At 46.8% G+C, this 115,343-nt stretch carries 93 protein-coding genes, 9 tRNA genes and 11 pseudogenes (2 of these 113 running past the window's edge); 88 read left to right on the top strand and 25 right to left on the bottom strand.

The features are described 5' to 3' along the window. The 3 genes in view from holA to leuS are tightly spaced (at most 59 nt apart) and all read right to left on the bottom strand, a layout consistent with a single transcriptional unit that may run on beyond the window. A protein-coding gene (gene holA / locus CEQ32_RS10730; protein ID WP_055648085.1) for a DNA polymerase III subunit delta crosses the window boundary here: on the bottom strand, window positions 1–775 show its 5' portion. 257 nt of this gene lie to the left of the window's left edge; 775 of the gene's 1,032 nt are visible here — the first part of the coding sequence; it begins with the start codon at window positions 773–775; its stop codon lies off the left edge, out of view. Between the two features lie 52 nt (window positions 776–827). Further along, window positions 828–1,322, bottom strand: coding sequence for an LPS assembly lipoprotein LptE (gene lptE, locus CEQ32_RS10725; RefSeq protein WP_055648086.1), 495 nt, complete (start codon window positions 1,320–1,322; stop codon window positions 828–830). Between the two features lie 59 nt (window positions 1,323–1,381). Further along, window positions 1,382–3,961 carry a leucine--tRNA ligase gene (gene leuS, locus CEQ32_RS10720; RefSeq protein WP_047536928.1) on the bottom strand — a complete coding sequence of 860 codons (2,580 nt, stop codon included), beginning with the start codon at window positions 3,959–3,961 and terminating at the stop codon, window positions 1,382–1,384. A gap of 121 nt (window positions 3,962–4,082) precedes the next feature. Between leuS and CEQ32_RS10715 the strand changes: the two genes are divergently transcribed. Continuing rightward, on the top strand, window positions 4,083–4,583 hold the full coding sequence (locus CEQ32_RS10715) for a zinc ribbon-containing protein (protein ID WP_023268299.1): 501 nt from the start codon (window positions 4,083–4,085) through the stop codon (window positions 4,581–4,583). Window positions 4,584–4,639: 56 nt separating this feature from the next. Here the strand turns inward: CEQ32_RS10715 and CEQ32_RS23275 are convergent. The 6 genes and pseudogenes from CEQ32_RS23275 to miaB form a co-directional block, all read right to left on the bottom strand. Continuing rightward, window positions 4,640–5,133 (bottom strand): annotated as a pseudogene (locus CEQ32_RS23275) (type II secretion system protein). Then, window positions 5,130–6,698: an apolipoprotein N-acyltransferase gene (gene lnt / locus CEQ32_RS10705; protein ID WP_055648087.1), complete on the bottom strand. Its 1,569-nt coding sequence runs from the start codon at window positions 6,696–6,698 to the stop codon at window positions 5,130–5,132. Before lnt ends, CEQ32_RS23275 begins: the two are co-directional and overlap by 4 nt. 42 nt (window positions 6,699–6,740) lie before the next feature. After that, on the bottom strand, window positions 6,741–7,616 hold the full coding sequence (gene corC / locus CEQ32_RS10700; RefSeq protein ID WP_055648088.1) for a CNNM family magnesium/cobalt transport protein CorC: 876 nt from the start codon (window positions 7,614–7,616) through the stop codon (window positions 6,741–6,743). A 39-nt stretch (window positions 7,617–7,655) separates the two neighbouring features. Next, the gene (ybeY, locus tag CEQ32_RS10695) at window positions 7,656–8,117 is read right to left on the bottom strand and encodes an rRNA maturation RNase YbeY (RefSeq protein ID WP_023268295.1); all 462 of its coding nucleotides are present in this window, start codon (window positions 8,115–8,117) and stop codon (window positions 7,656–7,658) included. After that, window positions 8,107–9,171: a PhoH family protein gene (locus CEQ32_RS10690; protein WP_055648089.1), complete on the bottom strand. Its 1,065-nt coding sequence runs from the start codon at window positions 9,169–9,171 to the stop codon at window positions 8,107–8,109. The genes ybeY and CEQ32_RS10690 overlap by 11 nt, the downstream gene beginning before the upstream one ends. A gap of 243 nt (window positions 9,172–9,414) precedes the next feature. Next, window positions 9,415–10,839 (bottom strand): tRNA (N6-isopentenyl adenosine(37)-C2)-methylthiotransferase MiaB, encoded by a 1,425-nt coding sequence (gene miaB, locus CEQ32_RS10685; RefSeq protein WP_055648090.1) that lies wholly within the window; start codon window positions 10,837–10,839, stop codon window positions 9,415–9,417. A 501-nt stretch (window positions 10,840–11,340) separates the two neighbouring features. Between miaB and CEQ32_RS10675 the strand changes: the two genes are divergently transcribed. From CEQ32_RS10675 to CEQ32_RS10630, 10 genes are all read left to right on the top strand, one after another. Then, window positions 11,341–12,555 carry an FAD-dependent monooxygenase gene (locus tag CEQ32_RS10675; RefSeq protein WP_055648091.1) on the top strand — a complete coding sequence of 405 codons (1,215 nt, stop codon included), beginning with the start codon at window positions 11,341–11,343 and terminating at the stop codon, window positions 12,553–12,555. A 167-nt stretch (window positions 12,556–12,722) separates the two neighbouring features. Beyond that, a complete protein-coding gene (gene pth / locus CEQ32_RS10670) occupies window positions 12,723–13,310 on the top strand; it encodes an aminoacyl-tRNA hydrolase (RefSeq protein WP_037431406.1) in 588 nt (195 codons plus the stop codon). A gap of 137 nt (window positions 13,311–13,447) precedes the next feature. Next, window positions 13,448–14,539: a redox-regulated ATPase YchF gene (gene ychF / locus CEQ32_RS10665; protein ID WP_037431408.1), complete on the top strand. Its 1,092-nt coding sequence runs from the start codon at window positions 13,448–13,450 to the stop codon at window positions 14,537–14,539. 207 nt (window positions 14,540–14,746) lie between these two features. Then, a tRNA-Met gene (locus CEQ32_RS10660) sits at window positions 14,747–14,823 on the top strand. Window positions 14,824–14,877: 54 nt separating this feature from the next. Continuing rightward, window positions 14,878–14,962 (top strand) — tRNA-Leu (locus CEQ32_RS10655). A gap of 45 nt (window positions 14,963–15,007) precedes the next feature. After that, a tRNA-Gln gene (locus CEQ32_RS10650) sits at window positions 15,008–15,082 on the top strand. 22 nt (window positions 15,083–15,104) lie between these two features. After that, window positions 15,105–15,179 (top strand) — tRNA-Gln (locus CEQ32_RS10645). A gap of 1 nt (window position 15,180) precedes the next feature. Continuing rightward, window positions 15,181–15,257, top strand: a tRNA-Met gene (locus CEQ32_RS10640). A gap of 81 nt (window positions 15,258–15,338) precedes the next feature. Beyond that, a tRNA-Leu gene (locus tag CEQ32_RS10635) sits at window positions 15,339–15,423 on the top strand. A gap of 35 nt (window positions 15,424–15,458) precedes the next feature. Next, window positions 15,459–15,533: transfer RNA gene (locus CEQ32_RS10630), tRNA-Gln, on the top strand. 290 nt (window positions 15,534–15,823) lie between these two features. Here CEQ32_RS10630 and CEQ32_RS10625 read toward each other — a convergent pair. Beyond that, window positions 15,824–16,459, bottom strand: coding sequence for a hypothetical protein (locus CEQ32_RS10625; protein ID WP_047540206.1), 636 nt, complete (start codon window positions 16,457–16,459; stop codon window positions 15,824–15,826). A gap of 411 nt (window positions 16,460–16,870) precedes the next feature. Between CEQ32_RS10625 and CEQ32_RS10620 the strand changes: the two genes are divergently transcribed. From CEQ32_RS10620 to secF, 7 genes are all read left to right on the top strand, one after another. Next, window positions 16,871–17,467, top strand: a complete 597-nt coding sequence (locus tag CEQ32_RS10620; protein ID WP_088585995.1) for a PepSY-associated TM helix domain-containing protein — start codon at window positions 16,871–16,873, stop codon at window positions 17,465–17,467. A 16-nt stretch (window positions 17,468–17,483) separates the two neighbouring features. Further along, window positions 17,484–17,996, top strand: a complete 513-nt coding sequence (locus CEQ32_RS10615; RefSeq protein ID WP_192959168.1) for a DUF2271 domain-containing protein — start codon at window positions 17,484–17,486, stop codon at window positions 17,994–17,996. Window positions 17,997–18,025: 29 nt separating this feature from the next. After that, the gene (locus tag CEQ32_RS10610) at window positions 18,026–18,844 is read left to right on the top strand and encodes a DUF4198 domain-containing protein (protein WP_088585993.1); all 819 of its coding nucleotides are present in this window, start codon (window positions 18,026–18,028) and stop codon (window positions 18,842–18,844) included. 265 nt (window positions 18,845–19,109) lie between these two features. Next, entirely contained in the window at window positions 19,110–19,586 is a 477-nt protein-coding gene (gene greA, locus CEQ32_RS10605) for a transcription elongation factor GreA (RefSeq protein ID WP_011071421.1), read from the top strand. A 295-nt stretch (window positions 19,587–19,881) separates the two neighbouring features. Continuing rightward, a complete protein-coding gene (locus tag CEQ32_RS10600; RefSeq protein ID WP_088586976.1) occupies window positions 19,882–20,391 on the top strand; it encodes a hypothetical protein in 510 nt (169 codons plus the stop codon). A 378-nt stretch (window positions 20,392–20,769) separates the two neighbouring features. Continuing rightward, entirely contained in the window at window positions 20,770–22,644 is a 1,875-nt protein-coding gene (gene secD, locus CEQ32_RS10595) for a protein translocase subunit SecD (RefSeq protein WP_088586975.1), read from the top strand. Between the two features lie 2 nt (window positions 22,645–22,646). Beyond that, window positions 22,647–23,531, top strand: a complete 885-nt coding sequence (gene secF, locus CEQ32_RS10590; RefSeq protein WP_088585992.1) for a protein translocase subunit SecF — start codon at window positions 22,647–22,649, stop codon at window positions 23,529–23,531. 57 nt (window positions 23,532–23,588) lie between these two features. Here the strand turns inward: secF and yhbY are convergent, their stop codons facing one another. Further along, window positions 23,589–23,888: a ribosome assembly RNA-binding protein YhbY gene (gene yhbY / locus CEQ32_RS10585; RefSeq protein ID WP_011716136.1), complete on the bottom strand. Its 300-nt coding sequence runs from the start codon at window positions 23,886–23,888 to the stop codon at window positions 23,589–23,591. A gap of 90 nt (window positions 23,889–23,978) precedes the next feature. On the opposite strand from yhbY, the gene rlmE reads away from it, so the two are divergent. The 14 genes from rlmE (at window position 23,979) to rpsO (ending at window position 37,271) form a co-directional block, all read left to right on the top strand. Further along, window positions 23,979–24,608, top strand: coding sequence for a 23S rRNA (uridine(2552)-2'-O)-methyltransferase RlmE (rlmE, locus tag CEQ32_RS10580; RefSeq protein ID WP_023268281.1), 630 nt, complete (start codon window positions 23,979–23,981; stop codon window positions 24,606–24,608). A 29-nt stretch (window positions 24,609–24,637) separates the two neighbouring features. Next, entirely contained in the window at window positions 24,638–26,611 is a 1,974-nt protein-coding gene (gene ftsH / locus CEQ32_RS10575; RefSeq protein ID WP_192959160.1) for an ATP-dependent zinc metalloprotease FtsH, read from the top strand. 158 nt (window positions 26,612–26,769) lie between these two features. Further along, window positions 26,770–27,603 (top strand): dihydropteroate synthase, encoded by an 834-nt coding sequence (gene folP / locus CEQ32_RS10570; protein WP_055647287.1) that lies wholly within the window; start codon window positions 26,770–26,772, stop codon window positions 27,601–27,603. A 74-nt stretch (window positions 27,604–27,677) separates the two neighbouring features. Further along, on the top strand, window positions 27,678–29,015 hold the full coding sequence (gene glmM / locus CEQ32_RS10565; RefSeq protein WP_055647286.1) for a phosphoglucosamine mutase: 1,338 nt from the start codon (window positions 27,678–27,680) through the stop codon (window positions 29,013–29,015). 193 nt (window positions 29,016–29,208) lie between these two features. Then, on the top strand, window positions 29,209–29,991 hold the full coding sequence (gene tpiA / locus CEQ32_RS10560; RefSeq protein WP_011071430.1) for a triose-phosphate isomerase: 783 nt from the start codon (window positions 29,209–29,211) through the stop codon (window positions 29,989–29,991). Window position 29,992: 1 nt separating this feature from the next. After that, entirely contained in the window at window positions 29,993–30,325 is a 333-nt protein-coding gene (gene secG, locus CEQ32_RS10555) for a preprotein translocase subunit SecG (RefSeq protein ID WP_011716140.1), read from the top strand. Window positions 30,326–30,336: 11 nt separating this feature from the next. Continuing rightward, window positions 30,337–30,423: transfer RNA gene (locus CEQ32_RS10550), tRNA-Leu, on the top strand. An 83-nt stretch (window positions 30,424–30,506) separates the two neighbouring features. Then, a tRNA-Met gene (locus CEQ32_RS10545) sits at window positions 30,507–30,583 on the top strand. A gap of 168 nt (window positions 30,584–30,751) precedes the next feature. Then, complete coding sequence (rimP, locus tag CEQ32_RS10540) at window positions 30,752–31,207, top strand: ribosome maturation factor RimP (RefSeq protein WP_055647285.1); 456 nt, start codon at window positions 30,752–30,754, stop codon at window positions 31,205–31,207. A gap of 29 nt (window positions 31,208–31,236) precedes the next feature. Next, on the top strand, window positions 31,237–32,736 hold the full coding sequence (gene nusA, locus CEQ32_RS10535) for a transcription termination factor NusA (protein WP_037415246.1): 1,500 nt from the start codon (window positions 31,237–31,239) through the stop codon (window positions 32,734–32,736). Between the two features lie 25 nt (window positions 32,737–32,761). Next, window positions 32,762–35,419, top strand: coding sequence for a translation initiation factor IF-2 (gene infB / locus CEQ32_RS10530; RefSeq protein WP_037415258.1), 2,658 nt, complete (start codon window positions 32,762–32,764; stop codon window positions 35,417–35,419). A 62-nt stretch (window positions 35,420–35,481) separates the two neighbouring features. Beyond that, window positions 35,482–35,922 (top strand): 30S ribosome-binding factor RbfA, encoded by a 441-nt coding sequence (rbfA, locus tag CEQ32_RS10525; RefSeq protein WP_088585990.1) that lies wholly within the window; start codon window positions 35,482–35,484, stop codon window positions 35,920–35,922. Then, the gene (gene truB, locus CEQ32_RS10520; protein ID WP_011716145.1) at window positions 35,922–36,875 is read left to right on the top strand and encodes a tRNA pseudouridine(55) synthase TruB; all 954 of its coding nucleotides are present in this window, start codon (window positions 35,922–35,924) and stop codon (window positions 36,873–36,875) included. Before rbfA ends, truB begins: the two co-directional genes overlap by 1 nt. A 126-nt stretch (window positions 36,876–37,001) precedes the next feature. Beyond that, window positions 37,002–37,271, top strand: a complete 270-nt coding sequence (gene rpsO / locus CEQ32_RS10515) for a 30S ribosomal protein S15 (protein ID WP_011621820.1) — start codon at window positions 37,002–37,004, stop codon at window positions 37,269–37,271. An 85-nt stretch (window positions 37,272–37,356) separates the two neighbouring features. Here rpsO and CEQ32_RS10510 read toward each other — a convergent pair whose 3' ends face one another. After that, a complete protein-coding gene (locus CEQ32_RS10510) occupies window positions 37,357–39,411 on the bottom strand; it encodes a putative bifunctional diguanylate cyclase/phosphodiesterase (RefSeq protein WP_088585989.1) in 2,055 nt (684 codons plus the stop codon). Between the two features lie 192 nt (window positions 39,412–39,603). Here CEQ32_RS10510 and pnp point away from each other — a divergent pair, with 192 nt between their 5' ends. From pnp to CEQ32_RS10480, 6 genes are all read left to right on the top strand, one after another. Further along, window positions 39,604–41,703 (top strand): polyribonucleotide nucleotidyltransferase, encoded by a 2,100-nt coding sequence (pnp, locus tag CEQ32_RS10505; RefSeq protein WP_088585988.1) that lies wholly within the window; start codon window positions 39,604–39,606, stop codon window positions 41,701–41,703. A 191-nt stretch (window positions 41,704–41,894) separates the two neighbouring features. Next, complete coding sequence (gene nlpI / locus CEQ32_RS10500) at window positions 41,895–42,797, top strand: lipoprotein NlpI (RefSeq protein ID WP_011621823.1); 903 nt, start codon at window positions 41,895–41,897, stop codon at window positions 42,795–42,797. Window positions 42,798–43,748: 951 nt separating this feature from the next. After that, window positions 43,749–44,069, top strand: coding sequence for a helix-turn-helix domain-containing protein (locus tag CEQ32_RS10495; RefSeq protein ID WP_029627949.1), 321 nt, complete (start codon window positions 43,749–43,751; stop codon window positions 44,067–44,069). Beyond that, window positions 44,062–45,276, top strand: a complete 1,215-nt coding sequence (locus CEQ32_RS10490; RefSeq protein ID WP_088585987.1) for a type II toxin-antitoxin system HipA family toxin — start codon at window positions 44,062–44,064, stop codon at window positions 45,274–45,276. Before CEQ32_RS10495 ends, CEQ32_RS10490 begins: the two co-directional genes overlap by 8 nt. A gap of 76 nt (window positions 45,277–45,352) precedes the next feature. After that, window positions 45,353–46,333 (top strand): IS5-like element ISEc68 family transposase, encoded by a 981-nt coding sequence (locus CEQ32_RS10485; RefSeq protein ID WP_000082736.1) that lies wholly within the window; start codon window positions 45,353–45,355, stop codon window positions 46,331–46,333. A gap of 360 nt (window positions 46,334–46,693) precedes the next feature. Continuing rightward, entirely contained in the window at window positions 46,694–46,888 is a 195-nt protein-coding gene (locus CEQ32_RS10480) for a helix-turn-helix transcriptional regulator (RefSeq protein ID WP_000127614.1), read from the top strand. Between the two features lie 16 nt (window positions 46,889–46,904). Here CEQ32_RS10480 and CEQ32_RS10475 read toward each other — a convergent pair whose 3' ends face one another. The 3 genes from CEQ32_RS10475 to CEQ32_RS10465 are packed head-to-tail and all read right to left on the bottom strand — an operon-like array spanning window position 46,905 to window position 49,394. Further along, window positions 46,905–48,146, bottom strand: coding sequence for a tyrosine-type recombinase/integrase (locus CEQ32_RS10475; protein ID WP_028870222.1), 1,242 nt, complete (start codon window positions 48,144–48,146; stop codon window positions 46,905–46,907). Between the two features lies 1 nt (window position 48,147). After that, window positions 48,148–48,417, bottom strand: coding sequence for a hypothetical protein (locus CEQ32_RS10470; protein WP_088585986.1), 270 nt, complete (start codon window positions 48,415–48,417; stop codon window positions 48,148–48,150). A 2-nt stretch (window positions 48,418–48,419) separates the two neighbouring features. Then, window positions 48,420–49,394 (bottom strand): ParM/StbA family protein, encoded by a 975-nt coding sequence (locus CEQ32_RS10465; RefSeq protein WP_088585985.1) that lies wholly within the window; start codon window positions 49,392–49,394, stop codon window positions 48,420–48,422. A gap of 464 nt (window positions 49,395–49,858) precedes the next feature. Here CEQ32_RS10465 and mobI point away from each other — a divergent pair, with 464 nt between their 5' ends. The 5 genes and pseudogenes from mobI to cueR (CEQ32_RS23340) all read left to right on the top strand — a co-directional run bounded on the left by mobI (window position 49,859) and on the right by cueR (CEQ32_RS23340) (window position 54,889). Next, on the top strand, window positions 49,859–50,302 hold the full coding sequence (gene mobI / locus CEQ32_RS10460; RefSeq protein ID WP_088585984.1) for a conjugative transfer protein MobI(A/C): 444 nt from the start codon (window positions 49,859–49,861) through the stop codon (window positions 50,300–50,302). 37 nt (window positions 50,303–50,339) lie between these two features. After that, window positions 50,340–50,972: pseudogene (locus CEQ32_RS10455) on the top strand (transposase); the annotation flags it as partial. Window positions 50,973–51,155: 183 nt separating this feature from the next. Next, window positions 51,156–53,651, top strand: coding sequence for a heavy metal translocating P-type ATPase (locus tag CEQ32_RS10450; protein ID WP_088585983.1), 2,496 nt, complete (start codon window positions 51,156–51,158; stop codon window positions 53,649–53,651). After that, a pseudogene (locus CEQ32_RS10445) lies at window positions 53,645–54,391 on the top strand (HAD-IC family P-type ATPase); the annotation flags it as partial. The gene CEQ32_RS10450 and the pseudogene CEQ32_RS10445, both read left to right, overlap by 7 nt. 14 nt (window positions 54,392–54,405) lie before the next feature. Further along, window positions 54,406–54,889: pseudogene (gene cueR / locus CEQ32_RS23340) on the top strand (Cu(I)-responsive transcriptional regulator). A 68-nt stretch (window positions 54,890–54,957) separates the two neighbouring features. Here cueR (CEQ32_RS23340) and CEQ32_RS10435 read toward each other — a convergent pair. Further along, window positions 54,958–55,410 carry a Cd(II)/Pb(II)-responsive transcriptional regulator gene (locus CEQ32_RS10435; protein ID WP_105932867.1) on the bottom strand — a complete coding sequence of 151 codons (453 nt, stop codon included), beginning with the start codon at window positions 55,408–55,410 and terminating at the stop codon, window positions 54,958–54,960. 81 nt (window positions 55,411–55,491) lie between these two features. Between CEQ32_RS10435 and CEQ32_RS10430 the strand changes: the two genes are divergently transcribed. The 8 genes and pseudogenes from CEQ32_RS10430 (at window position 55,492) to CEQ32_RS10400 (ending at window position 65,326) form a co-directional block, all read left to right on the top strand. Then, window positions 55,492–57,957 carry a heavy metal translocating P-type ATPase gene (locus CEQ32_RS10430; protein WP_088585980.1) on the top strand — a complete coding sequence of 822 codons (2,466 nt, stop codon included), beginning with the start codon at window positions 55,492–55,494 and terminating at the stop codon, window positions 57,955–57,957. A 93-nt stretch (window positions 57,958–58,050) separates the two neighbouring features. Beyond that, window positions 58,051–58,455 carry a helix-turn-helix domain-containing protein gene (locus CEQ32_RS10425; protein ID WP_088585979.1) on the top strand — a complete coding sequence of 135 codons (405 nt, stop codon included), beginning with the start codon at window positions 58,051–58,053 and terminating at the stop codon, window positions 58,453–58,455. Then, window positions 58,439–58,708, top strand: coding sequence for a hypothetical protein (locus tag CEQ32_RS10420; RefSeq protein ID WP_212751624.1), 270 nt, complete (start codon window positions 58,439–58,441; stop codon window positions 58,706–58,708). Before CEQ32_RS10425 ends, CEQ32_RS10420 begins: the two co-directional genes overlap by 17 nt. Window positions 58,709–59,020: 312 nt before the next feature. Then, entirely contained in the window at window positions 59,021–59,968 is a 948-nt protein-coding gene (gene lpxC, locus CEQ32_RS10415) for a UDP-3-O-acyl-N-acetylglucosamine deacetylase (protein WP_088585977.1), read from the top strand. A gap of 220 nt (window positions 59,969–60,188) precedes the next feature. Continuing rightward, window positions 60,189–60,623, top strand: coding sequence for a Cu(I)-responsive transcriptional regulator (gene cueR / locus CEQ32_RS10410; RefSeq protein WP_088585976.1), 435 nt, complete (start codon window positions 60,189–60,191; stop codon window positions 60,621–60,623). A 143-nt stretch (window positions 60,624–60,766) separates the two neighbouring features. Next, a pseudogene (locus CEQ32_RS23335) lies at window positions 60,767–60,868 on the top strand (hypothetical protein); the annotation flags it as partial. A gap of 27 nt (window positions 60,869–60,895) precedes the next feature. After that, the gene (locus CEQ32_RS10405) at window positions 60,896–64,207 is read left to right on the top strand and encodes a molybdopterin-dependent oxidoreductase (RefSeq protein WP_233454300.1); all 3,312 of its coding nucleotides are present in this window, start codon (window positions 60,896–60,898) and stop codon (window positions 64,205–64,207) included. A gap of 270 nt (window positions 64,208–64,477) precedes the next feature. Beyond that, window positions 64,478–65,326 carry an efflux RND transporter periplasmic adaptor subunit gene (locus CEQ32_RS10400; RefSeq protein ID WP_226871901.1) on the top strand — a complete coding sequence of 283 codons (849 nt, stop codon included), beginning with the start codon at window positions 64,478–64,480 and terminating at the stop codon, window positions 65,324–65,326. A 22-nt stretch (window positions 65,327–65,348) separates the two neighbouring features. Here CEQ32_RS10400 and CEQ32_RS10395 read toward each other — a convergent pair. Next, window positions 65,349–66,499, bottom strand: a protein-coding gene (locus CEQ32_RS10395) for an IS3-like element ISShes1 family transposase (RefSeq protein WP_088585975.1) whose coding sequence is annotated in 2 segments (ribosomal slippage) — window positions 65,349–66,256 and window positions 66,256–66,499 — 1,152 coding nt in all. Because the reading frame shifts where the segments join, the coding sequence is not laid out codon by codon here. A 49-nt stretch (window positions 66,500–66,548) separates the two neighbouring features. Here CEQ32_RS10395 and CEQ32_RS10390 point away from each other — a divergent pair. From CEQ32_RS10390 to CEQ32_RS10380, 3 genes are all read left to right on the top strand, one after another. Continuing rightward, window positions 66,549–66,959, top strand: a complete 411-nt coding sequence (locus tag CEQ32_RS10390; RefSeq protein WP_088585974.1) for an efflux RND transporter periplasmic adaptor subunit — start codon at window positions 66,549–66,551, stop codon at window positions 66,957–66,959. Continuing rightward, complete coding sequence (locus CEQ32_RS10385) at window positions 66,956–70,126, top strand: efflux RND transporter permease subunit (RefSeq protein ID WP_088585973.1); 3,171 nt, start codon at window positions 66,956–66,958, stop codon at window positions 70,124–70,126. The genes CEQ32_RS10390 and CEQ32_RS10385 overlap by 4 nt, the downstream gene beginning before the upstream one ends. Before the next feature lie 87 nt (window positions 70,127–70,213). Then, the gene (locus tag CEQ32_RS10380) at window positions 70,214–70,405 is read left to right on the top strand and encodes a heavy-metal-associated domain-containing protein (RefSeq protein WP_088585972.1); all 192 of its coding nucleotides are present in this window, start codon (window positions 70,214–70,216) and stop codon (window positions 70,403–70,405) included. Window positions 70,406–70,625: 220 nt separating this feature from the next. Here CEQ32_RS10380 and CEQ32_RS10375 read toward each other — a convergent pair. The 3 genes and pseudogenes from CEQ32_RS10375 to CEQ32_RS10360 form a co-directional block, all read right to left on the bottom strand. After that, a pseudogene (locus CEQ32_RS10375) lies at window positions 70,626–71,588 on the bottom strand (IS5 family transposase). A 400-nt stretch (window positions 71,589–71,988) separates the two neighbouring features. Then, window positions 71,989–72,258 (bottom strand): metal-sensing transcriptional repressor, encoded by a 270-nt coding sequence (locus CEQ32_RS10365; RefSeq protein ID WP_088585971.1) that lies wholly within the window; start codon window positions 72,256–72,258, stop codon window positions 71,989–71,991. A 106-nt stretch (window positions 72,259–72,364) separates the two neighbouring features. After that, entirely contained in the window at window positions 72,365–73,663 is a 1,299-nt protein-coding gene (locus tag CEQ32_RS10360; protein WP_088585970.1) for an MFS transporter, read from the bottom strand. 1,164 nt (window positions 73,664–74,827) lie between these two features. On the opposite strand from CEQ32_RS10360, the gene CEQ32_RS10345 reads away from it, so the two are divergent. From CEQ32_RS10345 to CEQ32_RS10260, 19 genes and pseudogenes are all read left to right on the top strand, one after another. Further along, a complete protein-coding gene (locus CEQ32_RS10345; protein ID WP_088585968.1) occupies window positions 74,828–75,733 on the top strand; it encodes a 3'-5' exonuclease in 906 nt (301 codons plus the stop codon). A 213-nt stretch (window positions 75,734–75,946) separates the two neighbouring features. Next, window positions 75,947–76,246 carry a hypothetical protein gene (locus tag CEQ32_RS10340; protein WP_032481051.1) on the top strand — a complete coding sequence of 100 codons (300 nt, stop codon included), beginning with the start codon at window positions 75,947–75,949 and terminating at the stop codon, window positions 76,244–76,246. Window positions 76,247–76,564: 318 nt separating this feature from the next. Then, entirely contained in the window at window positions 76,565–77,500 is a 936-nt protein-coding gene (locus tag CEQ32_RS10335) for a WYL domain-containing protein (RefSeq protein ID WP_032481052.1), read from the top strand. 37 nt (window positions 77,501–77,537) lie between these two features. Then, on the top strand, window positions 77,538–80,870 hold the full coding sequence (locus tag CEQ32_RS10330) for a helicase-related protein (protein WP_088585967.1): 3,333 nt from the start codon (window positions 77,538–77,540) through the stop codon (window positions 80,868–80,870). Window positions 80,871–80,873: 3 nt separating this feature from the next. Further along, the gene (locus tag CEQ32_RS10325; RefSeq protein WP_088585966.1) at window positions 80,874–81,560 is read left to right on the top strand and encodes a DUF4391 domain-containing protein; all 687 of its coding nucleotides are present in this window, start codon (window positions 80,874–80,876) and stop codon (window positions 81,558–81,560) included. Between the two features lie 197 nt (window positions 81,561–81,757). Beyond that, a complete protein-coding gene (locus CEQ32_RS10320) occupies window positions 81,758–83,611 on the top strand; it encodes a site-specific DNA-methyltransferase (RefSeq protein ID WP_088585965.1) in 1,854 nt (617 codons plus the stop codon). 9 nt (window positions 83,612–83,620) lie between these two features. Continuing rightward, on the top strand, window positions 83,621–86,698 hold the full coding sequence (locus CEQ32_RS10315; protein WP_088585964.1) for a type III restriction-modification system endonuclease: 3,078 nt from the start codon (window positions 83,621–83,623) through the stop codon (window positions 86,696–86,698). Window positions 86,699–86,924: 226 nt separating this feature from the next. Then, window positions 86,925–87,968 (top strand): IS4 family transposase, encoded by a 1,044-nt coding sequence (locus tag CEQ32_RS10310; protein ID WP_192959159.1) that lies wholly within the window; start codon window positions 86,925–86,927, stop codon window positions 87,966–87,968. Between the two features lie 102 nt (window positions 87,969–88,070). Continuing rightward, a complete protein-coding gene (locus tag CEQ32_RS10305) occupies window positions 88,071–89,279 on the top strand; it encodes an IS4-like element IS10A family transposase (protein WP_088585542.1) in 1,209 nt (402 codons plus the stop codon). 14 nt (window positions 89,280–89,293) lie between these two features. Next, window positions 89,294–89,476 (top strand): annotated as a pseudogene (locus tag CEQ32_RS23100) (hypothetical protein); the annotation flags it as partial. Further along, window positions 89,464–89,760, top strand: coding sequence for an ECs_2282 family putative zinc-binding protein (locus CEQ32_RS10295; RefSeq protein WP_122040759.1), 297 nt, complete (start codon window positions 89,464–89,466; stop codon window positions 89,758–89,760). The pseudogene CEQ32_RS23100 and the gene CEQ32_RS10295, both read left to right, overlap by 13 nt. Further along, window positions 89,760–90,233 (top strand): hypothetical protein, encoded by a 474-nt coding sequence (locus tag CEQ32_RS10290; RefSeq protein WP_088585961.1) that lies wholly within the window; start codon window positions 89,760–89,762, stop codon window positions 90,231–90,233. The genes CEQ32_RS10295 and CEQ32_RS10290 overlap by 1 nt, the downstream gene beginning before the upstream one ends. A gap of 237 nt (window positions 90,234–90,470) precedes the next feature. Next, the gene (locus CEQ32_RS22965; protein ID WP_192959158.1) at window positions 90,471–90,890 is read left to right on the top strand and encodes a hypothetical protein; all 420 of its coding nucleotides are present in this window, start codon (window positions 90,471–90,473) and stop codon (window positions 90,888–90,890) included. A gap of 43 nt (window positions 90,891–90,933) precedes the next feature. Next, entirely contained in the window at window positions 90,934–91,857 is a 924-nt protein-coding gene (locus CEQ32_RS10285; RefSeq protein ID WP_069455281.1) for an IS5-like element ISSpu11 family transposase, read from the top strand. A 95-nt stretch (window positions 91,858–91,952) separates the two neighbouring features. Then, on the top strand, window positions 91,953–92,720 hold the full coding sequence (locus CEQ32_RS10280; RefSeq protein WP_146128717.1) for a hypothetical protein: 768 nt from the start codon (window positions 91,953–91,955) through the stop codon (window positions 92,718–92,720). 162 nt (window positions 92,721–92,882) lie between these two features. Continuing rightward, a complete protein-coding gene (gene mobH, locus CEQ32_RS10275) occupies window positions 92,883–95,033 on the top strand; it encodes a MobH family relaxase (RefSeq protein ID WP_122040758.1) in 2,151 nt (716 codons plus the stop codon). Between the two features lie 48 nt (window positions 95,034–95,081). Beyond that, window positions 95,082–96,902, top strand: coding sequence for a conjugative transfer system coupling protein TraD (gene traD, locus CEQ32_RS10270; RefSeq protein WP_088585958.1), 1,821 nt, complete (start codon window positions 95,082–95,084; stop codon window positions 96,900–96,902). Between the two features lie 9 nt (window positions 96,903–96,911). Then, complete coding sequence (locus CEQ32_RS10265; RefSeq protein WP_088585957.1) at window positions 96,912–97,472, top strand: conjugative transfer protein; 561 nt, start codon at window positions 96,912–96,914, stop codon at window positions 97,470–97,472. Then, window positions 97,459–98,094: a DUF4400 domain-containing protein gene (locus CEQ32_RS10260; RefSeq protein WP_000033753.1), complete on the top strand. Its 636-nt coding sequence runs from the start codon at window positions 97,459–97,461 to the stop codon at window positions 98,092–98,094. Before CEQ32_RS10265 ends, CEQ32_RS10260 begins: the two co-directional genes overlap by 14 nt. Window positions 98,095–98,120: 26 nt before the next feature. On the opposite strand, the gene CEQ32_RS10255 is transcribed toward CEQ32_RS10260, so the two are convergent. After that, window positions 98,121–98,708 (bottom strand): hypothetical protein, encoded by a 588-nt coding sequence (locus CEQ32_RS10255; RefSeq protein WP_011788472.1) that lies wholly within the window; start codon window positions 98,706–98,708, stop codon window positions 98,121–98,123. Between the two features lie 288 nt (window positions 98,709–98,996). On the opposite strand from CEQ32_RS10255, the gene traL reads away from it, so the two are divergent. The 8 genes from traL to cueR (CEQ32_RS10210) all read left to right on the top strand — a co-directional run bounded on the left by traL (window position 98,997) and on the right by cueR (CEQ32_RS10210) (window position 106,500). Further along, the gene (gene traL / locus CEQ32_RS10245; RefSeq protein WP_011788474.1) at window positions 98,997–99,278 is read left to right on the top strand and encodes a type IV conjugative transfer system protein TraL; all 282 of its coding nucleotides are present in this window, start codon (window positions 98,997–98,999) and stop codon (window positions 99,276–99,278) included. Beyond that, window positions 99,275–99,901, top strand: coding sequence for a TraE/TraK family type IV conjugative transfer system protein (locus tag CEQ32_RS10240; RefSeq protein WP_000667170.1), 627 nt, complete (start codon window positions 99,275–99,277; stop codon window positions 99,899–99,901). The genes traL and CEQ32_RS10240 overlap by 4 nt, the downstream gene beginning before the upstream one ends. Then, a complete protein-coding gene (locus tag CEQ32_RS10235; protein WP_020743644.1) occupies window positions 99,885–100,781 on the top strand; it encodes a type-F conjugative transfer system secretin TraK in 897 nt (298 codons plus the stop codon). The genes CEQ32_RS10240 and CEQ32_RS10235 overlap by 17 nt, the downstream gene beginning before the upstream one ends. Window positions 100,782–100,783: 2 nt before the next feature. After that, on the top strand, window positions 100,784–102,073 hold the full coding sequence (locus CEQ32_RS10230; RefSeq protein ID WP_011788476.1) for a TraB/VirB10 family protein: 1,290 nt from the start codon (window positions 100,784–100,786) through the stop codon (window positions 102,071–102,073). A 74-nt stretch (window positions 102,074–102,147) separates the two neighbouring features. Beyond that, a complete protein-coding gene (locus tag CEQ32_RS10225; protein WP_015066557.1) occupies window positions 102,148–102,720 on the top strand; it encodes a TraV family lipoprotein in 573 nt (190 codons plus the stop codon). After that, window positions 102,717–103,106: a TraA family conjugative transfer protein gene (traA, locus tag CEQ32_RS10220; RefSeq protein ID WP_011788478.1), complete on the top strand. Its 390-nt coding sequence runs from the start codon at window positions 102,717–102,719 to the stop codon at window positions 103,104–103,106. The genes CEQ32_RS10225 and traA overlap by 4 nt, the downstream gene beginning before the upstream one ends. 408 nt (window positions 103,107–103,514) lie before the next feature. After that, the gene (locus tag CEQ32_RS10215) at window positions 103,515–106,010 is read left to right on the top strand and encodes a heavy metal translocating P-type ATPase (protein WP_011788479.1); all 2,496 of its coding nucleotides are present in this window, start codon (window positions 103,515–103,517) and stop codon (window positions 106,008–106,010) included. A gap of 25 nt (window positions 106,011–106,035) precedes the next feature. Beyond that, window positions 106,036–106,500, top strand: a complete 465-nt coding sequence (gene cueR, locus CEQ32_RS10210; protein WP_011788480.1) for a Cu(I)-responsive transcriptional regulator — start codon at window positions 106,036–106,038, stop codon at window positions 106,498–106,500. An 86-nt stretch (window positions 106,501–106,586) separates the two neighbouring features. Here cueR (CEQ32_RS10210) and CEQ32_RS10205 read toward each other — a convergent pair whose 3' ends face one another. Both CEQ32_RS10205 and CEQ32_RS23330 read right to left on the bottom strand, forming a co-directional pair. Beyond that, window positions 106,587–106,862, bottom strand: a complete 276-nt coding sequence (locus tag CEQ32_RS10205; protein ID WP_015066559.1) for a MerR family DNA-binding protein — start codon at window positions 106,860–106,862, stop codon at window positions 106,587–106,589. A gap of 27 nt (window positions 106,863–106,889) precedes the next feature. Further along, window positions 106,890–106,970, bottom strand: a pseudogene (locus CEQ32_RS23330) (hypothetical protein); the annotation flags it as partial. A 518-nt stretch (window positions 106,971–107,488) separates the two neighbouring features. Here CEQ32_RS23330 and CEQ32_RS10195 point away from each other — a divergent pair. From CEQ32_RS10195 to CEQ32_RS10180, 4 genes and pseudogenes are all read left to right on the top strand, one after another. Continuing rightward, window positions 107,489–107,782 (top strand): hypothetical protein, encoded by a 294-nt coding sequence (locus CEQ32_RS10195; RefSeq protein WP_055647240.1) that lies wholly within the window; start codon window positions 107,489–107,491, stop codon window positions 107,780–107,782. 307 nt (window positions 107,783–108,089) lie between these two features. Continuing rightward, complete coding sequence (cueR, locus tag CEQ32_RS10190) at window positions 108,090–108,515, top strand: Cu(I)-responsive transcriptional regulator (protein WP_011788488.1); 426 nt, start codon at window positions 108,090–108,092, stop codon at window positions 108,513–108,515. A 183-nt stretch (window positions 108,516–108,698) separates the two neighbouring features. After that, window positions 108,699–108,907 (top strand): annotated as a pseudogene (locus CEQ32_RS10185) (IS4 family transposase); the annotation flags it as partial. Window positions 108,908–109,277: 370 nt separating this feature from the next. Then, on the top strand, window positions 109,278–109,631 hold the full coding sequence (locus tag CEQ32_RS10180) for an ArsR/SmtB family transcription factor (RefSeq protein WP_011788489.1): 354 nt from the start codon (window positions 109,278–109,280) through the stop codon (window positions 109,629–109,631). Between the two features lie 40 nt (window positions 109,632–109,671). Here the strand turns inward: CEQ32_RS10180 and CEQ32_RS23095 are convergent, their stop codons facing one another. Together CEQ32_RS23095 and CEQ32_RS10175 are read right to left on the bottom strand one after the other, a co-directional pair. After that, the gene (locus CEQ32_RS23095) at window positions 109,672–110,010 is read right to left on the bottom strand and encodes a hypothetical protein (RefSeq protein ID WP_231401330.1); all 339 of its coding nucleotides are present in this window, start codon (window positions 110,008–110,010) and stop codon (window positions 109,672–109,674) included. Then, window positions 109,952–110,650 carry an FAD-dependent oxidoreductase gene (locus CEQ32_RS10175; RefSeq protein ID WP_015066563.1) on the bottom strand — a complete coding sequence of 233 codons (699 nt, stop codon included), beginning with the start codon at window positions 110,648–110,650 and terminating at the stop codon, window positions 109,952–109,954. The genes CEQ32_RS23095 and CEQ32_RS10175 overlap by 59 nt, the downstream gene beginning before the upstream one ends. A gap of 345 nt (window positions 110,651–110,995) precedes the next feature. Here CEQ32_RS10175 and CEQ32_RS10165 point away from each other — a divergent pair, with 345 nt between their 5' ends. The 3 genes and pseudogenes from CEQ32_RS10165 to CEQ32_RS10155 all read left to right on the top strand — a co-directional run. Beyond that, window positions 110,996–112,024, top strand: coding sequence for a cation diffusion facilitator family transporter (locus CEQ32_RS10165; protein ID WP_011788490.1), 1,029 nt, complete (start codon window positions 110,996–110,998; stop codon window positions 112,022–112,024). Between the two features lie 44 nt (window positions 112,025–112,068). After that, window positions 112,069–112,437, top strand: a pseudogene (locus CEQ32_RS10160) (ArsR/SmtB family transcription factor). 506 nt (window positions 112,438–112,943) lie between these two features. Next, window positions 112,944–115,343, top strand: a pseudogene (locus CEQ32_RS10155) (heavy metal translocating P-type ATPase) (it continues 255 nt past the right edge of the window).

The raw sequence follows: 115,343 nt of genomic DNA, 5'->3' as shown, positions 1-115,343 counted from the left end.
TGAGGCTAAGCAGTAGCTGCAGCTCTTTAAACAAGGCCCAGAGTAAAATCGGCATGGCCGTGCCTTCACCGTTGAGTTGGGCCAGCATATGTTGAGCACTGTCTTGGCGATTATTCAGCAGCGCATCGGTGAGTTGAAACACGGTAAAGCGGGACTGATCTTCAAAGTAGTGGCTTAACTCGTCAGCACCGATAGGCTTGCTTGGACTTAACAGTTGTAGCAACTGCATGGCCTGATCGGCGGCGAGTAAATTCCCTTCGTAGAGGGAGTACAACATTGCGCGCGCATCGGGCTGTAAATTCAGCTTAAAGTACGCAATGCGTGAGTCGAGCCAACGTCTAAATTGGTCGCCCTCTGGCGTAGTGCAAGGCAAATAAATCCCTAAACTATCCAAGGTTTTGAACCATTTACTGTTGGTTTGCTCGCTGGCGAGTTTTGGGCCTTCAAGGATCAGCAACACATCAGGATTTGGCGTTTGCAGCAACGCTTGTAGTGCCGCCGAACCATCTGCACCGGGTTTTGCGTTGGGCAGAGTTAGCTCAATGATGCGTCGACTAGAAAACAGGCTCATGGATTGCCATTCTTGGGTCAAGTCACCCCAGTTAAAACCTGTTTCTTGAATTAACTGAACGCGCTCTTCAAACCCTTGGCGTTTGGCTGCTTGGCGGATCTGATCCTTGGAGGTTTCGAGCAACCAAGGATCATCACCAAAAATCAGGTAGCAAGCGTGAAGCGGATTGAGATGGCGGGAGAGTTGATCAGGATAAACACGCATTTAAACCACTCTCCACATTTTATTGCAGTGCCACATTAATTTGGACCCTGCATTAATTCACCTCTGTGCTGGCCATGGATTGCAGGATCCGGTCGGCCGCCTGGATACGCATTTCTTTGACTAACAGTTCCATTTCACGGCTTTTCGCCAGTGCGGTGCGAGGGTCGTCTAAGTAATCGCGGCGAATTTCAATCTTGAAAGGCTGCGCCTCTTTGCCCGGCAAGGCCACGGCAAATTCGACGAAATAGATAAGCTCATACTCGGCCACATTGCCCGTAGGGTAAAGCGACAGGGTCGAACGCTCTAAGGAGTCGGTGATGAGCCTTAACACAGGCACATCATTGGCGGCATCGACAATCTTGACGTTGTTCAAACGTAACCGCTCACGCACCAAACGGGTGAGTTCGCTGTATTCGTCCGAGCTACTCAAACTGAGTTGATTGAGCTGCTCGGGGATTTGATAGCTACGTTGAAGCTTAAAACCGCAACCTGCGCTGGTCATAAGAACCAGCGCCATGATTGCGAAAGCTAAGCGTTTAATTAGCATAAGTTTTCGCGGTTTCCTGTTTGTCTTGTGGACAGCATCCGTTTATCACAGCAACGATGTTAGTTGGCAACGATGCTGAGCAGTTTACCGGGTACATAGATAACTTTACGAACCGTAACACCATCTAAGTACTTGATGACTTGCTCGTCCGCCATACCCAGCGCTTCAACTGATGCTTGGTCAGCATCGGCTGCGACTGTGATCTTAGCGCGCACTTTACCGTTCACTTGTACCACGATGAGCTTGCTGTCTTCTACCAGAGCAGATTCATCCACAACTGGCCATTGGCTGTCTTCGATACTGTTGGTGTTTCCCAGCTCATTCCACAGGGTGAAGCTCACGTGCGGGATGATGGGGTACAGTAAACGCACTACCGCAGTTAAGGCTTCGCCGATAATAGCTCGGTCTTGACCTGTGGTTTGTGGCGCTTTTTGCAGATGGTTCATCAGTTCCATTACGGCGGCAACCGCAGTATTGAACATCTGACGACGGCCGATATCATCGGTCACCTTCGCGATAGTCTTGTGCACTTCACGGCGCAGTGCTTTTTGCTCGCTTGTTAATTTGCTGACGTCTAGTGCTTCGCTGTTATCCTGCGCCACATATTCGCTGGCCAGTTTCCACAGACGTTTGATAAAGCGGTGCGCGCCTTCAACGCCAGACTCTTGCCATTCCAGCGTTAATTCTGGTGGTGAGGCGAACATCATAAACAGACGCACAGTGTCGGCACCGTATTTTTCGACCATTACCTGTGGGTCGATACCGTTGTTTTTCGACTTAGACATTTTGCACATACCGGTGTAAACCAGTTCGTTGCCGTCTTTATCGATAGCTTTAGTCACTCGGCCCTTGTCGTCTTTTTCGGTAGTGACTACATCCAGCGGAGACACCCATACACGGGCACCTTTATCGTTGGTGTAGTAGTAGGCATCGGCCAGAACCATGCCTTGGGTCAGCAGTTGTTTTGCTGGCTCGTTAGTGTTTACTAGGCCCGCGTCACGCAGCAACTTGTGGAAGAAGCGGAAATATAACAAGTGCATACAGGCGTGTTCGATACCACCAATGTACTGATCCACTGGCAACCAGTAGTTAGCCTTGGTTGGATCTAACATTTGATCAGCCTTTGGGCTGCAATAACGGGCGTAATACCATGAAGATTCCATAAAGGTATCAAAGGTATCAGTCTCGCGCAGCGCGTCTTGGCCGTTAACTTGGGTTTTCGCCCATTCTTTATCGGCCTTGATTGGGCTTTGGATCCCGTCCATCACCACATCTTCTGGCAGGATCACCGGCAGTTGATCTTCAGGTGTTGGGATAACAGTGCCGTCGGCTAAGGTCACCATAGGAATTGGTGCGCCCCAGTAACGTTGACGTGATACACCCCAGTCACGCAGACGGTAGTTTACTTGGCGTTTGCCTTTACCTTCAGCCACTAATTTGTCGGCGATGGCATTGAAGGCGCCGTCAAAGTCTAAACCGTCGAACTCGCCAGAGTTAAACAGCACGCCTTTTTCGGTGTAAGCCGCTTCGCTGATGTCTAACTCCCCGTCAACAGGTTTGATAACCGCTTCGATTGGCAGATTGTACTTTTTCGCAAATTCGTAATCGCGTTGGTCGTGGCCTGGAACTGACATCACAGCGCCGGTGCCATAGTTCATTAGTACGAAGTTAGCCGCCCAAATGGGTACTTGCTTGCCAGTGATGGGGTGAATCGCGTATAGACCTGTCGCGACGCCACGTTTTTCCATGGTGGCTAAATCGGCTTCTGACGTGGTGCTGTTTTTGCACTCATCGATAAAGGCAGCCAGCTCAGGGTTAGTTTGCGCCGCTAATTCTGCTAATGGGTGACCCGCAGCAATCGCTACATAGGTGACACCCATCAGGGTATCGGGGCGGGTTGTGTAGATGTCGAATGACTTGTCACTACCCGCTACACCAAAGGTCATTTCCACGCCTTCGCTGCGACCAATCCAGTTGCGCTGCATGGTCTTAACTTGCTCAGGCCAACCGTCTAAGGTGTCGATATCGTTTAATAGTTCTTCGGCGTAGGCGGTGATCTTAATGAACCACTGTGGAATTTCTTTTTGTTCTACAGGGGTATCACAACGCCAGCAGCAACCGTCTTGTACCTGCTCGTTTGCCAGTACGGTTTCATCATTAGGGCACCAGTTAACAGAAGCTGTTTTCTTGTAAACTAAGCCTTTTTCGTACAGTTTAGTGAAGAACCATTGTTCCCAGCGGTAATATTCTGGGGTACAAGTGGCGATTTCACGGCTCCAGTCATAGCCAAAACCCAGCAATTTTAGCTGGTTTTTCATGTACTCAATATTTTGATAAGTCCATGGTGCTGGTGCCGTTTTGTTGTTGATTGCGGCGTTTTCTGCAGGCAAACCGAAAGAGTCCCAACCGATAGGTTGTAGCACGTTTTTGCCTTGAAGACGCTGGAAGCGGGCAACCACATCGCCTATGGTATAGTTGCGAACGTGTCCCATGTGGAGTCGACCTGAAGGGTACGGAAACATCGAAAGGCAATAAAACTTTTCTTTGTTTGCATCTTCAGTAACTTCAAAGGTTTTGTTGTCGTGCCAGTGCTTTTGCACTAAGGCTTCAATTTCTGAGGGATTATATTGCTCTTGCATCACGCTATTTCCGGCAGTGCCGCCTATTTATTTGATCTAACGCCATATCGACGCGAATAAGATCTGCATAGAATAAACTAGAAGCGATGCATTAAAAAGGTTCTATGAAGGAGTATTGGTTATGAATGATAGAAGTAGTGCGCTACTAGGACTGTATCAAGCCTTAATTAACGAAGTGAAAGCGCAATTTGCGGAAGATAACTCGCTGACTGCAAAGAATTTATTTAAGTCTGTCACTCAAGGGAAGGAGTTTTTACGCCTCAAAGAACAAGCGGGGGAAGATGAGCTCGCCTTAGTGGAGCAATTCTTAAAGCGTGATATTGCCAGCTTTTTGCGTGAGCAAAATGCCGACAGCTTAAGCCACAGCCCAACGGTGATCACCCTAGAAAACACCCTTTGGCATTGGTTAAGTGAAATCACCGACCGCAGCCAAGTGGAATGGCATGAACTGGCTCAAGACTTTAAACACCACGGCTATTACCAGAGTGGCGATATTGTTAGCCAAGGGGTGATGGTGTGCACTAACTGTGGCCATGAAATGAGTATTGAGTTTCCGGGCGTGATCCCCGATTGCCCCGAGTGTGACCATGAAGAGTTTACCCGTGAGGCGTTAACGCCTTAGCCTTGTGGATGCGCCAGAAATAAAAAACGACGCTTAGCGTCGTTTTTTATTAGCCATCAACAGCCTTGGACATTGATATCGTAAAGCGGTGGTGTGTTGGCATCGGCTGCTTGGGTATAGCGGAAATAACATTGGTCATCGTTGACTAAGGTATTAGCATCCAAGTCGTAGCCATATATGTAATATCAATACCTTGATATTGAATGACGAGTTTATCATCTTTCTCTATCCATTTTTCGATATCGGTATTGTCCAGATAACCCCACTTGAGGCGGGTTTCTGCCACACCATCACCATTGAGGTCGATGTCAATAATATCATCACGGCCTGCGACGGCTTGACTCTGTAAGCTGGGCATTTGGGTCTTGGAATAGGCTAAGGTATTTGCGGCTTTTACACTGGCATGGAGTTGCAGCAGACTTTTTTCCCGCGCCTCTTTGCTCAGGCCGATAAATTTCGGCGCGGCGATAACCGCTAAAATCCCGAGCACTATGATAACGACCACGAGTTCGATTAAGGTAAAACCTTGAGTGCGTTTCTGATTAATCATTTCAAATTCTGTTGCTGCTTTTGACGACGGATAAAACCGAGTAACAGCAGAGCTCCACATAAGGCTAACAGTGGTGTTTGGCCGATTTTAGCAAACCAAGTTTGGCCTGTAACCAGTGGAATGGTGGCTCGCAATACACCCGTTTCAAATTGCGGCAGAGAAGCTGTGATATTGCCATGCTCATCGACAACGGCGGTTACACCATTATTGGTGGCGCGAACCAGAGGACGCCCTAACTCAATGGCGCGCATTTGAGCAATTTCCATATGTTGTAATGGACCATTTGAGGTGCCAAACCAGGCATCGTTGGAGACGGTTAACAGCAGATCCGTCCCGAGATTAACGCTGTCACGCAATTGTTCAGGGAAGGCTATTTCATAACAAATTGCCGGCGCAATTTTATGGCCTACCGCGCTCAAGTTCGGTTGTTGATAATCGCCACGCGCAAAAGAGGACATGGGCAGATTAAAGAAAGGCGCAATCGGCCGCAGTAAGGCTTGAAAGGGCACAAACTCACCAATCGGCAACAGATGGTGCTTTTTAAACTGGTTGCTGCCATCGCTCTCATAATCTGGGCTATCTTGCTGTTTCAGATTATGGTTACCTAATACAATCAGTGAATTATAAAAATCGTCATGTTGACGACTGATAATGCCAGTAATGATGGAGGTGTGGTTAAGGTTGGCCACTTTATTGGCATTATCCAAAAAGTCTTGCACCATAGATTCTGGCGCTGGGATCGCTGCTTCTGGCCAGACGATAATGTCAGCATCAAAGTGTTCACGGGACAAATCCATGTATTTCAACAGGGTTGGCCAGAGTGCATCGGGTTCCCATTTCATACTTTGCGGAATATTGCCTTGCACAAGCGCGACCTTGACCGACTCGCCTGTCGGCTTAATTTGTGAAAGCTTAGGCGCGACCCAAGTAGCGGCTGCGATGATGGGCAGTAAAATCAACAGACTTTTGTAGCGCTTGCTAAAACACAAGGCCAATGCGCCCGCAACCATGGCGATAATGAAACTTAATCCTAAGGCGCCAATAATACTCGCGAGTTCCTTTAATGGGCCTTCAGTTTGGGAATAGCCGGCCCAGATCCAGGGAAACCCTGTCATCACCCAGCCTCTGGCCCATTCGGTTAAGACCCAAAGCGCGGGGAAGAAGAGCAGGTTACGCCATAGCGAGGGAGTATTAGTGCGAGTCAACCACGCTAAACCCAGACCCGTTAAGGCTGGATAGAGGGCTAAATAGAGTGCTAACAGCGCCATTAGCCCTACTGAAGCGGCTAAGGGGAGGCCACCGAAGGTGTCCATACTGACATGCACCCAACTGATCCCAACGGCAAAACAGCCAAAACCAAAGCTTAACCAATGGAAAAAGCTTGCTTTAGGGCTTAAGGATTCACTCTGCCAAAGGGCTAACGCCATGGCGATAGGATAGATGATCCAGAAGGAATACGGGGCAAAGGAAAGCGCTGTACTGGCGCCTAAAATAAACGCCAGTACGAGGCGTAACGCACTCAATCGAGACTTTTGTTGGGCAAAAGCCCGAATGTTAGTTAGCACGGATCATTCTTCTTACAAGGAGAGTTATTCTTACGCAGAGGGTTATTCTACGTCTTCACCGATATTGGGATCGGGGAGTTTTACTCTGAGTTGGATTAAACGTCGGGTATCGGCGTTGATAACTTTAAATTCAATACCTTCGATCATGATGCTCTCATTGCGCTCCGGCAAGTGGCCAAAGGCATGGGACACCAAGCCACCAACGGTATCAAACTCTTCATCGCTGAAATGGGTGTTGAATTCTTCGTTAAAATCTTCGATAGGCGTAAGCGCCTTCACCATATAGACAGTATTGCCGACTTTGCGGATTTCGGTGTCTTCAGGGCTATCGTGATCGAATTCATCTTCAATCTCACCGACGATTTCTTCGAGAATATCTTCAATAGTTACCAGACCGGATACGCCACCGTATTCATCGACGACAATCGCCATATGGTAACGCTGGGAGCGGAATTCTTTGAGTAACACATCGACGCGTTTACTCTCTGGCACAACAACCGCTGGGCGGATCACGCGCTCAAGGGAAAAGGGTTCTTCACTGTTTGAGAAACCATAAGGGATCAAATCTTTAGCCAGTAAAATGCCTTCGATATGGTCTTTGTCTTCGTTAACCACTGGGAAGCGAGAATGGCCTGAACCGATAACAGTTGCGAGCAACTCTTCAACGGTATTGTCGATTTGAATCGCGACAATTTGAGCTCGTGGGATCATAATGTCCCGAACACGCATATCGGAAACTTCCAATACACCTTTAATCATTTCGCGGGTGTCTTCTGATATCAGTTCGCGCTGTTCTGCGCCATCAATTACATCAACTAAGTCTTCGCGATTTTGAGGTTCGCCCTGAAATAACTGACTTACTCTGTCAAACCAGCTTTTCTTTTGGGCGTTCGTACTCGGGGGGATATCGTCACTCATAGTTTTCTCATTAACCTTGATAGAGAGTATCTCAGTTAATTATTGTTCCTTATATGGGTCAGTAAAACCTAAGCTTTCAATGAGTTGAGTCTCTAAAGACTCCATCTCTTCGGCTTCTTCGTCTTCAATGTGATCATAACCTAGCAGATGCAGGCAACCATGTACAACCATGTGTGCCCAATGGGCTTCTAGAGTTTTATCTTGTTCACGCGCTTCATTTTCAACGACTGCGGCACAAATGACAAGATCTCCAAGCAGCGGAAGTTCAATTTCTGGCGGTGCTTCAAAGGGAAACGACAACACATTAGTGGGCTTGTCTTTCCCTCTGTAAGTGCTGTTTAGCATTTGGCTTTCACGGGCATCGACGATACGGATCGTCAGCTCCGCCTGTTCCATGCTATTACCAATGGCGGTTTTTACCCAGAGGGCAAATTGTTCTTCACTAGGAAGATAGTCACTCGCCGTGGCGTATTGCACATCTAAGGCTAAATCAAGACTCATGCTTTATAACTTCCTGTTGCGTTTGTGGGTGCGCTTGTTGATTGTCGCGGCGCTCTTTTTCGGCCTTTAATGCCTGCTCTTTACGATCAAAAGCCTCATAGGCTTCGACAATGCGAGCAACCACAGGATGACGCACAACGTCTTGAGACACGAAGAAGTTGAAGCTGATCTCTTCCACTTGGCTTAATACTTCAATGGCGTGGCGCAGACCTGACTTAACATGTTTGGGTAAGTCGGTTTGGGTGATGTCACCCGTGATCACCGCGCGTGAGTTAAAGCCAATACGGGTTAAGAACATTTTCATCTGCTCAACCGTGGTGTTTTGGCTCTCATCGAGAATAATAAAGGCATCGTTTAAGGTGCGGCCGCGCATGTAGGCCAAAGGCGCTACTTCGATAACGTTTTTCTCGATTAAGCGCTCGACCTTTTCAAAGCCGAGCATTTCAAACAAGGCATCATAGAGCGGGCGCAGATAGGGGTCGACCTTCTGGCTTAAATCGCCCGGTAAGAAGCCGAGTTTTTCCCCCGCTTCAACCGCGGGGCGGGTGAGCAGAATACGGCGCACTTCTTGACGCTCTAGTGCATCAACCGCGGCGGCCACCGCTAAGTAGGTTTTACCCGTTCCCGCAGGCCCAATACCAAAGGTAATATCATGGCGCACAATGTTGGCCACATAGGTGCTTTGGTTGGGGTTGCGCGGTTTTATCACGCCACGGCGGGTTTTGATAAATAAGGCTTTATCGTCACCGCTGTCGTCCTGCTCTAGGGCAATGGCTTCTTGAATTGCCAAATGCACTTGTTCAGGGTCGAGATCCGGCGTGCTGCCCTTGACCGTTTGAGTTTCAATATAGAGCTGCTTAAGTAAGTTATTGGCACTTAAACAGTGACGTGGTAATCCGGTAATTTGGAAATGGTTGTTCTTACGGACTATCTCAACGCCAACGCGACGCTCAATCTGTTTGATATTGTCATCGAAGGGACCGCACAGTGAAGCCAAACGGCGGGTTTCTGCTGGTTCGAGATACAAATTCATTGTGGTTAATTTACTGGACAAACAGTGCTCCTATTGTCAAATAACAAGCAAATTATCAAATACCAAGCAAAGTGCTGAGTGAAAGTCAAGTGCGATGTCAGTTTGCTATCGCTGCCTCTTATCAGAAGATAATTTCAGTTTACGAGCCATCTATCATAATTGCTAACGGAAAATCATCAATTACAGCAGTTGTTAAGGCCATAAAATAAGAGGGCGACATTGTCGCCCTCTTTATATAGGTACACTCACCCAAGATTTAAACCCTTAAGGTTTAAATTGAGTGACACCGAGATCATCATCTTGCTTATGCTTCGCCAGAATATCCGATGGGCGCAGGTTACGGCGCAGATCCATTTCATCTTCACCGCGGATAAATTTACCGCGTAGCGAGTTAGTGTAAACGTCGACAATCTCGACATCCACAAAGGTACCAATGTGTTTTGGTAAGCCTTCAAAGTTCACCACACGGTTGTTTTCGGTGCGACCGCGCAGTTCCATCGGGTTTTTCACCGAGGGGCCTTCAACCAGAATGCGTTGCACTGTACCCATCATATGGCGGCTGTAACGCATGGCCTGTTGAGTGATACGGTCTTGTAGAATCGCCAGACGTTGCTTTTTCTCTTCCATATCAACGTCATCGGGTAAATCTGCCGCTGGCGTGCCTGGGCGCGCACTGTAGATAAAGCTAAAGCTGTGGTCAAAACCTACATCTTCAATCAGCTTCATGGTATCGGCGAAGTCTTCTTTCGTTTCACCAGGGAAACCAATAATAAAGTCGGAGCTGATTTGGATATCAGGGCGGGCTTTACGCAGACGGCGGATGATTGACTTGTACTCAATCGCCATATGGCCACGCTTCATTGCGGTGAGAATGCGGTCAGAACCTGACTGCACGGGTAAGTGCAAGAAACTCACTAATTCAGGCGTATCTTCGTAAACGTCGATGATATCCTGGGTAAATTCAATCGGGTGACTGGTGGTGAAGCGAATACGGTCGATGCCGTCGATAGCGGCAACATAGCGTAATAGCTCGGCAAAGGTACAGATCCCGCCATCGTGGGTTGCGCCACGGTAGGCATTGACGTTTTGACCGAGCAGGTTAACTTCGCGCACACCTTGTTCTGCCAGTTGGGCAATTTCAAGAATGATGTCGTCCGATGGGCGGCTGACTTCTTCACCACGGGTATAAGGTACCACGCAGAATGAACAGTATTTGCTACAACCTTCCATAATTGACACAAACGCCGTTGGGCCTTCGGCGCGTGGTTCGGGAAGACGGTCAAATTTTTCGATCTCAGGAAAACTCACATCGATCACTGCTTTATCGCCGCGGCGTACTTGTTCGATCATCTCCGGTAGACGGTGAAGCGTCTGTGGGCCAAAGATGATGTCAACACAATGAGCTCGGTCTTTAATCGCTTTACCTTCTTGAGATGCAACACAGCCACCCACACCAATAATCAGGTCAGGATTTTTATCTTTGAGTGTTTTCCAACGACCTAACTGATGGAACACTTTTTCCTGTGCTTTTTCACGGATAGAACAAGTGTTCAGCAGCAGAATATCTGCTTCTTCTGCTTCTTCAGTTAAGGTGTAACCTTGGTATTCGCCTAAAAGATCCGCCATCTTAGATGAGTCGTACTCATTCATTTGACAGCCCCAAGTTTTAATATGGAGTTTTTTGCTCATCAGTTGTGTTGCCCTACGCTGCCCTGTAAAAAGAGTCCCGAGCCGTCGTTGCCTTGTAAAAAGACCAACAGACCGCCCAGTCAAAATAGCGCGACATTTTACCCGCAGTTGTGGCTGCTGACCAGCGTTGTCCACATTTTTACTCGCTAATCCTATCGGATTATGATACCCACAAAGAAGCTAGGTTTATCGCTATTGATGGGTTTTAGGTGATTTATTCTTGGTGACTTAGTGCAGCATTTGCCATTGGCAACAAGCTATTGCTGGAGCAAATGCCAATGTCTTCACGGATTTAGAGTCGAAATACGTTCAACATTTCCGTGGTGTAGTGATATAGGGCATAATCGAGCCTGTTGCGGTAACTGACGGTAACGTTTACATGGTTGGTGTGGCAGCCAATGCATTATTTATAGCGCAGCTGTTGCGAATGGCGATGGTGTGACAAGGTGCATTTGACAAGTCTAAACAACAATATGAGTGGTAATTAAGATGAGCCGAACAATGAGCCAAACACAGCAATCTGCACCGATAACATCAGAGACTCAATCCTTTGATGTGGTTTTAGTCGGTAGCGGCATGGTGGGCGCGGCAACGGCGATTGGTCTTGCACAGCAAGGACTTAACGTTGCTGTAGTTGAGTCCTTTACGCCCGAGGCTTATTCTCCAGAGCAGGCATTAGATGTGAGGGTTTCGGCAATAAGCGTTGCCTCTGAACATTTACTTGAGCAGTTAGGCGCATTAGACAGCTTACTTAAGATGCGTAATGTGCCTTATCTTGGCTTAGAGACTTGGGAGCTTGATGGCTGTATTACCCAATTCCATAGCTCACAAATCGGCGCTAGCCATTTAGGCCATATCGTTGAAAACCGTTTAGTGCAGCTCGCCCTGTGGGAGCAAATGCAGCAATGGGAAAATATTCAACTCTTTTGCCCTGAGCGCGTTGCCCACTTTGCGCGTGGCGTTGATACGGTAAGCGTGCACTTACAATCCGGTTATTCACTTGAGGCTAAGCTGTTGGTTGGCGCTGACGGTGCGAATTCTCAAGTACGCCAATGGGCGGGCATTGGGATTTCGGGTTGGGACTATGCTCAATCGGCCATGCTGATTAATATCCAAACCGCCCAAGGTCAACAAGATGTGACTTGGCAGCAATTTACACCTAGCGGCCCACGTTCCTTGTTACCTTTACCCGGTAATCATGCCTCGTTAGTTTGGTATGATGATGCCAATCGCATCAAACAGTTAATGCAACTGAATAATAAACAGTTGGCCGACCAAATTCGCCAGCATTTTCCATCTCGTTTAGACAGTGATTTTACGGTTGAGGCCAAGGGCAGCTTTGCGCTCACGCGCCGGCATGCTCAGGCTTATTTTAAGCCAAATGTGGTGATTTTAGGGGATGCAGCGCACACCATTAATCCGCTTGCTGGTCAAGGGGTTAACCTTGGATTTAAAGATGTTGGAGCTTTATTGACAGCCATCAAGACGGCATTAACTGAGGATAAACCATGGTGGTCAACCGAGGTATTAAGCCAATATCAAGCAAAACGTTACCTTGATAATCAGCTGATGATGACCACTATGGATGTGTTTTACGCTAGCTTTAGTAATGATATTTTGCCGCTTAAATTACTTCGCAATGGCGCATTAAAATTGGCCAATATCAATTCTCCCATCAAACAAACTGTACTTAAGTATGCGATGGGGCTCAATTAGTTCCTCGTTGTGAGCACTTGCTTACTCGGTATTTGTTGACTTACGCATTGAGTGCTAAAATGCCGCGTTTTTAACGAGTATAAGCGGCATTATTAGCTCAATATGGTCGACCTGTGTGCTTTGCCATCGACCAATTAACGCAGTATTGAGTGCCATTAGTGAGTGTCATGAGCGAAATTAAATTAATCGTAGGGCTTGCCAATCCGGGTACTGAATATGCCCAGACTCGCCATAATGCGGGTGCTTGGTATGTGGAAGAATTAGCCCGTATTTGTGGTGTGAGCTTAGTCGCCGATAGCAAGTATTTTGGCCTGACAGCCAGAGCCGTATTACACGGTAAAGATGTGCGTTTACTCATACCGACTACCTATATGAACTTAAGTGGTAAAGCCGTAGGTGCTTTAGCTAATTTCTTTCGTATTACACCTGAAGAAATTCTGGTGGCCCACGATGAGCTGGATATGCCACCGGGCGTGGCTAAATTTAAACTCGGTGGCGGCCATGGTGGTCATAACGGTTTAAAAGACATTATTGCCAAATTAGCCAATGATAAAAACTTCTATCGTTTACGGATTGGGATTGGTCATCCCGGCGATAAAAATAAAGTCAGTGGTTACGTACTGGGTAAGGCTCCCGCGAAAGAGCAAGAGCTGATCAATGCTGCCGTAGACGAAGCCGTTCGCTCAACTGAAATTTTATTTAAAGAGGACATGGTGAAAGCCATGACTCGATTACACTCCTTTAAAGCGGAGTAATATTTGGGTAGGCGCTTTGTTATAGGTCGCTATTCAAACGTCAAGACGATTTATCAATGTGCTGCCAAGGGGCAGTGCGACTAAAACTTGCTGGTGAGTGTGACTTGCCAGCCAATCATCGAGAGAAAGGTAAGAATATGGGTTTTAAATGCGGCATTGTTGGTCTTCCTAACGTAGGTAAATCAACGCTTTTTAATGCGTTAACTAAGGCTGGCATCGAAGCGGCAAACTTCCCGTTTTGTACCATTGAGCCAAACACTGGTGTAGTGCCTGTGCCGGATCCTCGTTTAGATGCGCTGGCGGCAATTGTTAATCCTCAACGTATACTGCCAACCACTATGGAGTTCGTGGATATCGCTGGCCTAGTTGCAGGCGCTTCTAAAGGTGAAGGTTTAGGGAACAAGTTCCTTGCTAACATCCGTGAAACCGATGCTATTGGTCATGTGGTACGTTGTTTTGACGATGACAACATCGTTCACGTTGCAAATAAAGTGGATCCTGCTCGCGACATCGAAGTGATCAATACCGAGTTGGCGCTTGCCGACTTAGATAGCTTAGAGCGCGCCGTTATTCGTCAGCAAAAACGTGCTAAGGGTGGCGATAAAGACGCTAAGTTTGAGGTTGAGGTTCTTGAGAAAATGCGTCCAGTGCTCGATGAAGCCAAAATGCTGCGCTCGATGGATCTTTCTAAGGAAGAATTAGAAGCTGTTGCTTACTTAAATTTCTTAACCTTAAAGCCAACCATGTACATTGCCAACGTGGCTGAAGATGGGTTTGACAATAACCCACACTTAGATGCAGTGCGTGCCATTGCTGAAAAAGAAAACGCCATTGTGGTTTCAGTGTGCGCTGCAATTGAATCAGAATTGGCTGAAATGGATGTTGAAGAACGCGATGAGTTTATGGCAGACCTTGGGTTAGAAGAGCCTGGGTTGGATCGCGTAATCCGTGCGGGTTACCAGTTATTGAACCTGCAAACTTACTTCACTGCGGGCGTAAAAGAAGTGCGTGCTTGGACCGTTTCTGTAGGCGCGACTGCACCACAGGCGGCGGGCGTTATTCATACCGACTTCGAACGTGGGTTTATCCGTGCACAAGTGGTGGCATTTGACGACTTTATTGCCTATAAAGGTGAAGCTGGCGCCAAAGAAGCGGGTAAATTACGTGTAGAAGGCAAGACTTATATCGTTCAAGATGGCGATGTGATGCACTTCCTGTTTAACGTATAAGTTAGTCATTATTGGGCTAAGCTGTAGAAAGTTAGGCAAAATACGGGCAACAGAGGCTGATTTAGTGCATCTGTTGCTCAGTTTGGTGAAGTAATAGCCGAACGGTTTGTATCAAGGAAAATAGCGAAAAAAAGCTGTTGACCTCGATACCTCGAATAAGCATAATACGCCCCGTTCCTCGCTACGAGGGGCGCGCAATAACGAAGTGGCAATGTAGCTCAGCTGGTTAGAGCACAGCACTCATAATGCTGGGGTCGCAGGTTCAAGTCCCGCCATTGCTACCATTTCGTTATACTAGCTTTTGCTAGCATCGCTTCAGGATGTAAAATTGAAACTGTGCGGGAATGGTGAAATTGGTAGACACGCCAGATTTAGGTTCTGGTGCCGCAAGGTGTGAGAGTTCAAGTCTCTCTTCCCGTACCATTATTTTAAACATCTGCGTTAGCGGGTGATGAAACAAGTTTTAGTTGGGGTATCGCCAAGCGGTAAGGCACCGGGTTTTGATCCCGGCATACCTAGGTTCGAATCCTAGTACCCCAGCCATCATTTCATGTTTCTCAGTTTTTGGGGTATCGCCAAGCGGTAAGGCACCGGGTTTTGATCCCGGCATACCTAGGTTCGAATCCTAGTACCCCAGCCATGGCAATGTAGCTCAGCTGGTTAGAGCACAGCACTCATAATGCTGGGGTCGCAGGTTCAAGTCCCGCCATTGCTACCATATTTAAATCCACGTAAATCAATTGGTTTATCTGGTAAAAATCCAGAGATGCTTGTATGAGTGAATCTGGTACATTTTGATGCGGGAATGGTGAAATTGGTAGACACGCCAGATTTAGGTTCTGGTGCCGCGAGGTGTGAGAGTTCAAGTCTCTCTTCCCGTACCATCAAAATGCAACCTTTACGGTTAAAACAAGTTAATTGGGGTATCGCCAAGCGGTAAGGCACCGGGTTTTGATCCCGGCATACCTAGGTTCGAATCCTAGTACCCCAGCCATAATTAAAAAGCCCGTCCTTTGACGGGCTTTTTGCTTTCTGTCGTTTGTATATGCTTGTCGATTCATCCTCTGGTTACTTCGCTATTTTTCAATCTTCTTCTCCATTGTTAGTGTGTTATGGCATTGCTGAGTGTTTTGGCGATATGAGAATGACTAATGGCTAAGATGCACTTAATTGGCTTAGACAGGTGTTTATAGAGATAAAAAGCCACAGTGTTCAATAAACACTGTGGCTAACACCGATAAAAGTGAAATGCGACTAAAAAGCTCGCCGAGCGTTGAGTCGTGGTTATTGTACGGGTTTTACTTCTTTAACTGCTGTGGGAGCTGCGACTTCGTTCACCGCTTTTTCAAGCACCGTTTCCTGTGTAGCTTTTACATCGCCTGTGGCAACCGCTTTTAGGGGCGCAGCTGCTGGGATTTGTTCTTGCAGTTTTTCCGTGCCAGCTTCTATGGCCTTTTGCTGCAGTTTTTGCGGATCCGTATAGTCAGCCAGTTCTTTTGGCCAGCTTGGAACGAGTTTCTCTGCTTGATTGGTAAACTGCTCAGAGATAATTTTTGGCGAGCCACCCGTTAATAACATCACTGCCATTTGGTTGGTTTCTGAATTCCATACAAATCCGGCTTTTTCGGCCATTTCAGGCACGGGAGTATAAGTCGACACCATATAAAATAAGGGGCCTTCCTGTTGAATTTTGTCGGCAGTTTTTAACAGAGATACTGTGGTCTCATAGTTATCACCGAGTAGCGACTTCATACGATCTTTAATGAGAGGCTGTTCGAATAGCCCGACATCATTAGGATTTAATCCTACGAGGGGTTTTAGCAGTGCCCACATCAGTTGGCCTTGAGGCGACATTAACAGCAGTGGAGCAACACAGGCGTTTAGCATTAATGCGAGCCAAATAATGTTAAGGCAACGCATTTTTTTGAGCAGAGTTGTACCCAAGATGATATTTCCTTTGGAAGTACCAGCAAGTCGCCGGCGGCGGATTGTAGCCGATTGTGATTCTGTAAACGAGAGGGGGAAGAGGGTAAATTTTAAGTGTGATTTTAAGTCCAAATGTTGCTTTTTATCTATATGAATTAATTGTAATTCTCCAAATGTTGCAAAGTATCTTTATTCGAGAGTTTGTCTCCCTTCAAGTTATACCAGTGCTGCTTTTATCTAACGCTACCGTATTGAGTATGTAAAGATTGTAAACTTGGTGCTTTTTGATAATAAATATCATTTACTATCAGCCCATTAATTTTATTTCATACAGGCACTAAGTTCTGCTGTGTTTTGGCGATTTTAGGCAGCAATCCCTGAAATACCTTTTTTGAGAGTCAGTCGTTGAAATTTAAAGTCAGTAAATCATCTCTTTCCTACGCACGCATTATCCATGTCTACGTCTCAATGGCGTTGCTTTTGTTAATGCTATTTTTCGCGATTACGGGGATCACCTTAAATCACCCCAATTGGTTTTCGTCTGCGGATCAAGAGCCACTGCGCGAGCAGTTTGATATTCCCAGTTATTTAATTCCCACTGCGCCTCAGGAGCCAGAGTGGCGTTTAGCTGCGGGGCATTGGCTTAAAAGTCAATGGGATATGGATATTACCACTGCCGATATCGATGAGGATGAAATCAGCCTAGTGAGTAAGGGGCCTGGTACCTATCGCACAGTCACCCTCGATCTGCTCGACGGCAAAGCCTATATCGAGACCTTAGATTATGGCGTTGTCGCAGTGCTAAATGATCTGCACAAGGGCCGTAATACTGGAAGTGTCTGGGCTTGGGTACTCGATCTTTGTGCGCTGTTGATTATTTTGTTCTCACTCACGGGTGCTTATTTACTGTTACCTCAAACCAAAAGACTAAAAAAATCGTTGTTTTATATGGTGATCGTCAGCTCTGGCTGCGCACTTGTTTATGTTTATTTTGTTCCATAGGGAGAGCCGATTGATGATGCGTCATCTTATTCGCACCACCGCTATCGGTGCGTTGTTTGTGAGTTCTGCGGTATTGGCCGCACCGAAAATGACCGTGGATTTAACCTTGCCAGAAATTACCGAGGGCCAGTATCACAGACCCTATGTGGCTGTATGGGTTGAGGATGCCAAGGGCCAAACCGTTAAAACCATAAGCCTATGGGTATGGGATGAAGGCCATAAATGGCTCAAGGATATTCGTCGTTGGTGGCGTAAAGCCGGACGTGAGGATATGAGCTTTGTCGATGGTATCGCCTCAGCAACACGTCCTGCTGGCCACTACAAAATTAATTGGGACTTAAAAGATGATGCAGGTAAACCTCTTGTTCCTGCCTCCTACACGGTGTTTATCGAAGTGGTGCGTGAGCATGGTGGCCGTGATTTGGTCAGACAAAACTTTGATTTATCGGCGGGGGATTTTACCGCTCAATTACCCGCCACCACTGAAACTGGCGTTATTGATATTCGCTTAAGCGGCATGACTCGCTAAGCCTAGTATTTAACGAAAAGGATATGAAGATGAAATTACGTTTTGTTGCCTTAGTTAGCGCACTGTGCATCAGCCCATTTGCCAGCAGCCATGACCGCTGGATTCTACCTAGCCACTACAATGTGTCGGCAGAAAGTAATGAGGCAGTTTGGATTACTTCTGATGTTTCCGCTAGTAACCAAGTGTTTATGGTTGATAAGCCTGTTACGGCCAGCGATGTGAAAGTGTATTTACCCGATGGCAAGTCGAGTTCACCAAGTTCGAGCTACACTGGCGGCCGTAAATCGGTTTTCGATGTGCAGCTCTTACAAGACGGCACCTATAAGTTCGAGAAAGAAGTTACGCCTCGGTATTTTTCGGTTTACAAAGTCAAAGGAAAAGAAGAGGTAGTGCGTAGTCGTCTTGATAAAAAAGCGACCGCAGCTGTCATGCCAAAGGATGCCTATGATCTTAAAGGCTCATTAACCGTTGCTAGGGTTGAAACCTATGTGACTCGCAATAAACCAACCGATAAGGTACTGGCACCTAAAGGTGAATACTTAGAATTAGTACCTATCACGCATCCTGCTGATATTGTTGAGAATGAACCTGCAACACTGCAATTTGTTTATGATGGAAAGCCCGTTGAAGGCGTCAGCGTAGCCATTATGAAGGACGGTAGCCTATATCGTAACAAGCCAGAGGAAATTAGCTTAACCTCTGATAAAGATGGTAAAGTGGCGATGACGTTATCTGCCGCTGGCCGTTATTTATTACATGCCTCTATCGAGCGTCCAAGCCCAGATAAATCCCTTGCCGATAAGACGGTAAGCGAAATCTTTTTGACCTTCGAAGCAGGGCTTGAATAAGCTAACACTTTATTACTAAAGTGATTAATGCCCACAAACTTAGTTTGTGGGCATTTTTGTTTTTAGCTCTTGCCGTAATTAAGATCGCACTATCATTCTTTACTACTAGCATCTGGGCGCTAGCTTCAGTAAGCTGCAAGGGTGCACAGTTCTTGATGCATCCCACGCGCATAACGATTAGAATAGCGCTATTCCACCCTGATTTTACTGTGTTGACCTTAGCGTCGGCACGGGTTGCTTTTGTTTAAAGGAGACGAAAGAAGTTATGACTAAGGTTCCTATGACAGTTGTCGGTGCAGAACAGCTGCGTAAAGAGTTAGATATGCTCAAGTTTGAACGTCGCCCTAAAATCACTGAAGCGATTGCCTCAGCGAGAGAATTAGGCGATCTGAAGGAAAACGCTGAATACCACGCAGCCCGTGAAGAGCAAGGTATTTGTGAAGCGCGTATCCGTGATATTGAAGGCAAACTTTCTAACGCGCAGATCATCGATGTGACTAAGATGGTGAACAACGGTCGTATTATTTTTGGCGCGACTGTGACTATCTTAAATCTCGATACCGATGCTGAAGTTACCTACCGAATCGTAGGTGACGATGAAGCCAACATCAAAGAAAACCTGATTTCAGTCAACTCTCCGATCGCCCGAGGATTAGTGGGTAAAAATGAAGGGGATGAAGTGTCTATCACGACCCCCGGTGGTTTGACCGACTACGAAATTATTTCGGTGCAATATATCTAAGCCTTTATATCATAAGGTTATTTACCATTGAAAGCCGCTTTTAGCGGCTTTTTTATGTCTTTTTGATACTTAACACGTTGCGCAATAAGTCTCTTTGCAGTGCAAACTTAGCAAGATGGATAAAGTTTAATTTGCCTCTGAGTTGGCAGTTACTTAAGCTGCATGCTTGGAACTTTCTATGTTTTTAATAAAGCTATTCAAGAAAGCGTTGTTTTTCCTGTAAACATTTTTCACGTAAATTGCTGCGTGCACCATTTAGGATCTGAGTTTGATTAAGTTTTGGCGCCAAGGATTAATGTTACTCTGTGTGTCGATCATTTTGATCGCCCATTCGAGTGGCTATGCGCCGCGCAGCTTAACCGCTCAGCATTTTGCGCCTAAAACAGTAGTGACAACTGTGCTGACAGCCGATACGCCGTCAATCGCAGCGCAAGAAAATACGACATCGCGCCATTCAACTGAACAATCGACTGCGAGCGAGAGTCAAGCGGTTTGCATTGCTTCTGATAAGGTGCAAGCCTCCGATTGTTCCGAGTCTGAATTCGTTAGTCATTCTGACGATTTTAATTTTGCCCCGGTTAACTCCCAGCGCTTTATCAATCTTGTTCAGCATGATATGCGCGAAGTGAAGCCTGTTTACCTGTTGGCCTTTGAGTTCGAACCCGAGCCTGCGCCCGCATTAGGGGAAAATATTCGCCTCGATGCTCGCCCGGATTGGACCCTCTTAGCCGAATCTTCACCCGCGCGGATCTCCGGCTGGAAAGTCTCCAACCTCCAATATCGCTTTAGTCAGCAAGCCGCTTAACTCACCGCTCCCTGTTGCAAGTTAGCAAGGCTTATCCATAACGATACCGTTTGAGTTTGTTATCTGAACCAGAGGTCGTTAGGGATACCTTTGATTAACTTCGCATTTTGTCATCCGAAACCTGTACCCGATAACCTAGCGTCAAAGCCTGCGGAATGACTGCCGCAGATACAACTGAATTGCATTTGATTTAAACGCATTCGGTTTAGACGGATTTGAATCGGTTATCACCACTGAGTTTGCTGCGTTTAGCGTACTCTTTGTTGAATTCGTGTTTACAGGTTTCACCGTACATACAGTGATTGTTCGCTCATGTTTGAAGGCGTTAATACGCCACTGATTACTATCCGAGCGGACAAAACTATGCGAGTGATATCTATGGATAAAATTCAGAGTAAAAAGCTGCTAAATCATTATTCAGCTTGGAAATACGTTGTGCTAATCGTCACGATTATTGTGATGTTATTTAGCGCTTTACCGACTTGGTATGGTGAAGACGCCGCTGTGCAGGTGGGCGCTAAAGCGGGGCTTAACTTAACCCCTATTGAACTGCGGGATAAATTAAAAGCGCAGGGCGTTGAGGTGAAGCGTATAGAAGTTAAGCATGCCCAACATGGCAACGCCAATAGCTCAGAAGATGGGCAAACCCTTATTGTACTCAATGATGACAGCGAGCAAACCTTAGTGAAGACCTTAGTGTCATCCATGGTGAGTGAGCCGAAAGAACTCACGCTGGCATTGGTGAGTGCTGCGCCGAGTTGGCTGCAAAATATGGGTTTTGAACCGATTAAGCTCGGGCTTGATTTACGCGGCGGGGTGCAATTTTTGCTGGATGTGGATGTACAACCTGTCTACCAAGCCCAAGCAGATGCCCTAGTCGAATCCTTAAGACAATTTTTACGCGAACAACAAATCCGTGGCGCCAGTGTGCGTATTGATAGCACGCGCGATGACGCAGGATTGCAAATAGCAATTGCATTTAATGACGCGGCTCAATCCACCAATAACACACGCTCAACCATTCGCCAGTTTATGCAGCAAAGCTACCCGACTTGGCAATTAACCAATGCGGATAATGGCTTAGTGGTAAAGCTCGCTCAAGAAGAGCAAATTAAATTACGTAATTTAACCGTGCAGCAAAACCTGCAAATTATGCGTAGCCGGATTGAAGAGTTAGGGATTACAGAAGCCTTAGTACAGCGTCAGGGCGAACACCGTATTCGTATCGAGCTGCCCGGTGTCCAAGATCCCGCGGCAGCGAAAAACGTGATTGGTGCGACCGCAAGTCTGGCCTTTTTTGAAGTTAAAGAATCGGGTTCAGTGAACGCACAGGTGCTGAAGGATAAATCTGGCAATCCTGTTTATGTGGCGCGTACGCCAGTATTGGGCGGCGATCATATTGTCGATGCCCGCGCCAATATTGGCGAAATGGGCATGGCCGAAGTGAACATTCACCTCGACCGTATCGGTGGCCAAAAAATGTCGGAGTTTTCCCGCGCCAATATCGGTAAGCCGATGGCAACGTCTTACAGCGAATATAGCCGGGATGAGCAGGGTAAAGCCAAGCAGACCCAAGAGATTATCAGTGTAGCGACCATTCAATCGCAATTGGGGGATCGCTTTAGAATTACAGGTGCTGGAACCTATCAAGAAGCGCAACAATTAGCGCTGTTACTGCGTGCAGGTTCAATGACGGCGCCTGTAACAATCGTTGAAGAGCGTACCATTGGCCCAACCCTAGGCGCCGAAAATATTCAAAACGGTTTTGCTGCGCTCGGTCTGGGTATGGGAATTACCTTGCTGTTTATGGCGCTCTGGTACCGCCGTCTTGGTTGGGTGGCCAATGTGGCCTTGATTGCCAACATGGTTATTCTCTTTGGTTTGTTGGCATTGATCCCCGGCGCGGTATTGACCTTACCAGGCATTGCCGGTCTGGTGTTAACAGTCGGCATGGCGGTCGATACCAACGTACTGATCTTCGAGCGGATTAAAGACAAGTTGAAAGAGGGACGCAGCTTCGCTCTGGCTATCGACACTGGCTTTGACAGTGCATTTTCAACCATTTTCGACGCTAACTTCACCACTATGATCACCGCGGTTGTGCTCTATTCCATCGGTAATGGCCCCATCCAAGGCTTTGCTTTGACCTTAGGTTTAGGTCTGCTGACCAGTATGTTTACCGGTATTTTTGCCTCAAGAGCCTTAATCAACCTAGTGTATGGGCGTGATGCGCGCCGCCATGTGAGGGTATAACTATGAAGAATCTCAATCTGACTAAATGGCGCTATATTTCGAGCGCTATCTCTATCTTTTTAATGCTGGCCTCACTCACTATCATCGGGATGAAAGGCTTTAACTGGGGCCTAGACTTTACGGGCGGTGTGGTGACCGAAGTTCAGCTCAATAAACGGATCACCAGCAGCGAGCTGCAACCGCTATTGAACGCGGCTTATCAGCAAGAAGTGACGGTGATTTCGGCCAGTGAGCCCGGACGTTGGGTATTGCGCTATGCAGACACTGCACAAAGTAATGTTGATATTGCGCAAACCTTAGCGCCACTAGGTGAGGTGCAAGTGCTGAACACCAGTATTGTCGGCCCGCAAGTGGGTAAAGAGTTAGCGGAGCAGGGCGGTCTTGCTTTGTTGGTGGCCATGCTGTGTATTTTAGGGTATCTGAGTTATCGCTTCGAATGGCGTCTCGCCTCCGGTGCGATATTTGCACTGGTGCACGACGTGATTTTTGTACTCGCCTTTTTCTCACTAACCCAAATGGAGTTTAATTTAACCGTGCTCGCCGCCGTGCTGGCGATTTTAGGTTATTCGCTCAACGATTCGATCATTATCGCCGACCGTATTCGGGAGTTATTGATTGTTAAGCCAAAGCTTGCTATTCAGGAGATTAATAACCAAGCGATTGTGGCGACCTTTTCCCGCACTATGGTGACCTCTGGAACCACCTTAATGACGGTCGGAGCGTTATGGATTATGGGTGGTGGGCCGTTAGAAGGATTCTCGATAGCCATGTTTATCGGCATCTTGACTGGCACCTTTTCATCCATTTCTGTTGGTACTTCATTGCCTGAGTTTTTAGGATTAAACTCTGAACATTATAAAGTACAAGTCATCACCGACACGCCTTAAGTGCTAAAAACAAAACGGCCACTCGCTTGAGTGGCCGTTTTGTTTAAGGCTGGAAAATTACTTCGCTCTTGGCAGAGCAATTTTCATTTCAGGCGATTGACGATAAATCACCAGAATATGACCAATAAGTTGCACTTTTGCAGATTGAGTTTCACGTACTATGGCATCAACGATGGCATTTTTTAGCTCTCTATCGGTAGAGGCTACTTTCACTTTAATCAGTTCATGATAAGCGAGTGCGCTTTCAATTTCAGCGAGTACACCTTCAGTCAATCCATTGGCACCAAGCAGCACCACTGGCTTTAAATTATGCGCCAGGCCTTTTAAATGCTGTTTTTGTTTGGTTGTTAAGTTCATTTCTACCAACTTTTGCTGAGTTACTGTTGAAAAACCGCTATTCTACCCTTATATAGCCTTTGTGTAACTCTCAATTGTTGCGGATTTTAAATGTCAGGTAAAAAACGTACGGCCAGTTCCACCCGTTGGATGCAGGAACACTTTGATGATCATTATGTCAAACTAGCACAGAAACGGGGATTGCGTTCTCGCGCTGCGTTTAAGCTTGAGGAGCTCCAAGAGAAGGACCAGTTGATCCGCCCAGGAATGACAGTAGTTGATTTGGGGGCAGCGCCAGGTGGTTGGTCTCAGGTAGCCGTTAAGCTAGTCGGAGACAGAGGTAAAGTTATCGCCTGCGATATTTTGCCAATGGATCCCATCGTCGGCGTGGATTTCTTGCAAGGGGATTTTCGTGAAGAGAAAGTGCTCGAAGCATTGCTAACTCGCGTCGGTGCGGATAAGGTTGACGTTGTATTGTCTGATATGGCGCCCAACATGAGTGGTTCCGATGGTGTCGATCAGCCGCGCGCCATGTATTTAGTCGAACTGGCGTTAGATATGTGTCATCAAGTATTGGCACCTAACGGCAGTTTTGCGGTCAAAGTCTTTCAGGGGGAGGGGTTTGACGAATATATGAAGGCGGTAAAAGACGCATTCAAAGTAGTAAAAACACGTAAACCGGACTCGTCGCGGGCACGCTCCCGTGAAGTCTATCTTGTGGCGACAGGGTACAAGTTGTAGTACCCTAGCGTTAATCATCGCAAGACTTTATGAGGTCTAGTAATTTGAGTGACATGGCAAAAAATCTAATACTCTGGGTTGTCATCGCCGTTGTGCTGATGTCAGTGTTTCAGGGTTACTCCCCCTCTTCTTCGTCATCGCAGAAGATGGATTATTCTACTTTCCTAGACAATGTTCGTGATGGACAAGTCGCCAGTGTTGAAGTGAAAAGTGACCAACGTACTATCGAAGGTTCTAAGCGCACGGGCGAAAAATTCACGACCATCATGCCACTGTATGACCAAGATTTAATTAATGATCTTGACCGTAAAGGCATCACCATGAAAGGCCAAGAAGCCGAAGAATCGGGTTTCTTAACCCAGATCTTTATTTCTTGGTTCCCGATGTTGCTGCTGATTGGGGTATGGATTTTCTTTATGCGCCAGATGCAGGGCGGCGGCGGCAAAGGCGCAATGTCCTTTGGCAAGAGCAAAGCCAAGCTGATGAGCGAAGACCAAATCAAGACCACTTTTGCTGACGTTGCTGGCTGTGATGAAGCCAAAGAAGAAGTGAAAGAGCTGGTCGATTATCTGCGTGATCCAACCAAATTCCAAAAACTGGGTGGCCGTATTCCAACGGGCGTGCTCATGGTTGGCCCACCAGGTACTGGTAAAACTCTACTGGCTAAAGCGATTGCGGGCGAGTCAAAGGTACCTTTCTTCACCATTTCAGGTTCTGACTTCGTAGAAATGTTCGTCGGTGTTGGTGCATCTCGTGTACGTGACATGTTTGAACAGGCGAAAAAATCTGCGCCATGTATCATCTTCATCGACGAAATCGATGCCGTAGGTCGCCAACGTGGCGCAGGTTTAGGTGGTGGTCACGATGAGCGTGAGCAAACCCTTAACCAAATGCTGGTTGAGATGGACGGCTTCGAAGGTAACGAAGGGATTATTGTGATTGCGGCGACCAACCGCCCTGACGTATTGGACTCTGCACTGCTGCGTCCAGGTCGTTTCGACCGTCAAGTGGTTGTGGGTCTGCCGGACGTTCGTGGTCGTGAGCAAATCCTTAAAGTGCATATGCGTAAAGTGCCACTTTCTGAAGATGTGAAAGCAAGCGTGATTGCTCGCGGTACGCCAGGTTTCTCCGGTGCCGATTTAGCCAACTTAGTCAACGAAGCTGCACTGTTTGCGGCGCGCGGTAACCGCCGTGTTGTCGGTATGGAAGAATTCGAACGTGCAAAAGACAAGATCATGATGGGTGCTGAGCGCCGCTCTATGGTGATGTCAGAAGCCGAGAAAGAAATGACTGCATACCACGAAGCGGGCCACGCGATTGTGGGCTGTTTAGTGCCAGAACATGACCCTGTGCACAAGGTCACCATTATCCCACGTGGTCGTGCGCTGGGTGTGACCTTCTTCTTACCTGAAGCCGATGCGATTAGCCAAAGCCGTCGTAAGTTAGAAAGCCAGATTTCGGTTGCCTACGGTGGTCGTTTAGCCGAAGAGCTGATCTACGGCAGCGAAAAAGTGTCTACAGGCGCTTCGCAAGACATTAAATACGCGACATCGATTGCCCGTAACATGGTGACCCAATGGGGCTTCTCCGACAAACTCGGTCCATTACTCTATGCCGAGGAAGAAGGTGAAGTGTTCTTAGGTCGCAGCATGGGTAAAGCCAAGGCTATGTCCGATGAGACTGCGACGCTTATCGATGCTGAGGTGAAAGCCTTTATCGATAAAAACTATGGCCGAGCTAAGCAAATCCTACTGGATAACATCGATATTCTGCATTCGATGAAAGACGCGCTGATGAAGTATGAAACCATTGATTCACTGCAAATTGACGATTTAATGAACCGTCGCGAAGTGCGTCAGCCTGCCGATTGGCAAGCGGATGACAATGGTTCAAACGACAAAGGCAATGGCAAAGGTGAACCTGCCGTTAAAGTCGACGAAGTGGTAAAAACCGCCTCCGTTGAGGCAGAGCTGAAAGATGTCGATGAGTCACCCGTTAAGTAGCGGTTGTTAATTGAAAGAGAACCCCGTTAAGGGGTTTTCTTGTTTTATCTTGCTAGAAAATTGACTGCGCTGTCATTCAATATAAATCAGTCACATGAGTGAACCGCGCAGAAAACGGATAAAACGCGCTAGCAAGCTGTCCCAAATGGAGTCAATGCGTGTTTGAATTAATTGCTGGAACCAAACGCTTATCCTTAGCTTCGCCCGTCGTGATGGGCATTCTGAATGTTACTCCCGATTCTTTTTCCGACGGTGGAAAGTTCTCTTCCTTTGAATTAGCTTGCCAACATGCTGATGAGATGGTCGCCCAAGGGGCGCTTATCATCGACATCGGTGGCGAGTCGACAAGGCCGGGTGCGGCCGATGTCACGGTTGAGGATGAACTCGCACGGGTGATCCCTTTGGTGGAATATGTCGCGAAACACCATGATGTGTGGATTTCGGTCGATACCAGTAAACCAGAAGTGATGCGCCAAGCGGTGAATGCCGGTGCGCATTTAATCAACGATGTCCGCGCATTATTAGAGCCTGGGGCTTTAGAGACCGCGGCACAACTGAATGTACCCATCTGTTTGATGCATATGCAGGGCGCGCCGCGCACTATGCAAACGGCGCCTGAATATCAAGACCTTGTTGCTGATGTGTCTCAATTTTTGACTGAGCGTATTCAAGCCTGCATCGAGGCGGGGATCCCGCGGGAGCGATTGTTAATCGACCCAGGTTTTGGCTTTGGTAAAACCTTAGAACATAACTATGAACTGCTGGCGAAGTTAGAGCGTTTTGAGCAGTTTGAGCTGCCGATATTGATAGGTTTATCCCGTAAGAGCATGATAGGAAACCTCCTTGCTAGACCGACCTCCGAGCGTCTAGCAGGGAGCCTTGCTGGCGCCATGATAGCGGCCCAGAAAGGGGCACATATCATTCGTGTCCATGATGTCCCTGAAACTGTCGATGTGCTGAAAGTGTTACAAGCGACACAGGCATATCTATAAAGGCTATTTTTGTTAAGTATTTCATTAATATTATGATCCCAACCGAAGGGACACATTGAAGTTTGTGGGGCAATATGAGCGAGCGTAAATTTTTTGGAACCGATGGTATTCGTGGCAAGGTAGGTTCAGGCCAGATGACTCCAGAGCTGGCATTAAAGTTGGGTTGGGCTGCAGGGCGGGTGTTATCCCGCAGCGGCACCAAAAAAGTGATTATTGGTAAAGATACCCGTATTTCGGGTTATATGTTTGAGTCAGCTTTAGAGGCGGGTCTTTCTGCAGCCGGCCTGAACGTGATGTTGATGGGGCCAATGCCAACACCTGCTGTGGCATACCTCACTCGCACTTTCCGCGCCGAAGCGGGGGTGGTGATCAGTGCATCCCATAATCCTTATTACGATAACGGTATTAAGTTTTTCTCAACCGATGGCAGCAAGCTGGATGATAACCTAGAGCTGGAAATTGAAGCCGAATTAGAAAAGCCCTTAGAGTGTGTTGAGTCACATCTGTTGGGCAAAGTGTCACGAATTGAAGATGCTCGCGGTCGTTACATCGAATACTGTAAAGGTAATTTCCCTGCAGATCACACATTAACAGGGTTAAAAATTGTCGTCGATTGTGCCCATGGTGCTACTTATCACATCGCACCAGCGGTATTTCGCGAGTTAGGCGCTGAAGTCATTGCCATTGGTGATAAACCAAACGGAGTCAATATTAATGACAAAGTCGGCGCAACGTCCATGGCGAAGATTTGCGAAACTGTTTTGGCCGAAAGTGCCGATTTAGGGATTGCGCTCGATGGCGATGGTGACCGAATTATGATGGTCAACAGCCGCGGTGAAGTTATCGATGGCGATCAAATTCTTTATATCCTAGCCTGTGATGCCAAGGCCCGTGGTGTGTTACGCGGAGGTGTGGTGGGGACGTTAATGTCTAACCTTGGCCTTGATTTGGCACTTCAGGCGTTGGATATTCCCTTTGCTCGCTCTAAAGTGGGCGACCGTTATGTGATGGAGTTACTCAAAGAACTCGATTGGCGCATCGGTGGTGAAAACTCGGGGCATATTCTTAACCTCGACCATGGCACGACCGGTGATGGTATTGTTGCTGGTATTTTGGTGCTGGCGGCCATGCGTCGTCAAAACGCAACCTTAGAGCAGTTAACTGCGCCAATGGAAATGTTGCCACAGGTGTTGGTGAATGTGCGTTTTGAAGGTGAACACGATCCATTAAGCTCTGATAAAGTTAAAGCTGCTCAAGCTCTGGTTGAATCACAACTGGGCGCTCGAGGTCGCGTATTGCTACGCAAATCAGGTACTGAACCGTTAATTCGCGTGATGGTTGAAGGTGATGATCACAATGCTGTGTTAGCGCACGCTAATTTGATTGCAGATGCGGTAAAATCGGCGAGCTAATCAAACCAATCTTTAGTCGAGTGCAGCTGATACCGATTAAAAATGAAGGTGTTAGCTGCATTAATGAGCAGGAACAGGGTTTGGCGTGTAAAAAGTAAGCATTCCAACCTAATATCTGAAAAAATTCGAATTTAGCTATTGTAACTTAATAAGTGGTTCGCTATTATTCACGCCGCTTTCAGAGGAGACAGTGATGGCACTCAGACGTCCTATGGTAGCTGGCAATTGGAAGATGAACGGCAGTGCGGCACTAGCCCAAGAGTTGTTCAAGAAGTTTGCCTCAAAGCTCCAAAATGATTCAGCTGAAGTGGTTTTATGCCCGCCTTCTATCTATCTAGAAAGCGTCAGGCAACTGCTAGAAGCAAACAAGGAAGCGTTAGACGGTTCACTTGTTAGGATGGGCGCTCAAAATTTAAGTCAACATGACTTTGGCGCTTATACCGGAGAAGTTTCGGGTCAGATGCTTAAAGATTGCGGATGCCGATATGTGATTATCGGGCATTCAGAACGTCGCCGTATGTACGGAGAGACGAGTAATATCGTAGCGGAGAAATTTGCCGCTGCACAAAAGCACGGTTTAACCCCCATCTTATGTGTGGGTGAATCGGGTCCAGCACGTGAAGCAAGACGTACCTTTGAGGTGATTGCAGAAGAGCTGGACATAGTGATCCAGAAAAATGGCACTATGGCTTTTGATAACGCCATTATCGCTTACGAGCCATTATGGGCTGTAGGGACTGGTAAGAGTGCGACACCAGAGCAGGCACAAGAAGTACATGCGTTTATACGCAAGCGTCTCTCTGAAGTGTCTCCGTTTATCGGAGAAAATATCAGGATTTTGTACGGTGGCAGTGTGACACCGAGTAATGCAGCAGATTTATTTGCCCAACCTGATGTTGATGGTGGACTGATTGGCGGTGCCAGTTTAAACTCTACCGAGTTTTTAAGTCTGTGTACCATAGCGATGAGCGCATAATATGTATGAAGTTTTAGTGGTTGTTTACTTGTTGGTTGCATTAGGTTTAATTGGCCTAATCTTAATCCAGCAAGGTAAAGGAGCTGATATGGGTGCCTCTTTTGGTGCCGGTGCATCAGGTACCTTATTCGGTTCAAGCGGTTCAGGTAACTTCCTGACACGGACAACGGCGATTCTTGCCATTGCGTTTTTCACGTTGAGTCTGCTGATCGGCAACTTAAGTGCAAACCACGCAAAAAATGAAGATGCATGGAAAAATTTAGGTGCTGATGAACAGGTTACCCAGCCAGTTGATCAAGCAACCGAAAAGTCAGAAACCAAAATTCCTGACTAGTAAAAGGTGTCGCCGAGGTGGTGAAATTGGTAGACGCGCAGCCTTGAGGTGGCTGTGTCCTAACGGACGTGCGGGTTCAAGTCCCGCTCTCGGCACCATAATTAAACTAAGTAAGTCCAAACAAGAACTGACTTAGTTATTGCAAGCAAAGACGATAGTCAATATACTTGCACACAGTTGACGCGGGGTGGAGCAGCTTGGTAGCTCGTCGGGCTCATAACCCGAAGGTCGTCGGTTCAAATCCGGCCCCCGCAACCAGCTCCTAGTAATGAATGTTGTTTAATTCATTATGGTTTACAGGTTCTTGAAGCTAATAACCTCGTCATTACGGGGTTTTTTGTTGTCTGGGACTTTTAAATTTGTCGTATTGTTTACGGCGTTTTACTAGGGCTATTAAGCCCTTTTTTGTTTTTTCGGGGGTCAAATTTGGCAACATTAGAATCCAGACTGGCAGACATGCTCACAGTGCCTGTGGAAGCACTCGGCTTCCAACTTTGGGGCATTGAATATGTTCAAGCGGGTAACCATTCAGTCCTGCGCGTGTTCATTGATGGTGAGAATGGCATCAATATCGAAGATTGTGCCAACGTAAGTCGCCAAGTCAGTGCTGTGCTCGATGTTGAAGACCCTATTTCTACTGAATATACCTTAGAGGTTTCTTCGCCTGGTGTAGATAGACCGCTGTTCACTGCTGAGCAATATGTGTCCTATATCGGCGAGGATGTCAAGCTTCAACTGACTATGCCTGTCGCGGGCAGTCGTAATTTAAAAGGCGCCATTACTCAGGTTGACGGTCAAATGCTGTCGGTGAAAGTAAATGGTAAAGAGCTGGTTGTCGCCTTGGATAATATCCGTAAAGGCAACATCATCGCAAAGTTTTGATGGTTTCAAGGTGAACGAGGCAAGACAAAATGAATAAAGAGATTCTGCTAGTCGCTGAAGCGGTTTCAAATGAAAAGGCCGTTCCACGCGAGAAGATTTTTGAAGCGCTGGAGACTGCTCTGGCTACCGCTACCAAGAAAAAATACGAAGGTGATATCGACGTTCGTGTTGCTATCGACCGTAAAACTGGCGCTTATGAAACTTTCCGCCGTTGGATGGTAATTGATGACAACGGTGTTGCGTTAGAAAATCCATACCGTGAGATTACGCTGGAAGCAGCACGTTTCGAAGATCCAGAGATTCAACCAGGTGAATTTATTGAAGACCAAATTGAATCAGTGGCGTTCGATCGCATTACTACCCAAACCGCTAAGCAAGTGATCGTACAAAAAGTACGTGAAGCTGAGCGTGCGCAAGTGGTTGAGCAGTTCCAAGATAAAGAAGGTGAGCTGATCACTGGTGTCGTTAAGAAAGCAACCCGCGAAAGTGTAGTTGTGGACTTAGGCAACAATGCTGATGGCGTATTATTCCGTGAAGACTTGATTTCACGCGAATCTTTCCGTCCTGGTGATCGTGTTCGTGCATTGCTTTACTCTGTTCGTCCTGAAGCGCGTGGTGCGCAGTTATTTTTAACTCGCACTAAGCCTGACATGCTGATTGAGCTGTTCCGTGTTGAAGTGCCGGAAATTGCCGATGAACTGATCGAAGTGATGGGCGCGGCGCGTGACCCTGGTGCTCGCGCTAAGATCGCAGTGAAATCGAACGATCGTCGTATCGACCCAATTGGTGCTTGCGTTGGTATGCGTGGGGCACGTGTGCAAGCGGTATCGAATGAACTCGGTGGTGAGCGTGTTGATATCGTATTGTGGGATGATAATCCAGCACAATATGTGATCAACGCCATGGCGCCAGCTGATGTGGCTTCTATCATCGTTGATGAAGACAATCACTCAATGGATATCGCTGTTGAAGCGGAAAGTTTAGCTCAGGCCATTGGTCGCAATGGTCAAAACGTGCGTTTAGCGACTCAGTTAACAGGCTGGGAACTGAACGTGATGACAGTGGAAGACATGAATAAGAAACACCAAGCCGAAAGCGCTAAGGTGAAGAGCTTATTTATGAAATCTCTGGATGTAGATGAAGATTTTGCACAAGTACTGGCTGATGAAGGTTTTACTTCGCTCGAAGAAGTGGCTTATGTACCTGTGTCAGAATTATTGGCAATTGATGGCTTTGATGAGGATCTCGTCGAAGCATTACGTGAACGTGCTAAGGCTGCGATCTCAACTCGAGCGCTCGCATCCGAAGAAGCACTAGATGGTGTGGAGCCAAGTGAAGAGTTATTAGCACTTGAAGGTGTTGAAAGACACTTAGCCTATGTTTTAGCGAGCAAAGGTATCGTGACTCTAGAAGACTTGGCTGAACAAGGCATTGATGATTTGATCGAAATTGAAGAATTGACAGAAGAAAAAGCAGGTGAGCTGATCATGGCTGCCCGCAACATCTGTTGGTTTGGCGAAGAAGCATAAGTCGATCAACAGGGGGATTTAACTGATGGCAGATACTACCGTAGAGAAATTGGCCACGGAAGTGGGTAAAAGTGTTGAACGTCTGATTGAGCAATTCTCTCAGGCCGGAATTAAGAAAGGCCACACTGATAACGTGTCTGAAGCTGAGAAGCAGCAGTTACTGGATTATCTGAAGAAGCAACATGGCGCCGATAATGCGCCGACTAAAATGACGCTGCAACGTAAAACCGTATCGACCCTGAGTGTGGCCGGTAATGGTGGTCAATCTAAAGACGTTAAAGTTGAAGTGCGTAAAACCCGTACTTTTGTTAAACGTGATGTGAGTGACGCAGTGCTTAAAGCGGAAGAAGAGGCTAAAGCCAAAGCAGAAGCCGAAGCGAAGGCCAAAGCAGAAGCTGAAGCGAAAGCGAAGGCAGAAGCCGAAGCTAAGGCTAAAGTGGAAGCAGAGGCGAAAGCGAAGGCAGAAGCTGAAGCGAAAGCAAAAGCGAAAGCAGCAGCGGAAGTGAAAGTAGCCAAAGATATGTCACCAGAAGCTGAAGCAGCTCGTTTGGAAGCTGAACGTTTAAAAGCAGTACAAGAAGCTGCTACTAAACGTAAACAAGACGAAGAAGCCGCCAAAGCGGCAGAAAAAGCGCGTTTGTTAGCAGAAGAAAACTCTAAGCGTTGGGCCGAAGAAGAGCGTCAACGTTTAGAAGCTGAGCGCTATAGCGATCACCATATCACTACCTCTAAAGTGGCTCGCGCTGCTGAAGATTCGTCGGATATGGATGAAGAAAAACGTGGCCGCCGTGCGCGTAACAAAAATACCGCCAAAACCAAACGTGGTGGTAAAGATGCTCGCGATGGTCGCGAAAAACACATGCGTAACCGCAGCACAGCGCCAGAATCAATGGCTCATGGCTTCAATAAGCCAGTTGCAGCCGTTAACCGTGATGTGCGTATCGGTGAAACAGTTACAGTGGCAGAACTTGCTCACTTAATGGCAGTTAAAGCGACTGAAATCATCAAGCAAATGATGAAGATGGGCTCAATGGTTACGATCAACCAAGTGTTAGATCAAGAAACCGCCCAGTTAGTTGCTGAAGAAATGGGCCATAAAGTGGTACTTATTCGTGAAAACGAATTAGAACAACAAGTACTTTCTGAGCGTGACGAAGAAGGCGGCGTGAAGCTTGAGCCTCGTGCACCTGTTGTAACCATTATGGGTCACGTTGACCACGGTAAAACATCGCTCCTTGACTATATCCGCCGCGCGAAAGTGGCAGCGGGTGAGGCCGGTGGTATTACTCAGCATATTGGTGCATACCATGTTGAGACCGAAAACGGCATGATCACTTTCTTAGATACCCCTGGTCACGCCGCGTTTACCGCAATGCGTGCTCGTGGTGCTAAGGCGACGGATATCGTTGTACTCGTTGTGGCTGCCGATGACGGTGTTATGCCGCAAACCATTGAAGCGATTCAACATGCTAAAGCGGGTAACGTGCCATTAATTGTTGCAGTTAACAAGATGGACAAGCCAGAAGCCGATATCGACCGCGTGAAGAGCGAATTGTCTCAGCACGGCGTGATGTCTGAAGAATGGGGCGGAGACAACATGTTTGCCTTCGTATCTGCTAAGACGGGTGAAGGCGTTGATGATTTGCTTGAGGGTATCTTACTCCAAGCTGAAGTACTTGAACTCAAAGCTGTTCGTGATGGTATGGCTGCTGGTGTGGTTATTGAGTCTCAACTGGATAAAGGTCGCGGCCCTGTAGCAACGATTCTGGTTCAAGAAGGTACACTGCGCCAAGGTGACATCGTTCTATGTGGTTTAGAGTACGGTAAAATCCGTGCGATGAAAGACGAGAACGGCCGTTCAATCACTGAAGCTGGCCCATCAATCCCTGTTGAGATTTTAGGTCTGTCAGGTGTGCCATCAGCTGGTGATGAAGCAACCGTTGTGCGTGATGAGCGTAAAGCACGTGAAGTTGCGCTGTACCGTCAAGGCAAGTTCCGTGATGTGAAATTAGCTCGTCAGCAGAAGTCTAAGCTGGAAAACATGTTCGCGAACATGACCGAAGGCGAAGTGAAAGAACTGAACATCGTTCTGAAGGCAGACGTTCAAGGTTCACTCGAAGCGATTACCGACTCCTTAATGGGTCTGTCTACCGACGAAGTGAAAGTAAACATCATCGCTCGTGGTGTAGGTGCTCTGACCGAAACCGACGCGACTTTAGCTGCGGCTTCTAACGCGATTATGGTTGGCTTTAACGTGCGTGCCGATGCGCAAGCGCGTAAGACTATCGAAAACGAAAGTGTTGACTTACGTTACTACAGCGTTATCTATAATCTGATTGATGAAGTGAAAGCGGCGATGACAGGTATGCTGTCACCTGAGTTCAAACAACAGATTATCGGTCTGGCTGAAGTTCGTGACGTGTTCAAATCACCAAAACTGGGCGCAATCGCTGGTTGTATGGTGACTGAAGGCACCATCAAGCGTAGCGCACCAATTCGCGTTCTGCGTGATAACGTGGTGATCTTCGAAGGTGAACTCGAATCATTACGTCGCTTTAAAGATGACGTTAACGAAGTTCGCAATGGCATGGAATGTGGTATCGGTGTTAAGAACTACAACGATGTCCGCGTGGGTGACCAAATCGAAGTATTCGAAACCGTCGAAGTGGCACGTACACTGTAACGATAAAGAGGGCGGCATTAGCCGCCCTTTCAATTTAATACATTAGCTATGGTAACTCTATTATGGCAAAAGAATTCAGTCGTACACGTCGCATAGCCCAGCAGTTGCAGCAAGAGCTGGCTGTTGTGTTACAACGCGACATGAAAGATCCCCGTATTGGTTTTGTAACCGTTAATGATGTCGATGTGTCCCGCGATTTAAGTTACGCCAAAGTGTTTGTGACTTTCTTCGAAGAAGACAAAGAGCTGGTGCAAGAAAAGCTCAATGCCTTGATTACCGCTGCGCCTTATATCCGTACTTTAGTGGCGGGGCGCATGAAGCTGAGAGTCATGCCTGAAATCCGTTTCGTGTATGACAGTTCATTGGTTGAAGGTATGCGTATGTCTAACCTCGTCAGCCAAGTGATCAACAGCGATAAAGCCAAGCAGCAACAGTTTGGTAGCGCCGAAGATGTGACTGAGAATGACATCGACGAAGCCGATGACATCGAAGGTAAAGCGTAATGGCGAGACGTTCGAAGGGCCGCTTTATCGACGGTATTGTGTTGTTGGACAAAGCCACTGGCATGAGTTCCAACTTTGCATTACAACGGGTAAAGCGCTTTTTTAATGCCAATAAAGCGGGACACACGGGGGCGCTCGATCCTTTGGCAACGGGCATGCTACCTGTGTGTTTAGGCGAAGCGACTAAGTTTTCGCAGCACTTGCTGGATTCGGATAAGCGTTATCTGGTTACCGCAAAACTGGGGCAACGCACTGATACCAGCGACTCTGACGGTGAAGTGGTGCAGACTCGCCCGCTCGAATTCACTGAGGCGCAGTTAATGTCTGCCTTAGAGCATTTTCGTGGCGATACCCAGCAAGTGCCCTCCATGTATTCGGCGCTGAAATACCAAGGCCAGCCTTTGTATAAGTATGCCCGCGAGGGGATTGAAGTGCCGCGCGAGGCGCGTCCAATCACTGTCTTTGAACTGAACTTCATCGGTCTAGAAGGCGATGAGCTGACCTTAGACATTCATTGTTCTAAGGGCACTTATATTCGCACTATCATTGATGATTTAGGTGAGATGCTCGGTTGTGGCGCCCACGTGATTATGCTGCGTCGTACTCAAGTCGCGCATTATCCCTACGACAAAATGGTCACCTTGGAGCAACTCGAAGCCCTAGTCGCTAAGGCGCAGGAGGAGCAGCTTGACCCTAGCAGCTTGCTGGACTCGTTGCTGCTACCTATGGATACCGCGGTTGCTGATTTTCCCGAGGTCAATGTGCCGGATGCGAGTGCAGCTTACTTAATGCAAGGTCAGGCGGTACGAGTCTCAGGACTCGTTGCAGATACATTGGTGCGCATTACGTTGGGCACTGAACGTCGTTTCGTCGGAATTGGCGAGATGAACCAAGATGGCTTACTGGCACCTAAGCGCTTAGTCGTGCTTCACGACCAAGCTAAAGCATCTTAATTGATTATCTTGGGTTATTAATCCATCGCATTTATTGCGCGCGCCAAGGATTATGGGTAGAATAGCGCGCCCTCTGGCTGAGTTAGTGATCGGCTAGAGATTCACATTTTATATTTGGAGAGACACATGTCACTAAGTACTGAAGCGAAAGCAAAGATCCTGGCTGAATTTGGCCGTGGCGCAAACGACACTGGTTCAACTGAAGTTCAAGTTGCGCTGTTAACTGCTCAAATCAACCATTTGCAAGATCACTTCAAAGAGCACATCCACGATCACCACTCACGTCGTGGTCTGTTACGCATGGTTAGCGCTCGTCGTAAGTTATTAGCTTACCTGAAGCGTACTGAAGCAGCGCGTTACAATGAGCTGATCCAAAAGTTAGGTTTACGTCGTTAATCACGCGTTTACTGACATAAAAAAGGAGGCTAAGCCTCCTTTTTTATTGCCTTAAATTCAGTATTTTACACTCTCTCTTCGGCGGTTAGGCGCCACGAAATCCATCAATATTGCTAATGGTCGCGGTTTGGTTGGCGATATACAGCGCTTCAAACTCTGCCTGTGGTAACGGCTGGCTAAAATAGAAGCCTTGACCTATTTGACATTGGTTACGCTTGAGCCAATCGAGTTGCTGCTCGTTTTCGATGCCTTCGGCCACAATCGTAAGATTCAATTGTTTACCTAACATCAAAATAGTCGATGCAATCGCGCTGTCCCCTGGTAAGTCGGACACGAAGCAACGGTCGATTTTCATAGTGGTGATTGGCAGATGGCGTAAGTAAGAGAGGGAGGAATAACCAGTACCAAAATCATCTACCGCGATACCAAATCCTGCCGATTTAAGTTGCTCTAATTTGTTGATAGCAAGTTCTATATCATTCATTAATGAGGTTTCAGTAATCTCTATTTCTAATAACTCGGGTTGAATTTGGTATCGTAGCGCCATTTGTTTGATATCAGAGACTAAGCTTGCATCGGCAAATTGTTGTGACGCGACATTAATGGCAATCGGTATCGCATAGTTATATTTCTTCTGCCAGTCGCGTAGCACGCGGCAGCTTTGCTCGATAACCCAACGTCCAATCGGAATAATAATGCCGGTTTCTTCCGCCACCGGAATAAAGGAGATTGGGCTGATTAAACGGCCATCTTTTTGCCAACGGATCAGGGCTTCACAAGCGGTGATCTTGCCAGTTTGTAAATCCAACTTGGGCTGAAAGTAGAGCAAGAATTCATTGTTTTTCAAGGCATCATGTAGCGATGCTTCGGTACGGAGTCGCACCGCAGCACGCTCAGTCATCTGTTGTTTGAAGAAGGCCCATTGATTCGATCCAGCGGCCTTTGCGCTGTACATGGCGATATCGGCATGGCGGATAAGATCTTCGGCGCTGTTGCCATCTTCTGGATAGATGGAAATCCCAATCGATGCCGCTGGGTGAATCGCATGTTCATTCAGCTGAATCGGCACGTTGAGCTGTACTAACAGTTTATCGACAAAGTCGGCAGCTTGATCGGGAGAGTGAACTGAGTCGGCTAGAATCACGAATTCATCGCCGCCTAGGCGTGATACTGACCCTTTATCGCCCACCACGCGTTCCAAAATACGGGCGATGCGGGCGAGGAATTGATCGCCAAGGGCGTGTCCGAGGGAGTCATTGATATTTTTGAAACGGTCTAAGTCAATAAACATCAACGCAAAACTGCTTTTATGAACCCGTGAGCGCTGGATAGTCACGGCAATGGTTTCGAGTAATAGGGTTCGATTGGGAAGCCCAGTTAATGGGTCCCGGGTGGCCATTTTACGCAGTTTGGATTGGGTCTGACTGAATTGAATAAGGATCTGGTTAAACTTCGATGTCACTAGACCTAATTCATCATCTTTATGGGCGTTGGACATGGGCAGCAGGTTTTCATCGGGCGAATCGGGGGAAATCTTATCAATGGCCTCGCTGATCCTCGCTATTGGCTGTGTCAAGAAGCGGTGGAATACGACAGACAGCACTAAGGTGAGTAACAGCGCGCGGGCTAAGGTGGCAAAAAAGCTGAAGCGTAACTGGCTAAAGAGGGTGTTGGTCAGTTCCTGCGTATCGTAAAAAATGGTTAGCGTGCCGATAAGCTGCTGTTTTTGCGTGCCTTCAAAGTAAAAGGGCCGATACAAGGGCCGTGAGATTTCTTTTAAGTCATCGAAGAGTTTGTTGCTAAGGCTGATAAAGGTTTGTGAGCTGGTTTTCTGATTATTACTCACTGACACAAACATGGAGCCATCATCGAGTTCGATGACTGCTGAGCCTACATGCTCAACTTTTATTGCACCTTCTAAGGTTTGTCTTGCGAGATTATCATCTAGTGCCCAAACGGCATTAGCAGAGGGTTGTTCTACCGAATCGAGTAATTCCTGTTGAGTGGTCGTGAGTTGATGTTTGGTGGACACTACCACAAGGGCAATTTCAACAATAAAAATAGCGATAGCAAAAAATAACGCAGTAAAAACGACGAGGTTAGTCTGTTTCCAAGTTAGGGATTTAAAGCGACCCGTCATTCAACACATCCTTTATTATTGTTTTCGCTATGGGGATCTTGCGACATTAAGTTACAGCATAACTCTTTGTTCGTTTACCCACTTTAGTGAAAAGATAGACCTTTGTCATCATTATCTGCTCTTTATCTATTGTGGATAATTGCAGTATACTTACGCGCGTAATTCAAGGTCATTAATTAAGGAATGGGTCACGTGAATCCAATTGTAAAGAGTTTTGAGTATGGTCAACATACAGTCACCCTGGAAACAGGTGTTATTGCACGTCAAGCAGACGCTGCCGTTTTAGCTAGCATGGGTGACACGACAGTGTTGGTCACTGTTGTTGGTAAAAAAGAAGCTGAAGCGGGCCGTGACTTCTTTCCTCTGACTGTTAACTATCAAGAAAAGACCTACGCAGCAGGTAAAATTCCTGGTGGTTTCTTTAAGCGTGAAGGCCGTCCTTCAGAAGATGAGACATTAATCGCTCGCCTGATCGACCGTCCAATTCGTCCTCTTTTCCCTAATGGCTTCACAAACGAAGTTCAAGTGATCATTACTGTTGTATCTGTCGATCCACAAATCGAGCCGGATATTATTTCAATGATCGGTACTTCGGCTGCGCTTGCTATTTCGGGTATCCCATTCAGCGGTCCATTAGGTGCAGCGCGCGTGGGTTACATCAATGGCGAATACGTACTGAACCCAACAGTGACTCAGTTAGAAAGCAGCCAACTGAACCTGGTTGTTGCCGGTACTGAGAGCGCGGTATTGATGGTTGAGTCAGAAGCTCAAGCATTACCAGAAGAAGTGATGTTAGGCTCAGTGGTTTATGGCCATGATCAACAACAAGTGGTTATCAAAGCGATTGCTGAATTCAAAGCAGAAGCGGGTAAACCTGCTTGGAATTGGACTGCACCAGTTGCCAATGAAGCCTTAGTTGCTCAAGTTAAAGAATTAGCTGAAGACGGTTTAGCGCAAGCGTATCAAATTCAAGTTAAACAAGATCGTTATGCTCAAGTTGCTGTGGTTAAAGCCGCTGCTAAAGAAGCACTGTTGGCTGCAAACCCAGACGTAGATTTACGTGAAGTTGACGGTCTGCTCGGTAGCTTAGAGAAGAAAGTGGTTCGTGGTCGCATCATCCGTGGTGAGCCGCGCATCGACGGTCGTGAGCCAGACATGGTTCGTGCACTCAGCGTATTAGCAGGCGTATTACCACGTACTCACGGTAGTGCATTGTTTACCCGTGGCGAAACTCAAGCACTGGTAACTTGTACTCTAGGTACTGAGCGTGACGCACAGAAGATTGATAGCATCATGGGCGAGCGTACTAACCGCTTTATGCTGCACTACAACTTCCCTCCTTACTCTGTGGGTGAGACAGGTATGGTGGGTTCACCTAAGCGTCGCGAAATCGGTCATGGTAAATTAGCGTGGCGCGGTATCAACGCAGTCATGCCAACGGCTGAAGAATTCCCATACAGCGTTCGCGTGGTTTCTGAAATCACTGAATCTAACGGTTCAAGCTCTATGGCATCAGTTTGTGGTACGTCTCTTGCGCTGATGGATGCGGGTGTACCAATCAAGACTTCTGTAGCGGGTATCGCTATGGGTCTAGTAAAAGAAGGCGACAACTTCGTTGTTCTGTCTGACATCTTAGGTGATGAAGACCACTTAGGTGACATGGACTTCAAAGTAGCCGGTACTCGTGACGGTGTGACTGCACTGCAGATGGACATCAAGATCGAAGGTATCACCAAAGAAATCATGGAAATTGCACTGCAACAAGCCTACGGCGCACGTGTACATATCCTGAACGTGATGGACCAAGCGATTGGTTCACACCGTGATGATATCTCTGACCACGCTCCACGTATCACAACTATCAAGATCAACCCAGAGAAGATCCGTGATGTTATCGGTAAAGGCGGCGCGGTTATTCGTGCGCTGACCGAAGAAACCGGCACCACTATCGAACTGGAAGATGACGGTACAGTAAGAATTGCTTCTTCTAATGGCGAAGCCACCAAAGAAGCTATTCGTCGTATCGAAGAAATCACTTCAGAAGTTGAAGTGGGTCGTATCTACAACGGTAAAGTTATCCGTATCGTAGACTTCGGTGCCTTCGTTAACATTCTGCCTGGCAAAGATGGTTTAGTACACATTTCGCAAATCAGCGATGAGCGTGTTGCTAACGTCTCTGACCACCTTGAACTGAACCAAGAAGTTACCGTTAAGGTAATGGAAGTGGATCGTCAAGGTCGTGTAAGACTGTCAATCAAAGAAGCACAGACTAAAGAAGCCGCTGCTGAATAATCGTCTTTACTGACATTATCGGCGTCAGTTTCGACATGACGTGACTAAAAGGAGATCAATTGATCTCCTTTTTGTTTGTTTAGGTTTAATAAAATTGCGTTTAATGCTATTCCTCAATAGCAGTCCTGAAGTGGGATTGCTATCATGAACATTCTTCTGCGTGAGTTGGGAATCTAAAAAGGTAGAAATGGATGAGTCTTAAAATTAGAACCGCTGTTGTTGCTGTGCTGGCGGGTGCCAGCTTGATGTTGGCTGGATGTGCGACCACTAAGTCTCCCTTAGACAACCAAAATGACGTTGAAGGCAAGTTAGTCATCGCCCCCGTGATGCCAGACTATAAAGTTGAAGTCACCCTTGCCAAGCTGAATGAAATATTATCGGCGGTTGAGCTAACCAACGAGCAGCGCGCACGTTTTCATTACGACCGTGGCGTGATTTACGACAGCGTTGGTTTACGCTTAATGGCGCGTATCGATTTTATGCAGGCGCTTAAACTGCAACCCGACTTAGCCGATGCCTATAATTTCCTTGGTATTTATTACACCCAAGAGGGTGAATACGATAGCGCTTATGAGGCGTTTGATGGGGTATTAGAGCTGTCGCCAAACTATGATTATGCCTATTTGAATCGCGGCATTGCGCTTTATTATGGTGATCGGAACGATCTCGCCTTAAAAGATATGCAGGCGTTTTATGCCGGCGATAATAAAGACGGTTACCGCGCCCTGTGGTTATATCTCATCCAGTCAAAGGATAACGCTGAGGAAGCTAAACGTCAGTTACAGGAGCACCGCAAGGGACTGGAAGCCGATGCCTGGTCAACCGTAATTGTTGATTATTACCTCGGTGCTAAGAGCCGCGAGCAGGTTTTTGCTGACGCCAAGTTAGGCCTGACCCACCCCAAAGAATATGCTGAGCGTTTGTGTGAAGCGTATTTCTACCTCGCGAAAATCGAAATCGCCAAGAATCAATACCAAGAGGCGGCGAATTATTTCCGTCTTGCCCTCGCGACCAATATCTATGACTTTGTTGAGCACAGATACGCGCGAATTGAGTTAGCCAAAGTTAAAGGTTTGCTCGAAGGCACAAAATAAGCCATATCGCCCGAGACACATCTTGGGCTTTACCTAGCCAAGTACGCACTGAGGCGCTATAATTTGCGCCTTTTTTAGCGATACGAGTGCATAGGTTAAATGTCAGACAATAAAGTAGAGGTCGATAAACGTCGCACCTTCGCGATTATATCGCACCCTGATGCCGTCCAGCCTTTCAACGCTTAAAATCACCTTTCATTGCACACCACAATCACATCTCTACGTACTGAATTTAAAGGCTTTTTGTCTTTTTCTCGTTTCTTTGCTTTTCAATGATGTTCAAGCGTAACCTCGGAAAGTGTGTACAAACTTGAGTACAAATTCCGTTTTAGAGGCCTTTTGCGAAAATTCCATGACACAAACCTGGCTGTAGGCCTTGTGGTTACTGGGTTTGGCGTAAAAAGTACTACCGTTAAAAAGAGTCTCTTTTTTTGGTAAATGTTTTCTTCTGTACCAAATTACAAAATTTAATGAGGGAGTTTATTGTTGGTGTGATTTTTGCTTTAGTATTTGTTTTTGAAGATGCTTGAAGCGAACCAATACGGTTATTTCTAATTGAGATATCAGACTTACCTTCAAATTTAGTTGCTGTTTACACCATCATTTTGCACTTGTTTTTCGACTTGTGTGTACAAAATTTCCTGTAACTGTGTACAAACTTCCTCTTTGTTGCACTTATCTTCTGGCGATTTGACGCGAGTTCTTCTGTAGCCCTTGCTGTATAAGGGCTGAGCTACAAAAGTACTTAGGGAGTTTGATGCGTCAGTTGGCGATTATCAGCGAGAGTATCGCTCTTTTGTCGATGACAAAAATCTCCTTCTACTTATATGTAATTATGTATCTGGTCATGGCTTTTGATATGTAATGGCTAATCAAATTTGTGTTCTTTGAGTTACTGTGATATGTTTTTGTATATAATTATTCTTAATTGATGCATTAAGGCGTATCGAAATGAGCTATGTAACAGAGCAGATACTAGAAAGTCTTCGAGAAGCTCGGGTACGAAAGGGGTTTAGCCAGAGAGAGTTAAGTGCTCGTTCGGGTGTGCCTCAAAGCCATATTTCGAAAATCGAGTCTGGCAGTGTTGATTTAAGAATATCCAGTTTGATTGCACTTGCCCGTGTACTAGACCTAGAGCTATTGGTTGTGCCTAAAAAGTCTGTACCTGCCATCAAGTCGATCATTCGAAGTGGCCAAGGTATTAACGGCATCAGCGATGAGGGTGAGTCAATGTCGCCCGCGTATCAGTTAGAGGAAGACGACGATGACTAACCATGTCTCTACGCTCAACGTGTTGCTGTACGGTGAACCCATTGCCACTATCACCAACGTGGGCAATGACAGAACGCTTTTTGCCTTTATGGATTCGTACATTCATGACGAATCGCGTCCTGTGTTAGGACTTGGCTTTAAAGATTCGCTAGGTGGCCTGCTGACTAGCTTCAAACCGACCCAAACTAAGTTAACCCCGTTTTTCTCCAACCTTTTGCCAGAAGAAACCATGCGAAATTACCTGGCAGAGCGTGCCGGTGTGAACCCCGCGCGGGAATTTTTTCTATTGTGGGTGCTAGGGCAGGATTTAGCTGGCGCGATCACGGTTGAACCGGCGGATGGTGAAGCGCTGCCGCCTAATGTGCATCAAGGCATTGACGATGAAGCGAAAATTGAAGCGCCGATGCGCTTCTCATTGGCGGGTGTGCAGTTGAAGTTTTCAGCTGTGCAACAGGCTAACGGCGGCTTGACCATTCCAGCAACTGGTAAAGGTGGCTCTTGGATTGTGAAGTTGCCGTCATCTCGATTTGACGCTGTGCCAGAAAATGAATATTCGATGATGGAACTGGCTCGATTGCTGGGGATGGATGTACCAGAGACTCAGCTACTTCCCATTAACCAGATTGCTAATATTCCAGCAGGCATTGGCAAATATGGTGACAGTGCGTTTGTGATCAAGCGTTTTGACCGTGCAGATGGTCAAGATGTTCACATTGAGGACTTTGCGCAAGTGTTTGGCGTTTATCCTCAAGATAAGTACAAAAAAGCCAGTATGCGCAATATTGCTCAGGTTATCGGCATTGAAGGTAAAGACGAAGACATTGCTGAATTTACTCGCCGATTGGTGTTCAATACCCTAATTGGCAATGCTGATATGCATTTGAAGAATTGGTCTGTGATTTACAAAGATAAGCGCACTGCGTCTATTGCACCTGTTTATGACTTTGTTTCAACCATTCCTTATATCCCCGATGATAGTGCATCGCTGAAGGTGAGCCGTAGCAAGAAATTCAGCGATTTCACGCTGGATGAGCTATCACACTTAGCGGCTAAAGCCATGTTGCCTGAAAAATTGGTGTTAGATACTGCAAAGCAAACTGTAGCTGGCTTCCATGAGGTATGGGCAAAAGAAAAAGCGCATTTACCCCTCACTAGGTCAGTGATTGAAGCCATCGAAATGCACTTACGAAGTATACCGCTACGCTGAATTCCTAGGGAAGGTGCGAATAAGTCCGAGATGTGAGATCATCGTGTTGTAACCTGAACCCAGAATGAGTAACCGGATGAGCCAGCAACTGACTTTTGCCGACAGTGAGTTTTCCAGTAAACGCCGCCAGACCCGCAAAGAAGTTTTCCTTGGCAGAATGGATGACTTGCTTCCCTGGGACAAATTACTTGGCGTTATCGAGCCTGTGTATCCCAAGGCCGGTAATGGTCGCAGGCCCTATCCGCTGGAAACCATGCTGCGTATTCACTGCATGCAGCAATGGTACAACCTGAGCGATGAGGCCATGGAAGATGCCCTCTATGAAATCGCCTCCATGCGCCAATTTGCTCGCCTGTCACTGGATAAAGCCATTCCAGACCGCACTACCATCATGAATTTCCGGCATTTGCTGGAGCAGCATGAACTGGCCCGCAAAATCTTCAGTACCGTTAATCACTGGCTAGCAGAGTGTGGCGTTCTAATGACCCAGGGCACCTTGGTGGATGCCACCATCATTCAAGCCCCCAGCTCTACCAAAAACAAACACAACAGCCGTGATGAAGACATGCACCAGACCAAGAAAGGTAACCAGTGGTACTTCGGCATGAAAGCGCACATTGGCGTGGACGCCAAAAGTGGCCTGACCCACAGTCTGGTGACCACGGCGGCTAACGAGCACGACCTCAATCAGGTTGGCAAGTTACTGCATGGCGATGAAGAATTTATCTCAGCCGATGCTGGTTATCAGGGGGCCGAAAAGCGCGATGAGCTCAGCGATGTCAGCGCAGACTGGCTTATCGCCAAGCGTCCCGGCAAAGTGAATGCATTGAAGCAACACCCGCGCAAGAACAAGCTGGCCATCCGTTACGAATACCTGAAAGCGAGTATCCGAGCGAAGGTTGAGCATCCATTTCGGATAGTAAAATGTCAGTTTGGTTTCGTCAAAGCCAGGTACAAGGGGCTGGCTAAAAATGACAGTCAACTGGCGATGTTATTCACCCTGGCGAACCTGGTTCGAGTTGACCAATTGATACGGGCACAGGCGAGATCTACCTGAAATGAGGAAATTGGCCTGAAACAGGGCCAAAATCAGCCACGAAGAGACGATTTCGGGCTGAAAATTGGAAAATTGAGCCACAGGACGTCGATAAAGGACGGTTTGGGGCGTCATATCGGGAGCTGCGGACCACTTAATCGCAGCTTCCCTAGTAGCTAGAGCGTGCATACCGATAAAGATGGTTTAACTTAATGCGATTTTACGGCGCTTTTCGCCGTAAACTGGAAATTTGGTAAACTGCACAATGATACCGGTGTCATGATAAGGCTGATCTTCTGAACAAATCATGCATCTTTCTGACCATCAACAAGTGATGAATCAGGCGATGATAGCTTTACATTGATTTTCAGGAGAATGCAGATGACAGCAGTAGCGCACCAGGTAACCCCTTTTTTAACGTCTTACGAAGTGATGGCTCGTTACCACATTAGCTATACGACGCTCTGGCGAAGAATAAAAGATGGCAGCTTGCCGCAACCTCGCATCAACCGAAATACACGAAACAAGCTGTGGCACATTGAAGACTTGGAGGAGTATGAGAAGAAAGAGGACTGAGCCTCTTTCTTTTATTTTACTGTCCGAAACGCCAGTTGAATGGAAAGCCTGTCGGCTCGATGATGGTTTCTAGCTGTTGATACCAAACGTCGTAAGCATGACGCATTTCATCCAGGTACTGATATTGGTTGTAGATAGCATCCAACCCTTTTTTGCTGTGGCCAATCATCAACTCGGCAACTTCTTGCGTGGTGATGGCTGACATTCGCGTTCGCATCGTTCTGCGAAGATCATGCATAGACCAATGTTCCATCTCAACACCAAGCGATCTGCGAGCCCAGATTTTCACATTATTAGGAATAGTGGTATCAAAGCCATTTGTGGCAAGCTCTTCTTGTCCGTTCGCGGGAAACAAGTAGGTTGATTTGCTCATCTGCATCGCCAGTTCAATCAGCTCAATAGCTGGCTTAATCAATGGCCGCATGATCGGCGCTCCAATTTTCTCACCTTGTTTGCGGATCTCTATGGGCACTGTCCACATTGCAGATTGCAAGTCAAAGTGATGCTTTTCAGCTTGAATGAGTTCTCCCTTACGGCCTCCCAATAACAGAAGCAATTTTATGTAGATGCGATTCTTCTCAGTGATTTTTGACTCATGCAAATAGCGCCAAAGTATCCTGATCTCGTTGTCATTTAGCACCCGAGTTCGTTTGCCTTTCTTACCGCCAACCTTTTTTGCTGTGATCCCAGCGGCAGCGTTAATTTCCAAAATTTGTTCATCAATCAGCCAGTCATAAAACTTGTGCAGCACAGACACCAGACGTTCTGTGTTTGAAGGGGACGACTCCGAAACCTCACGAAGACAGTTTCGCAAGGACAATTCATTGATGTCAGTTAATGGGTACTTGCCAAGTCGGGGCAGCAAATATATTTCACTGCTGCGTTTTTGGTAGTGCCACGTTTTCTCCTTTAGCCCTTGCTTACCGGCAGAGTCTATCCAGTCTCGAAAAATCGATTCGAAGCTTTGATTGGCAGAATACTTGGCCCGTTCCTGCTGTAGGTAGAGCTTGGGGTTTCTGCCCTGGTCGAGTACCGCCCTTAACCTATCCAGCTCATTCCTAGCTTCAGCAAGCTTCATAAGTGGGTAAGTACCAATGTCTACCCGCTGTTGCTTGCCATCGAAACGATAACGAAACTGAAAAACAATTTTGCCCTTGGGCGATACCCGAGCACTTAGCCCATCTCGGTCGGCTTTTACTACGGTTTCTTTTGCTTCTTTATTTAACCTGGCATCGAGCCAGCTAACTGATAACGCCATGTTATAAGCCCAGCCCTAGTTTTGATTTTAATGATTGTTTACGTGATTCTGCTTTGGGTTCTGGCGCTGTACTCATAGAAGTAACTTCACCATCTGGTGCAAGGCCATCCACCGGTACAGATGTAGTGGATGGATTGGGTTGGCTCATGTGAATTAACCCAAAGGTGGCCAGCATCCGCAGACGCTCAGCGCGTTCCCGTGGCGGCGTCTTTTCTAATTCTTTGAGCAGTTCAGGGTGGCTCCCTGGGGGAATGTTGACGACAACTCTCATAATCAGGCCCCATAAAACCAGAAGCCTCGGACGTTCGCCAAAACAGACTGTTCCGGCACGATGATCTTGCTTCGTGAAAAAATCTCCTTGGCCGCTTCCTTATACGCCAAGGCTCCACCTCCGGCGATCAATACCAAGTCCGCATTGATGCTTTCGTCACGCATGGATTGGCGCATGGCTGTAAGAGCAACAGGCGCTACCTTTTTCATGGCAGCATTCAGATAGGGTGAAATATCGACTTTTTCTCCAAATAGCAGCACCTGCAAGTCGCCGGTTCTCATGGCTTTTTCAAGTCGATCCATACCTACTTTGGCACCGTGATCTTCTGAAATTAGCTTATCAATGGTTTCCAGTAGCACGGACATTGCCTGAAGACTGGTTCCTGATGAGCTGTAGCGAATTTCTCCGGCCTCAAGGGCAACCCAGTCAACAGAAAAGAAGCCGGGATCGATTACGACGACACGACCTTCTTCAATCAAGCCCAGATCACCACCCGTTTGAACCAGATCCATATAGGCACCGGCAGGCTGCGGCAGCACTTTGACGTCATGAACGGTGATGCTGCGCTTTGGTGTCACTTGATGGACACCTTTTAAACGCTGCACAAGGCCAGACTTGCGTTGTGGTTCATGAAACTGGGAAACCGGTAATCCAGTGACAACCAAATCGATGGATTCTGTTTCAGCCATTAACAAGGCGGCATGAAAAAGCGCCTTATAGGTTTTTGTGGTCGGATATTCCGGGTGGAGCTCTCGTTCCCAGCCTTGAAGGCGTCCAGCAGGCACACCAGCGGCCCAACGCTCATTATCGACAAACACATACAAACAAGTTTCATCATCGCCTCCACCGATACGCTCCGGCATACGATCCGCAGGACCGGCACCCGCAGGCAGAATAATGGTTTTCGGTTCACTGCCTGATTGGCCAATTGCCAGCTTCAGGTTTGAGTAACCGATATCTACGCCTAGTACAAACATACTTATCTCCTGTGCACTCAAAGTGCTCTAACGGTTTTCAATCAACCGCACTGGTCACGCTTGGGCTTTTCCAAGTGCTCTGGCGGTTCACTCAAATGTCATTATCAGGATTCGGCGCACTGGCGGTGGGCAGAAAGGTGACAAATCCTTTCATCTATCTGCCTATTGCATTTTCGCAAAAGTATGAGAATAGGCTCTGTTTGGCGGCGGATAACCTAGCCAAAAAAATCGAGACGCCAAACGTTGTTTGCATTCTGGCCTGAACTTGCCAAACGGTTTGTATTTTCATGGCAATACGTCTTTTTAGGCGTTTTTAAGTGAAATCGGCCTGTATCCCTTGTCAGGTATGGGATTGCGCGAGTTGATTTATATCGAGACGCCAAACAGTGATTGTTACGGCAGTTTTACGTTTGGCGTTTCGATCCAAAAGCCAAACGGATAGTGGTTTTGGCTTTTGGGGTTAATTGGATGGGGAAATTGGTTTGGTAGAAATCGTCAATGAACAATGGAAAGCAGAGGTATCAGATTTACTTCAGCAAGAAACGGACAGGCTAAAAGCACTGGCACGAACTGAAGTTGATGACTTTTGGGTTACCCATTACAAGGTTCGCGAGAATGCGCCCTTTAAAGATTGGGGGCTGCTTGGTGTCCGTATCAGAGACTTTAAGTATGGCTTTGGCATTGAGTGGTACATCAACAGTTTTCACGGTCAACGAGGCAAACGCGTGGTCTTTAGCAAGGGGCTGCGTATTTCAAAGACGAAGCTGAGATACGCATTTTTGGACTGCCAAGGTTTGGCCAAAGAATGGGAGCTAGCGCTGGCCATGGAGAAAGAAGAATTCTTCAGTGATATTCGACGCCAGGTTGATAAGCTCAACATGTTGCGTCGCAAAGTGAATGCCTATTGAGTTAACTGCGCTATTTCACTCGCGGTAACTGGTCTGTTTGTTGCCTGCTAAGAAAGGGGTTAAATACATCCTTCTGGACGATGAGGAGAGCGACGACATGTTGGTAGAAATGAACGTCTCACCACAGGCACGCAAGAAAAATCCTAACCTACCTGAAAAATGGCAAGTCAGAGCCGTTACATATCAAGTACAAGGTAAGCACAAAACCGTGTTTACGTCTTTGCCGAGGGAAGAGTACGACGGAGAATTGGTCGCTGAGCTTTACCATGAGAGATGGTAAATTGAGTTGGGGTATCGAGACATAAAAAGTTCGATGCAACACAACGCTTTAGTACTGAGGAGTAAGACGGTGGAGCTTGTCTATCAAGAACTATGGGGGGCTTTTACTTGGTTATAACTTGGTGAGACGAGAGGCCAGTCAAGCGACAGTAGAGCATGGTCGAATGCCCAATGAAATCAGTTTTAAGTACGCTTGTCAGTTTATCGCGAGTCAACAAAGGTCATGTGCAAAGAGGTGTCTCCCGGTAATACGGCAAAGCGTCTAAAAAGTCTGCGAGGAGACTTATCCATCCTTTTTATAGACAAACGCCCTAAGCCAAATAGGCCTAGGGCGGTAAAAATATCAAAGACCCGATATCCAGTTAATCGCAAGGCAGCTCCGCTTAAGTGAACTACATTGCAGCAAAAAGCTGGGTTTTATCGATACTCTGACACATGAACATGTGTTCATGTAAAGGATTTTATGACGATTTCTTCCACGGTATCGGCATGTTCAAAATAATGCGCTTGACCTTCCCACGATGGTAAGCCTTAAGGTTGTTCTTTATCTGAACATAACGATGAGAAATACATCATGAGCATTCAAAAAAAACAGCATTCTAATGATGGTGAAACTCAAGTCAGTTTGCCCATTGAGGGAATGACTTGTGCAAGCTGCGTTGGACGAGTTGAAGCCGCTCTGGCTAAGGTTGAAGGTGTACAAAGCGTAAGCGTTAACCTTGCAACTGAGCGTGCAGATATCCGCCTAAATACATTAGTTAATCGTATGGCGTTGGTTGAAGCAGTTGAAAAGGTCGGCTATGAGGTTCCCCAAGCTTCTGTAGAGTTATCAGTTCAGGGCATGACATGTGCATCATGCGTAGGGCGTGTCGAAAAGTCGCTCCGAGCGGTTAAAGGTGTAAAAGAAGCCACTGTTAATTTAGCGACTGAAAGAGCCACTGTTCGTGGAACCGCTGGAGCTGATGACCTCATAACTGCTATCGAAAAAATCGGTTATGAAGCCAGCCTGGTTGATAACCAAAGCCAGAATAATGATGATACTGCAGAAAAAAAAGATATTGAAAAGGCTGCGTTGAAGAAAGATTTATTTTTGGCGACTGTACTTGCGTTACCAGTATTTATTCTGGAAATGGGGTCGCATGTGATACCGGGAATGCATCAATGGATAATGGATACCATTGGGCTCCAGGAAAGCTGGTATCTCCAGTTTGTGTTAACATTGCTGGTGCTGGCTATTCCGGGACGGCGCTTTTACGTGAAAGGTTTTCCCGCGTTATTAAGACTTGGCCCAGACATGAACTCTCTCGTCTCCGTCGGGACTCTCGCTGCATTCGGTTATTCAATGGTTGCGACCTTTGCTCCGGGTCTTCTGCCTCAAGGTACCGTCAATGTGTATTACGAAGCAGCTGCGGTAATCGTCGCTCTTATTCTTTTAGGACGATTCATGGAGGCGCGGGCTAAAGGTCGAACGTCTGAGGCTATCAAGCGTTTGGTTGGATTGCAGGCCAAAGAGGCGCATGTGCTGCGTAACGGTATTGTCATCGATATTCCCATCAGCGATGTAGCCCTTGATGACATTGTCGAAGTTCGACCAGGTGAGCGGGTACCGGTTGATGGTGAGGTGAGCGAAGGAACAAGTTTTGTCGATGAATCGATGATAACGGGGGAGCCTATCCCCGTCGAGAAAGTTCCCGGAAGCTTAATGGTTGGCGGGACTGTTAACCAGAAAGGAGCATTGAGGTTGCGTGCAACAGCCGTTGGTGGTCAGACGATGCTGTCACAAATAATCAGAATGGTAGAGCAAGCCCAGGGCTCTAAACTACCCATACAAGCTGTGGTCGATAAGGTGACATTATGGTTTGTTCCTGTGGTGATGCTGGCAGCGTTGTTAACTTTCCTTGCCTGGTTAACATTTGGGCCATCACCGGCCCTGTCTTTCGCACTGGTTAATGCCGTGGCTGTGTTGATCATTGCCTGCCCATGTGCAATGGGATTGGCTACCCCAACCTCTATCATGGTAGGTACTGGCCGTGGTGCAGAAATGGGGATCTTGTTCCGTAAGGGAGAAGCTCTGCAGTTGCTTAAAGATGCCAAGGTCGTTGCTGTAGACAAAACTGGCACTTTGACTGAGGGACGCCCAGTAATGACAGATCTGGAGTTGGCTGAAGGGTTTGAGCTTGACTTAGTATTAGCAAAAGTTGCCGCTGTTGAATCACGTTCGGAACATCCTATTGCCCGCGCTATCGTTGAGGCCGCTCTAGGAAAAGAGATATCACTGCCGGTGTTGACTGAGTTTGATTCAATTACTGGGATGGGCGTCAGGGCTACCGTAGACGGAGAGCGCGTAGAGATTGGGGCTGATCGATTTATGCGTGAGTTAGGCTTGGACATCGAATATTTTTCAAAGACTGCGATACGCCTTGGAAACGAAGGGAAATCTCCACTCTATGTTGCTATCGATGGACGTCTGGCAGCCATTATCGCAGTCGCTGACCCTATTAAATCAAGTACGCCGATTGCCATAAATGCATTGCACCAACTGGGGCTCAAAGTCGCAATGATTACAGGTGACAATGCCAATACAGCAAATGCGATAGCGAGACAGCTGGGTATTGATGAAGTGGTTGCCGAAGTGTTGCCAGAAGGGAAAGTTGAAGCAGTTCGTCGGTTGAAGGAGTCTTACGGTAAGGTCGCTTATGTTGGTGATGGCATTAATGATGCCCCAGCTTTAGCTGTGGCAGATATTGGGCTTGCAATTGGTACAGGTACCGATATAGCGGTGGAATCTGCTGATGTTGTCTTAATGTCCGGCAACCTACAGGGTGTGCCTAATGCTATTGGATTGTCTAAGGCAACAATAGGTAACATCAGGCAAAATCTTTTTTGGGCGTTTGGATATAATGCCGCATTGATCCCTGTAGCAGCAGGCTTGCTGTACCCTGCCTATGGATTGCTGCTTTCGCCAATCTTTGCTGCAGGCGCGATGGCGCTATCCAGTGTATTTGTTCTGGGCAACGCACTTCGTTTGCGTCGGTTCCAGACTCCGCTGGCAGAAGACTCTGAGCACTAGTAGACGGAGAGCGCGTAGAGATTGGGGCTGATCGATTTATGCGTGAGTTAGGCTTGGACATCGAATATTTTTCAAAGACTGCGATACGCCTTGGAAACGAAGGGAAATCTCCACTCTATGTTGCTATCGATGGACGTCTGGCAGCCATTATCGCAGTCGCTGACCCTATTAAATCAAGTACGCCGATTGCCATAAATGCATTGCACCAACTGGGGCTCAAAGTCGCAATGATTACAGGTGACAATGCCAATACAGCAAATGCGATAGCGAGACAGCTGGGTATTGATGAAGTGGTTGCCGAAGTGTTGCCAGAAGGGAAAGTTGAAGCAGTTCGTCGGTTGAAGGAGTCTTACGGTAAGGTCGCTTATGTTGGTGATGGCATTAATGATGCCCCAGCTTTAGCTGTGGCAGATATTGGGCTTGCAATTGGTACAGGTACCGATATAGCGGTGGAATCTGCTGATGTTGTCTTAATGTCCGGCAACCTACAGGGTGTGCCTAATGCTATTGGATTGTCTAAGGCAACAATAGGTAACATCAGGCAAAATCTTTTTTGGGCGTTTGGATATAATGCCGCATTGATCCCTGTAGCAGCAGGCTTGCTGTACCCTGCCTATGGATTGCTGCTTTCGCCAATCTTTGCTGCAGGCGCGATGGCGCTATCCAGTGTATTTGTTCTGGGCAACGCACTTCGTTTGCGTCGGTTCCAGACTCCGCTGGCAGAAGACTCTGAGCACTAAGATAAAGGGGAGTTATGAACATTGGTAAAGCATCGAACGAATCAGGAATCTTCGCAAAGATGATTCGCTATTACGAGCAAATTGGTCTGATTCCTGCTATAGGTCGTACCGAAGCAGGCTACCGTGATTATGCACCCAATGATGTCCACCGTCTGATTTTTATCCGCAGTGCGCGTGACCTTGGTTTTTCTCTTGAATAGATAGCCGATTTGCTCAAGTTATGGAATGACAAATCTCGCCAGAGCGCCGATGTTAAACGTCTGGCACAAGAGCATATGGATGATTTAGAGCGACGTATGGAAAATATGCAACGAATGGCATATACACTCAGAGCTCTGTTCAAAAGCTGTGCTGGGGATGAGCGATTTGAATGCCCAATACCAGACATTAATGACCGCTGATGCTAAAAGCCATCCCGGTAAGAGAGAAGGGGCGGTGCAACGTAGTTCTCGTGGTAACGAAATGGAAAAAGCCCGACCCCTTATTTTAAGGGCATGATGGCGTAGCACAAAGCTGTATGGGCTAGTGTTACGCCATCAGTCTAATCAACTTATAAGCGCACACCACTAATGCACCCCCCCCAAGTGGTCAGTTGGTACGGTTAAAGGAAGATCACCATTCTCTTCATCAGCAGTCAATTTCTGTACTATCCCGCATTCGTCCACGCTCCGGTCTGAGCTGCAATAGCCATTAAGTTCTTTTAGTTGTGTTTCCAGGGCTAATAGCTCTTTAATACGATGCTGAACATGCGTGAGATGGGCACTGATTATTGCATCAATGGGGCCACAGTCTTTACCGCGATTATTAATTGCCAGTAGCAATGCACGTATTTCCTCATGAGTCATATCAAGAGAGCGGCAGCGTCGGATAAATAACAACTTTTCCAGATGAGTATTGTTGTAACAGCGGTAGTTATTTTCAATATCTCTTAATGGAGCTTGAAGTAATCCTTTTTTCTCATAGTACCGAATAGTTTCCACCGGACAACCCGCCTTACGGGCCAATTCACCAATTTTCATGCATCCCCCCTTATGCACTTGACCCTGTAGTTAGATCAGGGTCTTTAATAGTCAGTATAGTTAGCAGATGAGGAAATGAAAATGAGTGGTGGTGTAAAAAATAGCAAAACCCCTGCAGGAGACGAAGCGGCTAGTTGCTGTGAAACGTTCAATTTAGGGACAGGACTCCGGGTTAAGAATACTGGTGAATCACATAAAGCAAATGATCATGCACATGATCAGAAGGCTCATAATCACAATAAATGCAGTGATGACCATTCCCATGAAGGCCATAATCATGATGCCCATAGTCATGGCGGCGAAGGGCATTCGCATGATGAGCATAATCATAAGGGATGTAACCATGATCATGCCGCGCAAGAGCATTCTCATGAAGGCCACGATCACGGCCATGAGGGGGATTGTTGCTCCGCGGCTCCAGAACAATTGAGTAGCCTGGGGGGCTCGCAGGTTGTGGCTGGTGGATTACGGACAGAAATTCGCATTATGCAGATGGATTGTCCTGTTGAAGAAAATCTTATCAAAAAGAAACTGGGTGGAATGAGCTCTGTTAAAGAGCTTGATTTCAACCTGATGCAGCGTGTTTTGACTGTAACTCATACACCGGATTCGCTTGAAGCGATCATGGCTGCAATTCGCTCGTTGGGATTCGAGCCAGAAGTTTCGGATAATACTAGCGGCAAGAAAAATACCCAGGAGAAAAAAAAGCCCTGGTGGCCATTAGCTCTGGCTGGCGTAGCTGCTCTTGCAGCCGAAGTGATGCACTGGGCTGATATGCCTGACTGGCTCGAAGCTGGGTTGGCTTTGATAGCAGTGCTTTCTTGTGGTCTGACAACCTACCAAAAAGGTTGGATTTCGATTCGCAATGGCAACTTGAATATCAATGCACTAATGAGTATTGCCGTTACTGGGGCTTTGGTCCTTGGGCAGTGGCCAGAAGCGGCGATGGTTATGGTGTTATTCACCATTGCTGAACTAATAGAAGCCAAATCACTCGATAGAGCCAGAAATGCAATAGGTTCACTGATGAACCTGACTCCTGAAACTGCAATGGTCCAACAAGCTGATGGAACATGGCAGGAAGTTGACGCCAGTAGCGTACAACCGGGCAGTATTGTTAGGGTAAAACCAGGTGAACGAATTGGTCTCGACGGAGAAATCGTCAAAGGTCAAACCACCATTAACCAGGCTCCAATTACAGGTGAAAGTATGCCTGTCGATAAAATCGCGGGCGATACAGTATTTGCTGGAACAATAAATCAGTCAGGCTCTTTTGAATATAAAGTCACTGCAGCTGCAAATAATACAACCCTTGCGCGAATCATTCATGCTGTTGAGCAGGCGCAAGGTGCCAAAGCAGCTACACAACGTTTTGTTGACCGCTTTTCCCAGATTTATACCCCAGTCGTTATGGGTATTGCTGTTGCGGTTGCTGTATTGCCACCATTGTTTGGGGCAGGAACATGGCAGGAGTGGATCTATAAAGCTTTAGTTATGCTTGTCATAGCGTGTCCATGTGCCCTGGTTATTTCTACGCCAGTAACGATTGTCAGTGGACTTACTGCAGCTGCTCGCAAAGGGATTCTCATTAAAGGCGGTGTTTATCTTGAGCAGGGACGTAAGCTAAAAGCCCTTGCGCTGGATAAAACAGGAACTATTACCCATGGGAAACCAGTACAAACCGACGTAATGGTATTCAATGGATGGAGCGAGCGTGAAGTTCGTACTACTGCAGCTAGTCTCGCTAGTTACTCTGATCACCCTGTTTCACTGGCAATTGTGAATGCTTCTGCTGATTTGAAAAAGCAGGATGTTGACAGCTTTGAAGCGATTGTTGGGCGAGGTGTGCATGGCGTAATTACAGGTAAGGATTTTTACCTTGGAAACCTGCGTTTGACAGAAGAACACTTTAATTGTCCATCAGAGATTAAAGCAACAGTACAAAGGCTGGAAAGCCAGGGTAAAACAGTTATTTTACTCAATGATGGTAAGCAAGTGCTTGGGCTGTTCGCTGTTGCTGATACTGTTAAAAACAGCAGTCGTGAAGCGATTGAACAACTTCATGAACTTGGCGTTAAAACTATTATGCTGACTGGTGATAACCCACATACAGCTAAAGCAATCGCATCTCAGGTTGGAATTGATGAGGCTCGAGGGAATCAATTGCCAGAAGATAAACATCGTGCAGTTGAAGAGCATTCACGGATTGGAATCACTGGGATGGTTGGTGATGGTATCAATGATGCACCGGCTCTGGCTGCAGCTGATATCGGTTTTGCTATGGGAGCAATGGGTACTGATACGGCGATTGAAACTGCAGATGTAGCTTTAATGGATGATGACCTGCGTAAAATACCAGCCTTTGTGAAATTGTCCCGACAAACGTACAGCTTACTTGTACAAAATATCAGCCTCGCTCTAGGTATTAAAGCCGTATTCCTTGTACTCACGCTCATGGGAATGGGAACCATGTGGATGGCTGTATTTGCTGATGTTGGTGCCAGTCTTCTGGTTGTGGCAAATGGCCTGAGATTATTACGAAAATAAAGAGTTGGGTCTCTGAGTTCTTCATGGACGACAGACTCAGAGACCGTATTCTGGTTTGAACATATTTATCGAATATGGTTTGAGGGGGAGCGGATGGACACCAAAAAATATTCTGAAAGTGTTGTCGAAGATATTGTACAGTGGGTTGAATGTTCATTGAATAAAACCTTGCCAGTAGAAATCATTGCTGAAAAATCTGGTTATTCACGATGGCATTTTCAACGTTTATTTAAACAGGCGACCGGCATTGCGCGGGGTGAATATGTTCGCTCTCGTCGATTATCCTGCGCTGCCATCGATCTGAAACTAACTTCCAGAACAGTTCTGGACATTGCTCTTCAGTATGGTTTTGATTCGCAACAAACTTTCACGAGAGCTTTCAAAAACAAGTTTCATCTTCCTCCCGGTCGGTACCGTAAGCAAGGGAGTTGGGATTTATCAGCGCTGTGTCCATCTTTACTTTCAGACGATGAGGAGAGATATGCCAATGTTAGTTAATGACCCCGTATTGATTCCTATGATAGAAGAGCTGGCTGATAAATATAATAAAATGCAGGATTTTTTAATCGATGATGAACCTTGTATTGATATCGTACGGTCGGTGTATGAGTTGGAGTGCACCGTTAGCGAATTCAAAAAAAGAATTATACTTCAACATATTTCCTATTGCCATTCAGATGAATGTGATGACCCTGACCTGCATGTGGCCCTAATTGACAATATAAAAAATATACTTGACTATCTTGAATAATTTTACAAGAAGGGGGTTAGGTTTTCTTAAAACCATTTGTGTTTTGGATGAATAAATATTTTTAATTCACTGATTTCCATATGGTCTCAACCATAAGGAATATGATGGTAACTAACTCGGGTCAGTCAGTGCGACTCGTGCAAGATGCTTCATGTGTATATCGTATAAAAGCTTGACCCTATATCAACTTTAGGGTTTTTAATGGAACCAAGTCGAGAGTAGCGAGGACGATGAACAGGGCAATAGGGGGAATCATTAATGGAGCCTTGTTGCAGACGTTCTGCCTAGTCGCTAGAGCAAATAGAGGTCTCCATGATCAAGCAAAAAACTATCAAGAATATTGTTGAGTTAAACGGTATTGGCTTGCATAGCGGTAAAACCGTTAACATGAAAATCATGCCTGCTGGTGCCAATAGTGGCATACGGTTCCGTAGAACAGATGTAACTCCTGTTGTTGATATTCAGCTCCGTGCCGATCAGATTCATGACACTATGCTGGCAACAAGCATTATCAACCCTCAGGGAGTTCGAGTTTCAACAATCGAACATTTCCTCTCTGCGGTGTCCAGCATGGGACTTGATAACCTCTTGGTGGAGCTCGATGCTCCAGAACTTCCCATTCTCGATGGGAGTGCCAGAGGATTCATATATTCAATAATGCACGCTGGTTTGATAGAGCAGTGTGCGCTAAAAAAATATCTGCTGATAAAAAAAACGGTTTCCGTAAAAGATGGCGACAAATGGGCTCTTTTGCATCCAGACTCTAAGTTCTCGATCGATTTTATGATTGATTTTAAGCATCCCTTGATTTCTGCTGAGACCAATAGATTAAATATTGAAGTGTCGAAAGAAAACTATATTGGCGAGATTGCTGATGCCAGAACTTTTGGATTTGTTCGTGATGTAGAACTTCTACAACAAAAAGGTCTTGGGTTAGGGGCAAGTTTGAATAATGCGATAGGTCTTGATGAATATAGCGTTCTGAACCCGGAAGGTCTGCGATTTAACAACGAACTTGTGCGACATAAAACACTGGATGCGATTGGAGACCTCTTCGTATCAGGCCATAATATTATTGGCGCCTACCATGCTTATAAGTCAGGTCATGCATTAAATAATAAGTTGATGCTTGCGTTGTTGAATGATGTCGAATCATGGGAATTAGTGAGTGTTGGCGAATATAAAAATGATTCCACTAGAGATAGCATTCTTTCTAAACCCAAAGAAGAGTGTTTTGAGTCATTAAGTATGTGGTCATAAGGGAGATGAGTATTTTCGTCACATCTGGTTTCTTATACAGCTTATCTTGATGATCTTTTTTCTTGACCTTACCGCCACAGGAAGGTTTAGGCTGGATATCGACTCAATATTGATGAGCCAGACGGTAACCGTATCACTACGTATGCAAGGTAAGAGCGCCGGAAACGACGTCATTTGAAACTGGATCTGGTATCAACAGAATACATTTTGGGAGGTAAGGATGAACATTGGTGATGCTGCCCGGTTATCCGGAGTTTCCGCAAAAATGATCCGCTATTATGAAGAGGCGGGATTAATACCGGAAGTAGCCAGAACTGCAGCCGGGTATCGGATGTTCCGCGATATTGATGTGTACAAATTACATTTTATACGCCGATGTCGGGAATTAGGTTTCTCTCTGGCACAAACAGGGGAACTTCTCTGTCTGTGGGGGAACCATTCGCGCCAGAGTGCTGATGTAAAAAAATTAGTCGAGTCACACATCAACGAGTTGACGCGAAAAATTCAAGAATTTCAGCGTATGGCATCAATACTTACAACGCTTTCTGATTGCTGTGCAGGGGATGATAAGCCTGAATGCCCTATTTTGAGTGCACTGTATCTTGCAGATGTTAACGGTTTACAAAAATCAGACTCTGGTCCTGAAATTTCTTAGCCGCAATCCATAGATGACAGTAATTTCAACTGAAATTACGCCTACAAAACAAGATGACATTAATTGGGTTAGTAACTCTTGGGTAAAAAGAAATCAATGTGGTTTTTAAAGAATATTAACTGTTTTTAGTAGTGAGGTTTCCAATGTCAGATATTATTCCCGGATATTGCACACTTTGCCGTTCGCGGTGTGGGACGCTGAGTGAAGTAGCAAATGACCACCTGATCAAGGTACGGGCTAACCCTGAACACCCTAATGGTAAGGCCATGTGTATGAAGGGGAAAGCGGCACCTGAGCTGGTGGACAGCGCAAATAGAATTCTGTACCCGATGAAGAGAACTCATCCTAAAGGTGCAGAGGATCCGGGCTGGCAACGTATAAGTTGGGAAGAGGCTATGTCAACGATAGCCGGACAACTGGAAAAATTTAAACGAGAGGATGGAGCTGAATCTGTCGCTTTCGGCTTTACGAGCCCAAGCGGTACCCCCCTCAGTGATGCAATTGAATGGTTAGAGCGATTTGTTCGTATCTATGGCAGCCCAAATACCAGCTATGGAACTGAGATATGTAACTGGCATAAAGACGTTGCACATCGATGGACCTTTGGCTGCGGCATTCCTGTTGCTGATTATTCCCATGCCGATCTTATTCTTCTTTGGGGGCATAACCCCGCGAATACTTGGCTTGCCCAGGCTAGTGCGATTGGTACTGGTCGAAATAACGGCGCAAAACTGATTGTCGTGGATCCTCGCCCGACACCCTTAGCGAAAGAAGCAAATGCCTGGCTTGATGTCAATCCTGGAACTGACGGTGCATTAGCTTTGGGGTTAAGCCATCTCCTGGTAGAACGAAACCTGTTTAATCATGAGTTTGTTCGAAACTGGACTAATGGTCCTTTGTTGGTTCGAAATGATAATGGTTATTTTCTTCGGGAAAAAGATATTAACCCACTTGCCATCAGTAATCGCTATACAGTTTGGGACGAACACAACCAGCAAGTCACATTTATCGATTCCGAGACTCGAACTGAAGAAACGCTGATGCCTACAGCTGCACTTGAGGGCAATGTTGAAGTCGCAATAGCTGATGGTGCAAAAATTTCCTGCCAAACGGCGTTTTCATCTTTTAAAGATATGTTGGCTAATTATGACCCAGAAAACGTAAGCCGTATCACCGGGGTATCTGTTGCGTCAATTGAAGCCGCTGCGAGTTTGATTGCCGGGGCCAAGAAAATCGCCTACCACAGTTGGTCTGGAGTGGCTCAACACACTAATGCCACCCAAACAGAACGTGCGATTGCGACACTGTATGCTTTAACCGGTTGTTTCGATCAGGAAGGATGTAATCGAATCTATGCCAGCCACCCGGTAAATGTGGTTAATTCACCGACATTGATGCCTAAATCACAATGGGATAAAGCATTAGGCCTTGAAGAAAGGCCTATCGGGCCGCCTTCACAAGGTTGGGTTCATTCTCAGGATATCTGGCATTCAGTATTAGAAGGTACACCCTATAAAATTCGCGGGTTAATTGGCTTTGGTGCCAACATATTACTTTCACAAAGTGATACTTCTCTCGGACAACAGGCGCTTGAGGCGCTTGAGTTTTATGCCCATGTAGATTTGTTTGAAACGCCTACATCAAAGTATGCTGATATCCTTCTGCCAGTTAACACTGCCTGGGAGCGCGAAGGCCTAAGAACCGGGTTTGAAAGTAGTGCTGCTGCTCAGGACCACATTCAGTTGAGAAAAAAAATGGTCTCTCCGCGCGGTGAAAGCCGTTCCGACCTTGAGATTGTTTTCGATCTTGCATGCCGGTTAGGAATGAATGAAGCGTTCTTCGACGGCAATATTGAGGCAGCCTGGAATTATCAACTAGAACCATTAGGTTTGACTGTTGAGATGCTCAGAAATAAGCCAGAAGGTTACGATATCCCGCTTGAGCATAAAGTCAGAAAATATGCTTTCAGAGACCCAAATAGTGGATATCTGGCAGGTTTCAATACAGAAACAAAACGTGCAGAGTTTTACTCTGAGATCCTTCATCACTATGGTTACAATCCTTTACCTGAGTATGTACAGCCGCAAGAATACCAGCGCAACGATCCTGATTATCCATTAATGCTGACATCCGTTAAAAGCGGATTCTTCTGTCATAGCCAACATCGAAGCCTGACTAGCCTACGAAAAAAAGCACCTTATCCAACGGTAGACATTTCGGCAACTCTGGCTGACGAAGAAGGTATCAAGACGGGGGATTGGGTAGAAATTGAAACGAGAGCAGGTCTTGCTCGATTTAGAGCAAAAGTGGAAGCCAAACTCTCTCATGAAACTGTAATTGCTGAGTTTGGGTGGTGGCAGGCTTGTCCTGATTTTGGCAAACCTTCATACCCGGTTAAAGGTGAGTACAGTAGCAATTACAATAGTTTAATCAGCGGTGATAGCTATGATCCAGTCAGCGGTGCTTTACCTTTGCGTTCATTCCGCTGCCGCATTCGCCGCTTGAATGATTTTGAGCTGATAAGGCGCCCCTGGGAAGGTCGTAAAACATTCAAAGTCATTGAACTGAAAAAAGAAGCAGATAATGTTACGACAATTACCTTCCAATCGAACAGTGAAGGCTACTTACCTGATTATGAACCGGGCCAGCATATCACTGTTAGCTGTTGTCCGATGAGCGATTCTGAAGAGATCGTTACCCGGGCGTATTCGCTGACAGGCCCTGCGTTTGTTCATGACCGTAAAACCTATTCCATTTCTGTCCGTCATCAGAAAGCGACTGATGAGAAAGGTGAGTATGTTGAAGGAATAATGTCATCCTACATAAACACGCATTTGCAGATAGGCAAGGATGTTGAACTTACCCCTCCTGGGGGGAATTTCATTGTCCCGCTCAATGCCGTCCAGCCTGTCGTAATCTTTGCTGGCGGTATTGGAATTACTCCATTCATTTCCTATCTGGAGTCTATTAACCCCCAAGCGGAAGGTCCGGAGATCTGGCTTTTCTATGCTAATCAAAATAGTAGGCTACATGCGTTTAAGAAAAGAATTGCGGAGCTAAATGCGTCTATTGACAGGCTTAAAGTAATTAATATCTACAATCAGCCCCTCGACTGTGATATTCCAGGATTGGATTATGATAGAGCTGGTTACGTTGGTGCGGGAGATGTCGAGGCATATCTTATTGAGAATAATGCTCGTTATTACATGTGTGGTCCGCAGCCTATGATGGATGCGATATCGCGAGGGCTTCAGGAGAGAGGTGTACCTGCATTTGCTATTTTCTACGAGATATTTCGTTCTCCAGCAAAAATAAATAATGATCCCTCATTACGTCATAAAGTCATTTTTGCAAAATCAGGAAGAACAGAGATTTGGACCACGGATAAAGGTACTCTACTTAATTTTGGGGAAAAGCTTGGGATTCAAATGCCTAGTGGTTGTCGTGTTGGACAATGTGAAAGCTGTTCAACTAGGGTGATTGCAGGGAACGTACAGCATCTGAATGGTGTGGAGCCCTCTGATGAGGGGGCATGTTTGACATGTCAGTGCATTCCTGCCGGTGATATCACGATTGATGCTTGAGGTAAGTACTAGCTATTAGCATCCTTTACATCAGGCCATTTCAGTGGCCTGATTTTTTCTATGAATAACATTATGTTTTAAACAATTTTCAATTTTTTGTACGAATTCACCTCAATAGCCGATTTAATCAATTTTATCAGTGCGATCTTTCTAAGTTTTTATCATCCTCCCCCTTGACCTTCCAGTTACTACAAGCTTTAGCCTGTAAGAAATTACTACAGACGCCAACTTCGGACTGGCCGAAGAGTTTTGGTGAATGAAAGGATCGTTATGATGAAAATGAAAGTTGGGATATTGCTGATGGCAGTTGCAGTGACAGCCAATACAGAAGTGGTACTTGCAAATGATGATGCAAGCGAAACGCAAAAAAAAACTGCAAATGCGCCTGCAGGTCCACAGGTACCCGTGGCTGTTGCCGTATCACGGAATATTATACCTTCTGCTGAATTTACCGGTTCTTTAGCGGCTATTAAAACAGTGGAGCTACGCCCCAGGGTAGGAGGGGCAATCGAATCTGTTACGGTGCCGGAGGGAAGTCTGGTTCAGAAAGGACAGATGTTATTTCAAATCGATCCGCGGCCCTACCAGGTTGTGCTTGATAGTGCACAAGCGCAATTACGACAGGCAGAAGCTCAGGCGTTCCAGGCAAGCCGCAATTACGAGCGTATTAGCCGTCTGGTAAACGGAGGTGCTGTTTCGCGTAAAGACTATGATGATGCATCTTCTGAGAAAAATGCCCGCGTTGCACAGGTTCAGGTATCGAAGGCTGCAGTCGAAGCAGCAAAGCTGGATTTGTCATACTCGCGTGTGACTGCGCCAATTGATGGCCGTATCGATCGGATTTTAGTAACTGAAGGTAACTTGGTTAGCAGCAGCCAGGGGGGGGCCGCGACTCTATTGACAACAATCGTTTCGTCCGACCCTTTATATGTTTATTTTGATATTGATGAAGCGACATATCTCAATACTGTCAGTAAGGCTCGGCCTGATGTTGTCGGACGTAGCAACGAAAAATTACCCGTACATATAGGTCTGGCAAATGAGAAGGGGTATCCGCACGGGGGGGCGCTTGATTTTGTTGGCAACCAAATTGATCGTAATACCGGCACTGTGATCTGATCCGCTAACTCTGGACACTTAACTAAGCACTGTGTTTCAGTTCAAAATTCTCAGGGCTTAAATAGCCAAGTGAACTATGCCTTCTGGTTTTGTTGTAATCAACTTCTATGTATTCAAAAACGGTCTGTCGCATGGTTTCCCGGTCCATGATTGGCTCGTACTGAATCGCCTCAACCTTCAGTGAATGGAAGAAGCTCTCTGCACAGGCATTGTCCCAGCAGCAGGCTTTGCGGCTCATACTTTGGGTAAGTTGATGTTTTTCAATCAGATTTCGATAGACATGTGAACAATATTGGCTACCGCGGTCGCTGTGAACAATTACATTTTTCGGGAACCCACGGCGGAACAATGCCATAGTCAGTGCATCACAAGCCAACTGAGCCGTCATACGATTATTCATTGACCAGCCAATCACAGCTCGCGAGTACAAATCAATAATCACCGCCAGATACAGCCAGCCTTCGCTTGTCATCAGATACGTGATATCACCGACCCATTTTTGGTTCGGGCCAGTGGTATCGAAGTTCTGCTCCAATAGGTTTGGCGCTACCGGAAGCTGGTGATCGCTATCGGTTGTGGTTTTGAATTTACGCGCAGCTTTAGCCACTAAATTCTGCCTTGTCATGCTGTTCATAATGGTTTTCAGATCAGCGCATTCCCCATCCTCCGCGAGGTCGGCTTGAATACGCCGAGCGCCTGAGCGCTCTTTGCTCTGGACAAAAAAAGCTTTGATTTGCTCATCACGGCTGTGCTGTTTGAGCAAGCGCGCACTCGGTTCTTTGCTTGATTTTCGCCAGGCATAATACCCACTTCGCGTCACGCCAAGCACCGCCGCCATTGGTTTTAGGCGGAACTGGTGCTGGTGTTCGAGCATAAATTCGAATCGGTTTACTTTTGATTCTTCGCGAAGTAGGTGGCCGCCTTTTTTAGGATGGCTAAATCCTCGGCTTGGTCAGCTAACTGGCGTTTTAACTTGGCAACTTCAGCAGCAAGTTCTGCTTCGCGTTGGCTGGTTGTCGATTTCTTTTCAATGGCAGAGCGCCAGTTATAAAGTTGTGATTCGTAGATTTTGAGTTGCCTAGCCGCTTCAGCAACACCGACACGTTCGGCTAGTTTAAGGGCTTCTGCTTTAAATTCAGCAGTGTGAGTCTTGCGGGTCTTTTGGGTTGTCATATTCACCTCGTTAAGTCATTTTACTCACTTAGCGTGGTGTCCAAAAGTATTGGATCAGATCACTGTTCGTGTCCGGGCTATTATCCCGAATGCTGATGGTCTTCTTACTCCTGGAGCATTTGCCAGAGTTCAGTTAGGCACTGGTAGTGAGCAAAAAGTAATTTTGGTAAACGATCAAGCCGTAGGCACAGATCAGGGCAATAAGTATGTCCTTGTTGTTGATGCCAATAATAAGGCGCAGTATCGCCCGATAGTGTTGGGGCCAATGGTCGATGGATTACGTGTTATCAGCGACGGTCTGAAGGCCGGGGAAAAAATTATCATAAAAGGGCTCGTACGACCGGGGATGGCCGTTACGCCAGACATCGTATCGATGCAAACGCTGTTGAGCGTACCTGAGAGGCAGCCTGAAGGTGCATCTAAAAAATCGAATGGCAAAAATGAGGGAGGTAGTAAATGAAATTTCCTCATTTCTTCATCCAGCGCCCCATATTTGCAATTGTCTTATCAGTTTTTATGCTGATAGCGGGTTCTTTAGCGTTTTTTCAACTTCCTCTCAGTGAATATCCGTCCGTAACACCGCCAACCGTTCAGGTAACGGCAAGCTACCCCGGAGCAAACCCCAATGTAATAGCAGATACTGTTGCCGCCCCGCTTGAGCAAGCCATCAATGGGGTTGAAGGCATGCTTTACATGAGTTCTCAAACTGCTTCTGACGGCCGAATGATTTTAACCATCTCTTTCAGACAGGGAACTGACCCCGATATTGCGCAAATTCAGGTTCAGAATCGGGTATCACGGGCTTTGCCTCGGCTACCAACGGAAGTCCAGCAAATAGGGGTTGTGACTGAAAAAACCTCGCCGGATATTCTTATGGTGGTGCATTTGTTCTCTCCTGATGAGCGTTATGATCCACTTTATGTTTCTAACTATGCAATGTTAAACGTACGTGATGAGCTTTCACGCTTACCAGGTGTCGCAAGCATAGCGCTGGGAGGTGAAGGGGAATATGCCATGCGAGTATGGTTAGATCCTAATAAAGTGGCTTCCAGAGGGTTAACATCAAGTGATGTCACTGCTGCGATTAAAGAACAAAACGTTCAGGTAGCGGCTGGCTCTGTCGGACAGCAACCTAATGCATCGTCATCATTCCAGGTCACTGTGAATGCCTTAGGGCGCCTAACTACTGAGGAACAGTTCGGCGATATAGTTATTAAAACCGGAGATGACGGACAAATTACGCGCTTGCGTGATGTGGCTCGTCTTGAACTCGGTTCAGATAACTACTCCATGAGGAGTTTACTAAATAATAAAAATGCAGTGGGTATGCAGATTGTTATGACCCCGGGCGCCAATGCACTTGAGGTGTCTGCATCGGTAAGGTCAACAATGGAACGCCTGAAAGTAAGGTTTCCGGAAGGTATTCAGTACAGTATCGCTTATGATCCGACCGTGTTTGTTAGTGCTTCCCTGAAATCTGTCACGACGACTTTATTAGAGGCCACAATATTAGTTGTGCTGGTCGTGATGCTATTTTTGCAAACATGGAGAGCATCAATCATCCCATTGATCGCAGTGCCTATTTCATTAGTGGGTACGTTTGCATTAATGGATGTATTTGGGTTCTCACTCAATACGCTATCTTTATTTGGTCTGGTTCTTTCAATTGGTATTGTTGTTGATGATGCAATCGTTGTGGTTGAGAACGTTGAGCGCCATATTGCAAAAGGACTCTCACCAAAAGACGCCGCAAGAAAAGCAATGGACGAGGTAACGGGGCCAATTCTGGCTATTACCTCAGTACTGGCAGCTGTGTTTATTCCATCAGCATTCCTCTCGGGGCTTCAGGGCGAATTCTATCGTCAATTTGCATTGACGATTGCTATCTCAACGATTTTATCGGCTATCAACTCCTTAACATTGTCTCCGGCATTAGCTTCCGTACTACTGAAACCACATCAAGGTATAGAGAAGCAAGATTTGTTGACTCGTGTAATGGATCGTTTTTTCGGATCTTTTTTCCGTCGTTTTAACCGTTTCTTTGATAGCCTGTCGAATTCCTATGTTGGGACGATTCGACGTATCGTTCGCGGAAGTACAATTGTACTCATTCTGTATGCTGGTTTTCTGGCACTGACCTTCCTGGGCTTCAAACAGGTTCCTGGTGGTTTTGTGCCTGCTCAGGATAAATATTACCTTGTTGGCATTGCTCAGCTTCCTTCCGGCGCTTCACTCGACCGAACCGAAGCTGTAGTTAAGGAAATGTCCAGGATTGCTTTATCTCAGCCTGGAGTTGAAAGTGTGATTGCATTCCCTGGCTTATCGGTAAACGGCCCTAACATGCCAAATTCAGCATTAATGTTTACTATGTTGAAACCTTTTAAAGAACGTCGAAATCCATCATTATCTGCTCAGGCTATTGCTGGTAGTCTGATGGGGAAATTTAGTCAAATTCCTGATGGTTTCGTGGGTATATTCCCCCCACCACCTGTTCCTGGTTTAGGGAGTATGGGAGGATTTAAACTTCAAATTGAAGACCGGGCCGGATTAGGTTTTGAAGAGCTTGCTCGTGTGCAGGACGTCATCATGGCTAAAGCTATGCAAACTCCAGAGTTGGCAGGGATGATGGCCAGTTTTGAAACTAACTCGCCTCAGATTCAGGTAGATATTGATCGTGTGAAAGCAAAATCTCAGGGGGTTGCGCTAACAGATATATTTGATACTTTACAGGTGAATCTTGGATCGCTTTATGTAAATGATTTTAATAGGTTTGGTCGGACGTATCGAGTCATTACCCAAGCCGATGCGCCATTCCGTATGCAAGCAGAAGATATCGGGTTGCTTAAGGTGCGAAACTCAGCAGGTGACATGATTCCTTTATCAGCTCTGATAAATATTAAGCGAACTTCTGGACCTGACCGTGTGATGCGATATAACGGGTACCCATCTGCAGATATTACAGGTGGTACAGCACCAGGTTATTCTTCGGGACAGGCAACTGATGCTATTGAGAAAATAGTTAAGGAAAGTTTACCTGAAGGGATGGCATATGAATGGACTGACCTTACTTATCAGGAAAAATTGGCGGGTAATTCAGCACTGTATATCTTCCCTCTAGCTGTTTTCTTTGCTTTCCTTATCTTGGCGGCACAATATAACAGTTGGTCTTTGCCATTTGCTGTATTGCTGATTGCGCCGATGGCGCTATTTTCTGCAATTGGGGGAGTCTGGATTTCTAATGGTGATAACAATATCTTTACTCAGATTGGTTTTGTTGTTTTGGTGGGGCTGGCCGCGAAAAATGCAATCTTAATCGTGGAGTTTGCCCGAACCAAGGAGAGTGAAGGACTATCACCATTGGCGGCCGTGCTTGAGTCTGCTCGCTTGCGTTTACGTCCGATTCTTATGACATCTCTGGCGTTTATTGCGGGTGCTATACCTTTGCTATTAGCTAGTGGGGCTGGTGCCGAAATGCGGCATGCTATGGGTATTGCCGTATTCTCGGGAATGCTTGGAGTAACCTTCTTTGGCTTACTGCTTACTCCTGTGTTTTATGTGGTTGTGCGAAGTTTTTCCTCAAGGCGAAAAGTTGATACCTCTGGTGAAACGTTTAGTCAAAGAGGATAAGCACGAAAATCTTTGGCGATAGGGCTTGACCTTACAACAGTGGCAAACTCTATCCTAAAGGTCACCACAACTAAATAGGATATACAAATGCAATTACATATAGAAAATATGACATGCGGTGGCTGCGCTCGAACAGTGACTAAAGTTATTCAGAATATGGATCCAGAGGCTAAAATCGTAACCAACCCACCAATACGTAAGGTAGATGTGCAAACATCAATATCTTTAGAGCAGATTTCTGAGGCTTTACGTGAAGCTGGGTTCCCACCAAAAGAATAGTTTTATTAAAACGGTAACTCTACTATGGAGTTACCGTTTTTAACTTTTTTATATTATTTTATCCCTGATAATAGCCTGACTTATTTTTATATCGACTAAGGAACCTGTAATTAAGCCTCCACTTCTGCCCAACCAGAACCCGTAGCAATTGGGGCCCCATTTAGACGTCATTATCCTGCGTTTTCCTTCGGACAGCGCCTTTTCAGGCACTTCAGACTGATTAACCCTGTGCTCGCAACATCTGATCCACGCGCACGAGGTTTGACAGCGCGAACAGCATCGCCAGTTTGCCGTCATTTTTCTTCAGACCACGGTAACGGGCTTTTACAAAGCCGAACTGGCACTTGATGATCCGGAACGGATGCTCAACCTTGGCACGCAGGCTGGCCTTCAGATACTCGGTGCGGGGATTCTGACCTTATTGATGCGAGGATGCTTTTTCAGAGTCTTCAGCTGCCCGGGTTGTTCGGCGATGTGCCAGTCTGCACTGACATCTTTAAGCTCTACCCGCTTTTCGGCGCCTCGGTAACCCGCATCGGCAAAGATGAACGCTTCATCACCATGAAGCAGGTGCTCTGCCTGGTTTAGGTCATGCTCATTGGCTGCCGTAGTGGTGAAGCTGTGCGTGATACCGGTGCAGGCATCCACGCCGATATGGGCTTTCAGCCCGAAGTGCCTTCTTCGTCTGGTGCATCTCAGGATCGCGCTCGCCACTGCGGTTCTTAGTTGAACTGGGGGCCTCGATGATGGTGGCATCGATCAGGGAACCTTCCTTGATCAGCACACCAGCCTCGGACAGCCACTGATTGACCTCGTCGAAGATCTGGCGTGCCAGGCCATGTTGTTCCAGCAGGTGGCGGAACTTCAGAATCGTTGAATGATCGGGGATGGCCTTATCCAGTGACAGACCGGCAAACAGGCGCATGGAGGCAATCTCATACAGCGCATCTTCCATCGCCTCATCACTCAGGCTGTACCACTGTTGCATGCATTGAATCCGCAGCATAGTAGACAACGGATAAGGACGGCGGCCGTTACCGGGCTTGGGATAATGAGGTTCGATGACGTTTTCGAGACGCGTCCAGGGGATCAGCTTGTCCATCCGGCCAAGGAACTTCTCTTTACGGGTCTGGCGGCGCTTGTTGCTGAACTCGCTGTCCGCGAATGTAAGTTGCTGATCCATCTCTATGTCCCCAATCGTGTGCAGCGGACATTATCTCATGCGGCAGACTTGATCACAGCTTCCCTATCATACTCCTTGTAAAGGCCTTGTCGGGATCGGACTCATTAACAGCAGACATCACTTTGTCGTGCAGGTCATTCATGTCCGCCTTATATTCCTGTGACTATGCTGACGAGTGCATTTTTGACATTTTCATTTCCGATTTTTCGACGGAAATGGCTGGCAGGAATAAGATTAATATAGAAAAAGGGAGTTTTTTATTTTCATATAATAAATCCTTTCAGGTAGGTACTGGTTAATTGCTGCTGAGTCAGATAAAAAAGCCCCCTGATGGGGCATATGTAGCAACACAGGCATTAACCACACCTTGCTGTGAAAAACCAGTCATGTTTCACCAGCTTTAAAGATACTTGGTTATCTCTTTAAATTCGCTAAGCGAACTATCAGACTCGGAGTGTTCAGCATGAAGGGCCTCCTCCAGGCAGTGACCTAAGTGGTCGTGAATTAAAGTACGCTTCGCATTCGTTATAGCTTTTTCCACAGCCTGTAACTGCTGGGCTATATCCAGACACGCTTTTTCATCTTCAAGCATCTGGATGGTACTTTTCAGGTGCCCTGCGGCACGCTTAAGTCTTTTAATAATGTCAGGGTGTGATGCGTGTACGGTCATGGGGCTGTCCTCTCTGGGTGGAGGGGATAAGATAATATGTATCAACGCTATGGTCACACTTTTTATCGGCTTATCCTCTCCTTATACGCTGCATATTATGGGTAAATTACTTCTCTTTCTTCGGCCATGACGGGTGTTCATCATCAATCACGAAATCATGCTCATGGGTCGATTCATTGTTTGTATCTGGGGCTGTGTGGCTGTGAACCTGGATGTAAATTTCATGCTCAGGCCGCCAGATGAGTACGGCAGTAACCAGCGACAGCCCCGCCACAATGGTCAGAGCGATGAATGAAGCCTGAGTTCCCCATGTAGCGCCTACCCACCCTGCCAGCGGATAAGTCACCAGCCAGCATGAATGTGACAGCGCAAACTGAGCGGCGAACAGCGCCGGTCTGTCTTCAGCTTTTGACGAGCGCCGCAGCAGGCGCCCACTTGGCGTCTGAGAAAGCGAATAACCCACCCCCAGCAGCGCCCACAGCACTAACAAGGTGACATAATTTTTTAGGAGAATGCCCAATCCCAGGCCAATGACTAAAAGCGACGTACCTACAAGCATCGGCATGCGGTCACTCATTTTGTCGAGGAGTCTGGGTAGAATCAGAGCCGATAGCATGGATCCGATACCGAAGCATGCCAGCGCAATGGCGGTAGACCGTTGTGAGAAACCAAAGTTAGCCTGAACCAGAACAACAGTATTGACGATAACCATCGCACTCGCCGCTGCTACGGCCATGTTGAGAGCCAGCAGGCCGCGTAGTCTCGGTGTTTTCAGAAAAATACGCATGCCTCGCGTTGTTTTGTCATAGATGCTGCGTTTTACCGTTAGCGCTTTCATCTTTGGCAATCTGACAGAAACAACCAGTAAAGCCGATGCGATAAACCCCACAGCCGTCCCAGCAAACAGGTTATGGAAGCTCATGACCGCCAGCAGCGCAGCCGCCAGCATGGGGCTGATAACACTTTCCAAATCGTAGGCCAGCCGTGACAGAGACAGCGCCCGGGTATATTCGCGTTCATCAGGAAGAATTTCCGGGATTGTCGCCTGAAAGGTTGGCGTAAATGCCGCCGAGGCAGACTGAAGAATGAAGATCAGGATATAGATTTCCCAGATCTGGGTGACAAATGGCAGCGCTATAGCCACGAGGGCGCGAACCAGATCCAGCGTCACCAGCATACTGCGACGCGGGAATTTGTCGGCGAAGGCCGCAGCTACGGGCGCAACCAGAATGTAGGCGCTCATTTTGATAGCCAGCGCGGTACCCAAGACAGCACCAGCCCTGTCTCCTGCAAGCTCGTAGGCTAACAGCCCCAGCGCAACGGTCGCCAGACCGGTGCCGATAAGGGCGATAACCTGTGCCATAAACAGGTGGCGGTAAATACGATTAGAAAGAATATTGAGCATCAGGAAATCTCTCGGCTTAAGTTTACATCCCCCCCGGGGGGATGGTTGAAGTATAGATCGGCCTCACAGTAATGGCAATCTCTATCCTGGGTGGGGGGGTGTGAAATTTATCGGTTACTTGATATGAAAAATATTCATGTATCATATGCTTATGGCCTAATTATTATTAGGAATATCAAGAGAGGGACAGCAGATTTCCGGCAAACAGTTGCAAGCAGATATAGTCCAGTTAATCCTTCAGAAAAAAGAGGTACCATCGTGAACCTCCGTTGGAATAGTATTCAATCCCTACCTTGTGGCGATTCAACCACCTGATCGTGTTACGAAATCAGCCCATGCCTGCATCATCGGGCGATGTTGTTCCAGTAAATCAGTCCTGTGGTAAGCGGCCTCAGCTTTACTCTGAATTGAGTGAGCGAGTGCTCTTTCAGCAAGATCTCGAGAGTAACCATGCTTGCTGCACCAATCACGAAAACTTGAGCGAAAGCCATGCGCAGTGGCTACCCTGTTGGGAATATCACTTGGAGCCTCAACGCGACGTAAAAAAGAGGTGAGGCCATATCGCTAAGAACGGTCTGCTATGCTGATTTCTACAAGTAAAATTGTAGGTAAAACTGTAGTTGTTCGAGTAAGACGCTGTGTTGTAGGTGATTTCTTTTTTGTGTTGATAAGCTTGATGTGGGGATCGCTCGCCCTCGTCAAAGCCTGCAAGGCTTGGATAATACTGCTTCTGCCTACTGCTCTTGTTTCTGTTACTGATCCTGTTACTGCTACTGGTTAACGCATGGGTCAAGTAACCGTCAGACAAGGCTTGTTGAACCCTTTGCAAAGGGTTTAAAAACAGTTAGTAAAATTCTGCTTCGTATTGAATTTACTAGCTTAAAGCGAAGTCAGGAGCACCATTAAAATGCTCAGTCGAACTCAGTTCAAGCCTTTTGCAACCGTTTGAAAAGGGGTTGGCTAAGCCATACGTAAAGGGTATCGGTAAGGGTTACCTAAAGGGTTTAGCTAAGGCTTTCTGAAAGGCTTAGCCAAAGCCTTCATACATGGGTTCACCCAGTAGAAAGATTAAAAAAACGCTGAGGTATCCAAGGTGCATTTAGAAAAACCTGTGGCACAGTGAAATCACCTAAAGCGAACAATAGAATTGAAGAGGAACCATCAATGACAAGAGCCCCAGCGCCATTTCCGCTAGAGCGCCTCGCGGATATCCTAGAAAGACCAGAAGATTTTAGATTGCTGGAGCGTATTCCATTAACGCGTGAGCCGCAGTCCTGGCCACTTGAATTCTCTCCTTTGGTCGGTGATGAACAACCGATGGTGCTGCTCGATACAGAGACAACCGGACTGTCTGCCGATGATGAGTCCATTATTGAGCTTGGTATGGTTAAGGTGCTTTACAGCCCCTCTGCTAAGCAGATTGTGTCGATTGTTGATGTGATCAGCTTGTATGAAGATCCCGGCAAGCCAATCCCCGAGCTGATTACCGAGTTAACCGGTATCACTGATGAGATGGTGCAAGGCCAGCACATTGATGATTCACTGGTAGCGAGTTGGTTATCCGATGATCCGCTGGTGGTTGCACACAATGCACAGTTTGATCGTCCTTTCTTTGAAAAGCGGTTTGCTGCATTAGGACATCTATCTTGGGCCTGTTCAGCCAGTGGCATAGATTGGAAGGCGCTGGGTTTTGAAAGTCGAAAGCTTGAGTACCTGCTGCTTCGCTTAGGTTGGTTTTATGAAGGACATCGAGCTGCAACCGATTGTTTGGCGATGGCCTGGTTGTTTCATTTGTTGCCCGAGTCCGTTGCAAACTTGTTGTCTGAAGCAGACAGGCGAACTGTGTTAGTTCGTGCGTTTGGTGCGCCGTTTGACGTAAAGGACTATTTAAAAGAGCGTGGTTACCGTTGGCATGACGGTGTTAAAGGTGCCAACAAACATTGGTGGCGCGAAATCAGCGAAGACGAGTTGCCGCAGGAACAAACTTACCTGGATGATTTGTACCATCGTGGCTCAGAACATGCCCACTATGACTACAAAGATGCCCGCAATCGATTTAAAGCTTTGTAGCTCTCTACAAGGTAAGCCTTGCATATTTGAAAACCTCTGGAAAATGGAAAGTGAACTTACGTTATACCCAAACTACTTGGTGTTGCAGCTAGGCGGCAAGTGAGCGAGTCCCCATGAGCATAGATCTTCTATGTGATTGGGGTGAGCGAATACAGGTAACACCGCTGCGGCTGCAAGTAGGCAGGGTATATAACCAACAAGAGGAATCTTTCCATGTACCAAGACACCTACATTGAATACTGGGGCGAAATCTTCGTCTCTGCCCGCATCATTGAATTTGGCATCACGTTCGAGCGCTTTCTTAAAGATCCATGGAAGTACTTGATGTCCTGTGGCCAAGAGTCTGCCCCGGACGCGATTGCTGAAGGGATGCTGCCATTGCTACCAGCCCAGGCAGAAGTTGCTAGGCGCATTCGGGAAAGTGAGCAACGAGCCCTGATGTCTACAGAGTCGGACAAAGGGGTATCTCATCGCGGTAACATCGAGGTTCCACTGGTTCGGGTGGCGCATTGAACGCGGCTATCAGCATTGGCACAAAACAAGGCCTTCACGCCCATACCTGAGCGGCAAATGCAATCCAGATCAAAAAGTTGCCGCTTAGTCTTCCCTACAAAATAATTTGTGATAGGATGATACCTAATAAAATTAATTAGGTTGAAGCCTATTCAGTGTTTTATGGCCATCTGTCCAGCTTCAACCAGTAGAGATTGTTAAGTCATTGCGGATGAAGAGCAGCATTGAGTGATGCTTTTCAATGTGATTACGCGATATCGGTCCTTACTTTATAAACAGAATTTTTAAGAAACTGGTTGAATTGGATAAACAAGACGCATGACAAATGATGGTCTGAAACAAACGGTAGTGGCGAAGCCAGATAGGCTTTCGCAGATAGCGCAGTTGCCACAAGCAACCAGGGATCGCATTGCCCACATCGATTTCACCTTATTGTTTAAGGGAGAAGCGGTACGGGCGGATTTAGTCGATCGCTTCAGCATAGCCGCCGCACAAGCAACGAAAGACTTCACCCTTTACCGAGAGCTTGCGCCAGGCAACATTGAGTATGACCAAAAGCTCAAATTGCATAAGCGTGGTGAAGCTTTTGCCCCATTGTTCGACTATGACGTTGTTAGAACACTGGCAACCATTAGCCAAGGGTACGGCGATGGCTTTACTGGAAAGGTAAAACCACCACTGGCTTGTGAAGCACCTTACCACCTTAACAAGCCCAGTTTATCTATAGTAGCGAAAGTCACCGAGGCCATTCACAAAGGCAAAGCCTTGAGTATCACCTATGTGTCGTTATCGAGTGGTGAAACTACGCGTGAAATTGTGCCGCATACACTGGTGGATAATGGCCTGCGTTGGCATGTTCGTGGTTTTGACCGCAAGCATAGCGAGTTCCGTGACTTTGTGCTGACCCGCATTAAAGCAGCGGTTGTGATTGAGGGTTCGACTTTGTCTGAAACGGAGCTCGAAACCCAAGACCGACAATGGAATCGCTTTGTAGAGCTAGAGTTAGTGCCGCATCCTCGTATTGAGCACAGCGAAGCGATAGAGTTGGACTATGGCATGAAAGGTGGCGTTTTAAAGATTGAGATTAGAGCGGCAACGGTAGGCTATTTACTCAGACAATGGAATGTGGATTGTTCTACCGACGCCACACTCAAAGATGGTGGAGCTCAATTGTACTTAAAGAACAGAGCAACACTTTATGGAGTTAAAAACATCATGCTAGCTCCAGGGATTGAAAAAGAACTTGGTAACTAATGCACAAAACCGAACTTGGCGCAGGGAATAAATTTTGATGAAAATAATCGATAACCTTAACAACCTATTAGGTGACGAGCTTCAACAGACGCTGACACCGAATACAAAGTTAAAGATTGCTGCGTCTTGCTTTTCTATTTATGCGTATGAGGCTCTCAAAAAGGAGTTAGCGAAGATAGACTCACTTGAGTTCATCTTCACATCACCTACTTTTGTCGCAGATGAAGTTACCGATAAATTCAAAAAAGAAAAACGAGAGTTCTTTATCCCCAAAGCTGGGCGAGAACGCAGCCTTTACGGAACTGACTTTGAAATACAGTTAAAGAACAAGCTCACTCAAAAAGCGATCGCTAAAGAGTGTGCAAATTGGATCAGAAAGAAAGCGACATTCAAATCAAACAAAACTGATTCTCCAATGCAGTCGTTTGTTGTGACGGAAGCGTCTAGGCAGCAAACAGAAGCCATGAGTGCAGTTTTTGCTCCGGTTAGCGGTTTTACGGCGGTTGATCTAGGGTATCAGCGAGGCAATGCTATTTCGAATTTTGTGCAAAAAATCGATGAGCCAAATTTCACAGCGCAGTACTTACAGTTATTCGACCAAATTTGGAAAGATCCTGCGAAACTTCAAGATGTTACTAAAACCATTTGCGAACATATAGAATCTGTCTACCAAGAAAACTCGCCCGAAAAAGTCTATTTCATTATTTTGTATAATATTTTTAATGAATTTCTTGATGATATTACAGAGGATGTATTACCAAATGATCGAACCGGCTATCAGGACACCTTGATTTGGAACAAGTTATTTAACTACCAAAAAGATGCCGCGACTGGGATTATCAATAAGTTAGAGACCTATAACGGCTGCATTCTGGCTGATAGTGTTGGTCTTGGTAAAACATTTACAGCGTTAGCCGTCATCAAGTATTACGAGCTCAGAAACAAATCTGTGCTGCTTCTATGTCCGAAAAAGTTAGCGGATAACTGGCTCAACTTTAATCGAAACTTAAAGACAAATATCTTTGCTAAAGACCGTTTTAGTTACGATGTTTTGTGTCACACAGATTTGAGCCGAACCTCAGGCGAATCCTTCGGTACTCCATTGAATAGAATCAACTGGGGTAACTATGACCTGGTCGTCATTGATGAGTCGCATAACTTTAGAAATAACGATGCAGTGAAAGATCGAGAAACCCGATATCAGAAACTGATGAATAAAGTTATTCGAGCTGGCGTGAAAACCAAAGTCCTAATGCTATCAGCGACACCAGTGAATAATAGATTTACTGACCTGAGAAACCAGCTCGCGTTAGCTTATGAAGGCGAGTCGAGCAATCTCACAAAGCATCTTAAAACCACAAAAAGCGTAGAACAGATCTTTAACCAAGCACAAGCCGCATTTAACGCTTGGTCCAAACTCGACCCAGAGACGCGAACAGCTAAAGCCATACTCGATGCCTTAGATTTTGACTTTTTTGAACTGCTTGATAGCGTCACTATCGCTCGCTCACGAAAGCACATCACAACATTCTACGACACAACAGATATTGGCCATTTCCCTGAACGTAACAAGCCAATCTCGTTTCATTGTCCGCTTACTACTCGTACGGATGTAGTAAGCCTGAATGAGATCTTTGAACAGCTTAAGCTACTCAAGCTATCTGTTTATGCGCCAGTGAGTTATATCCTCCCGAGTAGATTGAAGAAATACGAGGAGATGTATGACACGCAAGTTGAAGGCGGAAAAGGTAAGTTAAAGCAAAGCGACCGTGAAAAAAGCTTGGTTGCATTGATGACAACGAACCTTCTAAAGCGTCTTGAGAGCTCCGTATACTCGTTCAGAAGCACCTTGCAATCTCTCCATGATAACCATGTTCGTGTTCTTGGCATTATCGACGAATTTTATAAGCGAGACGGGCAAACTGAAGTGAGCAGTCTGGTTGAAGCGCTAGAGTCTATTGAAGCAGATGAAGACGATATGCCTTCTTATCACGATATGGAAATCGGCAACAAGATCAAAATCAAGCTGATGGATATGGATCTTCCATCCTGGCAGCAGGATTTAGATGGCGATTTGGAGCTGATCAAAGGGTTACTAGATTCTGTTAGCAAAATTAAGCCAGAAGAAGATGCTAAGTTGCAGCATCTGAAGTCACATATTGCTGCAAAAATAAATAATCCGATAAATCCTGGGAACAGGAAAATTATCGTGTTCACGGCGTTTGCTGACACCGCTCAATATCTGTACGAACAGTTGTCACCTGTGATGCTAAGCGAGCATAGAATACATACTGCGATGATCACTGGTGGTGCCAGTTTACCTAAGACCACCTTAAAAACCGGACGAAAAGGTTACGACACACAAGAAGTGCTCACCTTGTTTTCGCCAGTTTCCAAATCGAAAGCAAGTGTATTACCTGACGAACCCGCTGAAATCGATTTGTTGATTGCTACAGACTGTATCTCTGAAGGACAGAACTTACAGGACTGTGATTACTTAATTAACTTTGATATTCATTGGAATCCAGTTCGGATTGTTCAGCGCTTTGGGCGAGTTGACCGTATTGGCTCGCCGAATAAATGTATTCAGTTAGTTAACTACTGGCCTGATATATCGCTGGATGAGTACATCAACTTAAAAGAACGTGTTGAAAGTCGAATGACGATTGTTGACGTGACAGCGACCGGTGATGATAACGTCTTAAGTAGTCAAGCTAACGATGTGTCGTATCGTAAAGAGCAGTTAAAGAAGCTGCAAGAAGAAGTCATTGAGCTTGAAGATTTAAAAACGGGGGTCTCTATCACCGATCTAGGTCTAAACGAATTTCGGATGGACCTACTTAATTTAATGAAACTCTACGGCGAACCAAGAAACGCACCAAGTGGCATGCATGCGGTGGTTGAAGCTAAGCCTGAATTAGGGTTATTGCCTGGCGTGGTGTTTGCGCTGAAAAACGTCAATAACAGTATCGATAGAGATCTGCAAAACAGGCTCCACCCTTATTACCTTGTCTATGTATCGAATGAGGGGCACATCATCGCTAATCATTTTGAGGTAAAGAGACTATTAGATTTAATCCGCAGTAGCTGTAAAGGGCAAACAGAGCCGCTCAGTGAGATTTGTGCGTTATTTAATCGCCTAACACAAGACGGTCGAGATATGCAGCGTTACTCTCACCTTCTAACAGATGCCATAAAAAGCATGGTTGAAGTTAAGGAAGAAAAAGATATTGATAGTTTGTTCAGTGGTGGCGCTACCTCAGCTTTAGTGAATACATTTGCAGGGCTTGATGACTTTGAATTGCTAGCATTTATTGTGATCCAGCAAAAGCAGCTGATAGAACACAGTGCTCAGGATGAGGTTAGCTAGTTTATGAACTCACCTTGGATATTTCCTGACAAAGCAAAGTTCGGTCGAGTCGTGCCGAAGAACAAAATATATGAGCACAGCGCGGCAAGCGCCGGATTGAAGTCACTTTTTGTAGAGCAAGTAGAGCAAATCCTTTGGGCTTACAAGCTATCGCCTAGCACACTGAATATTCCTCAAACCAGTGAGGTCAGTGAAATACAGGTTTTCAGTGTGAAGCTTAAAGGTGACTCAATAGACGACAGCGTACTAAAAGCGATTGATTTGGCCATACCTTTTCCCATTCTATTTGAGGTATGGGGGCCTAGTGGTGAACAAGGCTACTATGCAGCTTGCCATAAGCGCAAGGCAGAAAATGATCAGTCAAAATGGGTCTGTAGCCGCTATTTGTTCTCAGAAATGTTCTATTTAGGTAATGCATCAACAGTAACTTCTGAAGTTTTGGTTTTGCCAACTGCAATCGATATGGCGCAGCTGTATCAAAAGCTTCTTACACGTTTGTTACCCATACCCAAACGAACCGCCGAGAGTATTGAAGAGGTCATTGAACGCTTGATGGCAATTCAGGCATTGGAAAAGCAAATCTCGCAATATAAGAAGAAGGTTCATGCTCAGAAACAGTTTAACCGAAAGGTTGAGCTCAATAAGCAGTTAAAGAATTTAAGGTGCGAGCTTGAAGAGTTACTCGCATAAAGAATAAACAATTTCAATCAGTTAAATAGTGCCCGCTTTCATTATGGCCTAAATAGTTGGTGTGGTAGCTAGGCGACAAGTGAGTGAACCCCTGAGCATAGTTTTTCTATGTGATTGGGGTGAATGAACGCAGTCAACAACGCTACCGCGACAAATATGACGGCGATATGTAAGGCATCACGCAAAAGGTAAAACACATGGATAAATTAAAGATGCACAGCCCCGACATGACGCAGCAAAACATAGAGAAAATTCAGGCGTTGTTTCCGAACTGCGTGACGGAATCAAGAGGAGCTAACGGAGAGCTAAAGTTAGCCATTGATTTTGACCAACTTAAACAAGAGCTTTCAAATTCAATCGTTGAAGGCCCGCAAGAGCGCTATCAGCTGAACTGGCCCGGTAAGCGAGAAGCACTACTAACAGCGAATGCACCTATTGCCAAGACCTTGAGACCTTGTCGAGAAGAAAGTGTCAATTTTGACACCACTGAAAACCTCTTTATTGAAGGTGATAACCTTGATGCACTAAAGATGTTGCAAGAAACATATTTAGGTAAGGTAAAGATGATCTATATCGACCCGCCTTATAACACAGGCAAGGATTTTATTTACGAAGACGATTTTTCTGAAAACTCTGATGAATTTTTGAAACGGTCGAATCAAAAGGATGGAGAAGGCAAACGTCTGATTACGAATACTGAATCAAATGGCCGCTTTCACTCTGATTGGCTTTCTATGATGTATTCAAGATTGAAGTTGTCACGCAATCTAATGAAAGATGATGGGTTGATATTTATAAGTATTGATGAAGTTGAAATATCAAATCTAAAAAAAATGGCTGATGAGATTTTTGGATCTGACAATTTTATAGCTGATTTTATTTGGCAAAATAAAAAAGGTGGTGGTAATGATGCTAAGTATTGTGCTGTAGAGCATGAGTATGTGGTTATTTATGCGAAAAATATTCAATCATTACCAAGATTATTCGAGTCATTTTCAGATGACTATGCGAAAAGGTACAAAGAGGAGGATGAGCGCGGTAGGTTTTTCTGGGATACATTCAAACGAAAGTCAGGTAAGCAATATTATGCAATAACTTGTCCCGATGGAACAGTTTTAGAAAATGATGGATATGGAAATCCATTAAGTTGGCTTCGATCTGAAGCTCGTTTCAAAAAGGATGTAGACGATGGTGAAATAAAGTTTGAAAAGCGGACTGACGGTTGGAGCGTCATGTTTAAGCAGCGTATGCCTGAAGGGAAAAAACCCCGCAGTCTTGTGCTTGATAAGGGAACTACAAGTGATGGAAGTTCTGAAACCCTAAGTTTATTTGGGAAAAATATTTTCAGTAATCCAAAACCAACAAGTTTATTACGTTACTTGTTAGGGATAGGGCTGAATGAAAGTGAGATTGTACTAGATTTCTTTGCCGGTTCTGCCACAACTGCTCATGCAGTAACAGATCTTAATGCTGAAGATGGCGGTAACCGAAAATTTATTATGGTTCAGCTCCCTGAAGAATGTGACAAAAAGTCAGAGGCTTATAAAGCAGGCTATAAAACAATTGCAGAAATTTCCAAGGAACGTATCCGCCGAGCTGGCGCAAAAATATTAGCAGGCGAGTGCCACAAAGACTGGAATAAGGACGTTGGATTCCGAGTACTTAAAGTGGATACATCTAATATGGCAGATGTTTACTACTCTCCAGATCAAGTTACTCAGGGTTCGTTAGACTTATTGGTGGATAATATTAAAGCAGACCGCACTGATGAAGATTTACTTTTCCAGGTTCTACTTGATTGGGGCGTCGATTTAACCTTGCCAATTAGAAAAGAAACGATTCAAGGTAAATCGGTATTCTTTGTCGATGATGATGCACTGGTGGCCTGTTTTGACCTGCGCATAAATGAAGCTTTGATTAAAGAGTTAGCCACAAAAGAACCACTTCGCGTAGTGTTCCGTGATGACGGCTTTGAGTCTGATGCAGTAAAAATTAATGCCGAGCAGATTTTCAAGCAAGTGTCCCCACATACTGAAGTTAAAGCGATATAAGGAGGGAGTATGAAGTTAAAGTTCAAAGTCCAACCTTATCAAACTGTTGCCGTAGAATCGGTTGTTGACTGTTTTGCGGGGCAACCTAATACTTCGGGAGTTACCTACCGAATCGATCCAGGTGTTGCCAAAGATAAATTTGGTAATGCTGGCTGGGATATGAGCGACCAAGACGGTTTTAAAAATGCTGAACTCGCGATCACTGAATCGCAGCTATTGCAAAATATCCATGGTGTTCAAAGTAGACAGAACCTCCCTGTTTCAGAAGCGTTAATAAGCAATTCCAGCTCTAAGATTAATCTCGATGTTGAAATGGAAACCGGTACTGGTAAGACATATTGCTACATCAAAACCATCTTTGAGATGAATAAGCGCTATGGCTGGAGCAAATTTATTATAGTTGTGCCTAGCATCGCCATTCGTGAAGGTGTTTACAAGTCGCTGCAAATCACAGGTGAGCATTTTGCCCAGAATTACGACGGTAAAAAGGCCCGGTTCTTTATCTATAACTCGAAACAATTGCACCAGTTAGAGAGTTTTTCTTCTGACAGTGGCATCAATGTGATGGTCATCAATATTCAAGCCTTTAATGCGTCAGGAAAAGACAATCGACGAATTTATGAAGAGTTGGATGACTTCCAGTCTAGGCGTCCTATTGACGTTATTAGTGCAAACCGCCCAATCCTGATTTTGGATGAGCCGCAGAAGATGGAAGGCAAGAAGACATTAGATGCCTTAGCCAAATTCAAACCACTGATGGTACTTCGATATTCGGCCACGCATAAGACAACACATAATAAAGTGCATCGCCTGGATGCGCTTGACGCTTATAACAATAAGCTGGTTAAGAAAATTGCCGTTCGTGGTATTTCAGTAAAAGGCTTGGCGGGAACGACAGCCTATCTATATTTGGAATCCATCGAGATCTCGAAAAAAATGCCAGTGGCTCGCATTGAGATCGAAGTTAAACAACAAAATGGCATTAAACGCATACCCAAGAAGGTTACTAAGGGCGATAATCTTTTTGATCTTAGCAATGGTCTGGACCAGTACCGTGACTTTGTGGTTACTGATGTCAACGCGATTAACGACACGGTTGAATTCAAAAATGGCCATGTTTTAACCGCGGGCGATGCCACGGGAGACGTGACCGAAGAGACCATTCGCCGAATACAGATCCGCGAGACAATTAAAGCGCACCTTGAAAAAGAAAAAACACTTTTTAACCAGGGTATAAAAGTTCTCTCTCTCTTTTTTATTGACGAAGTCGCAAAGTATAGAGACTACTCTCAGGCCGATGAAAAAGGTGATTATGCTCGCGTCTTTGAAGAAGAGTACTCTTTGCTTGTACAGGAGTATCTTGATGAGTTGTCTCTTTTACCAAGTGAGCAGACTGATGCCTATAAAGCCTATCTATCGGCCATTGAAGGCTCTAGAACGCATAATGGTTACTTCTCAATTGATAAGAAATCAAATCGTCTTCAGAACCCCGGCTTTAAAGTCCGTGGTGAAGATGCCGGCCTATCAGACGATGTAGATGCCTATGATTTGATTTTAAAAGATAAGGAAAAGTTACTCTCGTTTGAAGAGCCTACTCGATTTATCTTTTCACACTCGGCCTTGCGCGAGGGGTGGGATAATCCAAACGTATTTGTCATGTGTATGTTGAAACACAGCGACAATACTATCTCTCGTCGTCAAGAAGTTGGACGTGGTTTACGTCTGGCCGTCAATAAACATGGTGACAGACAAGATCATCCGGCAACTGTGCATGAAATTAATGTCTTGTCGGTGATTGCAAGTGAAAGCTATAAAGACTTTGTCACGAATCTGCAAAAAGAGATCAGCGAGTCTCTTTCAGCGAGACCTAGAAAAGCAGATGAAGCTTATTTTACGGGTAAGACAATTACAACTGCTGATGGACCTGTAGAAGTAACACCTGTAATGGCTAAGCAAATTTATAAGTATTTGCTTAAAAATGATTATACCAATGAAGCTGACGATTCAATTGCGCCATCATTCCACCAGGCTAAGGCTAGTGGACAGTTAGCGCCAATGCCTATTGAGTTAGAGCCTTATAGAGAGCAAATATTGACTCTGATAGACGGTGTTTATAGTGAAGCGCAATTGCCAGGTGTTGGTGATGATCGTAAACCTAAAAACAATCCTTTGAATGCTAATTTTGATAAAAAAGAGTTTCAGGAGCTTTGGCACAAAATCAATCGCAAAGCGGTTTATAAGGTTGATTTTGATTCATCTGAGTTGATTAAAAATTGTATTCGGGTTCTCAACAATGAACTTAAGGTAACGCCTCTTCAATACACCATTCAAGATGGTGTTCAATTGGATGGCATTACCGACGAACAACTCAAAGCTGGACAAAGTTTCAAGGTGAAAAACACTGAGACTGAAACTCATCAATCGAGCATTCATTCTGCTGTTCGTTATGACTTGGTTGGTAAGTTGGCTGAAAATTGTGTGCTGACTCGCAAAACAGTCGCTGAAATTCTGATGGGTATAGAACCTGTAGTATTTGCACAATTTAAGCAGAACCCTGAGCATTTTCTAGCTGAGGCTTCACGCCTTGTGAAAGAGCAAAAGGCATCTGTGATTATCGAGAAGCTATCATATGATCCAACGAACGAATCTTATGATGTTGATATATTCACGGCAGAGCAAAAAATCACAGATATGACAAAAGCCGTTAGTGGCGTTAATAAGCATATTTATGATTATGTTGTCGTTGATTCACAAGGCATTGAGCGGGACTTTGTTACCGAGCTTGATACAAGCAAAGAAGTCGTGGTTTATGCAAAACTGCCTCGTGGTTTTCTGATACCGACGCCTGTTGGCGACTACAACCCTGATTGGGCAATTTCTTTCAAAGAAGGAAGTGTTAAACACATTTACTTTATTGCTGAGACTAAAGGAACGATGTCTTCGCTTGAATTGCGTGGCATAGAAGATCGCAAGATTGAATGCGCTAGGAAATTCTTTGAAAAAATTAATGCAGAGATCACGAGTGAAAACGTCAAATATGATGTTGTAACGAGTTACTCGAAATTGATGGAAGTCGTAAGCGGTTAGTTGTTTCCGTTTTTATATCGGGCTGTCAGTTCATCTGGCTGACAGCTCACTTATAGTTACATAACAATAATTGGAAAATTGAGTCAGCAGATTGAGTCTAAATGTCGCTCACTCATGCGGTTATATTTTAAGTATGGTTGTTGACATGACGGAGTAATTGCATGAATCCTGAAAAATACAATAGAAGTCACTGCTGTCCCGTTAACTTCGGAAAATGAAGGTCTGTTTGCGCGCAATACTTTATAATCGTTTCACCACAAAACCTTACAAAGCAGAGGCGAAACAGACCGTGAGTCATAATAATACAGTTATCCATCAATTGCTTCGATTTATTCCGAGACATGAGTTTGAGAGCCTCGCTAAGCAACATCATAAGGGTCGATCTTTCCGAACAGCTTCACGCTGGTCACAGTTTGTGACCTTAACCATTGCTCAGCTCGCAGGACGAAGCAGTCTTCGAGATATCGTCGAAAATATGACAGCACAATTGCATCGCTTGTACCACATAGGGACGGTGAAGCTCTCACGTACTACCTTAGCTCGCATTAACGAGGACAAACCCTATGCGCTTTATGAGGCTCTCTTTGGTCGTGTGTTAGCTCGCTGTCAAGCCGTCTCTCCGAAGCATAACTTTCGATTTAAGAATGCGTTATTTTCACTAGATGCCACCACGATTGATTTGTGCTTGTCAGCCTTCCCATGGGCTGAGTTTCGGTCAACGAAAGGAGCCATTAAATTGCACGTTGGCTTGAACCATAACGGATACCTGCCTGAATTTATAACCATTACAGATGGTAAGACGCATGACATTACAGCAGCACGAGCACTCAAGCTCCCACCTGGAAGCATTGTTGCAGTGGATAAAGGCTACAACGACTACAAGTGGTATAACCACCTGAATAACAACGGTATTTTCTTTGTTACGAGGTTAAAGAGCAACGCAAAATATCGAGTTTTAGTGCGTCAAGATGTCGATAAATCGAAAGGTATCACGTCAGATCAAGTTATCCAGTTTACCGGATCAGTGACTTCAGAGCGGTGTCCAATAGCACTTCGTCGTATCGGTTATAGGGATGATGTCACCGGTAAGCGCTACGTGTTTTTGACGAACAATAGAACACTCAGCGCAAAGACCATTGCAGAGATATATAAGGCACGCTGGCAAGTAGAGCTGTTCTTTAAATGGATCAAACAGAACCTGAAAATCAAATCGTTTATCGGCACTAGCAAGAATGCAGTTCTGACTCAAATATGGATAGCTATGTGCTGAAGAATCCCCTGATGATTTACAAATAAATCATCAAATTAGGGTGGAAGCGCATCTTGTTGCATGATCAAATGGTTTCGCCAAAAACTACACTTGGACAACAAGATGCGCGAAGCCAATATCCTACTACATTCTTTACACCAATACTGCCCAGAACTTCACCTAAAACGATTAAACAGCTTGATGCTGGCCTCTAAGGCGCTGATTGAATGTAAGACACTGACCTTGACTGAGTTAGGTCGAAATTTACCAACCACGGCCCGAACCAAGCACAACATCAAGCGCATTGATCGTTTGCTCGGCAACACGCATCTGCATCAAGAACGGTTAGCTGTCTACCAATGGCATGCCAGCCTCATCTGTTCTGGTAACCCTATGCCGATTGTGCTCGTCGATTGGTCAGACATCCGAGAGCATAAACGCATCATGGCTCTGCGCGCCTCAATAGCCTTCAACGGCCGCTCTATTACCCTGTATGAGAAGTCCTATCCCCTATCAGAACAATGCTCTAAGGCCTCCCACAACGGTTTTTTAGCGGACTTAGCCAAGATTTTACCTTTGCATGTTACCCCTCTCATCGTGACTGACGCGGGGTTCAAAGTGCCTTGGTACAAAGAGGTTGAGGCGCATGGTTGGTTTTGGCTAAGCCGTATTCGCGGTACAGTTCAATTTGCAGATATTGGCGCTGAAAATTGGCGTGCAGTTCGCAGTACACATGACTTGGCCAACGGTCAAGCGAAGAGCCTGGGTTGTAAGACCTTGACCAAAACTAACCCTATCAATTGCCATCTCACGCTTTATCGTAGCAAACCTAAGGGGCGTACAAATCAGCGTTCAACGAGGACTAATTGCCACCATCCATCGGCAAAAACGTACTCAACATCGGCGAAAGAGCCTTGGGTGTTAGCCAGCAATTTACCACCAGAATCTCGGAGCCCAAAGCAGCTGGTAAACCTGTACGCCAAACGTATGCAAATAGAGGAAACCTTTCGTGACCTCAAAAGCCCGGCATACGGCTTTGGCTTACGCCAAAGTCGTACCAACAGTCCAGAGCGATTCGACATCATCCTACTGATAGCGTTGATGGTTCAATGCCTGTTGTGGCTAGTTGGTTTACACGCACAGCAACAGGGCTGGGATAAGCATTTTCAGGCCAATACCATTGGGCATCGAACGGTACTCTCAACGATTCGCTTGGGATTGGAGGTACTCAGGCGGCCTGATTATCAAATCACGGAGAAAGAATTGCTGGCGGCCTGGGTATTATTCGCCAATCAGTTGCTCAAATATGGCTATGCTATGGCTGATTTATGAGGGGATCCTTCAGAGCTATGTGTGTTTACTTACTACTCGCATTCTTGAAATTTCAATCAAAATTGGGGCTAAGCCTGCAGCAAATACTCAGAGTTCTTCAGCTCAATCTATTTGAGAAACGAGATTTAATGGCATTACTGAGGGGAGAACCGATGAATCCGAGGCCGCTTAATCAATATCAGGCATGTTTATTTTGAAAGTTAACGGGACAGCAGTGAATAGAAGTATAAGCTTGCTTTGCCCGACTTGTGGCTGTTCAGACTTTTCCTATGAAGACGGTTGCGATGAAACAATACAAGTAATGGCTTGTGCATCTTGTGGCCGAGAGTTCAATAAAGATGAGCTTATTCAAGAGAATAGCGAAAATATTGATGAACACCTTTCTGAAATCAAGGAAGAAGTTTTAAAAGACGTTCAAGACGAACTACGAAAATCTTTGAAAAAGGCTTTTTCTGGTAGCAAGAATATAAGGATTAAGTAATGCCGGTAACTATTGATGCAGGTGATGTGATAGCTGGATTAGCTTTCCTTTTATCTGGCTACGCAACATGGCAAACGGTCAGCTTTAATAAGAGGCAGAAGTCACTTGTCGAAAGCCAGGAAAAGTTAAACACCATTCTCTTGGAAAAAGAAAATGAAGATGCTCTGAAAGGAAAGCAAGCTGACCTTGGTGCATCAATTATAAAACTTGGCAGCAGTAAGTATCGGCTTAAGGTTTGGAATAAAGGTGCTGCTACTGCAAGAAACGTCAGAATTGAGTTCCCCGAAGGTAACGATTTAGTTATTGAATCAGAAGTGACTGACAAATTTCCGATGGAAAGCCTCGAAAAGCATCAAGCCGTTGAGCTAATAGCCGCTGTTCATATGCAAACGAAACGAAAGCATGTTGTTCGGCTAGTTTGGGAGGATGATGCCCAGTCTTACAATGAAAAGCTGTCTTACCCTACATTATAGAAAATTATAGCAATGTGCAGGATCTACGATATGGCGAAATTACACTGATTAATACTGATAACAACCCTAAGTATGACCACAGTTTATTTATTATTGAATTTTTCATTAAATTGGTTTCATAGCCAACTCCAGTGAAGGATAAACATTCACTGGCTCGGCGAGACCTTTTTGGCTGCGGCCTTTTTTGCACTAAAAAGTTCCGCATTCCGACAAACATTATGTGATAAGGAAAGCATCGTGTCCTCAAAGGAAGATATAGAAGACCTACTCTTTACCGAAGCGATTAAGGCCTGGGGAGAGTCGTTTGGTGGTGTGAGCGCAATAGATCTTGCTGAGAAGGCTAATATTTCACATGAGAATGCTATGGGAATTGTGGAGTCTTGGGTGCAAGCTGGCAGGGGATCGATGAACGCAAACGTTGAACTTAGCCTTATTAGTTTTCCCAGTTCTGGTAGCAGCAAAAAGTTTTCATTCACACCAATTAATACTCACATTTTTTTCCCTAGTCGAGACGAGTTGACTGAGTATTTTTATAGCTCCGGAAATGCCCGCATGGAACCCCCTGAGTTTAAGAGGCGTTTAATGTGCGGAGAACACCAACTTGCTTTGTGCTACTTTTCGGCTTTGTTTCCTAAATCAGTTGAACTAAAACCATAGCTGGTGATCTGATCGACATAGCCCATCAACTCGCCCATCAATCGTGTCAAAACCTCAATATAAAACAATCAACTGGAAGCAATACAATCAAGCCCTGATCAATCGTGGCTCACTTACCTTCTGGATTGATGAGGACGCTATCGCCCAGTGGAAAGCTAAGGCCGAGCAACCAAGGAAAGGTCGACCACGCGTATTTAGCGACTTAGCCATTACCACCGCGCTGATGGTTAAACGTGTTTTCTCGATGCCACTACGAGCGTTACAAGGCTTTATCAACTCGGTGTTTAAACTGGCTGATATTCCGCTTTCGTGCCCACATTACACTTGCATCAGCAAACGCGCTAAAACCGTCAAGATTGCTTTTAAAACCAAGACGCGTGGCACCATTGAGCACTTGGCTATCGACTCGACAGGCTTGAAGGTTTATGGCGAAGGTGAGTGGAAAGTGAAGAAACATGGCACAGATGGCAAGCGCCGCGTGTGGCGTAAGCTGCATATCGCTGTCGATACCCATAGCCATGAAATTATTGCAGCGGAACTGAGTTTATCCGGTGTCACTGACGCTGAAGTTATGCCGAATTTGCTCAAGCAAACCCATCGCAAAATCCGCAATATCTCAGGTGATGGTGCTTACGACACAAGAGCCTGTCACGATGCCGTTCGTAGAAAACGGGCTTTAGTACTCATTCCACCGAGGGAAGGTGCCGCGCTCTGGGAACAAGGTCATCCGCGTAACTTAGCGGTCAGTTGGCAACAGCTTCATGGTTCAAATAAACAGTGGAAAAAACGGTATGGTTATCATCGGCGGTCAATCTCAGAAACAGCAATGTACAGAGTGAAGCAACTACTTGGTGGCAGATTGAGCCTGCGAAATTATAACGGTCAGGTAGGAGAAACTTACGCGATGATAAAGGCGTTGAACAAACTCACTGGGCTAGGCATGCCTGAAACTTACCGTGTAGTTTAATATTCAAACGATTATGAGGAGCTTTGCTCGCTGAATCGATTTAGGAAACAAAGCCCTACTTTTCAGTAGAAGTGTTGGCTAGATATTTTAGCCATGTGGATTGGTACGAAATAGACGATTCTTCGGCAGGCGGCCATATTAGGACAAAATCACAGACTCCCTCTGATAGATTTATCGATGTTAGATTTGGGAAGGGAAGAACACTGGATTCTAGTACATTTGTTACTGCTATATACAAAGATCTTTATTGTTTTTCTGATTCTGAGCAGAGGCACTGGCATGCTCATGAAATTGCCAAACCGAACCTTGATCCAAAAGATGAAAACCTGAGACTTTTTGCAGCCCGAACCTATGATGGCGCCTGGGTCGAGTTCCCCAAACCCTTAAAGGAAGTTCAAGATTCTATTCGCATCCTAAATTCAAAATTCAGTCCACTTACTCTCTTTGGACGCCTTGAGAATGAACATCTAAGGATGCCAGTAGAGAACACTAACAAAGCGTTAGCGGATAGCTGTAGCGAATTATACAAAATCATAGGTTCTGATTCATTGAAGCCGCAACCCTTGAAGGGACTTCTACAAGCTAAGTTTGGGAAAACTGAGAGCGATTTTATTCATAGCAGTGGTAGATCCCTGAGTGCATTACAATTGCTTGAATTAGTAGAGTGTGAGATGAAACTTACAAGTCGCCTGTCTGAAGTAATTAAAAACATCGCAAAATATCGTGTCGAAGCAGATCATAAAGTGCTTTCTACTAGTTCCGATAAGAAAAACTATTGCGAGGAATTTGAGCTTTTGTGCAAGCAATTCGCTTCTGCCGCCAACCTTTTTGCTGAGGAAGTAGAGGCGAGAAGTGATACATAGGCTGCGCAGTCAAAGCGATTGTCAAAAAGCGTCAGACGTATTTCTTCTCAAGCCCGAATTCAGATAATAACCGCACCACTCCAGATAAATGCATATTTCTTTCGGCTATCTAACATCTTCAGTTGCTAAAGAACCTTCACACTATAGTGTCGGAGGTTCACTATGTTCAAAAACCTATTTTTTCAAACCAAAGCACTACCAGAGCTGTCATCTCAACTCGATGCAGAAATTCCACGCTACCCGCCATTCCTGAAAGGGTTGCCAGCTGCGTCCCCCGAGGATTTGCAGTCCACACAAGACGAACTAATTGCCAAACTGCGCCAGGTACTTGGCTTTAACCAGCGTGATTTTCAAAGGCTAATTCAGCCCTGCATTGACCATCTGGCTGCTTATGTCCACTTGCTGCCAGCTTCTGAACATCATCATCACAGTGGCGCTGGTGGTTTATTACGTCATTCGTTGGAAGTTGCTTTTTGGGCGGTACAAGCAGCTGAAGGGATCATCTTTGTTGCCAGTGGCACACCGGTTGAGAAAAAAGAGCTAGAGCCGAGGTGGCGTGTTGCGGCGGCATTAGGCGGTTTGTTCCATGATATTGGTAAGCCTGTTTCAGATTTGTCCATCACAGACGAAGATGGACGCTATCAGTGGAATCCTTTTTTAGAAACATTATCTCAGTGGACCACTAATAACAGCATTGAACGCTATTTCATTCGCTGGCGCGACGGACGATGCAAGCGACACGAGCAATTTTCAATTCTGGTGTTAAACCGGGTGATGACACCTGAGTTGCTCGCCTGGTTAACCCAGCCGGGTCCTGAAATTTTGCAAGCCATGCTGGAGGCAATTGGCAATACCGATCCCGAGCATGTCCTGTCTAAATTGGTTATTGAAGCTGACCAAACCAGTGTACAGCGAGACCTGAAAGCTCAACGAATTTCCGTTGACGACAATGCCCTTGGTGTCCCAGTCGAACGCTATCTACTTGATGCCATGAGGCGATTACTTGCCAGTTCCCAGTGGCTGGTCAATCAGCGAGACGCCAGAGTCTGGTTACGAAAATCGAATCAATCAACCCATCTTTGCCTGGTTTGGAAAAGCGCGGCTAAGGACATCATTGAGCTATTGGCCAAAGACAAGATACCTGGCATCCCAAGAGATCCCGATACCCTTGCGGACATCCTCATTGAGCGAGGATTGGCCACTAAATCCGCCTCGAATGAGCGATATGAAAGCCTTGCCCCTGAAGTGCTGATCAAAGACGACAAGCCAATCTGGTTAGCTATGCTACATATAGTTGAGGCCGATTTATTGTTCAGCTCGAATGTACCAAGTAGCGTGAGACTGTTTAGCAAATCTGAGTGGGAAGCAACACAGCAAACACAAGCAGAGCCACAGAGTCGCTCCAGTGAGCAGCCAGGCTTGGCTGACGCGTCATCATCAATCGAACACGGCAATTCGTCTGAGTCGCCATCGACAAACTCGTCCGAACAAGATGATGAACTCAGTCGTGCAAGCGACGTTAATAGCCCCCAGGCAACTGAAAATGATCCGGGTGATGGATGTGAAAAGCCTAACGATTCAAACAACGCCGCTATCTCAAATAACGTAAACCAGCACGATGCAGACGCATTTAATCTCCCTGGACCTTTGGCGTGGCTCCCAGAGGCCAGCAGTGCGTTGGTTATGGTTGGTGAACAGATACTGATCCGCTATCCCGATGGAGTAAGACCCTGGTGTGCCCCCCGAAAACTGCTTGCTGAACTCAGTCGATTAGATTGGCTTGAACTAGATCCGGCAAACCCGACGCGTAAAGCCAGAACTGTGACTACAAATGATGGAGTTCAGGAGCAAGGGTTACTGCTGAAAGTATCGATTTCTAAAGGGCTTACTGCACTGATAGACCTCTTCAATCAAGACGCAGAATCAGTGACAGCAATTCAGAACAAAGAGGCTTCACAGCGTCCGAGTCGAACTAAGACAACCAATGCCCAAGCAAAAGAGCCCGCCACAAGAGCGGAGCGTAAGCAAAAGCCGATTGCGTCCAATGCGAACTCAAGTACAGACCCCAAACACGCGCAGCGCCAACAGATGGTTAATTTTGTGAAAGATTTGCCCATCTTACTGACCGATGGCGATTACCCAGACGTGGATCATAGTGCCGATGGTATTCGCGTCACGATTCAAACCTTACGCCAAGTCGCCAATGAGCATGGCATTCCAGCCGGACAGCTGCTTCGGGGGATCTCGGCCAGTGACCAATGCCAGTTTGATGAGGGGGAAACGGTTCTGTTTACCGCTCACGCTAAACGTTAATCCATTTGAAGTTAAGCGGATTGTAAACGGTTATTTTGCGGAGCATGAATGAAAGAAAACGCATACGAAATGCCCTGGCGCACGAACTATGAGGCCATGGCAGCAGCAGGTTGGCTGGTTGGGGCCACTGGGGCGATTGCCGCAGAAATGCTGACAGAGTTACCGCCCGAACCATTTTGGTGGATGACAGGGATTTCCTCGGGCATGGCGTTGTATCGCCTGCCTGAGGCTTACCGTCTTTATAAGTTGCAGAAGGGGCTAAAAGGCAAGCCATTGGCATTTATGGAGCTGTCGCATTTGCAAAAGGTGATGACAAAACATCCAGATGAACTGTGGTTAGGGTATGGCTTTGAGTGGGACCAACGTCATGCCCAACGTGCTTATGAAATCCTAAAGCGGGATAAGCAAACCTTGCTTAACCAAGGTCACGGCAAACAAATGGGTTCGACCTGGATTCATGGTGTCGAGCCCAAAGAAGAAGATGTTTACCAGCCAGTTGGTCACACAGAGGGGCATACCTTAATTGTCGGCACGACCGGTGCCGGAAAAACCCGATGCTTTGATGCGATGATCACTCAGGCCATTTTGCGCAATGAAGCCGTGATTATTATTGATCCTAAGGGAGACAAAGAACTTAAGGATAATGCGCTGCGAGCCTGTATTGCCGCCGGTAGTCCTGAGCGCTTTGTGTATTTTCATCCGGGTTTTCCTGAGCATTCGGTACGGCTTAATCCCCTTAGAAACTTTAACCGGGGTACTGAAATCGCCAGCCGAATTGCGGCATTAATTCCATCTGAAACCGGTGCTGATCCATTTAAAGCTTTTGGCCAAATGGCACTGAATAACATCGTGCAAGGTTTGTTGCTTACTTCACAGCGTCCTGATCTGAAAACACTGAGACGATTCTTGGAAGGTGGCCCAGAAGGCTTGGTAGTAAAAGCCGTCACGGCTTGGGGGGAGCAGGTGTATCCGAACTTTAGTGTGGAGAGCAAGCGCTTTACCGAAAAGGCCAATACCTTGGCTAAACAAGCCATGGCGATGCTGCTTTTTTACTACGAACGCATTCAGCCCATTGCCGCCAATACCGATTTGGAAGGCCTTTTGAGCATGTTTGAGCATGACAGAACCCACTATTCCAAGATGGTGGCCTCACTGATGCCGGTACTCAATATGCTCACATCAAGTGAACTAGGCCCATTGCTATCACCGATTGCAAACGATGTGGATGACAGCCGGTTAATTACGGATTCTGGCCGTATTATCAACAATGCCCAAGTGGCCTATATCGGGTTGGATTCCTTAACCGACGCCATGGTTGGCAGCGCCATTGGCTCGTTGCTTTTATCCGATCTCACCGCCGTGGCCGGTGACCGCTATAACTATGGTGTTGAAAATCGTCCCGTAAATATCTTCATCGATGAGGCGGCTGAGGTCGTCAACGATCCCTTCATTCAACTGCTCAACAAAGGCCGTGGCGCAAAAATGCGTTGTGTGATTGCTACTCAGACCTTTGCTGACTTTGCCGCTCGTACAGGCAGCGAAGCTAAGGCTCGCCAGGTGTTAGGTAACATCAACAACTTGATAGCCCTTCGGGTGATGGACGCCGAAACACAGCAGTACATTACCGACAATCTGCCTAAGACTCGGTTGCAGTACATCATGCAAACTCAAGGTATGTCGTCCAACTCGGACAGCCCCGCGTTGTTTACCGGCAATCATGGCGAACGCTTGATGGAGGAAGAAGGCGATATGTTTCCACCGCAGTTATTAGGCCAGCTCCCCAATCTGGAGTACATCGCCAAGCTTTCAGGTGGACGCGTGATTAAGGGTCGCCTTCCTATTTTAACCAGCTCTACACAGGCAGCATAAGGAGTCTGTATGCATCATTCTGTCTGTCTGAAAATGACAACACTTACCAGTAAAGAAATGCTCGCTCAGTGGCAGCAACATAACCCTCAGTTCAAGGAAACCTTAAGACTACTTGAAACCGACTGGCCTCATGCTTTGGCCTCGGTGTTTTGCTTGGCGGACTACTTAACGGATGCGTTCACGTTAGATGGCCATTCCATCTTTGATTTGTGTCTGTGTAATGGCTTGGGCAGTTATGAAGAAGTTAGTTGTGATGATGACAGTGTCCGACTGTGGCATTTCATTGAGGCACTGACCTGGACTGCCGCCAGTGCTTTAACAGGGATTCGCCTGCGTGATCCTGACCATTTCGAGTGGGCCGCTGTGGAAGGTGTGTATTTCCACACCTGGATTCGTAATCGTCCAAATCGAATGGCGTATCTGGCTGAAGGTCGCATCGCAGTGCGTTATGAAAGTGGTCATACGACGACAAAGCGGCTTCAACAAGTGATTAAAGCCCGGATTATGACGCCAACCGTTGCAGCCATGCTGGCGCGAGTAGAAGAGGATGCTTGGCATGAGCAAGCATAAGTCGGTTTGGCTGCTGTGTCTGGCACTGATGCTGGAGATTATTGCCATTGGCGTATTAGTGCCCGGTGATTGGACTGGCCGGGTTATTAGTAAAGAGAAGCAGATGATCCAAAATCAATTGGGCGCACAAACAAGCTATTGGATTGGTCAAACTAGCCATGGCTGGTATCAATCATGGGTTGTAGATACGCAGATGGAGCAATCTGTGCGAGATTTTCTAATCCCCACTGAAGAACAGCGACTACGCTCTAAAGGGATGGAGAACATGGGAGGCTTTTGGTTTGTCTGGGTAGAAGACCGTATTCAGGCATTTTTTGATGTGTTGTACCAAGTGTTCACTCGATTTGCGTTGCTGATGGTCTGGTTGCCCTTTGCGCTTATTCTCATGTTACCGGCGTTGTGGGATGGCTTGATGACCTGGAAGATTAAGAAGACAACCTTTGATTTTTCGAGCCCTATCATTCACCGCTATAGCATGATAATTCTGGGTTCAGGTGTCATCTTACTGTTTATGGGATTGTTCGCCCCGCTGGCTATTCCTCCTGTGGTGTTACCGTCGCTGATCATCGGTTTGGCATTGATGGCGGGGTTGGCGTTAAGTCACTTGCAGAAGAAGATATGAGGCCCATCAGGCCTCATCTTGTAGAGCTAAAACCTTACGCCAACGGTATTGCCGTTCTCGTCTTCAGCAGGCAAATGATAAGTATCAATAAGGTGACCTTGAAGCCAAATATATTGAGGCATCCAAAAAGAGTACTGTCGTATAAGAGCCAATACTTCTTTTAACGGTTTGTTTGCATGAGGCTCGGCAAGACGAAAGTACATGAATGAGCAATCATCTCGAAAATACTCATGAAGCTCTGAATCCGATAGCGTTTCTTTTAGCGGCCTGTTTTGTTCGTCGTCCTCATCAGGGGAGTTGGCATAAATTTCAAATAGCTGCTTTTCAGTAAGTATCTCCAATAAGTGGTCTTTAATTAAAACCCCATCACTGGTATCGACATCCATACCATCTTTGACATCAAAAGCCATGACACATCCAGAAGATAATGCCACTTCTGATGGTTTCAGTACGTCATTAGCTTGTACAACCTGATGCCAATGATTAAAACCAGCAGATACTGCAATTTCATCGAGTGCTTCAGTGTGTGTAATGGATTTTTCACGTTTAAGCTTTCGTGCTTTTTGCTTTAAACGTTCAACCGAGGCAGAGGAAATGATTTTAGTAATTTGCATTGAGTTTCTCCTATTAGCGAATACGGTGCCCACTGCCGAGGTCGCAGAAAAAACCTAAGCAAAAAATAAATTTGATATGCATGTCGTCCCGTCCGGGTTTGCTAAAGTGGGCAGCTGGTCTCGACACGACCAATATCCCCATCATATCAACCGCATCAAAAAGATCAATTGTTAGTATTGTCTGATTAGAACCCTCAAAACCTTCAAGAATTCGGCATCTAGCTGACCACTGAAGCTGCCAATCCCGAGGCATCCTTCACTTCTCAATTCAAACAACGAGGAGTGACTATGGAACCTGTAAATATTCCATCCTATATCGATGACCCGCCGCACTTCCTGCTTTGGAGTGCCGATGAGATGGCTCCCATTCTGTTGGGGCTAGTGATCGGCATTTTTACCGGTAATGCCTTGGTTTTATGCCTGTTGGGGTTGGTAACAACCAAGCTCTATCGGCGTTTTCGTGATGGCCGCCCAGATGGTTTTATTCTTCACGCCATCTACTGGGGCGGACTGTTGCCAACCAAAGCCAAGACGATCCCTAACCCATTTATCAGGAGCTATCTGCCGTGAAGTTCGACGTGTTTTTAAAATCATGGCAAGGCACGCAATTAGAGAACCGATGGCAACGGTTCCTGATTGCAGTGCTGGTGCTATCTAACTTGCTGCTTGCGGTAGCGGCATTTTCTCGCAATACCGTGGTAGCCATTCAACCGCCAACCTTGTCTGAAACGGCTGAAGTGTCACGAAACCAGGCTACTCAGCCTTACTTGGAATCCTGGGGGCTCTACCTGGCTGAGCTTATGGGCAACGTGACGCCGGGTAATGTGTCTTTTATCCGGGTTGCTATTGAGCCGCTACTTTCTCCAGCGGTGTACCAGCAAGTGGTCGATGCACTGGAGATTCAGGCAAGACAAATCCGGGAAGACCGAGTCACGCTCAAATTCCAACCCAGACAAGTGGAGTATGAGTATGAAACCGGCCATGTCTTTGTGACCGGTTATTCCTTGGTCTCTGGACCATCTGGAGATGAACAGCGCCAAACTCGCACCTATGAGTTTGACATCGATATTGAGCAATACCGTCCAAAGCTCAGTTGGATGGATACGTATGAGGGGCAAGCTAGAACGAAGCGAGTTCGTGAAAAGTTGACCCAAGAGCAAAACCGGAGGGTGAATGATGCGAACCAAAATTAGTCGATGGATGATACCAAGCTTAATCGCAATGAGCTTGAGTGGCGTCCTGTTATCTCAAGCTTCTTATGCAGACGTGGAATTGCCGATTGTACCAGCCAGTGTGATGAAGCAGTCTGCTACTGCAAATCCACCGGTTCAAAGCAATTCGGTTGCAGCGGATACGCCAACAATGCTACTGATGACACCGGGGGTTAATGAACTGATCCCTGTAGCACTTGGTCATCTGAATCGGATTGTGACGCCGTTTGAATCGCCTCAGGTGAGAACAACCAGTGATGCTCAGACGCAAATCAAGGGGAATGTTGTATATGTAGCCACGGACAAAGAATCACCGGTTTCACTTTACATCACTCCGCCTGGTCAGGAAGCTCCCGCATTATCTGTCACCTTAGTACCTCGTCGTATTCCACCGCGTGAAATCACCTTAGCTATTGATGGTCAGCAGTGGCCTATTAAGGGCGTCGTGAACCGAAAAGCCGCCACTTGGGAAACGGCTCAGCCATACGTCGATAGCTTACGTGATTTACTCAGACGCCTTGCACTAAATGAGTTACCACAAGGCTATGACATCCGTTTAGCTGGCCAAACTGACACAAGCCCGAAATGTTTTCAGCCTGGCTTAAAGTTTGGTTTTAAACAGGGGCAAATTGTGACGGGACATTACTTCACCGTCTATGTAGGACTGGTTGAAAGCTTTGCCGATGAGCCGATAGAAGCCAGTGAGATAGCCTGCAATGCACCAGGTATAGTGGCAAGCGCCTACTGGCCTCGCAATATCTTGTTGCCGGGCGAAAAGACTGAGTTGTATGTGGTTGTTCGCAATCATCGTGAAGAAGCGGTGGAAAGTCAGCGACCTTCGCTTCTTGTAGGAGGTGAATAACGATGAAAGCACAATGGGAGCAATTGAGCCCGAACATGAAGCGGGGCCTATCGGTTGCAGGTATTGCTGGTGGTCTCATCCTTATGGTGATGGTGTTTTCACCTAATCCTGACGATGGCGCGAACAGTCGGAACCGGCAGGAAACGATCCGGCACATTCTTACGGATACCAATACTCGTGATGTTGGGGTCGATAGTTTGGCTGCGAACGTAAAACTACTCAGTGAGCGCAATGAACAGTTACGTCGTGAAGTTGAGCGCTTGCGTCGTGACGTCGATTCAGGACGGCTAAGCCCAGGTTCGCCTTCTATACCAAGTGAGGTCAATGCGGAGTTGGTTCGCCTTCGAGCGGAACTTAATGATGTTCGCGCTGGAGGTGATGCAGCAGTTGAAGGCACAAATAGCCGTTTTGAAGTGCCTTTATCTGCCATGGAATTGCCTAAAGACGAAAAGCCACTGCCGTCTAACCCAGACGACTATTTTGCCAATGCGCCGCTGCCAGATCCGCTCTATCGGCAGCCAGCCAGTGGCCAAGGTTCACGAGCACGGGATGTTCCATTGCCGCCAATCACGATTCGTATGATTGAGCCTGAAGTGGTTGCTGAACCAGAGGTTGTTGTGCAAGAAGCGCCGCCTTTGTATTTACCGGCGGGCAGCATCATCTCAGGTACTTTGATCACAGGTTTGGATGCACCTACTCACGAGTCCGCAAGACGCGAACCTTTTCCTGCATTGCTGAGGATTCAAAAGGAAGCCATTTTACCCAACCGATTTAGAGCGGATATCAAAGAGTGTTTCTTGATCGCCGCAGGTTACGGTGATTTGAGCTCTGAGCGTGCTTATTTGCGAGGCGAGACCATTTCATGTGTGAGAGAAGACGGTGGCGTCATTGAAACACGACTGGATTCTTATGCTGTAGGTGAAGACGGCAAAGCCGGCATTCGTGGCCGATTGGTGTCGAAACAAGGCCAGCTGGTGGCCAAGTCGATGATGGCCGGATTCCTTCAGGGCTTGGCTGGCGCATTTGATGTAAATCCTGTTCCGACGATTCAGACGGGTAATGCCGGTGATACTCAGCTGTACCAGCAAGTCATGAGCCAAGAAGCATTACAAGGCGCTGCGATTAAAGGCACAGGTAAAGCATTGGATAGAGTGGCCAAGTTCTATTTGGACATGGCTGAAAATATGTTCCCAGTCATAGAGGTAGACGCTGCAAGGAAAATTGAAGTCATAGTCACTCGTGGTGCCTCGTTGTCGTTGGCCACTTCTCAAGGGGGTGGTGCAAGAAGATGAAAAAATCCTGCATGTTGCTAACCGATCGAAGTCCGTTTCAGACAATAAGATGTGTATCCAGAGGAGAGTTAACCATGACGACATCAATGCAGAACAACCCAAAGCACCAGTCAAAACAGTGGTCTAAAGCTGGATTACTTTTATTGGCAGTCGGCTCAACCTTATTGTCTGGCTGTAGTTCATTGGGTCTTGGGAGTAGTGAATATGGATGCCCAGGTATGCCTGACGGTGTGCGCTGTTTATCTGCTCGTGAAGTCTATGAGCTTACCAGTTATGGCGCTGCACCCAAGACGATTGATGCTGTGGCGACTCGAATTGGTTCTCCCTCTGGGTATTCACAATCTGATTTAGAGACAGGACTGCTGAGCCATCCAGCATTACCCGAGACGCAGCAATCTGCACCTATTCGCATTCCTTCAAGGGTAATGCGGATTTGGATTGCGCCTTGGGAGGATGACCGTGGAGATCTGAATTTATCCAGCTACGTGTTTACCGAAATTGAACCGCGCCGGTGGGATATTGGGGTGTCAGCACCTCGAACGGTTTCGCCAGTGCTACGTCCACTTCAGACTCAAAGCGATTCAGCCTCAGCGGGAGCTGATGGTAAGCGCGATAACTTGAGTATCTACGGAGAAACTAACGAATGACAAATGCAGTTCGCAGCATTCAGACTCAGCGCCTAATGACCATTGGTGCGCTTGGTTTAATGGCGTTAATGATTTCGGAGCCCTCATTTGCAGGCACCGGTGGTGATGCTTTCACCGATGTGTGGGATACCCTAAAAGATTGGACCCAAGGTACTTTGGGACGGATCGTAGCGGGAGCCATGGTTCTGGTGGGTATTGTGGGCGGTATCGCTCGCCAAAGCTTGATGGCCTTTGCCTTGGGCATTGGTGGCGGTATGGGTCTCTACAACACACCAACAGTCGTTGAAAGTGTCATGTCTGCAACTTTACCTGTTGTTGCTAGCACTCAAGAAGTCATTGGCACAACAATTCCAGCAATCAGCGCCGTTTTACTGGGCACCTTATAACAATAAAAAACGCCCAAGCGGCCAGATTTCTGACGGCTTGGGCGTCATCCCACCCCGTCCCCGATTACCATGACGGCGTTTCAGTTAATAGGTTTCCCATTCACTTAGCTTGATTACAAGCAGCGGCCATGAATACCGAAAAGAATGCTAGCGCCGCCACTGCAAAAGGCAGTTAGCGGGGCTTTTCTTGAGGGAGCACATTCAAACAGGCTACTAGCCTGATATTTTGAGATTTAGGCGCTCGTTTCTTTTGAGTTAGAGTTACACACTACCAAACAGCTGGATGAATATCAGGAATGATGGCGCTTCATTTGTTGTGTTCATGAGGTTAAAAATAATACGCTTGACCTTCCCATCATGGTAAGCCCTAGACTGTTTAATATCTGAACCAACAATGAGAAATACATCATGAGCATTCATAAAAACCAGCTCTCCAGCAATGCTGAAGCCCGGGTTAGCTTACCTATTGAGGGTATGACCTGTGCAAGTTGTGTAGGACGAGTTGAAGCAGCTTTAAACAAAGTTGAAGGCGTCGTAAACGCAAGTGTCAATCTTGCGACTGAGCTGGCGGATATTCATCTTAAAGCTCCTGTTGATCGACTGAAGTTAATCGAAGCAATTGAAAAGGTAGGATATGAAGTTCCTGTAACATCCGTTGAACTTTCAGTGCAAGGTATGACATGTGCTTCGTGTGTTGGCCGTGTTGAAAAGGCACTCTTAGCGGTTGATGGTGTAAAGGCGGCAACGGTTAACCTTGCAACTGAGAGGGCAACTATTCGCGGAGTGGCTGGCATAGACGATCTCATATCTGCTATTCAAAAAGTTGGCTATGAAGCCCGTGTCATCGATACCCAAAATCAGGTCAGTAATGAGTCTGAAGTAAGAAAGGACGCAGAGAAGGCTTTATTAAAGAAAGATTTAGTTATTGCAACAGCACTGGCTCTGCCGGTATTTGTTCTCGAAATGGGATCTCACATGATTCCAAGAATGCAACACTGGGTGATGAATACCATTGGGATCCAGGAAAGCTGGTACGTCCAGTTTGTATTGACATTGTTAGTCTTAGTGGTTCCAGGTCGTCGATTCTACATGAAAGGCATTCCTGCTCTTACGCGGCTTGCTCCTGACATGAATTCACTGGTCTCTGTCGGGACTATTGCTGCTTTTGGTTATTCTGTGGTTGCTACGTTTGTACCATACCTTTTGCCTGAGGGTACCGTTAATGTGTACTACGAAGCTGCTGCAGTGATTGTCGCTCTCATTCTTTTGGGACGATTTATGGAGGCGAGAGCTAAGGGGAGAACGTCTGAGGCTATCAAACGCTTAGTAGGCTTGCAGGCTAAGGAGGCGCACGTGCTCCGTAATGGCGTAATGAATGATATTCCTGTCAAAGACGTTGTGCTTGGAGACATTATCGAAGTTCGCCCGGGAGAAAGGATTCCGGTCGATGGAGAGGTAAGTGAAGGTACCAGTTTTATAGATGAATCGATGATAACTGGTGAGCCTATACCAGTGGAAAAAATCGTTGGCAGTGGAGTTGTCGGAGGGACTGTGAACCAGAAAGGAGCACTGAGGTTGCGTGCTACTGCGGTTGGTGGTCAGACAATGCTGTCACAAATCATACGGATGGTAGAACAGGCCCAGGGGTCAAAGTTACCTATACAAGCTGTTGTGGACAGAGTGACATTGTGGTTTGTTCCAGCTGTGATGTTGGCAGCACTTTTTACATTCCTGATTTGGTTAGTATTTGGTCCATCACCAGCCCTGTCTTTCGCATTGGTTAATGCTGTGGCAGTGCTAATCATTGCATGTCCATGTGCAATGGGACTCGCGACACCGACATCTATCATGGTTGGTACAGGTCGTGGTGCAGAAATGGGAATTTTATTCCGCAAGGGAGAAGCCCTACAGTTACTCAAAGATGCCAAAGTTGTTGCTGTAGACAAAACCGGAACTCTGACTGAAGGTCGTCCAGTCATGACAGATCTGGAACTAGCTCAGGGTTTTGAACGTAATGAGGTATTAGCAAAAGTTGCCGCAGTTGAATCACGTTCTGAGCACCCTATTGCTCGCGCTATTGTTGAGTCGGCAGAAGGAGACGGCATTTTACTGCCAGAGCTTACTGAGTTTGATTCAATCACTGGTATGGGAGTACGAGCGACTGTTGAAGGGAGCCTTGTAGAAGTAGGCGCTGATCGATTTATGCGTGAGTTAGCATTGGAGGTAACGTATTTTTCCCGGATTTCTGAACGCCTCGGGAATGAGGGGAAATCACCTCTCTATGTTGCTATAGATGGTCGGTTGGCTGCAATTATTGCTGTAGCTGACCCTATTAAATCAAGTACTCCAGTAGCTATAAAGGCATTACATCAGCTTGGTCTCAAGGTCGCCATGATTACCGGTGACAATGCGAATACAGCTCAGGCTATTGCTAAACAATTAGATATTGATGAAGTGGTTGCGGAAGTGTTACCTGAAGGCAAAGTTGAAGCGGTGCGTCGACTGCAAGAAAATTACGGTAAAGTTGCTTTTGTCGGCGATGGGATAAACGATGCCCCGGCACTTGCAGTTGCAGATATTGGACTTGCAATTGGTACAGGAACAGATATAGCCGTGGAGTCAGCTGATGTTGTCTTAATGTCAGGAAACTTGCAGGGAGTTCCTAATGCTATTGGATTGTCTAAGGCAACAATCGGTAACATCAGACAAAATCTCTTTTGGGCATTTGCTTACAATGCAGCATTGATTCCAGTGGCTGCAGGACTGCTATACCCAGCTTATGGAATACTGCTCTCTCCAATTTTTGCAGCAGGGGCGATGGCGCTATCAAGCGTGTTCGTTCTGGGAAACTCATTGCGTCTGCGTCGGTTCCAGCCTCCTTTGGTTGAGGACGCTGAGCATTAACGCTGAGCATTAACAAGGTGGGCTTATGAATATCGGAGAAGCATCGCGTAAATCAGGAATATCCACCAAGATGATTCGTTATTACGAGCAAATTGGATTAATCCCTGCCTCCGAGCGTACGGAGTCAGGTTATCGTAAGTATGCTCTCAATGATGTTCATAGATTGGTTTTTATTCGTAGTGCCCGAGATCTCGGGTTCTCTCTGGAAGATATAGAAGGCTTGCTTACGTTATGGAATGACAAATCTCGCCAGAGCATTGATGTTAAACGCCTGGCTCAGGAGAACATTGCTGACTTAGAACGACGTATGGAAAGTATACGTCAAATGACTGAGAAACTACGAGTTTTAATCCGGAGTTGTGCTGGGGATGAGCGGTCAGAATGTCCTATTCTTAGGACATTAACCAATGCTTCGGGCAAAGCCCGCACCGTAAACCGAGGAGGAGCGGTACAGCGCCGCTCTGGAGATAAGCTGAGCGGCAAAATGTAGTACTTTAAATTGGCCCATAATGGTGTAAGACTACGCAGTTTTAACACCATCACATTTTTTTCATTTTAAACAAGCGCGTGGCATCACTAATGCCCCCCTAAATGGTTGGTTGGTGCGGTTAAGGAAAGATCGCTATCACTTTCATCAGCTGTCAATTTTTGGACTATGCAACATTTATCTATGCTGCGGTCAGCGCTACAAAAAGCATTCAGCTCCTTACGTTGCTCTTCTAACGCTACTAATTCTTTGATTCGATGCTGAATGTGAATTAGGTGGGCGTTGATGATTGCATCTATCGGGCCACATTCTTTACCCTGATTATTGATTGCTAACAGCAAAGCGCGAATTTCCTCATGGGTCATATCGAGAGAACGGCAGCGGCGGATGAATAGTAGTTTTTCAAGACGGGTTTTGTCGTAGTGACGATAATTATTTCCTATGTCTCGTAAAGGTGCCTGCAGTGGACCTTCTTTCTAGTAGTAACGAATCGTTTCTACCGGACAGCCTGCTTTACGCGCCAACTCACCAATTTTCATATATCCCTCGTTTGAACTTGACTCTGTAGTTAGATTAGGGTCTTCAGTAGTCAGTATAGTAAACATATTGGGCAAGTGGTCCCGCAAAAAAGTAAAACTCTAGTAGGAAGGAAGCTGCTAGTTGTATTTAAAAATTAAGCTTGGTTGTGGGAGGCAAGATTCAGAAATCAGGCGAATTGAACAAGGCGAATGGTCATTTGTATGTTCATAATGATTGCAACCATTCGCATGTTGAAAAAGACCTAAATCATGATAAGCCTACTTACAAAGGTTGTGGCCATGACCATGACCAGAAATCGCATGATCAAGATGATCATGGCCTTAGTGGAGACTGTTGCGCGGCTGCGCCTACAAAGATTAAATAATCTGGGGGGGGCGAACTGAAATCCGCATTATGCAAATGGATTGTCCTGTAGAGGAAAAACTGATTAAAAAGAAATAAGGGGATGTATATGGCAGTTATGGGCCTTAATTCTAGACAGTGGCCAGAAGCTGCGATGATTATGGTGCTCTTTACTATTGCTGAACTCATTGAAGCAAAATCACTCGATAGAGCTCGAAATGCAATCGGATCTCTAATGAATGAATTTGACTCTCAAAACTGCAATGGTCCAACTATCAGTATGAACGATGACACCTTGAGGCTGCCCTCGCCAGAACAGCGCCATGGTCAGCACATCGCATATGATGATGATTTGGTTAAAGCAATGGTTCAATGGGTAGATAATTTTTTGAACACTAGATGATCAGTGGAGTCAGATGAATTAAGTCGGCATTTATTTTTGAACTTTAAGAATTATTTATTATTAAACCATGTGGGAAATCTAAACGATCAAGATTTTAATATCATACAAAAAATCTATCGACTTCTCTTGACCTTCCGGTTAGGGGAAGGTTTAACCTGAAGTTAGGTGGGGGCTGGTGAGATTTTTGGGAACAGGTTAATGGTTACTTGGTTCAATGGATTAGGAAATTTCCTTCAATAAATGTTACCCGAAACTATGTTACTTAAAGCTAACTACAGTATTAGTAAAAATCATTTGGGAGGTGAAGATGAACATTGGTGATGCAGCCCGCTTATCGGGAGTTTCGGCGAAAATGATTCGTTACTATGAGGAGGTTGGGCTAATACCATCAGTCTCCAGAACAGAGGCTGGTTATCGGATCTACAAAGATGCCGATGTTTATAAGTTACATTTTATACGTCGATGTCGAGATCTCGGTTTTTCTCTGTCACAGGCAGGAGAGTTACTTTCTCTTTGGGGAAATCATTCGCGTCAGAGTGCAGATGTTAAAAGTATAGTTGAATCTCATATTAATGATTTAACCTTAAAAATTGAAGAATTTCAACGTATGGCATCAATTCTTACCACACTCTCTGCTTGCTGCGCGGGAAATGAAAAACCCGACTGCCCAATACTGAAGGCTCTCTACCTCGCGGATACTTCCCATCTGCAGGACATAGAAAGCTGCCCTTAAACTTTCGACTCCCTTCAATGTTATTAGGTGATCGCCATGGGTGGGAATACGCAGTTTAGCTCGAAAGCTAGACCTTTGTCGTCAGGATGAGGTCGCATGCGGCCTGATTTTTAATTTATTAAAATTCATATGATTAAAGTCAACTTTATTTAATCAGTGCTAACAAGTAAGTTTGTGAGTGATTGGAAGCTGCTGTGGTCAAAAGTCGAAAAGAAAAAAGTACCGAAGCGAACTCCAAGTGTTTATTGGGTTTGTATAAGTCTCGGAAAATTAGTGGGTTGGTTTGATTCAAAAAGGACGGGACGAGTCGGCAGGGAGCGGTTATGGGAAGGATAGTTTTACCACAAACCATCCTTGAAGGTTACCTGTTAGCCAAGTCTCTTGATCAATGAGATGTGATCAAGAGACAGGCACCTTGGTCAGGGCGCACTCGATTCGGACGATGCAGCTCGTGCAGGTCATGCCCTCGATGGGCAGGCTGATCGCTGCTACGGTGGCACGACCAGCACTTGTTAATGGCATGCTCAAGGTGTCTTCTCAAAATTGAAATTAGACATACAGGGTACTTGAGGGTTACTATGTTGTAAGGTTAAGCCCTATTTTGAGCGCTGCTGGTTTGGACGATTTCGCTGCGCATAGACGCGGCGCGCCTTGGCTCGCAGGCTGTCTCCTGATCTTTGTCGGCGAGTGCGATCAAATTATCGCAGCCTCGTTAATTCTGAACGGCATGAGTAGCTGTTCGAGAGTTGGAATTTTTGAGAAATGACTTTACGCAAACAAGTTAACGCGCCCCGCGGTGCAAGCGACGATCTGGCTTCTTTGTCACAGAATGACGTTACGATCCTGGCCGAGACCTTCCGCCTACTGGGCGACCCGTCTCGGTTGAGAATAATGCTGTGCTGCATGAAGGGTTCCTCCTCGGTTGGGGACATCGCGGAATCCCTCGAGCTTTCGCAGTCGCTGGTCAGTCACCACCTGCGGCTGCTGCGTGGAGCCCGCCTTGTGAAGGGGGTGCGCCAGGCCAAGCAAATTTTCTATGAGGTGGACGACAAGCATGTGAACCAAGTGCTGCTGGACATGTCCACTCACATCGTCGAAGAGCACAACGACGATTAGCCGCGGGCGAAGCGCTCGTTGCGATGCGGATTGCGATCTATTACAAGCTGGGGCCGTATGACCGCCCGCGGCTACACTCAATGAGATGAATGCGGGTCCAATTCTGATCAATCAGAAGTTCAGCGCGCTTATCGACCGCAAGTGAGGCCTTATTGAATGCCATCGCGATGACCGCCTCAGCCACAAGTTCGCTGATCTGCGGGCCGACTACATGTACGCCGAGGATTTCGTCTGTCGTAGGATTTGCGATCACCTTGACGAGACCCGCTGTCTCGCTCAATGCACGCGCGCGACCGTTAGCCATGAACGGAAATGTACAGCTACGATATGCTGCGCCCGCGTATTTGAGCTGCTGCTCGGTGCGACCTACCCAGGCGATTTCCGGGCTGGTGTAGATGACGTTGGGGATCGTGTTGAAATCGACATGACCGCGATGGCCTGCAATGCGCTCGACCACAGCGACACCTTCTGCGCTCGACCACAGCGACACCTTCTTCCTCTGCCATGTGCGCTAGCATCAGGCCGCGCACCACATCGGCGATGGCCCAGATACTGGGCACGCTGGTGCGCCATTCGCCGTTCACCACGACGGCTCCGCGCCCATCCAGTTCAAGGCCGACGGCGGCCCGAGTCATAAACGCCAGACCGTTTAAGAACTGCACCTTGTTTTTTCGGAACAGATAGAGTTTGCCTTCGTTGCTCGACTTCACGACCTGATTCTTGCGCTCCAGCATCACAGCCACGTCCATGCGTAGCTCGCCCGTGGACATGATGCCGAGCGCGCCGAAGTGGTGCTTGGCTTGGTCTAAGTTTTTGGACGACTGCAGCAGCGCCTTTGACGGGATGCACCCGATGTTGTTGCATGTACCGTCTTGGGTAGGCTTGCCTTCCTTGGTTTTCCAGGCATCGACGCAGGCGACATTCATGCCTAACTGCTCGGCGCGAATCGCTGCGATGTCGCCACCAGGCCCGGCGCCAATGACGATGACGATGACGATGACGTCGAAGTTCGTGTCCATGATTGAAATCTCCTAGATGTTTTCAGGCGCTTTCCTGCGTGGTGCTCGCGCTGCGGTTTTGGCCAGCCAGCGCCCCGTCCGATCTGGCTCACGACCATCCGAACCTTCCGGCGGGTCATCCTCTATCTGCGTCAGCACTTGGATCTGGGCCAACATCATCACGACCTGATTGTGGACGACCTGCACAGGGTGTGGCCAAGAGGATAGGCGTACTAAATAGCCGCATCGCCGCCACTCATCTTTCGCAGTCCTTAGTATGGTTTGCTAAAAATACATTGCATAAACATATGTTCATGTATTATATTTTACGTACAGTCAACCACCTAATTTCTGCGCGAGGCCCTGATGTCCCAATCGCACGATGAACATGGTCACGACCATGACCACACTCCAAAAGTGACCGGCGCTAACGAACGCAAGGTCTTGCTGTCCTTCTTCCTGATCTTCGGCTTCATGATCGTGGAGGCTGTCGGCGGCGTGCTGTCGGGCTCGCTGGCCCTTCTGGCCGATGCGGGCCACATGCTGACCGATGCAGCAGCGCTGGCTCTGGCATACGCGGCATTCCGGTTCGGGCGCCGACCAGCTGACAGCAAGCGCACCTTTGGCTACCTTCGGTTCGAGGTCATCGCCGGCTTCCTGAACGCTGTGACGCTCTTTGTGATCGTGGCATGGATCGCCTATGAAGCATGGGAGCGACTGCAAGCTCCGCCCGCCATCCTTGCCGGCCCGATGATGATCGTCGCCGTGCTTGGATTGTTGGTAAACGTTCTGGTGTTGTGGATCATGACCCGCGGAGAGACCGATCACGTCAACGTGAAGGGGGCCATCCTGCACGTGATGGGCGACCTGCTGGGCTCGGTCGGTGCCATCGTCGCTGCAGTGGTCATCTATCTCATTGGTTGGACGCCAATTGACCCCATCCTGTCGGTGCTGGTGGCAGCCCTGATCCTGCGCAGCGCCTGGAAGCTCCTGGCGAAATCGATCCACATTTTGCTCGAAGGTGCGCCCGAGGACGCTTCTCCGGAGCAGGTGGAACAAGGCCTGATGGGCGCGGTGCCTGGCTTGGCGGCCGTCAGTCATGTGCATGTATGGCAGCTTACCTCTGGTCGCACGATGGCCACGCTGCACGTTCGCCCTAGTGTGGCTGAGGAAGCGCGCACCGTGGTCAAGTGCGTAGAGGTGGTGCTTCGAGAGCAATTTGGCATCGAGCACGTGACGGTCGGGATCGAATGGAACTCTCCTGGTGAAAAGAACCTTTGCAGCTTGCAGCCGACAGGTGGGCCGCAAGGGCACACCCCACATGAGCATGACACTAGCCACAGCCATGAAAAGGGTCATAAGCACGACCATTCCGTCCCGGGTCATCAACACTGATGCTGCAGCCAGCGTAGTGCTGGCAGCTCAGGGACAAGAAATCCATGACTTCTCGAAAACACGCCAATGGCGACAATGCTCAGAATTGCGCCACCAATGCTCAGCGTTCGGCCCCAGAGCTCTTGGCGCTCTCTCATAGTGACGTCGCTGTTCTCGCTGAGACTTTTCTCCTGTTAGGAGATCAATCGCGCCTGAAGATCCTGCTACAGTGCATGCGCGGATCAGTCGCGGTGGGCGACATCGCAGAAACGCTCGATCTATCCCAATTCTTGGTCAGTCATCATCTGCGGCTCCTGCGTGGAGCTCGACTTGTGCGTGGATAACGTCAGGCGAAACATATCTTCTACGGCATCGCGGATGAGCACATCAGTCAAGTGTTTCAGGACATGGTCTGTCACTTCTCTGAGGAATGATTGCGAATTGCGTCGAACGCAAAGATGCCTACTTTTTGCTGGGCATTTTCGCGATTGCGCAAGAGAGGTGCCAGCCCGTCAGCAACTGTAATGCGCCATCCCAGTCCTGAGTAAGCGCGACTTCGCCCATGCGTGATGTTTGGGTGACGGTTGTATGAATCTGACCGCACTCAATCCCCTGGGCCTCATCAGCCGACGCCAGCTTTCACTCCCCCCCATCGTGAGCGTAGAAATTAACCATGCTAACTTCATGAATTAAATAATTGAACATATCTTCATATGTGTGCTAAAATTCAATCTGCATTTTGAAAATGTGTCGAAACTGTAAGCACGTGCGCCGCACGCCGCACGCCACAACCACAGACGATCGTAAACAGAAGGACAACAGCCTTCTTTTTTAATGATTAACACATGGATGTATGTTCATGTGTTTGTTATATTTAAGCAGTATGTGCGGCGTGCGGCGAACCTAACTTGCAAAGTGTTCAGAGAACTTGGAGGTAGATATGACAAGGGAAATAACGGAGTACCAGGACAAGGCTAGGGAGCAGCTGAGCTTCCGTGTGGAGGGCATGGATTGCGCGAGCTGCGTCGGCAAAATCGAGAAGGCCCTTTCCCGAATGGATGGGCTGACGGACGTGCAAGTCAATTTTTCTAGTGAAACGCTGACGTTGACTCGCAATCTGAAAAGCCGCTTCACTGCTCGCGATGTAGCTAAGAAAATCAAAACTTTGGGGTTCGGTGTGGAAGAACTGCCAGTGTCGTCGCTCTCGATTGCGGCCGTATCGCGCCAATCGGTCCATGCACATGACCACAGCGAAGATCACAAGGATGGTCACGCTTGCGGCGGTGATCATGGGCACGGCCACACGCAAAAGACAAACGGCGGGCATGAACACGGCTCCTGCAGTGGACATGATCACACCTCACACGCTCGCCGCGAGCCCCCTGGTAACCCACCCAACGTTTCGATGCACGTGGAAGGCATGGACTGCGCGAGCTGCGTTGGCAAGATTGAAACGGCTCTTGCTCGCATGGCGGGCGTATCAGATGCCCGCATCAACTTCACGGCAGAAACGCTTGAGCTGACGCTCGCGTCTGGAAGTCCTACACATATTGGCGACATCGAGAAGACCATCTAAAGCCTGGGTTTCGGCGTCTCCGACGTGCGCCGCCTTGATGGATCCTCGCCTGCCGCGCCTGCCCGCGTGCCCTCAGCTATCACTCAACGCTGGTGGCAGACGAAGAAGGGTAAGCATGTGCAGGGCCTAGCAGCTCTCATGGGCTCGGCCTATGCAGTTGCTCAATTTATCCCCGGCTATGCCGAATGGATCTTCGCCGCTGCCGTGATCGCTGGCGTACTCCCGTTCGCGCGCAAAGCCTTCGCGCTGGCCATATCTGGCTCCCCGTTCTCCATCGAAACACTGATGGTTGTCGCCTCGCTGGGCGCGCTCGTGATTGGCGAGGCCGAGGAGGCCGCTGCTGTGGTGTTCCTGTTCGCGGTCGGCGAGCTGCTTGAAAGTGTGGCCGCTGGCCGCGCCCGCGCCGGCATTAAAGCGCTGGCTTCTCTGGTGCCTAAAACTGCTGTCTTGCTCGACGCCAATGGTGGGCAGCGCGAAGTGCCCGCTGCCTCCCTGAGCGTGAACGACCGGGTTTTGGTGCGCCCGGGTGATCGAGTGCCCGCTGACGGCAAGATCTTCCGCGGCGAAAGCAGTCTCGATGAATCTCCGATCACAGGGGAGTCCGTGCCGCGTCAAAAGGCCGGTGGCGATGACGTATTTGCCGGCTCGATCAACGTCGACGGTGTGCTTGAAGTTCTGGTTGAGAAGGCTGCATCGGACAACACCATCTCGCGCATCATCCAGCTCGTCGAGCAAGCTCAATCCTCCAAGGCGCCGACGGCACGCTTCATCGAAAAGTTCAGCCGTTACTACACCCCGGCCGTGATGGCCATCGCGGCGCTGATCGTCGTGGTTCCCCCGCTTACCATGGGTGGTGATTGGGGCACTTGGCTGTACCGTGGTCTTGCTTTGCTGCTAATCGCGTGCCCGTGCGCCTTGGTTTTGTCAACGCCGGCGGCCATTGCCTCGGGACTGGCTGTTGCTACTCGCCGAGGTTTGCTGATTAAAGGTGGCAACGCCTTGGAAACCATTGGTCGCGTTCGCACAGTCGCCTTCGATAAGACTGGCACGCTGACAGAGGGCAAGCCGCGCATCACTGAAGTCGTGCCTTTCGGGCAATCCAAGCAGCAACAGGTACTGGCGCTCGCCGCCGCCGTCGAGTCTGGATCGAATCACCCGTTGGCGAAGGCAATCGTTGCCCACGCCAAGAGCCTCGATGTGGAGGTTCCACAAGCCACCGAAGCATTCGCTATCCCGGGCAAGGCAGTTCGCGCTACCGTGAACGGCAGCAAGCTAGCCGTGGGATCGCCCGTCCATGCAGGGCAGATGGCCACGCTGACCCTCGCGCACCAGCAGGAAATCGCCAAGCTGGAAGATGGTGGCAAGACGGTGGTGGTTCTGTTCGACGAAGCAAGCAAGAATGTCATGGGCCTGTTGGCCTTGCGTGACGAACCTCGCCGTGACGCCCGCGAAGGCGTGGCCCAGCTCAAGGCGATGGGTGTGCGCTCGGTCATGCTCACCGGTGACAATCGGAGAACTGCGCAGGCCATCGCCGGCAAGCTGGATATCGAGTGGGAGAGTGAGTTGCTTCCGCAAGACAAGTTGCGCCTGGTCAACGACTTGAAGCGCGACGCGAAGGTGGCGATGGTCGGCGACGGCATCAACGACGCGCCGGCCTTGGCGACCGCCGATGTAGGGATCGCCATGGGCGGCGGCACCGACGTGGCCCTAGAGACCGCAGACGCTGCTCTGCTCAAGAGCCGCGTCACGGACGTTGCGCACCTG

Source organism: Shewanella sp. FDAARGOS_354 (genome assembly GCF_002209245.2).
Taxonomy (GTDB): Bacteria; Pseudomonadota; Gammaproteobacteria; order Enterobacterales; family Shewanellaceae; genus Shewanella; species Shewanella xiamenensis.
Note: the sequence above shows the minus strand (reverse complement) of the source record. Positions and strands in the feature narration are given on the sequence as shown.

Excerpts from the sequence above, each read along its gene's own strand:
- cueR (WP_011788488.1), top strand. The coding sequence starts at position 108,090 with ATGAACATTGGTGATGCAGCCCGCTTATCGGGAGTTTCGGCGAAAATG.
- CEQ32_RS10435 (WP_105932867.1), bottom strand. The coding sequence starts at position 55,410 with ATGAAAATTGGTGAATTGGCCCGTAAGGCGGGTTGTCCGGTGGAAACT.
- CEQ32_RS10315 (WP_088585964.1), top strand. The coding sequence starts at position 83,621 with ATGAAGTTAAAGTTCAAAGTCCAACCTTATCAAACTGTTGCCGTAGAA.
- CEQ32_RS10715 (WP_023268299.1), top strand. The coding sequence starts at position 4,083 with ATGAATGATAGAAGTAGTGCGCTACTAGGACTGTATCAAGCCTTAATT.
- CEQ32_RS10475 (WP_028870222.1), bottom strand. The coding sequence starts at position 48,146 with ATGGCGTTATCAGTTAGCTGGCTCGATGCCAGGTTAAATAAAGAAGCA.
- corC (WP_055648088.1), bottom strand. The coding sequence starts at position 7,616 with ATGAGTGACGATATCCCCCCGAGTACGAACGCCCAAAAGAAAAGCTGG.
- CEQ32_RS10225 (WP_015066557.1), top strand. The coding sequence starts at position 102,148 with ATGACGACATCAATGCAGAACAACCCAAAGCACCAGTCAAAACAGTGG.
- tpiA (WP_011071430.1), top strand. The coding sequence starts at position 29,209 with ATGGCACTCAGACGTCCTATGGTAGCTGGCAATTGGAAGATGAACGGC.
- CEQ32_RS10490 (WP_088585987.1), top strand. The coding sequence starts at position 44,062 with ATGACTAACCATGTCTCTACGCTCAACGTGTTGCTGTACGGTGAACCC.
- cueR (WP_011788480.1), top strand. The coding sequence starts at position 106,036 with ATGAATATCGGAGAAGCATCGCGTAAATCAGGAATATCCACCAAGATG.
- CEQ32_RS10465 (WP_088585985.1), bottom strand. The coding sequence starts at position 49,394 with ATGTTTGTACTAGGCGTAGATATCGGTTACTCAAACCTGAAGCTGGCA.
- secF (WP_088585992.1), top strand. The coding sequence starts at position 22,647 with ATGAAGAATCTCAATCTGACTAAATGGCGCTATATTTCGAGCGCTATC.
- secG (WP_011716140.1), top strand. The coding sequence starts at position 29,993 with ATGTATGAAGTTTTAGTGGTTGTTTACTTGTTGGTTGCATTAGGTTTA.
- traL (WP_011788474.1), top strand. The coding sequence starts at position 98,997 with ATGGAACCTGTAAATATTCCATCCTATATCGATGACCCGCCGCACTTC.
- CEQ32_RS10400 (WP_226871901.1), top strand. The coding sequence starts at position 64,478 with ATGATGAAAATGAAAGTTGGGATATTGCTGATGGCAGTTGCAGTGACA.
- infB (WP_037415258.1), top strand. The coding sequence starts at position 32,762 with ATGGCAGATACTACCGTAGAGAAATTGGCCACGGAAGTGGGTAAAAGT.
- yhbY (WP_011716136.1), bottom strand. The coding sequence starts at position 23,888 with ATGAACTTAACAACCAAACAAAAACAGCATTTAAAAGGCCTGGCGCAT.
- CEQ32_RS10330 (WP_088585967.1), top strand. The coding sequence starts at position 77,538 with ATGAAAATAATCGATAACCTTAACAACCTATTAGGTGACGAGCTTCAA.
- ybeY (WP_023268295.1), bottom strand. The coding sequence starts at position 8,117 with ATGAGTCTTGATTTAGCCTTAGATGTGCAATACGCCACGGCGAGTGAC.
- CEQ32_RS10295 (WP_122040759.1), top strand. The coding sequence starts at position 89,464 with ATGTTTATTTTGAAAGTTAACGGGACAGCAGTGAATAGAAGTATAAGC.
- leuS (WP_047536928.1), bottom strand. The coding sequence starts at position 3,961 with ATGCAAGAGCAATATAATCCCTCAGAAATTGAAGCCTTAGTGCAAAAG.
- CEQ32_RS10625 (WP_047540206.1), bottom strand. The coding sequence starts at position 16,459 with ATGCGTTGCCTTAACATTATTTGGCTCGCATTAATGCTAAACGCCTGT.
- CEQ32_RS10335 (WP_032481052.1), top strand. The coding sequence starts at position 76,565 with ATGACAAATGATGGTCTGAAACAAACGGTAGTGGCGAAGCCAGATAGG.
- CEQ32_RS10165 (WP_011788490.1), top strand. The coding sequence starts at position 110,996 with ATGTCCCAATCGCACGATGAACATGGTCACGACCATGACCACACTCCA.
- secD (WP_088586975.1), top strand. The coding sequence starts at position 20,770 with ATGGATAAAATTCAGAGTAAAAAGCTGCTAAATCATTATTCAGCTTGG.
- lpxC (WP_088585977.1), top strand. The coding sequence starts at position 59,021 with ATGATCAAGCAAAAAACTATCAAGAATATTGTTGAGTTAAACGGTATT.
- pth (WP_037431406.1), top strand. The coding sequence starts at position 12,723 with ATGAGCGAAATTAAATTAATCGTAGGGCTTGCCAATCCGGGTACTGAA.
- CEQ32_RS10405 (WP_233454300.1), top strand. The coding sequence starts at position 60,896 with ATGAAGGGGAAAGCGGCACCTGAGCTGGTGGACAGCGCAAATAGAATT.
- rlmE (WP_023268281.1), top strand. The coding sequence starts at position 23,979 with ATGTCAGGTAAAAAACGTACGGCCAGTTCCACCCGTTGGATGCAGGAA.
- truB (WP_011716145.1), top strand. The coding sequence starts at position 35,922 with ATGGCGAGACGTTCGAAGGGCCGCTTTATCGACGGTATTGTGTTGTTG.
- CEQ32_RS10485 (WP_000082736.1), top strand. The coding sequence starts at position 45,353 with ATGAGCCAGCAACTGACTTTTGCCGACAGTGAGTTTTCCAGTAAACGC.
- CEQ32_RS10180 (WP_011788489.1), top strand. The coding sequence starts at position 109,278 with ATGACTTTACGCAAACAAGTTAACGCGCCCCGCGGTGCAAGCGACGAT.
- CEQ32_RS10325 (WP_088585966.1), top strand. The coding sequence starts at position 80,874 with ATGAACTCACCTTGGATATTTCCTGACAAAGCAAAGTTCGGTCGAGTC.
- CEQ32_RS10195 (WP_055647240.1), top strand. The coding sequence starts at position 107,489 with ATGGCAGTTATGGGCCTTAATTCTAGACAGTGGCCAGAAGCTGCGATG.
- CEQ32_RS10235 (WP_020743644.1), top strand. The coding sequence starts at position 99,885 with ATGCGAACCAAAATTAGTCGATGGATGATACCAAGCTTAATCGCAATG.
- CEQ32_RS10430 (WP_088585980.1), top strand. The coding sequence starts at position 55,492 with ATGAGTGGTGGTGTAAAAAATAGCAAAACCCCTGCAGGAGACGAAGCG.
- rpsO (WP_011621820.1), top strand. The coding sequence starts at position 37,002 with ATGTCACTAAGTACTGAAGCGAAAGCAAAGATCCTGGCTGAATTTGGC.
- CEQ32_RS10340 (WP_032481051.1), top strand. The coding sequence starts at position 75,947 with ATGTACCAAGACACCTACATTGAATACTGGGGCGAAATCTTCGTCTCT.
- CEQ32_RS10205 (WP_015066559.1), bottom strand. The coding sequence starts at position 106,862 with ATGACCCATGAGGAAATTCGCGCTTTGCTGTTAGCAATCAATAATCAG.
- CEQ32_RS10345 (WP_088585968.1), top strand. The coding sequence starts at position 74,828 with ATGACAAGAGCCCCAGCGCCATTTCCGCTAGAGCGCCTCGCGGATATC.
- CEQ32_RS10290 (WP_088585961.1), top strand. The coding sequence starts at position 89,760 with ATGCCGGTAACTATTGATGCAGGTGATGTGATAGCTGGATTAGCTTTC.
- CEQ32_RS10495 (WP_029627949.1), top strand. The coding sequence starts at position 43,749 with ATGAGCTATGTAACAGAGCAGATACTAGAAAGTCTTCGAGAAGCTCGG.
- CEQ32_RS10265 (WP_088585957.1), top strand. The coding sequence starts at position 96,912 with ATGCATCATTCTGTCTGTCTGAAAATGACAACACTTACCAGTAAAGAA.
- nlpI (WP_011621823.1), top strand. The coding sequence starts at position 41,895 with ATGAGTCTTAAAATTAGAACCGCTGTTGTTGCTGTGCTGGCGGGTGCC.
- CEQ32_RS10610 (WP_088585993.1), top strand. The coding sequence starts at position 18,026 with ATGAAATTACGTTTTGTTGCCTTAGTTAGCGCACTGTGCATCAGCCCA.
- lptE (WP_055648086.1), bottom strand. The coding sequence starts at position 1,322 with ATGCTAATTAAACGCTTAGCTTTCGCAATCATGGCGCTGGTTCTTATG.
- cueR (WP_088585976.1), top strand. The coding sequence starts at position 60,189 with ATGAACATTGGTGATGCTGCCCGGTTATCCGGAGTTTCCGCAAAAATG.
- CEQ32_RS10470 (WP_088585986.1), bottom strand. The coding sequence starts at position 48,417 with ATGAGAGTTGTCGTCAACATTCCCCCAGGGAGCCACCCTGAACTGCTC.
- CEQ32_RS10420 (WP_212751624.1), top strand. The coding sequence starts at position 58,439 with ATGCCAATGTTAGTTAATGACCCCGTATTGATTCCTATGATAGAAGAG.
- traD (WP_088585958.1), top strand. The coding sequence starts at position 95,082 with ATGAAAGAAAACGCATACGAAATGCCCTGGCGCACGAACTATGAGGCC.
- CEQ32_RS10425 (WP_088585979.1), top strand. The coding sequence starts at position 58,051 with ATGGACACCAAAAAATATTCTGAAAGTGTTGTCGAAGATATTGTACAG.
- CEQ32_RS10230 (WP_011788476.1), top strand. The coding sequence starts at position 100,784 with ATGAAAGCACAATGGGAGCAATTGAGCCCGAACATGAAGCGGGGCCTA.
- CEQ32_RS10380 (WP_088585972.1), top strand. The coding sequence starts at position 70,214 with ATGCAATTACATATAGAAAATATGACATGCGGTGGCTGCGCTCGAACA.
- CEQ32_RS10215 (WP_011788479.1), top strand. The coding sequence starts at position 103,515 with ATGAGCATTCATAAAAACCAGCTCTCCAGCAATGCTGAAGCCCGGGTT.
- CEQ32_RS10600 (WP_088586976.1), top strand. The coding sequence starts at position 19,882 with ATGTTACTCTGTGTGTCGATCATTTTGATCGCCCATTCGAGTGGCTAT.
- CEQ32_RS10255 (WP_011788472.1), bottom strand. The coding sequence starts at position 98,708 with ATGCAAATTACTAAAATCATTTCCTCTGCCTCGGTTGAACGTTTAAAG.
- CEQ32_RS10360 (WP_088585970.1), bottom strand. The coding sequence starts at position 73,663 with ATGCTCAATATTCTTTCTAATCGTATTTACCGCCACCTGTTTATGGCA.
- mobH (WP_122040758.1), top strand. The coding sequence starts at position 92,883 with ATGTTCAAAAACCTATTTTTTCAAACCAAAGCACTACCAGAGCTGTCA.
- CEQ32_RS10175 (WP_015066563.1), bottom strand. The coding sequence starts at position 110,650 with ATGGACACGAACTTCGACGTCATCGTCATCGTCATCGTCATTGGCGCC.
- ftsH (WP_192959160.1), top strand. The coding sequence starts at position 24,638 with ATGAGGTCTAGTAATTTGAGTGACATGGCAAAAAATCTAATACTCTGG.
- CEQ32_RS10305 (WP_088585542.1), top strand. The coding sequence starts at position 88,071 with ATGCGCGAAGCCAATATCCTACTACATTCTTTACACCAATACTGCCCA.
- CEQ32_RS10320 (WP_088585965.1), top strand. The coding sequence starts at position 81,758 with ATGGATAAATTAAAGATGCACAGCCCCGACATGACGCAGCAAAACATA.
- CEQ32_RS10385 (WP_088585973.1), top strand. The coding sequence starts at position 66,956 with ATGAAATTTCCTCATTTCTTCATCCAGCGCCCCATATTTGCAATTGTC.
- miaB (WP_055648090.1), bottom strand. The coding sequence starts at position 10,839 with ATGAGCAAAAAACTCCATATTAAAACTTGGGGCTGTCAAATGAATGAG.
- CEQ32_RS10450 (WP_088585983.1), top strand. The coding sequence starts at position 51,156 with ATGAGCATTCAAAAAAAACAGCATTCTAATGATGGTGAAACTCAAGTC.
- CEQ32_RS10260 (WP_000033753.1), top strand. The coding sequence starts at position 97,459 with ATGAGCAAGCATAAGTCGGTTTGGCTGCTGTGTCTGGCACTGATGCTG.
- rbfA (WP_088585990.1), top strand. The coding sequence starts at position 35,482 with ATGGCAAAAGAATTCAGTCGTACACGTCGCATAGCCCAGCAGTTGCAG.
- ychF (WP_037431408.1), top strand. The coding sequence starts at position 13,448 with ATGGGTTTTAAATGCGGCATTGTTGGTCTTCCTAACGTAGGTAAATCA.
- nusA (WP_037415246.1), top strand. The coding sequence starts at position 31,237 with ATGAATAAAGAGATTCTGCTAGTCGCTGAAGCGGTTTCAAATGAAAAG.
- CEQ32_RS10615 (WP_192959168.1), top strand. The coding sequence starts at position 17,484 with ATGCGTCATCTTATTCGCACCACCGCTATCGGTGCGTTGTTTGTGAGT.
- traA (WP_011788478.1), top strand. The coding sequence starts at position 102,717 with ATGACAAATGCAGTTCGCAGCATTCAGACTCAGCGCCTAATGACCATT.
- CEQ32_RS10480 (WP_000127614.1), top strand. The coding sequence starts at position 46,694 with ATGACAGCAGTAGCGCACCAGGTAACCCCTTTTTTAACGTCTTACGAA.
- CEQ32_RS10365 (WP_088585971.1), bottom strand. The coding sequence starts at position 72,258 with ATGACCGTACACGCATCACACCCTGACATTATTAAAAGACTTAAGCGT.
- greA (WP_011071421.1), top strand. The coding sequence starts at position 19,110 with ATGACTAAGGTTCCTATGACAGTTGTCGGTGCAGAACAGCTGCGTAAA.
- CEQ32_RS10675 (WP_055648091.1), top strand. The coding sequence starts at position 11,341 with ATGAGCCAAACACAGCAATCTGCACCGATAACATCAGAGACTCAATCC.
- CEQ32_RS10510 (WP_088585989.1), bottom strand. The coding sequence starts at position 39,411 with ATGACGGGTCGCTTTAAATCCCTAACTTGGAAACAGACTAACCTCGTC.
- glmM (WP_055647286.1), top strand. The coding sequence starts at position 27,678 with ATGAGCGAGCGTAAATTTTTTGGAACCGATGGTATTCGTGGCAAGGTA.